Raw genomic sequence first — 115,343 nt, 5'->3', positions numbered from 1 at the left:
CGTACTCCGCCACGCCCCGACGCGTCCTCAGAACCATGGCCGCCCTCGCCCTCTGCGCAGGCACCATCGGCGCCGCCACCGCCGCCGAGGCGGCGCCCGCCACGGCCGAGCGGGCCCCCACCACGACCGGCACCAGCGCCGACCCGCTCGCGTCCAAGCCCTACATGGGCTGGTCGAGCTGGAGCATGCAGTCCTCCAAATATCCCGGCCTCAACCCCGACGGCGACTACAGCTGGCTGACCGAGGCCAACGTCCTCAAACAGACGGACGCCCTCGCCGCCAAGCTGAAGAAGTACGGATACGACCACGTCAACATCGACGCCGGCTGGTGGCGGGACAACGCCTGGAAGCCGGAGTTCGACCAGTACGCCCGCCAGAAGGCCGACCCCGGCCGCTTCCCGCGGGGCATGAAAGCCGTCGCCGACCACATCCACGCCAAGGGCCTGAAGGCGGGCATCTACCTGCCGGTCGGTCTGGAGAAGGAGGCGTACGACGGCGGCAAGGCGCCCATCTGGAACGCCCCCGGCTGCACCACCGCCGACATCGTCTACGGCGACCTGCGCACCACCAACGGCTGGGACAGCGCGTACAAGCTCGACTTCACCGATCCGTGCGCGCAGAAGTACATCGACTCCCAGGCACAGATGTTCGCCGACTGGGGCTACGACTTCCTCAAACTCGACGGCGTCGGCCCCGGTTCCTTCAAGAGCGGCGACAACTACGACAACGTTGCCGACGTCGCCGCCTGGCACCAGGCCATCGCAGCCGCCGGCCGCCCCATCCACCTGGAAATATCCTGGTCGCTGGACATCGGCCACGCCGCCGACTGGAAGAAGTACTCGAACGGCTGGCGCGTGGACACCGACGTCGAGTGCTACTGCAACACCCTGGTGAGCTGGGAGAACTCCGTCGACGACCGCTTCGACGACACCCCGGCCTGGACCCGGCACGCAGGCCCCGGCGGCTGGAACGACCTCGACTCCCTCGACGTCGGCAACGGCGACATGGACGGTCTGACCAAGGCCGAGCGACAGACCTACGCCACCCTGTGGTCCATCGCCAAGTCGCCGCTCTACACGGGCGACGACCTGACGAAGCTCGACTCCTACGGCGTCTCCCTGCTCACCAATCCCGAGGTCCTCGCCGTCGACCAGGGCCCCAACCCGCCCGCCGCGCCCGTCACCGCCTCCGACCCCCAGCAGGTGTGGGCCGCCAAGAACCACGACGGCACCTACACCGTCGCCCTGTTCAACCTCGCCGACCGCCCCGCCTCCGTGAGCGCCGATTTCTCCACTCTCGGCTTCACCGGCAAGGCGAAGGTCCGCGACCTGTGGAACCACGAGAACCTCGGCACGCGCACCGACCGCGTCACCGAGGCGCTGCCCGCCCACGGCTCCCGCCTCTTCACCGTCACCCCGAACGGCCGCTCCCTCGCCTGGACGGCGATCGAGGCCGAGGCGAGCGGAAACACCCTCGCCGGCAACGCCTCCGTCGCCGACTGCGGCGCGTGCTCCGGCGCCAAGAAGGTCGGAAACCTCTACCAGGGCGGCAAGTTGACCATCGCCGACGTGGTCGTCGCGAAGGCGGGCCAGTATCAGCTCAAGGTCTCCTACGTCAGCGGTGACGCCCGCTCCGCCCTCGTCTCCGCGAACGGCGGCGGCGCCACCGGCCACACGTTCCCCTCCACCGGCGACTGGTCCACCGTGAACACCGTCCACGTGCCCGTGACCCTCAAGGCCGGGGCGAACACCGTCACCTTCGACAGCGGCACGGGCTACGCCCCCGACATCGACCGGATCGACGTACCGAAGTCCTCCTGACACCACCCGGTGGCCCGGCCCCCGCGAAAGGCCGGGCCACCGGTCCGACTTCTGGAGCCGCCATGAACGCACGTCCTGACCACCCCAGCAGGAGAACGGCGTTGTCGCTGGCCGCGACCGCCGGACTCACCGCGGCACTCGGCGGACTGCCCGCCTTCACTGCCTCCGCGGCGCCCGTCCGCCCCACCGCCGACACCCCCCAGGCCGCCGCCACCGCAGCCGACCAGCTGTGGTGGCAGGCCCCCGGCGACGAACACTCCATGATCGAGCAGGGCCTGCCCGTCGGCAACGGCCGCCTCGGCGCCCTCGCGAGCAACGACCCCGGCCGCGAACTGCTCCTCGTGACCGACGCCACCCTGTGGACCGGCGGCCTCAACGACACCCTCGACTCCGACGGCCAATTCCCCTACGGACGAGACGACTTCGGTTCTCTGACCCTGCTCGCCCGACTCACCGTGGACATCCCCGACCACGACCTGTCGGCCGTCACCGGCTACCGCCGCACCCTCGACCTGGACCGGGCGGTCGTCACCACCTCCTACGTCCACGCCGGCATCACCTACCGGCGTCAGCTCTTCGCCAGCCGCCCGGACGACGCGATCGTCCTGCACTTCACCCAGAGCGGCGCGGGCCGGTACACCGGGAGCGTCACGCTCGCCGGCAGCCACGGCGAGAAACTCACCGGCGCCGAGTCGTTCGGCGCATCGTTCCCCAACGGCCTGCGGTACGGCGCCGCGATCAATGCGTACGGCACCGGCGGCCGAGTCCGGGTCAGCGGCCCGACCATCGAGTTCGCCGGCTGCACCGACCTCACCGTCGTCCTCAGCGGCGGCACGAACTACGCACCCGACGCCGCCCACCACTACCGCGATCCGGCGCTGGACCCGGAGAAGCTCGCCCGCGCCAAGGTCACCTCCGCCGCACACCACTCGGCCGCCACCCTTCTGCGCACCCATGTCGCCGACTACCAGCCCCTGTTCCGTCAACTACGGCTCTCCCTGGGCAGGTCGAGCACCGGGCAGCGGGCCCTCGACACCTGGTCGCGACTGCGCTCCCGGTACGAGAGCGACACGCCGGACCCCGAACTGGAGGCCGCCTACCTCCAGTACAGCCGCTACCTGATGATCTCCGGCTCGCGCGGCAGCCTTCCCATGGGTCTGCAGGGGGTGTGGCTCGACGGCAACGACCCCGACTGGATGGGCGACTACCACACCGACATCAACCTCCAGATGAACTACTGGATGGCCGACCGGGCCGGTCTGTCGCAGTGCTTCGACGCCTTCGCCGACTACTGCCTCGCCCAGCTGCCCTCCTGGACCGAACTGACGAACCGCCTCTTCGGCGACCCGCGCAACCGGTACCGCAACTCCACGGGGAAGACCGCGGGCTGGACGGTCGCGATCTCCACCAACCCCCACGGTGGCGGCGGCTGGTGGTGGCACCCGGCGGGAAACGCCTGGCTCGCCAACAGCCTGTTCGAGCACTACGAGTACACCCGGTCGCGGGAGTACCTGGCCAAGATCCACCCCCTGCTCAAAGGCGCCTGCGAGTTCTGGGAGGCCCGGCTGATCACCACGACCGAGCCCGGCACCGGCCGCGAGGTCCTGATCGCCGACAGCGACTGGTCGCCCGAACACGGCCCCCTGGACGCCCGCGGCATCACCTACGCGCAGGAACTGGTGTGGGCCCTGTTCGGCAACTACGCCGAGGCCGCTCGGGTGCTGGGCCGCGACTCCGCCCACGCACGCACGATCCGCGGACTACGGGACCGCCTCCACCTGCCCCAGGTCAGCCCCACGACCGGCTGGCTGGAGGAGTGGATGTCGCCCGAGAACCTCGGCGAGACCACCCACCGCCACCTGTCCCCGCTCGTCGGCCTCTTCCCCGGCGACCGGATCCGCCCCGACGGCTCCACCCCCGAGGACATCGTCGCCGGCGCGACCGCCCTCCTCACCGCGCGCGGCATGGACAGCTTCGGCTGGGCCAACGCCTGGCGCGCACTGTGCTGGGCCCGGCTGAAGAACGCAGACAAGGCCTACCGCCTCATCGCCACCAACCTGCGCCCCTCCGTCGGCGGCGTCAACGGCACCGCCTTCAACCTGTTCGACATCTACGAAGCCGGGCCAGGACGCGGGATCTTCCAGATCGACGCCAACTTCGGCACCCCGGCAGCCATGATCGAGATGCTGGTGTACTCCCGTCCCGGACACCTGGAACTCCTTCCGGCCCTGCCCTCCGCATGGGCCGACTCGGGATCCGTCGAGGGCGTCCCGGTGCGAGGCGGCTTCGTCGTGGATCTTGCCTGGCGGAACGGCCGCCCCACGCGACTGCGCGTGACCAGCACAGGTGGCCGCACCACCGCGGTGGTCTTCGACGGGAGGTCCCGGACGGTGACGCTCGAACACGACGAGACCGTCACGATCCAGGACTTCACCCGATGAGGCCGGCACGGCGCGGGCGGCTGGTCGCCCTGGCCGCCGTCATCGGAGCGGCGACGGCGGTGCAGCCCCTGTCCACGACGGCCCGTGCGGCGAACGGCACGCACGACGTCGTCACCTGGGCGGCGGCGGCCGACCGGGTCGGCGACGGCGTGGCCGACCGCGGCTACCGGCTGGTCGTCCACACCAGCGTCGGCGGCGACAACCTCCGGGTGCGGGTCTCCAACGCGCTGGGAGACCGCCCCGTCACCTTCGACAGCGTCTACGCCGGATTACAGTCCTCCGGCGCCGGACTGGTCCACGCCGGCAACCGGCGGCTGACGTTCGGCGGGGCGCGGTCGATCACCGTCCCGGCCGGGGCGACGGCGTACAGCGACCCCCTCCCCGGCAGGATCGCAGCCGAGAGCAACCTCGTCATCAGCCTGCACAGTCCCGACGCGGCCGGCCCCGCCACCGGTCACGGCATGGCCATGCAGACCTCGTACGTCTCGGAAGGCGACCACACCGCAGAGGAGGGCGCCGCGAACTGGTCCGGAACCACCGGCTCGTGGTTCTACCTGGACGCCGTGACCGTGCGCGCGCCCTCCGCCACCGGAGCGGTGGTCGCCCTCGGCGACTCCATCACCGACGGATGGCAGTCCAGCACGGACCTCAACCGCCGCTGGCCGGACTATCTCGCCCGACGCCTGCGGACCTCCACCGTCACCACCGTGCGCGGAGTGGCGAACGAAGGGATATCAGGGAACAAGGTGCTGGCCGACGGCGCCGGCCGCAGCGCCCTGAACCGACTGGACCAGGACGTGCTGTCCCACCCCGGCGTGCGCACCGTGTTCCTCTTCGAGGGCGTCAACGACATCAAGGCGCACACCGGCGTGACCGCACAGGACATGATCACCGGATACCTGCGGATCATCGAACGCGCCCACGCGGCAGGCACATGCGTCGTCGGGGCGACCATCGGACCGTTCAAGGGCTGGTCCGAGTGGGACCCCGCGGCCGAGACAGTCCGGCAGGAGGTGAACGACTTCGTCCGTGACAGCGGAGCCTTCGACGCGGTGACCGACTTCGACAAGGCCGTCCGCAGTCCGTACGACCCCGAGCGGATCCTGCCGTTCTTCGACAACGGCGACCATCTGCACCCGAACGACAAGGGGATGCAGGCGATGGCCGACGCGGTGAATCCCAAGGACCTGGAGTGCGCCTCCGGCCCGTGACCCGGACGGACCGTCCCGGTGGGCCCTGGAACAGGGAGCCGACATCCGCGGGGACGGTCCGCCGGCCAGGCTTCACCACCTGATGGTGGCGGCGACCGGCAGATGGTCGCTGTGGCCGGCGGGCAGCACCCACGAGCTCTCCGGCGTCACCCCGCGGACCATGATCTGGTCGATCCGCACCATCGGGAACGTCGCCGGCCAACTGAAGCCGAAGCCGTCCCCGGCCACGTCCTGGGCCGACCGCATCCGTGAGGTGATGCCGTCGAACGCACGGTCGTCCATGGTGCCGTTCAGGTCGCCGAGCAGGACCACCCGCTCGTTCCGCTCGGCGGAGAGTGCCTTGCCGAGTGCCTGGGCGTTCCTGTCCCGTGTCTCCGTCCAGAAGCCCACGCGGGGATTCACCCGCGCGGACCCCAGATGGGCCACATACACCGCCAGTGGGCCCCGGTCCGTGGCCACCGTGGTGCGCAGCGCTCGGGCGTAGGCCGCCCTGACATCGGCTGGCTTGGTCGCCGCCAGCGGCCCGTAGTCCGTCAGGATGTCGACCTGCCGAGTGTCCGACAGGGGCAGCTTGCTCCACACGCCGACCGTGCCCCGCACCGCGTGATAGCGGTAGGCCTTCGCCAGCTCTTCCTCGTACGCGCCCCGGGCCTTCTCGGTCAGCTCGACCAAAGCCAGCACGTCCGCCCCGGAGGCGGCCAGGTCGCGTGCCGTGCCGGTCGGGTCGGGATTGCCCGCGCCGACGTTGTGCTCGACGACCGTGAGGTCGCCTCCCCGGTGGGACCTGTCGCCGAGCAGCCCGCCGAAGAGGTTCAGCCACACCAGGACCGGCAGCAGCAGCGCGACGACCGCCGAGGCGGAACGGCGCCACAGCGCGCCGGCCAGCATCACGGGAACGAACACCCCGAACCACGGCAGGAAGGTCTCCACCAGGCTGCCCAGGTTCCCGATCCGGTTCGGGATCCTCTTGTGCAGCAGCAGGAGGAGCCCCAGCAGTAGTGCCAGTACGGTGATCACCACGCCGCGCTTCCAAGGCTCCGGCCGGGCAAGGGCGCACGCCGTCCCGCGGATGCGCGTGCGCCACGCTCCGGCGCCGCTGTCCCGGCGGGCACCCGCGGGACCGTTGCCACCGCTCGGCGTCCGGCGGTCGCCGCCGCCCCGCCCGGCACCTGCCGTGTCCACCTGCGCCACCGTCTGTCCTCGCTCGCTGCCGGTCACTGCCGCATCCTCGGGTCTCGTGGTCTCGTGGTCTCGTGTCGGGTCGGCATGGCTCCGCGGGCAGCAGTCGTCCACGGGGGCCGGGTGGCGTGGGGCGTATCCGGGGCCGCGCCCAAGAGGGCCGTCATGCCGTGGGCGGCGAACCTGTGCTGCTCGCCGGGACCGTCGTCACCGGCGCGATGCCGGATGCCCGATGCCAGTCAAGGCAGGGTGATGTTGCCGGAGCGTACGTGCTTTTCAATACGCCGACGATATGCAACGACTCGTAGCATCGAGAGCATGCGTGTGCTGATCGTCGAGGACGAGCCCTATATGGCAGAAGCCATCCGCGACGGTCTCCGCCTGGAAGCGATCGCGGCCGACATCGCAGGTGACGGCGACAGCGCACTGGACCTGCTGACCGTCAACACCTACGACATCGCCGTCCTCGACCGCGACATCCCCGGCCCCTCCGGTGACGAGGTCGCCCAGCACATCGTCGCTTCCGGAAGCGGCATGCCGATCCTCATGCTCACCGCGGCCGACCGTCTCGACGACAAGGCCAGCGGGTTCGGGCTCGGTGCCGACGACTACCTCACGAAACCCTTCGAACTCCAGGAACTGGTACTCAGGCTCAGAGCCCTCGACCGACGACGTGGACACAACAGGCCCCCCGTGCGAGAGATCGCGGGGCTGCGCCTGGACCCGTTCCGTCGCGAGGTCTACCGCAACGGCCGTTACGTCGCTCTGACGAGGAAGCAGTTCGCCGTGCTCGAAGTCCTCGCAACCGCCGAGGGCGGTGTCGTCAGCGCCGAAGAACTGCTGCAGCGCGCGTGGGACGAGAACGCGGACCCCTTCACCAACGCCGTACGGATCACGGTCTCCGCGCTGCGCAAACGCCTGGGCGAACCCTGGATCATCGCCACGGTGGCCGGCGTCGGCTACCGCATCGACCCGACACCTCACGCCGGGCTTGAAGGAGAGACCCGTGGATAGGCCGCCCGGGTTGAGCGTTCGCCTCAAACTCACCCTCAGCTACGCCGGGTTCCTCATGGTCGCCGGTGTCCTGCTGCTCGCCGCGGTCTGGGTGTTCCTCCTGCGCTACGTCCCCGAGCGCGCGCTCATCGTCCCCCGCGGCACCCCCACCCATGGCGTCTTTCCCATCCGGTCCAGCCTCCTCCACGTCTTCGCTCCGAGGGCAGCCGCGGTCCTGGCGTTCCTCCTGGTGCTCGGTCTGGCGGGAGGGTGGCTGCTCGCCGGACGCATGCTCGCCCCGCTGACCCGGATCACCAACGCCACCCGCACGGCCGCGAACGGAACGCTCTCGCACCGGCTCCGGCTTCCGGGCCGCAAGGACGAGTTCCGCGAGCTCGCCGACGTCTTCGACGGCATGCTCGAACGGCTCGAAGCCCATGTCGGCGAACAGCGGAGATTCGCGGCCAACGCGTCGCACGAACTGCGCACCCCGCTCGCCACCTCCAAGGCACTGCTCGAAGTGGCCCGCACCGATCCGGACCGCGACACCGGCGAACTCATCAACCGCCTGTACGTCGTCAACACCCGGGCGATCGATCTCACCGAGGCACTGCTCCTGCTCAGCCGCGCCAACCAACGGTCCTTCACCCGTGAGGCCGTCGACCTGTCCCTCATGGCGGAAGAGGCGACGGAGACCCTCCTCCCGCTGGCGGAGAAGCACGGCGTCACCATCGAGACCAGCGGGGAGGTCACGCCCACGACCGGTTCGCCGGCGCTCCTGCTGCAACTGACCATGAATCTCGTCCACAACGCGATCGTCCACAACCTGCCCGGACAGGGAACGGTGCGGGTCAGGACCAGCGTCCGCCCCCAGTCCGTCGTGCTCACGGTCGACAACACGGGTGAGACGCTCACTCCGCAACTGGTCTCAACACTCACCGAACCGTTCCAGCGCGGCACCGAACGTACCCACCTCGACCACGCGGGCGTCGGCCTCGGCCTGGCCATCGTCGACACCATCACCCGCGCCCACGACGGCACGCTCACCCTCACCCCGCGCCCCACCGGCGGCCTCCACATCACGGTCGAACTCCCCGCCGCGACGCCGCTGTCGGACAGATGATCGGCCGGCCGACAGCGAGGGAGGCTCCGGGCCGGCCGGCTGGGGCAAGGGGGTGAGCGACCGGAGTCTGTCCGCACGCGGCCGCCCGCTGCGCGAGTTGCAGGAGGTGACTGTCGGCTTCTCTCGGCCTGCTCCAAGAACTCGGCGGACAGTGGCCGAATCACTGTCCTCACACAGTGATCACGCCCTGCAACACCTCCTGGACACGGCACTGCCGCTCGGGTCGGGCATCGGCGGGACGTCGGCCCTGCTGGAAGTCGTCGGCACTCGGGTCTTCGTGAAGCGGGTATCGCTCACCGACTTGGCGAACGGCGTCCTCGTCGAGTGAGTGCGGGCAGCCGCGTGGCTGAGATTCCCGGTTGCGGCAGCGATCCCGGCAGCGTGAAACTGCAGATTGACCGGGTCGTCGTCGCGTCTTCGAACAGGCCACGGTTTCCGTGGGCTGCCTGAGAGGTCAGTCCGTCGCGGTGGTCGCTTCGACCGGTTCCGCGGTGCAGCACAGGCGATCGAACCCTTGCCGGTCTGCATCCACTCCACGGTGGCGTGCCGGGCGGCAGCGGCGTGTGCGCGGGCGTCGGCCACGACTCCGACGACCGCTGATCAGCTGGTCGTGCGGCGAATCGCGACGACGGCGGCGTCGTCGTTGAGGTGACCGTGAACGTGGGCTCGCAGATCGTCTCGTAGGTGGCGCAGCAGCTGGTCCGGTTCGTTTCCGGTCCATCTCGGGGCTCGTTCGGTGAAGGGGTAGAAGTGGCCGGCGGTGTTGCGGGCTTCGATGACGCCGTCCGTGTAGAGGAGCAGGAGGTCGTCGACCGCGAAGGGAAAGGTCTGGATCTGGTAGGAGGTGATGCCGAAGAGTCCGCCGAATCCGATCGGGAGGTGGTTTGCCTCGGTGGTGAGCGGGGTGAGGTGTCTGCCGCGGAGGAGGAGCGGCGGTGGGTGTCCGCAGGTGATGACATGGACGACGGGTTCGTCGTCGGGGATGTCGAGCAGTGTGGCGGTGGCGAAGTCCTCGTTGATGTCCGGGTCTTCGTGAGCTCGCCACTGGCCTGCGTCCCAGCGGAACGCGGCGTCCAGGTGGACGGCGAGCTGGGGGAGGGTCGCCTGCCGATGGGCGGCTGCGCGGAAGGCGCCGAGCAGGAGGGCGGAGTTGTTGATCGCGGCCAGGCCGTTGCCACGGACGTCGCCGATGAGGAGCCGCGTGCTGCCGTGGGCGGTTCGGGCGGCGGCGTACAAGTCCCCGCCGAGGTCGGCCTCTTCTGCGGCGGGAATGTACATCCCGGCGATGCGCAGTGGGCCGGCGTGTGCGGGCAGCGGCTGCAACAACACACCCTGCGCGACCGCGGCCACCGATCGCACCTGTTCCAGCTGGCGCTCGCTGCGGTCGCGCACCACGCAGATGAAGACGCATGCGACGGAGACGACGATCAGGGCGGCGATCTGGGCCTGGATGTTGGCGGTGGTCAGGTCTCCCCGGATCGCGCCGATCAGCACCTGGGCGGCCACTGCGAGGCCTCCCATGAGCGCCGTCATTCGGACTCCGGCGAACGCGACCGTGATCGCGGGCGCCGCCACCAGTAGCGGACCGAGATGGATGTACTCGGGAATCAGTACGTCCACCACACAGACCGCGATGATCAGTCCTACGGGGATCGCCACCAGGGCCGGTGCGTGCCCCGGCCGCCAAGAACGTCGCGGATCCGGCCCCGGTCGAAAGGTCATGGATGAAGGCTTCCACGTGCCGCGCATGCAAGGACGTGCGCCGCTCCGAGGACCGGTTCGATCCCCCTGAGACGCGTACCGGCCGGGCCGCACAGTCCCAACCCATGGACGGCGTGCGCGGCGTGCGCTGGGCCTCACAGCCAGCCTGTCCTGCGGAAGACCCCCGTAAGTGGACGGGAAACCACGTCGCGCAGCGGCGCCCCTGCAGGTGAGGACTTGGGTCGGCCGGGGGAACGGACAACGCGACGGCGCCGCCTCCCCGTGGGACCGGGAGGGCGGCGCCGCGCTGGTATCCGACGGAATTACACCAGCCAGCCGACGAAGTGGACGAGGCCGGCGAGGATGTCGGTGAGCAGGTTCATGGTGAAACGATCTCCTTGCGATGGTGCATGTGTGTGGGACCAACACCCCGGTCCTGTATGGGACAGGGACCAGGCGTGCGTCAGCTACGTTCTGCAGCACGTCGCTTGCACTCCGTAAGCATCGTGGTTCGTGCAGGCCTCACGCAATTCCTGAGGCAACGATCACCTGTTCGTGCGAACAACTGCGCGCCTGTTCGTTTCGGGGCCTCGTTGACCATGCGCAAGCGGCCGCGCCACACCTTGCCGAGGGGATAGGGACGCCCCAACGGAACAGGGGCGCACCATGGTGAGAAATACTCTTCCGATGAGGTCACGCACTTTCCCAACCAGCCAACCGATCACGATTCGGAGGGCTGTGGCGCGGGATGCCAAACGACTCACGCGGATCGTGCGTGGCTCAGGTGCCTACCAGGGGGAGTACGCAGGCGCAGTCGCGGGCTATCGAGTCGGTCCCGACTACATCGAGTCCCATCGCGTCTTCGTGGCCGTATCCGCCGACGAGCACGAGGAAGGCCGGGTCCTCGGGTTCTATTCGCTCGTCCTTGTTCCACCGGAGCTCGACTTGTTGTTCGTCGCTGACGAGGCGCAGGGGCGGGGTATTGGAAGGCGGCTCATCGAGCACATGAAGAACGAGGCTCGTGCCGCCGGGCTGGACCGTCTCAAGGTTGTGTCGCATCCTCCCGCCGAGGACTTCTACCACCGCGTCGGCGCGGTCCGCACCGGGACCGTGCTCGCGAATCCGCCCGCCGTTCCGTGGGACCGTGCAGAGTTCGAGTTCCGCATTCCTTCGAAGTGATGCTGCCGGGTCGCGGGGGGACTCAGCCGCCCTCGCGACCGGGACGTCAAGGTCAAACGATGGCTCTTGCCGCATCCGACTGGCGATGACCGTTCGGCTGTACGGACCGAGAAGGTTGTCCCTACGCGGAGCTGGGCCAGGAACCCGCCTGCCGGCCTGCGTCCGGTTCGGCCTCGGCAGCGTTGCGCCCCGACGCGCCCCCGGTCCCGCGCGTCGCAGCCAGCGCGCCCAAGTGCTGTTCCGCGCTGTCCAGTAGGCCGAGGTCTGCCTTGGTGTGGGCGATGGCCGAGTCGATCAGGAGGGCCACCAAGGGCTCGTCGGTGTGCAGTCGGCGTTGGCGGGAGAGACCCGCGAGTTCCGAGAGGTACGTCTGCCGCTGTGCCTCGATGAGGGTGGCGAGGGCCTCTGCGCCGAGCGTGGTTGCTGCCAGGAGCTTCAGGAAGATCTCGTCGCGGAAGCCGCCGGTGCGTACCCAGGAGCTGGTGGCCCACGTCTCGAGCTCGGCGCTGCCCGCGGAGGTGAGCATGTAGAGGTTCTTGTCCGGGCGGTCGGCCTGTGCGACCTGGGAACGCGTCACGTAGCCGTCGCGGACGAGCCGTTCGAGGATCTGGTAGAGGTGACCGATGTTGAGGCCGCCCCACTGCGGGCCGATGGTCTCCTCGAACTGGGCCTTGAGCTCGTATCCGTGGCTCGGACGCTCCGTCAGGAGCGCCAGCACGGCGTGATGAAGCGGCATACACATCCTTCCTGCATTGTGACAACATACCCATGGATTGTGGCAATGCAGGGGAGCGGGGGGCTACTTCGATGGCTGTGCACGTGGCGTTGCGCGGCGTGAGCCGGCGCTATCCCGGGTTGATCGCTCTGGACAAGGTCGACTTGGAGGTCGCCCCGGGGGAGGCGGTGGTGCTCACCGGGCCCTCCGGATCCGGCAAGTCCACGGTGCTCCACGTGACCGGAGGAATGGACCGGCCGGACGAAGGGAGCGTCGAGATCGACGGCGCGAAGCTGTTGGCCCGGCATCTGGACGACCACCGCAGACGCATCGGTTTCGTCTTCCAGCGCTTCCATCTCCTGCCCGCACTCACGGTGCTGGACAACGTACTCGCCCCGGTACTGCCCCGAAGAGTCGACTTCGACCGACGGGAGCGCGGCATGGAACTCCTGGAGGCGGTCGGTCTGGGCACGCGAGCCGACGCTCTCCCGGCGGAGTTGTCGGGAGGACAGCAACAACGGGTCGCTGTGGCAAGAGCGTTGATCAACCGGCCGGGCCTGCTGCTTGCCGACGAACCGACGGGCAACCTCGACAGCGTCACCGGCCGGGAGATCATCGACCTGCTGATGTCCCTGCGGGAGAGCTACGGCATGACGATGATCATCGCCACCCATGACGCCGAGGTCGCGGCGAACGGGGACCGGGTGGTGCGTCTGCAGGACGGCCGGATCACCTCGAACCGGCGGATCACGGCCTCCGCCGACGCACTCGACCGCCTGGGAGGGCTGCGCCCGTGATCGCGATGATCATCGGGCAGCTCATCCGGCGGCGCACCCGCGCGCTGGCGCTCGCGGCAGGAATCCTCGTGGCGGCGACCAGCTTCACGCTGCTGACCTCCACGGTGCACACGAGTCAGGCGAGCACCATCGGCACGGTGGCGAAGAACGCCCGCTCCGCGTACGACGTCCTGGTACGACCGCCCGACGCGCAGACCGACGTGGAGCGGTCGAGCGGTCTGGTCGCGCCGAACTTCCTGTCCGGCACCTTCGGCGGCATCACGATGGACCAGTACCGGCGCATCCGTGGCCTGGCCGGAGTCGACGTGGCGGCACCCGTCGCCAACATCGGCTACCTGATGGTGTCCAACACCGTCTCCGTCGATGTCTCCCGTTTCCTCGACGGCAAGGCGTCCCGACAGATCCTGCGGATCGCTCCGAAGCTCACCGCCGGGCTGGAGACCTATCGCACCGCCGATCAGTACGTCTACCTCACGCGTTCTCCCATCACCTCGGGGAAATCGGACGACCTGTTCGAGTCCGAGACCCTGGAGAAGGGACAGGCCGACAGAAGTACCCGGCGGTACATGATGAACGGCAAGTACAACGTGTGCTTCTACTTCAACGGCGACAAGACCGGGCAGACACAGTGGAACCTCGACCTGCCGATGAAGGAGAGCATCATCGGCGAGGATCTCAGCGACCGCTCCGCGTTCGACCCCGACCTGCACTCGCGGATGAACTGCCAGTCGGGGCAGGGCAAGGCCACCATCGACATTCCCGTCGCGTACCCGGTGCTGCTGTCCGCCGTCGACCCGGCAGCGGAGGAGCGCCTGGTGGGCCTGCGCCGTACCGTCACGTCGGGCCGCATGATCGCGGAGCGGGACAAACCGTACGTGGTTCCGCCCTCGAGAAGCCCGCAAGGCCAGCGAGAGGCACACATAGCGGTGGCGCTCAGCAGCCACGCGCTGACCGCGGGCAGGATCAACGCCACTGTGGAGCGCCTCGACACCGGAGATCCCGCGAAGCTGCCCTCACGGCTGGGCAATCCGACGGCCAACACCTTCGTCAAGAACCTGCGCGGCACACCCGTGGGGCACGTCAGCGTGGACCTCGGCCAGGGATACCGGAAGGCGGTGCCCCGGTTCGGGGTGGACGCCACCAACTACTGGACGGTCGGGCCGGTGACCTACCGGCGGACGGCGGGCGGCAGCCTGGCCGCGGTTCCGCAAGCCCCGCAGAAGCCCGGCCTGTGGGTGACCAACCTGAACGAGCAACCGGTGGCGGACGTCCCCGAGGAGAACACAGGCCCGCAGTACCGGAAGGTGACGAGCCACGCCTCCACCTTCTGCGACGGTATGGGACGGTGCCAGGAGCTCGACTTCGGCCGTCTGGAGGCCCCCTACTTTGACGTCGTCGGCCGCTTCGACACCGGCAGGCTCCCCGGCTTCTCGCCACTCTCGCAGGCCCCGCTGGAGACGTACCAGTCGCCACAGGTCACCGGTGAGGACCGCACCACCCGCACCACGCTGAACGGCCGACCACTGCGCCCCGACCGGAACTTGGGCGGCTACCTCACCCCGCCGCCCACCATGCTCACCACCATGGACTCGATCACGGCCCTTACCAGGAGCCGCCGCGTCCCGAGCCTCCAGGACAAGGCGCCCGTCAGCGCGATCAGGCTCAAAGTGGCCGGCGTGACCGGCGTCGACGCCGCGTCCCGGGCCCGGGTCAACGCCGTGGCCGGCCAGATCCGCACGGCTTACCCCAGGCTTCAGGTGGACGTGACGGTCGGCAGTTCCCCCCGGCCGCAGACCGTCGTACTCAGCGACACGGCGCGGGTGACGGAACGGTGGGTGGAAAAGGGTGTGGCCCTGCGGATCCTGAGGGCCGTGGACACCAAGAGCGTCATCCTCTTCACCCTGGTCCTGGTCGTCTGCGCGCTGTTCCTCAGCCAGGCGGCGCTGGCCTCGGTGCGCTCCCGCCGCACCGAGATCGGCACCTTGCGCTGCGTCGGCTGGAGCGGCGGCGAGGTACTTCGGCTCATCCTCGGTGAACTGGCCGCGATAGGGCTCGCGGCAGGCTTCGTGGGCGCGGTGCTCGCGTACGTGCTCGGCCGGCTGCTGGGCCAGCCTGACGCCGGTACCAAGTCGCTGATGGTCGTCCCGGTGGCATTGCTGCTGGCCACCGCCGCGGGTCTGATCCCGGCCTGGCTCGCGACACGTCTGGGCCCCATGCAGGCGGTCCGAGCGCCGGTGACGGCGGTTCGCCGGTCCCGCCCGGTGCGCTCGGTGGCAGGCCTGGCCATGGTCAACCTTCTGAGGGTGCGCGGCCGCACGTTGCTCGGCGCGTCGGGCCTGGCGCTCGGAGTCGCCGCGTTCACCACCTTGCTGGCTCTGACACTGGCCTTCCGCGGCGAAGTGGCGGGATCGCTGCTCGGCAACGCCGTGGTCGCTCAGGCCCGGGCCGCCGACTATCTGAGCGTCGCCCTGTCGCTGGCGCTCGGCGCGGCAGGAGCCGTGGACGTGCTGGTGCTGTCACAGCGCGAGCGCGCGGCGGATCTCGCCATCCTGCGGGCAACGGGGTGGACCAACCGCGAACTCGCCCGGTTGACGCTCTACGAGGGGATCGGACTCGCCCTCCTGGGCAGCTTGTCCGGGGCCGGCATCGGACTGGTGGCGGTCATGACGCTGGGGCGCGGCGTGCTGGAGGGGCACTTCGTCGCGATCGTCGGCGCCGCGCTGCTGGCCGCGATGGCCGCCACCGCGTTGGTGGGCGCCGCTCTGACGGTCCCCGTCCGAAGACTCGTGCGGATCGCACCCGCCCACCTGCTGGCCGCCGACTGACCACGCGAGGCACCGGCTCTTCCGAGGGCGCCTGCCGGGCACCCAGGGACCTACCCGGTGTCGCGCCGCCGCGGACGCTCGAACTGGGCCATATACGAGATCTAGGAACCGCAATCGTAATCGCCGGGGAGGCATGAGGACCGGGAGCCGACTGGACGCTCGAAGCACTGCCCGCCCTGCTCGGCGCCGACGACGACCCCGCCGCGTTCGTTCCCCGCCCGCCTCACCCTGCTCGGCGGCCCCCCCCGCCCGACCGGCGCGCACACCGAGCCCCGCACAGTCGCATCGCGCATCTCTGACGATGCCTCAGCGCCTGCGCCCGGTCGACTGCCCCGTATCGATCCGGAGCCGACCGGCCTCCTCCCCGCACCGGCATTACCGAAGGCCCTGCTTTCGGCGTGAGTTCGGAGGCCTGTCACCGTCGGATGACGTCCGTCACCTCGGCGGGTTGTGCGTCGATCAACGGGTACTGGGACTGCGCCGACGAGGGTCGGCGCCCGGAGTCGGCAGGACTGCCGCTCTTTGGGCCGACTCGAGGATGGAAGACGATGCAACTGTCGGGCACCGACCTGACTTACGTTCTCCTCGGCCTGGGTGCCTTGGGTGCTGCGGCGCTGCCCGCGCTTGTGGCCAAGCGCCCCCTCTCCGCTCCCATGGTCTTCCTCGCACTGGGCTTCGTCGTCTTCCAGTTGCCGGTCGACCTTCTGCCCCGACTGCACCCTGTGTCAGGAGGTCCTGCAGTCGAGCACTTCACGGAGGTCTGCATCGTGGTCGCCCTGATGGGCGCCGGGCTCGCCATCAACCGCCCCTTCGGATGGCGCTCCTGGCTCACCACCTGGCAGCTGCTGGGCATAGCCATGCCCCTCACGATCCTCGCCACCACCGCGGCGGGGTGGGCCCTGGGCTGGGCCCCGGCCGTCTCCCTGCTGGTGGCGGCAACCCTCGCCCCCACAGACCCCGTGCTGGCCGGCGAGGTACGGGTCGGAGAGCCGACCGACGCGGAATTCGATGAGGACGAAGCGCGCTTCGCCCTCACCAGCGAGGCCGGCCTCAATGACGGCCTCGCTTTTCCCTTTGTCCTGGCCGCTCTGGCTCTCTCCGCCACCACAGCCACCGGCTGGTCAGCCGCGTGGATCGGGCACTGGGCCTGGTACGACGTCCTGACCCGCATCGCCCTCGGCACCGGCATCGGTATCACCTTCGGCCGCCTCCTCGGCTGGCTCTTCTTCCGAGCCCGCAGCAAGGCGCTCAGGCTGTCCGAACACAGCGAGGGCTTCGTCGCCCTCGCCGCCACCTTCGCCTCCTACGGCCTGGCCGAACTCGTCCACGGCTACGGCTTCCTCGCCGTATTCGCCACCGCCGTGACCATCCGCACCGCGGAGCGCGCCCACGGCTACCACCGCGTGATGCACTCCTTCATGGACCAGATCGAACGCCTGCTCACCGCGGCCATCCTGTTCCTCGTCGGCGGCTTCGTCGCCCAAGGCGGCCTGACGGCGTTGACCTGGCAAGGCGCGACACTCGCCCTCCTCTTGCTCCTGCTCATCCGCCCGCTCATCGGCTACCTCTCCCAGCACCCAACCGCCGGAGCGCGACGCGAGCGCATAGTCACCGCCTTCTTCGGCATCCGCGGCATCGGCTCCTTCTTCTACCTCTCCTACGCCCTGGAGCATGGCCACTTCGCCGCCCCCGCCGACGAACTATGGGCAACCGTGATCTTCACCGTGCTTCTGTCGGTTTTCCTCCACGGCACCTTGGCCACACCTGTCGTTGCCTACCTCGACCGACGCCACCGCCGCACTGGCGAGTCAACGGGCGACACGCGAAGCGAATCGCCCGCCTGATCGACCGTTCCGCACAGGCTTGGGGTTGCGACGGTCATGAACCAGAGCACACGGCCGGCCCTGCTGGCCTCCGCCTCCTAGACCGGCGCCTTGTCGTTGATGGTCGCCGGCATCGGCGCGGTCGGCGTCCTGCTGGTGGGCTTCTGCATCGGAATCCCCCGCTCTTCCCGACGCCGGATGTCCACATCACCGCTCCAAGCCAGGCGGGCGCGCCATGATCTGACCGATGCCGCGCCCGGCGGCGACGTAGATGTCGAGGCCTACGGCGGCTCAGGTACCGCCTCCTACTCCTGCGTCTTCACCAGGGGCTGACACGAGCGTCCTCACGAGGGGTCGGCGCATCGTCCGTCACGCCTCGTGCGACGATCCGCCGGCCCACCTGCCGACGGTCGTACCGCCACGGGGCGACAGCCGGAAAAAGGGGCCGCCGACGAGGCTGTCTCCCGGGTGGTCCGAACTGCCGTCGAAGCGCTGTACGGACACATCCACCACCGAGTGCTCGCCGAGGTCGATGTTCTGCGGTACGGGCAGGGCGGCGTGCCCCTCGGACCCGAGCACTCCCGTGGAGACGAGCTTGCTGTGCGTGCTGTCCATGAGCCATATCTTCACCTTCGTCGCACGATCTCTTCAAGGCCCTGTGCGGCACGCATCTCCATGCGCCTGACGGCCCCTCAGAACGTTGACATGGTGTCCCCTCTTGTCGCCAGAGCGCTCCCCCGCGACAGTCACTCCATCGCCAAAGAAGCGCTCATTCCACCGGCCTCTTCTCGCGCCGGTCTCGAGTGCACTGCCGAAGGAGTCACCGTGTCCGAAGCCGCGCATCCTCCCCCTCCGGCCCACTGGCGCGACCCGAAACGCCCTTACTGGCTGATGGGGCTCGCGGTGCCAACCCTGCCGTTCCAGGCAGGCGGCCTGGCAGCCGTCAGCGGCCTCGACGTCTTCTGGTGGTGGGGACCCTTCTTCGCCTTCGTGCTGCTGCCGCTCGCCGACCATCTCATCGGCGACGACGGCAGCAACCCACCGGACACCGCCTACGCCCGGCTGGACGCGGATCGCTACTACCGCTGGTGCACCTACCTCTACCTCCCGCTCCAGTACGGCGCCCTGGTGTGGTCGTGCGCGCGCTGGGCGGACGGCGGTCTCGGCCCCGCCGCGGCCCTGGGCCTGACCGCCACCACCGGAGTGGTCGCGGGAGTAGCGATCAACACCGCGCACGAACTCGGCCACAAACGTGAGCACCTGGAGCGCCTGCTCAGCCGCGTTGCCCTGGCGCAGAGCTTCTACGGCCACTTCTACGTCGAGCACAACCACGGGCACCACATCCGCGTGGCCACCGCCGAAGACCCGGCGAGTTCCCGCATGGGGGAGAGCTTCTGGAGATTCCTTCCCCGGGCCGTCGCCGGATCCCTGGCCTCGGCCTGGCGGCTGGAGGCGCGGCGCCTGCGGAGGCGAGGTCACCGAGTGATCGGCCGCCGCAACGACGTGCTGACCTCCTGGCTGACTTCGCTGACCCTGTTCACCGTGCTGGCCGCGGCATTCGGCCCCGACGTTCTTCCCTTCCTGATCGGCCAGGCCGTGCTCGGCTTCTCCCTTCTCGAAAGCGTCAACTACCTGGAGCACTACGGCCTGTTGCGAGAGCGGCGGCCTGACGGCCGCTACGTCCGGGTGGCTCCCCGGCACAGCTGGAACAGCGATCACACCGTCAGCAACCTGTTCCTCTTCCAGCTCCAGCGCCACTCCGACCACCACGCCAACCCACTACGCCGCTACCAGACCCTGCGCCACTTCGACGAGGCTCCCCGACTGCCCTCCGGATACGCCACCATGATCATGCTCGCCTGGATTCCGCCGCTGTGGCGCCGTGTCATGGACCCGAAGGTGCTCGTCCACTATGGCGGGGACGTCACCCGAGCCAACCTCGCTCCCGCCGCGCGAGCCCAACTGCTGCACCGCTATCCGATCGGTGTCAGCACGGCGAGCACGGCCTGAGTGATCCGTTCCGGAACGGGCTCGGAGTCATCCGCAGGAAGCAGCATGTGGCTGAGCGTCAGGCGTACCGCGACATCAGCGGCGTCGGCCGTCCGCCAGGCACCTTCCGTCGGGTCCCGGTCCGTCAGCCAGGCTTCCAGCAGAGAGCGGGCCGAGTCGAAGATCGGATCCGGGCGGCTCGCCAGAAAGGGCAGCAGGCCATCCGTGCCATGGCGTGCAGCCCGCAGAACCGCGCTGATCAGCGGGTTGTCGACGCTCTCGTTCAGCGCGTGGAACACAGCCCCGACAAGGCAGGTCGCCACGTCGTGGCCCGGGCGTTCCAACGCCTCGGCGACTCCCCGCAGGAAATGGTCCGTCTCCCGGCGTACGAGAGCGCGCGCAATGCCCGCTCGGTCACCGAACTCCTTGTATATCGACGGCCGGGACACCTCGGCCCGCTCGGCCAGGTCCGCCACCCTCACCCGGTCCCAGCCCCGGACCGAAGCCAGTTCTGCGGCGGCCGCCAGCACCTGCTCCCGCATCTGGCGACGCCAGGCCACGCGAGGCGGATCCACGCACATTCCGTCAGGCTGCGGTCCGGGATCACCCTGCGTCATGGGTGCGGACTCTACCGGCAAAAGTGTTGTGCCTGGCGGGCCCGTTCGTCTTCTGCTGCAACAACCGCACACCAGAACAGCCGTAGGTTCTTGTCCAAGGATGTATCGCATGCGACACGACGGGTCCGACAGGACCGACTCGTTTCCGGTCCACCGCACGGTCGATGCAGCCCGCGACGGGGATGCCGAGGCCCTCGAACGGCTCACCGCAGGCGTCCTGCCACTGGTCCGCAACGGCGGCGGAGAGCGACCTCGACGTCGACGACATCGTGCAGGACACCATGGTCGCGGTGATCCGCGCGCTCCCGGACCTGCGTGACACGGCGAAGCTCCGCTCGTGGCTGGTGGCCATCGCCGTCCGCCGGTGGACACCGCCGGGTCGGGCCTCGCGAAGGACGCAGCGGCGCCCCCGGGAGTTGCGGAACTGTTCACAGGGGTGAGGCTGGGAGAAAGGAGCGGTCGCGGGGCGGCGCCGTGCGGAACAGCGGGGAGAGCCGCCCGGCCCGGATCCTTCGTAGAGGAGGGAGGCATGATGTCCGCGAAGAAGAAGCTCGCCAAGGGCGACAAGGTTTCGTGGAAGAGCCACGGAAGAAAGGTGGCCGGTACCGTGAAGCGCGAGGTGACCGACCGCACGGAGGCAGCCGGTCGCACGGTCGACGCTTCCGACGCCGAGCCGCAGTACGAGGTCGAGAGCGACAAGACGGGACGCACGGCCGTGCACAAGCCGGGCGCCCTGCACAAGAAGCGCGGTCACTGACCGCACGGTCACTCCGTGGGCGGGCGATTCGGCGAACAGGTCCCGTGTGGCGTCCGTCCACCGCAGGTCCACGCCGTGCAGATCGCCGGCTGACGGTCAGCGTGCTCGCGCGCATGGGCGAGGGTGCCGCGTAGGGCGATTCCCGTCGCGCCGCCCCACCGGGGCAGGCTAGGCGGAGCGGACTTCCTCTGCCGTGGGCCGGACGCCTCGGGATGTGACGAGCCGCGCGCTTCCTTCGGCCAGTTGGTAGGCGAGGCCGACGACGCCGGTGTCTCCGGCGGCCACCTGATCGGCCAGGGTCCGTGAGCGCTCCATGAGTACGTCGACCGTGTGCTGTATGTGCCTGTCGATCACGTCGCGATCCGTGGTCAGACCATCGGCGCGAGCCGCGAGAACGCTGGGAGTGACCCGCTCGACGATGTCCCGGATGTAGCCCGAGACCTGGGCTCCGCTTTCCACGGCGGCGCGGGCGGCCGCGACGGCGCCGCATGAGTCGTGACCGAGGACCACCACCAGTCGGCACTCCAGGACGGCCGTGCCGTATTCGATGCTTCCGAGCACCTCCGGCCCGAGCACATGGCCGGCGGTGCGGACCACGAAGAGGTCCCCCAGGCCCTGGTCGAAGATGATCTCGGCGGCGAGCCGTGAGTCGGAACAACCCAGCAGTACCGCGAAGGGCTTCTGCGCGGGTGCCAGTTCGGCCCGTCGGGCGGCGTCCTGGTTGGGGTGTCGTGGGGTCCCGGCGACGAATCGTCGGTTCCCGGCGAGCAGGGCGTCGAGCGCCTGGACGGGAGTGACGGGAGTAGATGCCATGCCCCACTCTACGAAGGCCGACGGTGGGGTGGCGACGGGCTGTCCGCTGCTCCGCGGGCCCGGATTCCGGGACCCGGCGCTGCTCTGGATACCTCCGTCCGCCTCACCCGGTCCTGCCCGCACGCCAGCCGCTCACTCGACCGGTCGTGCCCGGGTGGGCGGGGGACCGTCCCGCTGGTCGACTGGGGAGACCTGCCATCCACCGAGAGGACTGGACGTGCGCTCCTCCCTGCGTCTCACGTGTGCTCTGGCGGCGACGGCGGTGCTGACGTTCCCGTGTGCCGCCGCGCGAGCCGCTTCCGTGCCGTCGACCGACGCGGCCTGCACGGCTCCGACCGGGCCCTACCAGCGCGACCTGGAGCAGTACCTCGGCCGCCCGGTGGACGGACGACAGTCCGAGGCCGACTGCCGGGCCGTCCGTGCCTTCCAGACCAAGCACGGGACGGCCCGACGGGACGGTTACGCCGATCTCGGGACCTACCGCGCCACCGTGGTCGCGGCGGCGGGAACGAACCCGAACGCCGCCGGCAGATGCCCGGTGCGGTCCTACCGGGTGACCTGCGTCGACATGGACCGGCAGATCCTGTGGGTACAGACAGGGAGCTCGGTGCGCTTCGGGCCGGTTGCCATCCGCACCGGCCGCGACGCGCAGGAGACCCGGCCGGGCTGGCACGCGATCTATCTGCGCAACCGCGACCAGGTCTCCACGCTCTACGACAACGCGCCCATGCCGTACTCGCAGTTCTTCGACGGTGGCCAAGCTCTGCACGGCCATCCCGGTGACCTCTACGACGGCGGAGGCTCGGCGGGCTGCGTCAACCTCACGGTCGCCGACGCCGCCGTCCTGTGGGATCTCCTCGACATCGACGACGCCGTCTACGTGTGGGGTGTCAAACCGGGCACCGGCGCCTGAGGTCACGGGACCGTCGGCCCCGACCGGTGCCGGCCGGGGCGAGCGGCACCGCTCATCCCGGCCGGGCAGATCAGCCCTTGCCGCCCTTGGGGGGCTCGCCTCGCGTGTTGGACAGCTCGACCGTGACGTCGTGGCTGCCTCCATCAAGGGTGTAGGGGCCGCTCACCGGGTTCCTGGGCAGGACGTAGCCCTCCGGGACGGCGGTTTCCTGGAGGTAGTACTGGCCGTACTCCAGGCCGTCGATGACGCAGATGCCGCGGGTGTCGGTGGCGCAGGCCGATCCGATCTTCGTATCCGGGTTCTGGCCGCGGGTCTGGAGGCTCCGGACTCCGTTGGTCTCCTCCCACACCTGGAACACCGCGCCGGGCAGCCGGCGCCCGTTCTTCGCGTCCGTCTTGTGGATCACGATCCTGCCGGGGACCGGCGGGGCCGGAGTCTTGGTGTCGTTCGCGCTGACCGTGACGCCCTGGGACGCGTTGGCCGTGGTCAGCACCAGCGGCCCGAACACGGCGGGGTCGGGGAGGTCGTAGCCCGCGGGGGCTTTCGTCTCCTGCCAGTAGTAGGTGCCGGTCTCCACCTCGCGGGAGCAGACGCCGTCGGCGCCGGTTGTGCAGGTGTCACCGACCTGGGTGTCGGGGTCGGTTCCGGTCGTCTGAAGACCTGTGGTGCCGTTCGTCTCCTTCCAGAGAGTGAACTGTGCGCCGGGCAGTACCGCGCCGCTCTGCGCGTCCTTCTTCACCACCCGCACGCTTCCGGTGGCACTCGGCGTGGGCGTCGCGTCGCACTGGAGCTGGGCGTCGAACGGGAAGTAGTGGATCTCACCGGCGTTCACCGGGCCACCGCCCGAGCCGCCGGAGAGCGGTCCCACGACGAGCTCGCGGGTGATGATGTCGCCCTCGATGTTGGAGGGGTCGAGGTCGGTGAGCTTGGCGCGGGGGGCGTAGATCGTGCCCTCCAGCGAGTCGCCGTCCGCGATGGTGATGTCGGTCGCGTCGGCGAAGTTCCACAGGATGTACGGCGCCTGAGTGCCTGATACGCCGGCCATCGTCGGCGTGTGCCAGGTGAACGAGCCGTTCGTGCCCGTCGTGTCGACACTGATCAGCAAGGGGGTGTCTGCGGTCGGCGGGTCCAGGAACGTCAGGACGTCGATGTTGTTCAGCTGCTCGCCCGTCAGCCGCAGGACGTTCGCCCGGCCGGACGTCAGAGCGATCTTGATGTTCGAGCCGGGGGGAACGACGTCCTGGTCGGGCAGGGCATCGCCGTTCCCGTCGAGCAGGGTCACGTTCGCCGCGCACCCGGCCATGGTGTCGGAGCGGTCGCGGTAGGTGGAGAACAGCGACGCGAAGTCCATCAGGCCGGACTGGGCGACGGAGGCCGTCGGCTGCTGTGTGTTCAGTTCGATGCGGGGCGTGGAGTCATAGCCCGCGCCGGTGGCCACCACGTGCGTGTTGACGCTGGCGCCGTTGCCGTCCCGGTCGAGGGCCGTGCTGCCCGTCATGTCACCGATCTTGACGTAGCCGCTCTGGAGCACCTTGAGCACGCCCGACGGAGTGCTGCCCGGGTAGTCGACGGCCCCTCCGACCAGCAGGGCGGTGGGACGGGCGCCGCCCGGCGCTGTGAACGTCCCCGCGGTGTTCAGAGCGACGTTGTAGCCCGCGCCGTAGGTCAGGTTCCCGCCGACCGCCACCGGACCCTCGGCCTCGGTACTGCCGAGCGTCGCGTCGCCCTCGGTGACCACGCCGAAGCCGTTGCTGCCCGCCACTGGGTTGCCGATGTCCACGGGGGCGCGGCCCGCGGCCAGAGCGGGTCCGACGGCCAGCAGGGTGACGGCCAGAGTGCAGGTGCAGGCGACACCGACCCCGGTGAGAGCGGCCGGGGCCTGGAATCGGCGAGCCGTAAGGCCCGAGTTCAGTAGTTTCTTCACAAGAGTGAAATTAGCAACGGTATGCGCTGAGTCTCCGCAGCCGCGCCCCTGGTGGTCATCGCGTCGCGGCTCTGGTCCGCCCCCGCATCACGCTGATGGCCCCGGGCGAACGGCACCTCCCGGTAGGCGCTGTTAGCGTCCACATATGGGTGCATTGGAACTTTTCGAGCGGGTAAGTGCGAGGCCGGTGCCTGAGTGGGAGTGATCAAGGATCATCCCGAGCTCGCCATCTTCCTCTGTCTGGGCGCCGGTTACCTGGTCGGCAAGCTGCGGATCGGCCCGATCACCCTCGGCGGCATCTGCGGAACGCTCATCGTCTCGCTGCTGCTGGGTGCCTGGACCAAGGTGCAGGTCAGCGACGACGTGAAAACGGTCTTCTTCGCGATCTTCATCTTCGCCCTCGGCTACATGGCCGGCCCGCAGTTCTTCGACAACCTGAACAAGAAGAGCCTGCGCTTCTTCGCCCTGTGCGGCATCGAACTCGTCTGCGTGGTCGGGATCGCCCTCGGCATCGCCCAGGCTTTCGATCTCGATGTCGGCACCGCTTCCGGCATCCTCGCCGGTGCCGCGACCGAGTCGGCCGTGGTCGGCACGGCGACCGAGGCCATCGGCAACCTGTCGAACCTGACGTCCCAGCAGATCTCCACCTATCAGGGGCATGTGGCGACCGCCTATACGGTCTGCTACCTCTTCGGCCTGGTCACCATCGTGATCTACACGAGCCAGCTCATGCCCATGCTGCTGCGCATCAATCTCGCCGACTCCTCACGCGCGCTCTGGCAGAAGATGCGGGGCGGCGGCGGGGGCCTGGCCTCCGACGAACGGGAGGCGCTGCCGGGCATGGTCGGGCGCACGTTCCTCGTCACCACGGCGGACGGTCTGCCGGTCGCCGATCTGGAACGGCATCTGGGAGGGCGGGTCACCGTCGAGGCGGTCAAGCGGGGGAGCAAGGTACTGACCCCTCCGCCACCCGACTTCACGCTCACCCTCTCGGACCTGGTGCTGGCGGTCGGCCGCAGGGCCAACATCATCGAAGCCGGACGCCTCATCGGTCCGGAGACACCGGCGGTCCCGGGGCTGGACACGGCTCTGGCCACCACCCAGGTCTCGCTCACCGACAAGTCCGTAGCGGGCCGGACGCTCGACACGCTCAACCGCGAGCACCCCGAGTTCACCACGAACGGTGTGTACGTCACCGAGGTGCAACGAGGTGACCAGGTGCTGCCCGCCTCACCCGAGACCGAGGTGCGGCGCGGCGACGTACTGACACTCGTCGGGGCACGTTCCGGACTGGGACGGCTGGTGGCGAAGATCGGTTCCGTCGTGAAGAACGACACCACGGACTTCGTCTACCTCGGCGCGGGCATCACGGCCGGCTCACTCCTCGGCCAGGTCGTCGTCACCTTCGGGGACGTCCCGCTGTCGCTCGGCACCGGTGGAGGCTGTCTCGTCTCCGGACTGCTCTTCGGATGGTTCAGGTCCCGCAGCCAGACGTTCGGTGCCTTCCCGCCGCAGGCGGCCACCACCCTGAAGGACATGGGTCTCGCGGTCTTCATCGCCTGCACAGGTCTCGTCTCCGGCCCCCAGGCGTGGCCGCTCCTGAAGGAGTACGGGGCACTGCTGCCCTTCGCCGGCATCGCGATGGTCGTCGTCCCCGCCACCGTCTCCCTGATCGTCGGCCGCCGGTTCCTGAAGATCGAGCCGCCCCTCCTCATCGGCGCGATCGCGGGCCAGCAGTGCTCGACCCCGGCGATCACCTCGGTGACACAGGTCGCGCAGAGTTCGGTTCCCATGCTGGGCTACACGATCACCTACGCGCTGTCGAACTTCCTGCTGCCCCTGACCGGTCCGCTGCTCGTCGGAATCCTCGGGACGTGAGAGGACAGCCCGCGCCATGATCGACTTCCTGAACCGGAACATCTTCCAGCCCCATCCGGAACTGCTCGTCTTCATCGCCGTGGCCCTCGGCTTCCTGCTGGGAAAGATCCGCTACCGGGCCATCGCCCTGGGGTCGGTGACGGGATGCCTGGTGGCTGGACTGCTGCTGGGCGCCCAGTTCGAGGTCTCGATCGACGCGACCGTGAAGAATCTCTTCTTCACGCTGTTCCTCTTCGCGCTCGGCTACAAGGTGGGCCCGCAGTTCTTCCGCGGTCTGAAGAAGGACGGCCTGCCGCAGGTGGTCAACGCCCTCGTCGTCTGTGTGACCGGACTGCTCGTCTCCTGGGGATTCGCGGTCATGCTCGGCTACGGTCCCGGTCTGTCCGCAGGCCTCCTCGGTGGGGCATTGACACAGTCCGCGGTCATCGGTGTGGCCCAGGACGCCATCGGTAATCTGCCGGGCCTGTCGTCGGGACAGGTGAAGAGCGAGTCGAACCTGGTCGCGATCGGCTACGCGGTGACTTACCCGCTGGGCACGATCCTGTGCGCGCTGCTCCTCGCCAACGTCCTGCCCAGGCTGTACGGACGTGACCTGGCGGCCGAATCGGCCGGCCTCGCGAAGGAACTGGACGCTCCCGCCGACGATCCCGACCTTGCCGAGGGCTACTACGAGGTCGTCCTGCGCGCCTACCGCCTCGACCGTCCCGAACTCGTCGGGCGGACCATCGACGACTTCGAGAACCAGCAGCGGGAACTCGGGCACCGCATCTACATCACCCGCGTCCGGCGCGAGGGCACCGTCCTCGACCACGACCAGCAGACCGTGCTGCGCCCCGGCGACGTGCTCGCCGTCAGCGCGCTGCGCGGCGCGCTCGTCGACTTCGACCCCCGCACGCACATCGGCGCGGAAGCCGACGACGTCGAACTTCTCGGATACCAGACCGAGTCGCTCCATGTGGTCGCCTCGGAGAAGGGCCAGCTCGGACGCACCGTCGCCGACCTACGGCGCGAACCCTTCATGGTAGGTGTCTACATCGACAAGCTGTACCGCTCGGGAGCGGAGTTCCCCTACCGTCTCACCACACAGCTGGAACGGGGCGACACCGTGATCCTGACGGGCCCCAAGAGACTGGTCGATCCGGCGGGCAGAGCGATCGGCAAGCCGGTCCCGACCTCGTTCGCCACCGACATGCTCTGGGTGGGTGTAGGCGTCTTCCTCGGCGGCTGCATCGGCATCCCCGCCCTGACCGTCTCCGGTGTGCCCATCTCGCTCTCCACCTCCGGGGGCGCGCTGATCATGGGACTCGTCTTCGGGTGGATCCGCGGCAAGTACCCGACCTTCGGGAACGTCCCGCCCGGAGCCCAGTGGTTCATGGACACCCTGGGCCTGTGCCTGTTCGTCACCGTCGTCGGCATCAATGCCGGACCGAGCTTCACGAGCGGCCTGGCGTCGGCCGGCTGGGGGCTGCTCCTGTGGGGTGCGGTCGCGACGGTGATCCCGCTGATCGTCGGCTTCCTCTTCGGCCACTACGTGCAGAAGATCCGCTTCCCGATCCTGATGGGCGTGCTGGCCGGCGGCCAGACCACCACCGCTGCGATCGGCGCGATCAACGAGCAGTCCCGGTCCCAGATCCCCACCCTCGGCTACACGATCCCCTACGCGGTCGGAAACGTGCTGCTGACCATCTGGGGTGCCGTGATCGTCATCCTCAACCACTGACGCCGATCAAGGAGTTCCGTCGTGCCCAAGACCACATTCACGCGTGCTGAGATCAAGACCTTCGCCCAGCTCTCCCCGTTCGAGCTCAAGGACAAGTTCATCGACATCGCCCGGGCGGTCCAGGCGGACGAACCCGGGCAGAAGGATAAGAGCCAGGTCCAGATGCTCAACGCGGGGCGCGGCAACCCCAACTGGACGGCGACCGGGCCACGCGAGGCCTACCATGCCCTCGGATACTTCGCCATCTCCGAATCACGCAGGGTCTGGACGGCGGACAACCTCGGCGGAATGCCCGAAGCGGCGGGCGCCGGCGCCCGCTTCGACGCGTTCGTCCGCCAACAACCGGGTCTCCCCGGAATCGAGTTGCTGCAGAAGTGCGTCGAATACGCCGTCGGACGGTTCGGTTTCGACAAGGACGCCTTCGTCCACGAACTGGCCGACAGCTCCATCGGCGACAATTACCCGGTGCCGGACCGGATCCTCGCCCACACCGAGCAGATCGTCCGCGGATACGTCAACGACGAACTCTTCGACGGTCGGCCGCCAGCCGGGAACCTGTCGCTCTTCGCCACCGAGGGCGGCACGGCGGCGATGTGCTACATCTTCGACTCGCTGACGAAGAACGGGATCCTGAAGAAGGGCGACCGGATCGCCCTCATGGTGCCCGTGTTCACCCCCTACATCGAGATCCCCGAGCTCGACACCTACGAATTCGACGTCGTCCGCGTCGAGGCCTCCCTGTTCGCCGAGACGGGCGTGCGGGAGTGGCGCTACCCGCCGGAGGAGGTCGCCAAGCTGGAGGACCCCGCGGTCAGACTCCTCTGCCTGGTCAACCCGTCCAACCCCCCGTCCCTTGCGCTGAGTGAAAGGGTCTCCGACCAGATCCAGGAGATCGTCGCGACCAAGAACCCCGACCTGATGATCGTCACGGACGACGTGTACGGGACCTTCGTCCCCGGCTTCCGCTCGATCGCGGCCGACCTGCCGCACAACACCTTGCTGGTGTACTCGTACTCGAAGCACTACGGCGCCACGGGCTGGCGGCTCGGCGTCATCGGCCTCGACGACGACAACGTGATCGACCGCATGATCGCGGCGCTCCCGCAGGCCGAGCGGGACCGGTTGGACAAACGGTACGGGACCCTCTCGCTGGAGCCCGGCAAGATCCGCTTCATCGACCGGCTGGTGGCCGACTCACGGCAGGTCGCGCTCAACCACACCGCCGGCCTGTCACTGCCGCAGCAGGTGATGATGTGCCTGTTCTCCCTCTTCGACATGCTGGACGAGGGCCAGGCGTACAAGAACCTGGTGCGGGGCATCGTGCGACAGCGGCTCGGCCTTCTCCTCGAAGGCGCGCACATGAAGATCGCCGAGGACCCGAAGCGCGCCGCCTACTACATCGAACTCGACCTGCTCGCCGAGGCGGAGCGCAGCTACGGACCGGACTTCGCCGCGTACCTGGAGGCCACCTACGAACCGGTCGACCCGCTGTTCCGCCTCGCGGAGCAGACCCACGTGGTGCTTCTGAACGGTGGAGGCTTCGACGGCCCGCAGTGGTCGGTTCGGGTGTCGCTCGCCAACCTCGACGACCTGGACTACCTGAAGATCGGACATCACCTGCGCGCCATCTTCGACGACTACGCGCAGGAGTGGCGGGATTCCCGTCCGAGCTGATCCGCGGCAGTCGCGCGGGAGCTCGGTGACGCCGCCCGATGAGGTGCAGCGCGCACGACCGGGCTCGTTAGGCTGGAGAAACACCGCGTGGTCCATCGCGGTCAGGTCCGGTCGAGCGAGCGGCCTCCGCTGAGGGGAACTCCATGGAACACCCGCCGGGCAGCCCTGAACGTCGGCCGGCCGGCCACACACAGCCGTCCGAAGCGCCCTTCTCGCACCCTCCGGAACAGGAGGCCCTCTTCGACCTGGACGGCGCGGGGTCCGTGCGCACCACGGCCGGGAGCCTCCGCGACAGTCCGGTGGCGCGGCGGCTGCTCGACGTACGGGAGGTGTACGCGGAGCCGGCGGCGCTGGATTCTCCGCGAGGCCGGCAGATCATGGCGCGGCTGCCGACGGCGCGCGTCGTCGAGATCCCGAGCCACTGGGGCATCCCCTCCCTCCACGGGAACGACGGCAACGTCGAGCGCTGGGTCCGTGTCAAGACGGAGACCCTCGTCCTCGGCGTCAAGCGGACGCTCTCCACCCGGCCCAACGGCAGGTCCGCCGACTGGATCGCTCCCGGTGCCTCCAACGGCTGTGCGATGGCCTGCGCCTACTGCTACGTGCCCCGACGCAAGGGCTACGCCAACCCCATCACGCTGTTCACCAACATCGAGGCGATCACCGCGCACGTGGAGCGGCATGTGCGACGCCAGGGTCCCAAGACGACGCCGAACCAGTGCGATCCGCTCGCGTGGGTCTACGACATCGGTGAGAACGGAGACTGCTCCGTCGACGCCCTGATCTGCGACAACACCGCGGACCTGATCTCCGTGTTCCGACGCCTGCCGACGGCGAAGGCGTCCTTCGCTACCAAGTTCGTCAACCGCGACCTCCTCGGGCTCGACCCGCAGGGGCGGACGAGGATCCGGTTCTCGCTCATGCCCGAGCGCGACGCACGGCTCCTCGACATCCGGACGAGCCCGGTGTCCGAGCGGGTCTGCGCGGCGGGCGACTTCGTTGAAGCCGGATACGAGGTCCACTTCAACCTCTCGCCCGTCGTCCTGAGGGACGGCTGGCAGCGGGACTGGGCCGAACTGTTCACCCGGCTCGACGACGTCCTTCCCGCACGTGTCAAGGAACAGGCGGCAGCCGAGATCATCATGCTGACCCACAACCAGGCGCTCCACGAGGTCAACCTGGGCTGGCATCCGCGTGCCGAGGACGTCCTGTGGCAGCCGGCCGCGCAGGAGTCCAAACGCTCACAGAACGGTGCGCTCAACGTCCGGTACGCACGGGAGGTCAAGCAGCGGGCACTGGCCCGGATGCGGGAACTGCTCGCCGCCCACGCGCCCTGGCTGAGCGTCAGATACGCGTTCTGACGGGGTACGGCGACCGCCCGAGGTTCACTCCGAGGCGCCGGAGTCGGGTGGTGCGAAGAAGTCGAGCGTTCCGGTGGCAGCGCAACGGCCGATCCCGCCCGCGCCAACACCCACCTCGCCGCGCTGCTCCTGGTGGACACGGATCCGGCTGGCCTCGTGCGCCAGTGGTCGGCAAGCGCCGCTGAATCCGTTGACTTCCAAGGTGCCGGTCGCCGTGCTCGTGCCGTGGAAGGATATGCCGAGGCTGGGCCTGGGAGCGCTCCCAAAGTACGGTGTGAGGCGCTCGGTCGCCCCAAGAAGCGATGGTCAGGTCAGGCCGGGCGGGTCCGTACCGCCGTACCCGAAGGGAACGACCGTGAAGGCAGTGACCGAGAGCATCACCAAGAACCGGCAGTCGGTCCGGACGCTGCGGGCGATGATCGAGCGATCATGCGGAGCCGCCCAGGTACCGGAGGGCGACGACTTCGCCGAAGAGATCACGCACGGCTGGTTCAACGTGGTCTACCGGATCCGACTCCGCGACGGGCAGCGGGCGGTGCTGAAGGTCGCGCCTCCTCCGACGCGACGCCTCAACGCGCGACTTGTCCACCTGTGTATGCCTGCCGGAGAAGGCGTACGGTGTCTGTTCGCCCGGGAGTCGTACGAGGAGGTGCTGCGGGTGCTGACCAGCGGCATCCCGGGCAGCGGGGCCCTCGCGCGGGTGAACCGGTCGTCGTTGTGCCGGGCTCGCGCCCGCCTCGGCGAGGACGTGTTGGAGACCGTGTTCCGCCAGGTGGCCGGCCCGCTCGCCACCCCGGCCACGCCCGGCGCATGGTGGCGAGGTCTGCGGCTCCTCGCCCTGGATGGCACGCAGTTCGATCTTCCGGATTCGACGAGTAACGGCGACACCTTCGACGGCCCCTCCGCCACCGGCGGTGTGCCCTTCGGCATCCCCCAGGTCAGGGCGGTGGTCCTGGCCGAGGTCGGAACGCACGGAGTCCTCGATGCCCGCCTCGGCGGTTACCGCGACGGAGAACGCGGCCTCGCTTACCCGCTGGCCGGCTCCACCGGCCCCGGCGACCTGGTCATCGCCGACCGCGGCTTCTGGTCGGTCGAGTTCGCTCACGTCTTCACCATGGCGGGCGCGGATCTGCTGGTCAGGCTCCAGTCCAACCATCTCGGCACCGTCCAGGAGGAACTTCCGGACGGCTCGTACCTGTCGATGGCGCGACCGGGCAAGGAGGTCCGGCTCCGTGCCGCCCGGGAAGGCCGGTCCCTGCCCAAGTACGTGATCTACCGGGTCATCACCTTCGCCAAGGACGACAAGGTCGCCTACCTGGGCACGACACTGCTGGACCCCGAGCAGCACCCGGCCGCTGAGCTCGTCGCGCTCTACCGGGAACGCTGGGAGATCGAGCTCGCCTTCGACGAGATCGCCGTCCACCACGCAATCCGCCAGTTCGCCCGCACAGCAGCGCTCGCCCGCCCAGCCGTGGACGCCGACCGCGTCTCCTACCTGAAGTGCGTCCGCATCGTCCGGCGCAGCATCCCGTCCCAGCTCGGAGCAACCACCGCCAAGCTCGCCCGCTCCCTCACCGAGGCCGGACGGGAGGCACGGAGTCGCCTTCTTCCGGCCCGGCGCAATCGCGACTGCCCTCGCGCGATCAAGAAACCGAACCGCTGGCCCGTCCTGAGAACCCGTGCCAGACGCGGCACGGTCCAGCCTGGCCGATGGGCCCACAACCCAACCTCGAAGGCGAAGAGCAGCCGCAGGGCCGGTCGACCAGCGCTGAAGGGAACGCAAGCTGTGTCACCGCCCTGACCACGTCATTTATCCCTGAGACCAGGCGGCGACCGTCTCCTATGCTCTGGCAGTGGACGGATATCAGGGCCTGACGGCATTGATCGAATCGGCCTGGGAGGAGCTGAACGGCTCCGATGCGGGCCGCCGGGACCTCTGCCTCGATGTCGTCAGCGACGTCCTGGAGACGGGCCGTCTGACGCCGGACGACGCAGTGCGGACTGTCGAGCGCCTCGTCATGGTCGCGCTTTCTGACGAGGGCTACCCGGTGCGGGAGTCCGCGCTGCACGCAGCCTGCACCGCCTCCACGCACTACGAACTTCCCTACCGGGTGGTGGAGCCGCTCGCCGTCGGTGCGGATGTCTTCGAACCCTTGCTCCTGGACTACGTCCTGGCCATCCTCGGCTCGACTCACGACCAGGCGGCTCTGTCGATCGTCGAGCGGTTCCTTCACCACCCCCACCCCGAGGTGCGCAGGGAGGCGGCAGAGGCAGTGAACGAACTGCGCTGGAGACGGGAGTCCACCCAGGGAGAAACGGCCCAGTAGCTCCGGGGCTCAGGCGGCTCGGTCGTAAGGCAACTGCATTGGCCGGCGAAGGCCCCTGGTACCACGCTGCCCAGCCCCAACCCTGTGCCCTCCAGCAAGGGGAAGCCCCGCGCCGCGGCTTGCCTGCGTCGGTCCTAGGGAGGCCGTGACCCGCAGGCGCCCGACAACCTGCAGCAGAGCTCTACGGGCCAAGCGAGACCTCTGACCGCCAGGACCGTCTCCCGCACACTTTCGAGGCCGAGCGTTGGCAGTGGGGGAGGGGACTGCGTCAGCTGCAAGTGATGGTCAGGGAGGTGACCACGGTGCACGTTCGAGTCGCCGTGTCGTTGCCAGGGTTGTCGTCGGTGGGACTGCTGATCGTTCGTGAGGCCGTGACGTTGTAGGGCAGACCCAGGGTGAGCAGGCCGACGGGAACGGTGAAGCTGCGAGTGGTGTGGCTCCCTGATGGCAGGGCCCCGAGCGTGCAGGTGACGTGGTTGCCAGCCGGAGTGCAGGAGCTACTGGTGGCGGTCATTGGTCCGGGCAGGATGGCGGTGAAGGTCGCGGACGTGACCGCTAAGGGTCCGTTGTTGGTGATGGTGATCGTGTAGTCGATGTGTCCGTTGAGGAGGCCGGGGACGCCCACCGCGGTCATTGTCGCGCCGAGGTCTGCCTTGGGAGGCGCTGCGACCGCGATCCCGGCCGGGCGGCTGCCTACTACGGCAGTGGAGGCGACGGTGCCGGTGGCGGTGTTGATGACCGTGACCGTGTTGGTGTTGCTGTTGGAGACGTAGGCCTTGGTGCCTGCTGGGTTGAACACGGCCTCCTCCGGTCCGGAGCCGGTCGGAACCGTCGCGGTAACGGCGCGGGTGACAGCGTTGATGAGCGAGACCGTGTTGCTGTCGTGGTTGGCGACCTGGATCCGCGTGCCGTCGGGAGACACGGCGATGCCGTGGGGGGCGATGCCGACAGGGATGGTCGAGGTGACGGCGTGGGTGGCGGTATTGATGATCGCGATCGAGCCGCCGTTGACGAGCGCGACGTAGGCCTGCGTGCCGTCCGGACTGAAGGCGACGCCGTAGGCGTGGGCTGGGAGCGGGATGGTGGAACTGACCGTGTCGGTCGCGGTGTTGATCACGTAGAGCGTGTTGGTGTCGCTGTCGTTGGTGACGTAGGCCTGCGTGCCGGTCGGGCTGACGGCCACGTCGATCGGGCGCATGCCGACGGCAAGGGTTGAGGTGACAGTGTTGGTGGCGGTGCTGATCACGGAGAGGCTGTTGTCGCCAAGGTTGGTGACGTACACCTTGGTGCCATCCGGGGTGACGGCTACGCCGTAGGGGAGGGCACCGACTGTGACCGTGGCGGTCACGGTTCCGGTTGCAGTGCTGATGACGGAGACCGTGCCCCCATCCGTGTCGGTGACGTACGCGGTAGTGCCGGCCTGATTGACGGCCACGCCGTGCGGCGTGCCTCCCACAGCGACGGACGAGCCGGACTCGTCATCCGTGCCGTCGATCACAGCGACACTGCCGGCGCCGCTGTTCGCAACGAGGACAATTGGACCGACTGGCGTCGCCGCGGCGGCATTGCCCGTGTCGAGTCCGCTCACCGCACCAGCTAAAAGTGCAAGGCCCACCAGGATGCTGGAGAGAACGTTGCGTGGTCTGCCGTGCACTGGTCGAGCAGGTAACGTCGAGAACACTGAGGCCCCCTTCTGCGAGCAGGCACCAGACCGGTGGAACCTGGCGGCCCGCGAATCTGACAGCAGTTCCGCTCACACGGTCCCACCACTGACGTTCTTCCGACAGAACCCCGCCTCTGCCCGCAAGCAAGCCCTGTGCCCGCGTCGGCCCGCATGCTGGCAACAGCGTTCATGGGTGGTCGTACCGCGTGGGTGACGAACCGTGGCCCAGCGTCGGGACGTTGATCTCATCTGTCGAACGAGGGAGTGGGAGGGCAGTGCTTCTTGTTCCGCCACGAGTCGGTCAGTTTCTGGAGAGCCGCCGGAGGGACCTGAGGATTGGCGGCCAGCGCCTGCCAGACAAAGGGGGTACCGACACTGTGCGAGACGCCCCAGGGTCATCAACGAAGAAGGAACCGGTCCCTCGCGCTACCTGAGGCCCTGTTCGAAAAGAGGACCTGGTCAGTCGACAGGATGGCGAAACGGCTGAACGTCGGACACGTCAAGGTCTGGTCGGACTCGCACCAGCCGCACAGGGTGGCGCCACCGGCCTCCCGCGTCCAAGGAGATGTCGCCGCTCACCTCGGCCACCATGCTCGGCTCGACGAGCTGAACGTCGAGCGTCTCCGTGCTGCCCCAGCCCGCCGAGAAGCGGCGCCCTGCCCGCGGATGCCCTCCCGCCTGCAAACGGAGCATGCGTCCGACGTCGGCAGCAGGCCCACTCAATGAGGGTCTCCGCCTTCGCGATCTCGTCCTTCGTGCGCGACCTCAGGAGCAACTGTTGTCGATTGCGGAGACTCGAATCTGTCCGTTCTCCGTGTGATTGATGTGCAGTTGTGATGCGTATCATGCATACAAATTAAGTCAACTGGCCTGATAACCATGCAAGTCAGGCAATGTCAGGCGATAGGTTCCCTGTGACCTTTCTTGATCTTTTCTAGGGGGAACCTTGTCGCGTTCACGCGCGAAACTCTTGGCCTCGGCAAGCGCCGGGGTCGCCGCACTCACTGTTCTCAGCACCGCCCCGCAAGCCCACGCTTCCGCTCCTGCAGAGGCATGCAGCCTCCTCTACAACTCCCGCATCACGTACTGGGGGATGACGTGCGGCCAGCCAGGGGAGCCAATGATCGGCAGCTTCGCAACATGGCGCAACGTGCCGATCACCTTCGATCAGGTCGATACCGGATCGGCGACCGTGCAGGTCGGCAACTACCTCCGTGTGAGCCCGAACACGTCCGGCAGTCCGCTAGCCGCTCCCAACATCGAGATCGGCCTCTACGCGGAGAAGACTGGGAAAGCCACGCACACCTACGGGCCGCGATGGACGGAAATGACCACGAGCGGCGGGCGAACGACCGCTATACGGGCCGGGGTCAACCCGACGAAGGCAGACAAGCGCAACCACACGTACATGACGGTCCGCCAGGACAGCGGTAATCAGTGGGATGTTCTCTACGACTTCAACAAAGTCGGTTCCACCACCAAGCAGCTCAAGGTGGTGGGCGGCAACACCAACCGGGTCGACGTCGGCCTTGAGGTATCGGGGCCGAAGTATGTCGATGTCCCCTCCATCGCCAACCGGATGCAGTTCATGACCGGCAACAAGGCGTGGCAGCAGGTGGCAACCGGCAACGTAGCCAAATCGGTCACGCTCCCGGCGTGCAGCACGACCCACAAGCCGCCGAGCTGCTTCACCACGAAGATGACCGACAACAGCAAGTTCACCCAGTGGACGGTGAGCAAGCCCCGCAGACAGGCCGCCGCCACGGCATCCCCACCCAGCACGCCGGACGCCCGGACACACCCCGCCGGCACTCTCCCGCCCGATCTGCCCGCCACATTCAACGGCGTGGACCAGGGCGCCCTGCAGTCCTGCCTCGAAAACGACGCTGATGACTGCCTCGCCAGCGTGCCCGGCCTGTCGGAGTGCGTGGTCACCGTGCGGGTCTGCAACGCCGCCGCGCTCGCTGCCGGCCGCCCGGCCGAAGACCCAGCAGCCGATGCGGACGTATCCGCCGCCAACCTCCGGGAGCGGGCTGCCGCGGCCTTCGACGTCCCGGGCGACGACGTCGACGTAGAGCCGCCCTCGTCGTCACCCGCTGGGCTGACAGCCGCCCCGCGCGCGGTCTCCGGCGACGCTGACGACGTCTGGACGGTCTCGTCCCCCCGCTCCACTCCTGGCCTGCAGCGAGACGATCACCGATTCGCGGGATTCACGGCCCGCTACAGCCCGCGCACGGGTGCACTGGTGGACGCGTGCTGGGGCGAACTCTGCGATGTTCCGTGACCACTTCGAGCCCCCGGTTCCCTGAAGCCTCCCCATGCCCGCAAGGAGTTCACCGGTGACCATAAGCGCCACCTTCATTCGTCTGGCCCGTGGAACCGCCACCGCCGCAGCCGTGGCGGTTCTCATGGCCGCCACCACGTCTGCTGGCCACGCCGCGCCCGCAGGAAACGACCCGACCCCCCAGGCGGCCACCAGGTTCGTCGATGCCGCGTCCCTGCCCGCTAAGAGGTCCTAACAAAGGTGTTGGACGTGCCGGTGGGTGATCAGGCAGGTGGCGAGGCCGAGGAAAGCCTCGTGGATGTCGTCGCGTCGTTCCCAGCGGATCCGCAGTCGTCGGAAACCGTGCAGCCAGGCGATCGTGCGCTCTACTACCCAGCGGAAAATGCCCAGGCCGGAGCCGTGTTCGACGCCTCGTTCGGCGATGACCGGGCGGATGCCGCGGTCCCAGAGCAGGCGGCGGTACTTGTCGTGGTCGTAGCCGCGGTCGGCGAGCAGGGCATCGGGTCTGCGTCTGGGTCGGCCGACGACGCCTGCCACGGCCGGAATCTTGTCCAGCAGAGGCAGCAACTGCGTGACGTCGTTGCGGTTTCCGCCGGTCAGCGACACCGCGAGCGGGATGCCCTGGGCGTCGGTGACGACGTGGTGCTTGCTGCCCGGCCGCGCGCGGTCGACCGGGCTGGGTCCGCTTTTGGGCCTCGCCGAGCGGCCCGGACGTGGGAAGAGTCGATCACCGCCCGCGACCAGTCCAGCCTGTTCGCAGCCCGCAGCCGCTTCAGCAGCACCAGGTGCAGCGCGTCCCACACACCGGCCTCGTTCCACGCGGCCAGGCGCCGCCAGCAGGTCATGCCCGAGCCGAAGCCCAGTTCCTGCGGCAGGTACTCCCACTGGATGCCCGTATGCAGCACGAACAGGATCCCGCACAAGGCCTGCCGGTCCGGCACCCGCGGTCTGCCCTCCACCAATTTCGGAGCGGCCTCGGGCAACAACGGCTCGATGAGCGACCACAGTTCATCCGAAACGATCCACGGCCGCGACTGACGCTTCCCCACGACCAGACCAACGAACGCTGAAGCCGAAAGTCACATGATCAACAGCTTCTGTTAGGACCTCTAAGGACCTGCGAGGTCTGGGCAAGCCCCTTCCGTACACCCAGTACGCCCGGTCCCACCATACGAAGTCCGCATCGCTCACAGCCGCGCCGGTAGCCGCTCCTGACGACGAGCAAGACCTGCGCCAGGAATGCGCGGCACACGCGGCACAGGCCAAAGCCGCAGCCGGATGGATCAAGTCGCGGTTCGAGAGCTGCCAGAAGCGCCCCTTCGACCTGGTCCTGCGAGATATCAGAGGCACCACCAGCCTGGGCCGCCTCAAGTTCGACCAGTGGGTTCTCGGCTTCGCCTACGACGGCAGCCGACGAGTCGACTACCTCGCCAGCATCGAGAACATCATCGTGCAGCCCCTCCCCACCGAGGACGCCACGAAGTGGCGGCTCGGCCAGCACTTCCGCCAGACCATCAACGCCTCCACAAGCGACCCGGACCCCCAGGTCACCACGCCGCAGACCACCGAACGCGACGAGTTGCTCGGCGTCTGGGACAGCCAGCCGCACTGGAACCTCTCCTACACGTCCCCGGACAAGGGCCCCCTGTACGACCAAGGCAACCAGCAAAGGTCTTCTCGACCGTTTCGATGGACCTCAGCGCGAGCTCTCCCAACGCCGCGCCCTTCACCGAGGGCGGCAGCGTCTACACCTCCAGCGTCCGTTACGACTATGCCGGAAAGATCGGCGGCAAGTTCCTGGGAACCGTCTTTACCCAGGCCCGGGTGGAACTCGTGCTGAGCCAGAAAGATCCGGCGGTCAACGAGAGCGCGCTGCACATCTACGACGCCCTCAACCGACCGGAACGTACCTTCCCCTCTTGGCCGGGCAAGACCGTACCGGGAGTGAAGGAGCCCCTGCACCGCCTGGTCGACAAGGAGAAGCAGAAGAAGAACCGGACCCGATCTATCAAGGAATGCGAGAAGGTGTGGGGGGACTACAAGGGAACGGATCTCCAGTGCGACGAGTACCCGTACGCCTCCACCAAGGAGGGCTCGAACAAGGGTGACAACCGGTTCTCCGTCCGGCTGATCGATGGCACCGACAACGAGACCGGCGGTCGCAGGCTCGACCAGATGTACACCCTCAACCGGATCCTCGACGGCGACGCCTTCTACATGAAGATCACCAACTAGCAGAAGGGCAGCGGCACCATGGCGCTCCTGGCCGAATACAGGTGCAAGGCCACACCCGGTCGCCGTGTCGTCGAGATCTACGACGCGGACGCCTATCTCAGTGACGACGACGCCATGGCCGCCGCCCGCACCCAGGTGGTAGCCGGCAACGGCTACCACCTGTACATCCAAAGCCTGCAGCCCGACATCGACGTCGAGGTCGCCATCCGGCTCTGGGACAGCCCTCCCCCTCCTCCTGCTGGAGCCGAGGGCTCGGTTTCGGTCAGCATCGAGTCGGAGACGGCGATTCTCGTGGTGAACCAACTGGAATACGGCCCCGCCGGCGAAATGTCCCTCCCCCGCTCGGGTGTCTACACCGGGCACGCCTGGGGGGAAAACCGCCAGACGACCGGGGATTACTACCAGACGACCCTCGACCGCCCCACCGATGACACCTTCGAGGACGACCTCACCGAGGCGTGGAACAACCCCCCAGTGACCGAGCGCTACGTCCTGGACCTCGCCTACAGCCGTGCCTCAGAACCCAGTGACGACGAGCTGTAAGCCCGGATGCTGAAAGAAAACCGCCGCAGGACCGTTAGAACGAAGATCCGAGAGACGGATGGTGTACGGGAAACGGCATCCGATACCCCGTGAACTGGACCTATGGAGGATCGGGCTCACCGTCGAGATAGCGGTCGTACAGGTCGTTGAAAAACCGGCCGGCGGCTCTGCCGTCCGCCGGCCGCTCGCCTTCGCAGACAGCCAGGGCGTAGCTCATGCCAAGAGGCTCTCACACCGCATTGCACACATCTGAGCTGGTCAACAGCACTCGCTGCGACCATAAGAAGCGACGGGAGGGTGAAGAGCTAGAGCCTGCCGAGCTGTGATTCTTCGGCAAATTGGACATACAGCGGACTCGAGTTGTTATGAGGATCTGCCCATCTCCGCCTCGCTGACGACTAAGTTGTCGATCTATGGATCGACGCCCCGTCAAGCTCGTGGTCGATGTCCTGCTCATGCTGGTCGGAACCCTGCTGGGTATCGCGACGAACTACGCGACCGGGCAGTCGGACCATGTGCCTCTGGTCCTGCGGCTGTTGCGGGACTGGTCGGTGCCTCTGATCGGCGTCGCGCTGGCGCTGCTGGTCGGGGGCCAGATCGCGCTGCACCTCCTCGACCGGCCGGCGCGGGCACGCCGGGTATGGAACAACGCCCAGCCTCCATACCCAGGACTTGAAGCTTTCACGGAGGACGACGCGGCCATCTTCTTCGGGCGCGACCGGGAGATCGCCGAGCTGGTCGGACGGCTGCATCCGGTGGTGCCGGCGCGGGCGCAGCGGTTTGTGACCGTGATCGGGCCATCGGGGAGTGGAAAGTCGTCGTTGGTGCGGGCCGGGCTGCTGCCGGCGCTGGCCCGCCGGCGGGGGCGCTGGGCGGTCGCGCTACCGTTCTCGCCCGGCGAGGACCCAGTCGGCACCCTGCAACGTCGGCTGACCCAACTGCCCCAAGCAAGGCCCGCGTTGCTGGTGATCGACCAGCTGGAGGAGCTACTCACCCTGTCCGGCCGCGAGGAGCGGGACGCGTTCCTCACCGCCGCACGCGAGGCGTTGGAGCGTGACACGAGGCTGTGGATGGTGGCCACCTTACGCTCGGACTTCCTCACCGGGTTCCTGGAGTCAGGATTCGCCGAGCTGGTGCGCAACCCGACCGTCGTCGGCGCACTAGCCCGGGACGCGCTGTACGAGGTCATCGAAAAGCCTGCCGAGCAGGCCGGGCTGACCTTCGCCTCGGGCGTCGTGGCCCGCATGGTCGATGAATGCGGCGGAGGCGACGCTCTGCCGCTGCTTGCCTACACCCTCCAGGAGCTGTACCTGCGGGCCGGAGGGTCCGGCGGGACGGTGACCGAGGAGACGTACCTCGCCCTCGGGGGCGTCGCCGGAGCCCTGTCCGAGCGGGCCGACCAGATCACCGGCGAGCTCGCGGACGCACCCGTGATCCCCACCCTGCTGCGGTTCGTCACCATCGACCGCAACGAAGCCACCCGCCGCCGGGTCCACCGCGGCGATATCACCCCGCGAGAACTGGAGGTCGCCGACGCCTTTGTCGCCGGACGCCTACTCACCAGCGACGGGGGCGTCCTGAACGTGGCCCACGAGGCGCTATTCCGCCAGTGGGCACCGTTGCGGCAAGCGGTCGTCGCCCGTAGCGAGGACCTGCGCCGCCGCACCGAGCTGGAACGCTGGGCGCAGGACTGGGACCACGCGGAGCGCCAGGACGCCTACCTCCTCACAGGGGAGCGGCTGTCTATCGCCCGCCGGTGGCTGGCGCAGTCCTCGCGGACGGTCGGCGCGACGCCACTGGTCGAGGAGTTCGTGGACCGGTCGCTGCGAGCGGACCGGGCCACGATGGAACGTGCCGCGGACACGGTGGCCATCCGGGCCCTCGAAAGCCTCCACACGGAGCCGGAGACCGCCCTGCTTGCCGCCCTCGCGGCGGTCGAGGAGTGCTCGGCCACACCCGGCGCGGTCCAGGCGCTGCACACAACCCTGGACGCCTCCCGACTGCGAGCCGTACTGCGCGGCTTCGAACGCGGCGCGTCCGGGGTGGCCTGGTCGCCGGACGGGCTGCAGCTGGCCGTGTCCAGCGACGACGGCACCGTACGGGTGTGGCGTCCAGACTGCGACGACCAGCCCGTGGTGCTTGCGGGGAACGGCACCTGGGTACAGGGGGTGGCCTGGTCCCCCGACGGACGCAGACTCGCGGCTGGCTGCAGGGACACCACCGTGCGCGTCTGGTCCTGCGACACCTGGGCCGAACTGGCCATCCTGCGCCACACGGCGGCGACCCATGACCGGGAGGAGGGGGTCGGCGGTGTCGCCTGGTCGCCCGATGGCAGCCGCCTCGCGTCAGTCGGCAGCGACTGCGCCGTGCGGATCTGGGACGCCGACACCTACGCCGAATCCGCAGTACTGCGCGGGCACCAGCGCATGGTCTGGAGCGTGACGTGGTCACCTGACGGGAAAAACGTGGCCAGTGGCGGAGAAGACGGCACGATACGGGTCTGGGCAGCGGCCACCGCAGCCGTCGTAACCGTGCTCACCGACCACCAGGACAACGTCGAGTCCATTCGGTGGGCGCCTGACGGCCACCGGCTCGCTTCGGCCTCCGGTGACCGGACCATACGGATCTGGGACACCCGCAACTGGCAGGTGCAGCGGACCCTGGAGAGCCCGGAGGTCATCAACTCCCTGGCCTGGTCACCGGACGGCACGCGCCTGGCCGGTGGTGACGCGGACCGGACCGCCTGGGTCTGGAGCCTCGACGGGACCGAGGCTGACGACCGGCTCACCGGGCACGCCGACACCATCTACGGCATCGCCTGGTCTCCCGACGGGTCGAGGCTCGCTACCGCCTCACGCGACCGAACCGCGGCTGTGTGGAACGCGACCGAAACAACCAATATCTTCAGCAGCCGCGACGGCGGGGTCCTCCGCGTCTCCTGGTCGCCCGACGGGACATCCATCGCGTCCGTCCACCAGGACGGCTCCCTAAACATCCGGGACTTCACCACCGGCCGTACGACCGGCGAATGGCACGATGGTGAAGCATCCGATGCGGCCTGGTCTCCCGACGGCACCCGTCTGGTCATCGCCCTGCGCGATGGTGCGGCCGTCGTGTGGTACCAGGACGGCCGCGACGATGACATCAACCTGGCCGGACACACCCAGGCACTCTCCCACGTCTCCTGGTCCCCGGACGGCACCCGCATCGCCACCGGATCCCGCGACGGCACAGCCCGCGTCTGGGACGCCGCCACCGGTATGACCATCCACATCCTGCGGGGACACGAGGACTGGATCGGCGGAACCGCCTGGTCACCGGAGAGCCGCTACCTCGCCACGTCCAGCACGGACCGCACCGCCATCGTCTGGGACACCACCGACGGCACCGCCGTTACCACCCTGCGCGGTCACCTGGACTACGTCTGGAAGGTCCACTGGTCACCCGACGGCCGCCGCCTCGTCACCGGCTCACGCGACCGCACGATCCGCCTGTGGGACCCCTTCGACGCCACCGAACTCGCTGTCCTAGCCGGCCACGAGGAGCGGGTCCAAGACGTTGCCTGGTCACCCGACGGCACCTGCATCGCATCCGTATCCCAGGACCGCACGGTCCGTCTCTGGGACCCCGACAGCGCCACCCAGACCGCGGTACTTGGCATCCACGCCGACCGGGTGAGCGGCCTCGCCTGGCACCCGGACGGCTCGCGACTGGCGACCGCCTCCAGCGACCGCACCGTACGCGTCTGGACGATGGCCGATAACGACACCGACGGCCTGCTGCACCGCGCCCGCCAGCGGGTCTTCCGGCAACTCAGCACCAAGGAGCGCCGCTCCTTCCAACTACCTGACAGGAACTGATACCCACCATCGGCACCTGCCTCACTGGAAGGAGGTCTACCTCCACGCCAACGGCACCCGGTCAAAGTTGCCGCCGGAAGCGATCAGACTGATCGACGATGTCCTGCAAGGAGGCGGCGATCTCCGGCAGGTCGCCTAGCGCTGAAGACTTGGGGCTGAGTTACGTCAATTTCGTGCGACAGCTCGGACGCGCTGGCCGCTGCAAGAGGAGGAACGGGATGATCCTCGACGTCTATATGCACGGTCGACGGCATCAGCCTGATACCTGGCAGGAGACGGAACTGCTCGTCACAGTCCTGGTTGAGAACGTGCCAGAGCCAGAACCACATCCTGATGCAAAGCTCGTGACAGGGCACCTGGCCGAAGCGATCTCGCAGGTGCTGAAGGACCTGCCTCAAGCAACCTGGCCCTATGGAGGTCAGATCGCCGAGTTCACCTTCACGGGCCGACCCGAAGGCTCTACCGGCGGCCTGCTCGACTTCGACAGCTATCTGCACGTCGCCGTGAACGCTCGCACCGGACACGGCGCTCTCAAGTGGATGCTCACCCGAGGATCCACGGTGGAGATGGACCCCTCCATTGCCGACCAGGTGTGGCTTTCAGACAATCCGGCTCCGCCCTCCAAGGACCCCCAACGTCATCGCCGACCCAGGGTTTCCCCTCTTCCACCACCCGCGCAGCGCTCTACCCGTCGGCCGCATCCGCGCGGCCGTGGAGGAGTACTGCCGCGCCGGCACCGGCCACCGGCCGACGTGCATCGGCTGGACGCCCGGCCAGACGTCTGGCCGGCGTCTCGATAGTCCTGTAGCCGAGACATACATCACGCACTGCGAGGATCCGTGGTGCGAGATCCCGGAGCCCCAGCATCCTGCCCACTAACCCCTGAGCTCCGCGCTGTTCGCGGGGGCCCCGCACTGGCGGCCTCCTCCGGGCGGCGGTGAGCGTCATGCGGCGGCGAGGTGGAGGAGTTCGGGAACCCCGGGCGTGCGACGGTAGGGCTGGAAGCGGGGGAGGAGGGCCTCGACGAGGCTGGTGCAGCGGGGTGCGCCGATGCGGCGGGCCAGGAGGAGGGCTTGGGTGGCGGCGGCCGCGGCGGGTTCGGGTTCCTGCTGGTCGAGGTGGCTGGCGGCCTGGTAGGTGAGGAACACGCCGCGGGTCTTGTCGCGCGCGGCCGGGAGGAGTTGCTCGCCTTCGGTGATGAGCTGGTGGGCGCGGCCGGTGTCGCCGAGGTCGAGGAGGGCTTGGCCGGAGTCGACGGCGAGGTCGGCTTCGGAGACCCAGGAGCACCAGGCGGGCCGGTCGGTGCCGGCGTCGGCGAGGTGCTTCTCCGCTGCGCCGAGGGCGCGCAGGACGGACCGGCGGTCGTGTTGCGCTGCGAGGGTGCGGGCGAGACGGAGTTGGAGGAGGCAGCGGGCGGCGGGGTTCTGGGCTCGGGTCAGGGCGTGGCCCAGGATGCTGGCGGCGGTGGTGTGGTCCTTCCGCCAGGCGGCTTGATAGGCGAGATCGCCCAAGAGGCCGGCTCCCATGTCGTGGTCGCCGGCGGCGTGTGCGTTGTGCAGGGCGGCGACCCAGTACTGGCTGGCGGGGGCGTGCTGGCCGAGATCGAAGCGGTGCCAGGCGATCGTCTGGGCGAGGGAGGCGGCCAGGGTGTGCAGGCGCCTGCCGGTCGCGGGGGAGTAGCGGCCGTGTTCGATCAGTTCAGTCACGGTGGCGAGGTAGGCGTCGAGAAGTTGCGCGGTGTGCTGGCGCTGCTCGGTTGCGAGGCCGGCCAGGGGCTGAGTGGTGTTCTCCAGGAGGGTGAGGAAGTCGTCGTCGACGGGTTTGCCGTCGCGGGCCTGGGCGAGCGCGCCGGTGGGGCCAAGGGCCCAGTCCGAGGCCAGCGCTGACAGGGCGCCGCCGGAGATTGTAAGGAAGGTTCGGCGTTCCATCGCTGTTCGCAGGGCCTCTCTGAGGGCGGGCACGGAGCTGTCGGGACCGAGGGGGACCAGGCCGCCGGTGCTCAGGGGAATCCAGGTCGGCCAGTCATCGGCGCGGACGATGTCCGCCGGCCAGCCGAGCGCTTCGGCGATGTAGATCTGGGATTCCTCGCTCGGCCGGACGCCCCGCTGCCACTTGCGGACCCGTGCCTCGTCGGTTCCCGAGCGCAGACCGCGCCGGCGCGCTGCGGCCCGGATCCGTGACACGAGCTGGCCCATGGTCACCCCGGCAGCGAGGCGAGCTACGACCAGTGGATGCGGGGCGGTCTCTTCCACAGCTCCATCCAATCACCGAGCGCATATGGGCCGTCACCGTTTCGCGGGAGCGGGACCCCCACGGGACCCCCTCCAACCGGTCGACGCCATCGAACAGTTGAGCCCATTCTCTTCTCGTCGCCCTCCACGGCGGCCCGACTTCGTCCAGATGGGAGGGGGTTCGTCATGACGTACGACCACTGATCCGCGCCGCGGTCTTCCACCGCTCCGGTCCCGGCCCACGGCGCCCCCCGTCGCCGGCCGGGACCGGTCCCCCTCCCCGCCTCTCTCCACGCGAAGGAGAACCTCGTGGACACGCTGCCCGCCCGCCCGGTGCGCTACGACCCGCTGGACGCTGCCACCCTCGCCGACCCGTATCCGGTGCTCGCCGCGCTGCGCACACAGGCCCCAGCGGTCTGGCACGACGGGATGGAGTGCTGGCTCATCACCCGCTACGCCGACTGCGTCCGTGTGCTTCGCGACCACACACGGTTCGCCCGGGACCCGCGGCGCCTCGGCCGGACCGTCCCCGACGCGTCGTTGAGTGTGCAGGTCCTCGACCCGCCCCATCAGGCGCCGGCGCGCTCCCTGTTCATGACCGCCCTGCACCAGCAAGACCTGCCCGCCCTCCAGCAACGCACCTTCGAGAGCGCCGCCTCCCGCCTGGCCGCGCTCACCGGGGAGCCGTCGTGGGAGGCGATGCGCGAGCTCGCACAGCCCATCGCGCTGGCCGCGATCGCCGACCTCCTCGGTGTCACGCCGCCGCCCGTCGAGGAGTGGGTGCAGGTGTCCGACACGATCATGCGGAGCATGGACGGCGGCCTGGACCCCGGCCTGATCGAGCCCGGCCGCCGCGCCCGCCAGCAGCTCAGTTACCTGGTCGCCTCCTGGTTCACCACCACCGGCCGGCCCACCGGACTCCTGGGGCACGTCCGCGCCGGCACCGAGAACGCCGGCCCTGAGCACGCCGCCTACGCGATCCACACGGCCCGCGTGATGTTCCAGGGCGGCTACAGCACCCTGACCGCCGCGATCGGCAATCTGCTCGACACCCTGGCCCGCCGGCCCGACGTCCTCACCGCGCTGCGCGAACGGCCGGGGCTCGTACCCCTCGCCGTCGATGAACTGGTCCGCTTCGACGGGCCCGTGCAGGGCACCACCCGCCTCGCGGCCGTGGACCTGTCGATCGGCGACGTCGCGGTGCGCCGCGGCGAGAAGGTGACCGTGCTGTTCGCCGCCGCCAACCGCGACCCCGACGCCTTCACCACCCCGAACGCGCTCGTCCTGGACCGCTCACCCAACCGGCACCTCGGCTACGGCTGGGGCACCCACGCCTGCCTCGGCACCGTCATGGCCCAACGCGTCCTGACCGCGCTCGTCGAAGCCCTGCTCGACACCGGGCAGGTTCTGCGCCCGGCCGGGCCCGCCCGTCGACGGCGTACGGCCACGATGCGCACCTTCGCCCACCTGCCCTTGTCCCTCCAGCCCTGACCCCTGACCCGCCCGCGCCGTACTGCCAGCCCAGGAGGCTGCGTTGAGGATCATCATCGCCAACCACATCGACCCGGCCATCCGTAACCGACGCGACCTGCGGGCATGGACGCAGCGCGCCCTGTGGGGCGCCCGCGACGACGACCTCGTCATCCTTAGCGCGCCCCCGGACCCCGACTTCCTCACCTACGTCACGGGCCTGACCGGCACCGATCCGGACCGACTGCACCTGGTCGTCCCGCCGCCCGGCCGCTTCGAGGGCCGTCTCCTGGACCCGCAGTCCCTCACCCATCCCGACACCCTCACCCAGGTCCGATCGGTCCTCGAAGCCAACGGCGGCACGCGTGCGGTGCAGGAGGTGTGGGCGCTGTGGCCCTCGGCGGCCATCGCCTCGTTCGCCGCCGCGCTCGGGGTGTCCGAGCGTCTGCCCGGCGCCGCCTTCCTCGCCCAGGGCGGCGGCGAACTCGTCAACAGCAAGGCGACGTTCAGGATCCTCGCGGCCGCCGCCGGTGCACCGATCGCGGCCGGCACCACCGTCCGGGACCCGGGCGACGCCATCGCCGCAACACTCTCCTTGCTGGAGAGCGCCGGGGCGGTCGTGGTCAAGCAGGCCCACAACGGTGCCGGCGTCGGCAACGAACTCCTCGTCACCGACCGATCGCTCGCCACCGGGCACGCGGGCGCCCGCCACCAGCACCACCTGAACCCGCACGGCCTCCCGGCGGCGGTCGCCGCCTACTGGGACGAACGCTGGACGTGGGCCAGCGCCGACGACCGGTTCCCCGTCGTCATCGAGGCGTTCGTCCCCGACGCCCGCACCGTGTACTGCGAGCAGCACGTCACCGACACCTCAGTACGCCCGACCGAATCCGGCGAACTGCGCTACACCGAACGGCACCTGAGCCACGAGAGTGTCCCCCTCCGCGACCTCACCCCGACGGTACGCGAGCAGCTCTTGGACGGCTCCGCACGCCTGGCCCGCGCGTACCAGGCGATCGGCTACCGCGGCCGGCTCAGCACGGATGCGATCGTGCGGCCCGACGGAAGCGTGCTGTTCACCGAGGTCAACGCCCAGATCACCGGCTCGTGGCACATCTACGAGGTCTTCGCCCACCACATCGTCCACGCGCACACCGACCCGGCCCGCACGGTCACCGAAGCCCACGTCCCCGCCCACTGGACAGTCCCCGACGGCGCCACCTTCCACCGGGCCCTGGCCAAGCTCGGCCTCGGCTACAGCCCGGCGACCCGCACCGGCGTGATCGTCTCCATGCCCATCGCCCACCACCCCGACCACCGGGGCGCACAGTTCACCTACTCCACCGTCCACGCCGACGACGCCGACTACACCGCGATCTTCGACGCCCTCGACACCCGCTTCGCCACCTCCCGCCCCCGCCGCGCGGCGGCGGACCTCCCGGAAGGCACCCTCGTATGACCACCACCCGCCCGGCGCCGCCCGCCTCCGCAGCTCGCCTCACCCCGGCATTCGACGCCGCCCGCCTCGCCCACGAACTCGCCGCCGTCACCGGACACGAGTGGAAGCGCCAGCGCATCCACCACGCGGCCGGGCACATCGGCCCGGACAGCCCGACCGACTGGCGCGTCCTGCCCCTGCACAGCCCCGGCGGCGACCCCGCCCGCACCGACCCGGGCGGCCCCGGCCCCGACGACTACACCGCCACCCGCTGGCTGCACCAGATGCCCTACCTGCAGACCGTCCTCGACCAGATCCCCGCCCCGCTGAACGCCGTCCGGCTCCTCGCGCTCGGCCCGGGCGCCGCCTCCCAGCCGCACTGCGACCCCAAGTACGCGCTGGAGCGCGGCATGGTGCGCCTGCACATCCCGATCGTCACTCACCCCGACGCCGCCCTCATCCTCGACGGCACCCAGCACTGCTGGCAGCCCGGCGAGTTCTGGTACGGCAACTTCTCCCGCGAGCACCAGGTCTGCAACACCGGTCCCGCCCGCCGCGTCCACGCGGTCATCGACGTCCTTCTGACCCGCGAGCTCGCCGCCCTCTTCCCTCCGACCTGGCAGGACGCCGCCGCCAGCGCCGACGTCCTCTACAACCGGCAGCCCACCCCGGACCGCCAGGCGCACGACCGGCTCCCGGCCACCATCACCCTGCCGTCGGGCTTCCTGGACTTCGCCGCCGACACCCCGCTGACCGGTCCGGCCGTGCCGGTACAGGTAACCCGGCGCGACGGGCGACTCCGCCTCCAGGCAGGGGAGCGCACCTTCGCCCTCGCACACGTCACGGACGGCGAGTACCGATACGCCGGCTGGAGCGAACAGCGCACCCTGCGGATCGGCCCCGACCACATCGCCGTCCACGCCCGCCACGGCCGCGCCGTCACCAGCCAGCAGCTTGCCCTCCCCGCGGCCACAGGCCGCACCAGCGCCTGACCAGACGATCCGAGGAGCGCCCCATGCTGAACAGCCACGACGACTTCACCCCGCTGAGCGAGATCATCGTCGGGTCCGCCGAGAACTACCTCGGACACGACCGCGACCTGACCTTCGAGCTGTTCTTCCACGAAGCTCTGGACGGCTACCGATCCGACTGGGCCTACCCCCGCCTCGCCGCCCGCGGCACCGGACAGGCCCAGCAGTGGAAGATCAGCCGCAGCTACACCGACGAACTCCACGAGGACGTCGAAGCCCTCGCCACGCTGATCGCCTCCCTCGGCATCACCGTGCACAGGCCACTGCCACTACCGGCCGACGCCGCGGCGATCGCCGGCCTGGGCTGGCAAGCCGCACCCACCCCAGCCCTGAACATCCGCGACAACACCCTCATCCTCGGCGACGAGATCATCGAGACGGCCCCCGCGATCCGCAGCCGCTACCTGGAGACCCGCCTCCTCGCCCCCATCTTCCGCCGCTACTTCGACGCCGGCGCCCGCTGGTCGACGATGCCCCGCCCCACCCTCACCGACACCTCCTTCGACCTCAGCTACGCCCGCGACGCGGCCACCACCCTCGGCGGCCCCACCGAACCGGTCACCGACCCTCAGCCCAGCCCCTACGACGTCGGCATCGAGATGATGCTCGACGGCGCCCAGGTCCTGCGCCTGGGCCAGGACCTCATCGTCAACATCGCCCAGGACAACCACCGCACCGGCGCCGACTGGCTGGAGCGACAGCTGCAGGGCCGCTTCCGTGTGCACCGGGTGTGGCGCATGGCCGACAACCACATCGACTCCATGCTCCTGGCCCTCAGGCCCGGCGTGTTCCTCGCCCGGCACGCAGGTCTGCGCGACCTGATCCCGGAGGCCTTCCGCACCTGGAAGTTCATCGTCCCGCCCGAGCCGGACCCCGGCAGCTTCCCCGCCTACAACGACACCGATCTCCTCCTCACCAGCCCCTACATCGACATCAACGTCCTGTCCCTGGACGAAGACCGCGTCCTGGTCAACGCCGACTGCTCCGGCCTGATCAAGACCCTGGAGGCCGAGGGATTCACCGTGATCCCCGTCCAGCACCGACACCGCCGGCTCTTCGGCGGCGGCTTCCACTGCTTCACTCTCGACACCCGCCGCTCCGGCGGCGCCGAGGACTACCGGTGAGCGTGCCGGTCCTGCTGCTGGAGGCGGCCGGCCCCGAGTCCTGGGAACTGGCCCGGGCCGCGGCCGTCTCCGGGCTCGCGGTGCACGCCGTCACCGACGCGGCTACCCGCGCCGCCTACCCGGCCGAGCTGCGTGAGCTCCTGGCGGGCACGCTGGTCACCGACTTGAGCCAACCCGCCCGGGCCCGTGCGGACATCACTGCCTACGGCCGGCGGATCGGCGCCCGGGCCCTGCTGACCGTCAACGAGTACCTCACCGACCTGGCCGCCCGCTGCTGCGGCGACCTCGCCCTGCCGGGCAACGATCCCGAACGGGCCGGCGCGTCCCGCAACAAGGCGGTCATGGCGGCCGCGTTCGAGGGCGCCGGGGTCACCAGCCCGCGGACGATGACCGTCCGCAGCGGCGACGAACTGCAGGCACTGCTGGCGGCCGGGCATGTCGTCTTGCCCTGCGTCGTCAAACCGGCCGACGGCGCCGGCTCCTCCGGCGTCACCGTCGCCACGAACCCGGAAGAACTCCAGCAGGCCTGGCACTGCGCCCGCGCGGCCGCGGTGATGTACGGGCTGCCACGCGACGGACGCGTCTTGGTTCAAGACCACATCCCCGGCCAGGAGTTCAGCGTCGAGTCCTTCACCCAGGCCGGCCACACCACCCACCTGTGCATCACCCGCAAGCACACCAGCCGCGGCCGCCACCGCGTGGAACTCGGCCACAGCCTGCCCGCCCATCTCCCGCCCGCGGCCGAACGCGCGCTCCTCGAACAGGCCGGCCGGGCCATCGCCGCCGTCGGCGTCCGCAACGGCGCCACCCACACCGAACTCATCGTCACCCCCGGCGGCCGCGCGACCGTCATCGAGGTCGGCGCCCGCATCGGCGCCGGACACATCGGCGTCCTCCTCCAGCACGCCCTCGGCATCGACCCCTGGCGCACCCTGTGGGACATCGCCCTCGGCCGGCCCGTCACCGCGATCCCCGACTCCAGCGGCTACGCCACCGTCCGATTCCTGACGGCGCCCCATCCCGGCCGGCTGCTCTCCATCACCGGGCTGCCCGAGCTGAGCCCCGCCGTCCCGGCCGCCACCATCCGTACGGCACCGGGCGCCCGGGTCGGACCGCCCACGTCCAACCGTGGCCGTCTGGGCCACGTCATCGTGACCGGCGATCACCCGCGCGCCGTCGACAGCCACGCCGAGCAGCTGCTGAAACGGATCACCGTCACCCTCGATGAGGAAGAGGTGTCATGACGACGTCCTCCGACAGGCCCGAGCCCGCTACTCGCAGCCATCAGGTCACCAGCGCGCAGGAGTTCGACCGGCTCTTCGCACGCGAGCAAGCCGACAACGCGTTCAGCCAGCTCGTACACCGCGTCGACCCCCACCTGCCCCCAGGCCTCGGCCCCTTCTCCTTCCTGTGTACGAGCCTGCTCCACCACATCAGCGCACAACTCCATCTCAAGGACGGGCAGATGCTGGCCGACCTGGGGTGTGGCCCAGGCGGGCCGGGCCTGTGGCTCGCCGGCCGCGCACGCGCGGCCCTGACCGGCATCGACTTCTCCGCCGTCGCCATCACCGCAGCCCGACACCGCGCCGCGCACCTGCCCGTCCCAGCCGTCTTCAGCGTCGCCGACCTCGTGAGCCTGCCGCTGCCCGACGAGAGCGTCGACCGCGCCGTGTCGCTGGACGCCCTGCAGTACGTACCGGACCGCACGACAGCCGCCCGGGAGGCGCGGCGGATCCTCAGGCCCGGTGGCCGCCTGGTCCTCACCGGCTGGCAGCCACGCATCCCCGGCGACGAGCGCCTCCCAGGACGCCACCGTCACACCGACTGGCACAGCGTGCTGCGCGCCACGGGCTTCACCGAGATCTGCACGGTCGACGATCCGGCCTGGGACACCGCCTACCAGGAGATCTACCGTCACGCGCTCGCCGTCCCCAGCGAGAGGGAGACCGCTCTGGCCGGACTCCAGGGCGAGGCCCGACGCCGACTGCCCACCGCGCACCTGCTGCGCCGGATTGCCGTCACAGCGGTCCGTTGAGGCTCAGGTCAGCTCTGCGAGGACGGCAGCGAGGGACTGGTAGGTGTCGCGGACGCCGTCGGCGTTGCGCAGGCGGTGACGCTCCAACCGGATCGCGCCCAGATGTCGGGCTTCGTAGATCAGGTCACGCCAGGTTGCGGCGGGGGAGTGGTCGCGAGGCCCGTAAGTGTCCCAAAACGCGGTGCGTTCGTCCTGCTTGGCCGTGGCCATGCGGATGGTCCAGTCGGCGTACGGATCGCCGAAGAGCGTGCGGTCCAGGTCGAGGACGCCGGTGATCAGTGGCTCGGGGGAGTGCGGGTCGAGCATGGCGTTGACGGTCCAGAGGTCACCGGTGAGCAGACACGGCTCGGTGATCTCATTCAGCACCTCCCGGTGCTCGCTGGCGATGTCGGCGACTTTGTGCAGGTCGGCGGAGTCCAGCCCGACGCTGCTGACGTCGTCGGCGATGGCGGTGAGGGAGGCGACGACCGCGGCGCTCCAGGTGGGATGTCCTGCACCGGCGACCGGCCCGAAGTGCGGGCCGCGGACGGCATGAACCCGGCCAGCGATCTCGCCGAGCTGCGCGAAGAACCCCGGCCACAGGTCCCGGGAGTAGGCGCCGAGCCGCTCAGGTGCCGGTACGCCGCGCAGGTGGCTCTGCACCATCCAGTCCCGTCCGGCGATCTCCTGCGACCAGTCGGCGAACACAACCCGCGGCAGGAGACTCGCGAGGGCCCCGAGGTAGGGCACGGAAGCGTACTCGTTGCGCATCAGCTCGTGCTCGGACGCGAACTGACGCTCAGGAGCCGGGGCTACGCGCAGGATGACGGGTTCATCCACGCCGTCGAGGGTGATCCGGTAGGTGGTGTTGTACATGCCGCCACCGAGCTCCACCGCGGCGGCGACGTGTGCGGCGTCCCCGAAGGCGCGCCGGGCGATGTTCTGGATGTCCTCGCCGGTGACGGGCTGCTGAAAGGCGTGCGGGTCGCGGGGGATGGGACGCAGGTCCATGAAGCTCCTTCAGGCCCGAGGGCAGACACCAGAACGGTTCAGAAGTAGGCGACTGAATTACGGGACCGGTGAGGGGTGGTGGTGGACTTCCCGACCCGGGAATCCCCGCGCCGGAGCTCGCCCTCCAGGGCATACCGACCGTGGTGCTTGCTGATCCCGGTGATCGTGGCAACGGCGAGCACGACGCCCTCGGCGTTGACGATCTGGACCTCGTCCTGGGCGAGCGCGCGGTCCGCGTTGAACTTCCAGATGCCCCGGCCCGCCTGCCACGCCTCTTCCTCGGTCATCCCCAGACGCCACCCGATCGTCGACCGGCGGAGACTGTCGTCCGGCGCTGCGGGCCGTTCCGGGCCCAACTGGATCTGAAGCACACCCACTCCTCAACTTTCCAACTTCTTGGGAAGTTACGAGCGGTCGGATAACTTGTCAACAAGTTACGCAGTTCCTCGACCCCGAGAAAACGGCATCGGAACGACGGTGAATCCCGACTGCCACACTGACGACATGCCGACCTCGCCTCCCTTAAGAGAAGCAGCCCGGGCAGTGGTGATGGACACCGACCAACGAGTTCTGCTGCTGCGGTACGACGAGAACTGCGGCTTCTGGGCAACCCCCGGCGGATCACTGGACGAAGGCGAGACCTAAGCCATAGCGACGCTCCGCGAACTGCGGGAAGAACTCGGTGTCGACGAGAAGGCCGTCGAACTGGGCCCGCAGCTCGCCGAGCGCACCAAGGACCACCTCGTGGGCGGCCGGGAAGTCCGCCAGGTCGAGCGCTACTTCCTCGCCCGGGTCACAGAATCCGACGTGGACCCCTCCCGGGCCACGCAGCCCGACAACATCCGCGCATACCGCTGGTGGACCCCGGCCGAACTGCACTCCACCCGAGAGACGGTGTATCCCGTCGGCCTCGCAGCCCTGGTCACGGCAGTCGCCGAAGGCCGAACCCCCGAACGCCCCGTCGTGCTCGCCGGCTGACCCGCCAGACCGGCACGCAAAGCCACACCGACCGTTCCACACGCCGACAGACGTAGCGATGTGTGACCCCGCCGTTCCATTTGCGCCAGATGGCGGGTTAGGGTCGCGTTCCGAGAGGATCATGCACGGAGGTGTCCGGGATGGACAGCAGCACGTCAGGACGCGCGGGCAGGCCCCCCGGCATACGCACCCGCCCGGACGGACTCACCTCCCGCCAGGCAGCGATCGTCCGCTTCATGACCGAGTACGTGGACCGGCAGGGATACCCGCCGTCGATGCGCGAGATCGGCGCCGCCGTGAAGCTCTCCTCGACCAGCTCGGTCGCCCACCAACTGGGAGCACTGGAGCACAAGCACGTCATCGAACGTGACCCGCACCGGCCCCGCGCCTACCGCGTGCGCTCCTCCTGGGCACCCGAACTCGCCGACGGCCGCGAGACGAAGCCGGTCGAGGTGCCGCTCGTCGGACGCATCGCCGCCGGCGCCCCGCTGCTCGCTGACGAGATGATCGAGGACGTCTACTCCATGCCCCGCCAGGTCGTCGGCGACGGTGACCTGTTCGCCCTGACTGTGTCCGGGGACAGCATGATCGACGCGGCGATCTGTGACGGCGACATCCTGACCGTCCGCCGCCAGGACAGCGCCGACCACGGCGACATCGTGGCCGGCCTCCTGGGCGAAGAGGCCACGGTCAAAGTCCTCCACCGGCAAGACGGTAAGGTCTGGCTGATGCCCCGCAACCCCGCCTACGAGCCGATCCCCGCCGACGACGTCCAGATCCTCGGCAAGGTCGTCGGCGTCCTGCGCGTCCTCTGACCCGAGCCCGAGCCAGGGCCAGGCCCGCTCAGGCGCTACGCCGCTTCGGGGCCGAGGTCTTCTTGGCTGTCGCCTTCGCCGCGGTCTTTTTCGAGGTGCTGGTCTTCTTCGCGGCCGTCTTCTTGGCCGGCGCCTTCTTCGCGGTCTTCTTCGCCGCCGCGGTCTTCTTCTTCGGCATCTCGTGGACGGTGGCGTCCTCACCGCGGGAGGCCTTCGCCTTGGCCACCGACTCCTGGAGCGCGGCCATCAGGTCGACGACCTTCCCCGGAGCCTTCGGCTCCTCCACTGCAGGCGGTGCGCGATGCTCACGCTTCGCCTCGAGGAGAGCCTCCACCGCCTGCGTGTACCGGTCGGTGAACTCCTCACCCTCCAGGTCATCGCGAGTGAGCCGCTCGATGAGGTGCTCCGCCTCGGCGATCTCGTCCTTCGTGAGCTTCACATCCTCGGGCTTCAGCTCGGCCGGGTCGCGGATCTCGTCCGCCCAGTGCATCGCGTGCAGCACGATCACGTTGTCCCGCACCCGCAGCAGACCCAGGCGCTCCCGGCCGGACCAGGCGTACTTCGCGATGGCCACCCTCGACGACCGCTCCAGCGCCTTGCGCAACAGCGTGTAAGGCTTGGCCGCGACCTGGCCATCGGGCTGGAGGTAATAGCCGTCGCCGATCTGGATCGGGTCGATCGACTCCAGCGGGACGAAGGCCTCGATCTCGATGGCCTTCGCCGTCGGCAGCGGCATCTCCCTCAGCTCCTCGTCGAGAACCGGGATGATCTTTTCCTTCGTCAGCTGATAGCCCTTGCCGATCTCCGCGTTCTGGACCTCACGGTCCTCAATTTCGCAGACCTTCCGCACCCGGACCCGGGACATGTCCTCCAGGTGCACCTGGAGGAAGCGGACGCTGTGGTCCTCCCGGGCGCTGACCACGTGGATAGGAACGGTGACCAGGCCGAACGAGATAGCTCCGCTCCATACGGTTCTGGGCACGGCTGACCTCCACGGTGATCCCTCGGGGATTTTCAGCGTAGGAGCGAGCTCGGCCGGCTGCACTTCGGCACGGCATCAGTCCCGAGGGCTCTGCCGTCTTTTCCGATGATCCACCCGCGGCTATCGTCCGGGCGTATGCCCGTGAATCTGAGCCTGGTCGTCGGTTTCTGACCCTCTCGGCACTTCTGTCGGTGATCCCGGGGCCATCTGTCTTGCTGGAGACCAGCCGTGCCATCACCGTGGGGCGTCGATCGGCGATGTGGATCGTGCTGGGGAACGCTCTGGGCGGTCTCATCCTTCTAGCGTTCGTGCTCGCTGGACTCGGAGCGATCGTCGCGACATCGGCCAAAATCTTCTTGGCCGTCAAGATCGCCGGCGCGTGCTACCTGTTCTGGCTGGGCGTCACCGCGCTGCGCTCCGCCCGCTCAGACTCCGGGGATGAGCCCTTCGCCGCCGCCGTATCACCGGGCAGGACGTCGTGGGCTCGATCGGTACGGCAGGGCCTTCTTGTCGGTGTAGCCAATCCGAAGAGCGTCGTGTCGCTGGTAGCCGTCCTGCCCCAGTTCGTTGACCACTCGCGCGGAAGCGTCATCGTCCAGATGCTGATCCTGGGCCTTGCCGGGGGCCTGGCCCAAGCAGTCATCGAAACCATCTGGGTCTGTGCCGCCGGATCAATGCGGACCTGGTTCCTCGCGAAGTCCCGCCGTATCCGGAGTCTGAAAGCAACAGGGGGAGTTGCCATGATCGTGTTTGCCAGCAGGCTCGCAATCGAAAGCCCGTGAATCTTCCCAGGCTTTCCCGGACGCCAGCCGCACGACCTGGGCCCCAAGCCCCAGAACGCGACGAGCGTCAGCCGGTGGCACGACCGCGGGCCCGCCGTAGGCGCACGCCCTTCACCATGTATCCGGTCGTCGTGATCAGGAAGCCGGCGACACAGAGCCACAGCCAGGACGAGGCAACCAGCCGGCCCAGCGCGAAGCCAATGAAGAACAGCAGAGCGCCCACGGTATCCAGCAGGTCCAAGCGCGCCTTGGAGCGCACGGCAGCCTCCGGTGCGCGCAGCCGACCGCTGATGGAAACAAGGCCGATGACCTGCAGGACAGCACCACTGAGCATGATCCAGACGACCCAGTCGGGTATGTAATCGGGGATCTCCACAGCGCGCACTGTAATGCTGGCCCGGAGTCAACAGGGCGAAGATCGGAAAGACGAAGGGTGGACGAGAGACGGCATCTGATGCCCCGTGAGTTACGGGGCCATCTCGTAGGTGACGGACTCCTGCCCACATCCGGCTGCGATCTCAGCGAGCGCCGCCCGTTCGCGGTCGTCCACGGTCAGCTTCCACCGCAGCTTCGTCGCGACCCAGTCCGCGGCGTACGTACAGCGGGCATCCAGCAGGGGAGGGAGCCAGTCGGCTGGGTCCTGGTCGGCTTTGGACCGGTTGGTGCGGGCGGTGACGGCGACGAGGCTGGTCTCTGCGTCGAGGTCGTTGGCGTAGGCCTCGCGGCGCTCTGGGGTCCAGGTGGAGGCGCCGGAGTCCCAGGCTTCGGCGAGGGGGACCATGTGGTCGATGTCCAGGCCGCCGGGGGCGGTGACGGTGACGCCGTCGTAGAAGGAGTACCACTGGCCGGTGGTCACCTTGCAGCCCGGCTCGATCGTCGGCTGCACGCGGGATTCGTCGATCAGGACCTCGGCGCGGGTGCTGCAGCCGTCGCGGTCGGCGTCGACCCAGTACTTGAAGCTGGTGCGCTGGTAGCCCTCCCGTGATTCGGTCGCCGTCGGCAGCAGATCGACGGCCGCCGCCATCGGCATGGCGTCGGACCGCAGTTGGTGCGCGGAGGCGGGGATAATGGTGAGCGGCAGGGTGAGGAGGGCGGCGGCCACGGCCGCGATCTTCGAGAACATGATCACTTGCTAGCGGACGACGACCCCGACCCGCCCGGACCTCTGTCGTCGCTCACTCGTGCGCGCGCATTGGTCGTACCGTCCCACGATCCGCACGGCGCGTTCTGGGGACTCGAACTCTCGGTGCCAGAAGGGAGTCCGGCGCCCCTGGTGGGCTCCGATGCAACTACACACCTGCTGTAGTCGCTGGCGGATCGCGCAGCTGGACACCAGGAGCTGTGGCCTGACGAGAGTTCGGCCGGTGACGATCCGCCCGCTTCAGCCGCTTGTCAGAGTGGAAGGGCATCATCAACCACAGTCTTCAGGTTTGTCGGCAGATCAGGTGAATCCCGCCAGTTCTGGGCGATCAGCAAGAGCGCGACCCATGCGTCACGCGCCTCAGTGTCTGCCTGCTCGGAAAAAGCCGCGTCCAGCACCCGCCTGGCAAGACCGTCGACAACCGCATACAGGGCATTCGAGACCTTGGCCACGTCATCCAGAGGCGAGCCCGCATCATGAGGCGGCGCGCCGTCGAGCCGGATGGTGACTGAGGTAGCCGAGTACGTTCTTCCGTGGAGGAAGTTACGAAGGCCGCCAATTTGGTCAAGAGATGGCGGAAACGGCTGATCAGGACTCTGAGACACATCGGCACCCTAACGAATATTGGTCCTGCTCAGCGCGCTCATCCTCTACCTCCGGATCCGTCGGCGCCGGTGGACGGACGGCGGGTGACGGCGAGGGCTGCGGGGTAGAGCAGGTTGTGCCCGTACCGCGCCCGGGCCCGGTCGGCGACGGCTTCGATCGCGAGCGGTTTGTCGTCGCTGCTGTCGAGCGTGAGCTGCCGGGTGGCACCGTCGTCGGAGCGCAGAGCATCGGCGCGCAGCGTGACGCCCCGGACCCGGGCGCGCTGGAGGCCAAGGCTGTCATAGAGGGTGTAGGCGGTACGGGCGAGGAGCACGGTGTGCTGAGTCGCCTCAGGCAGAGTGCGGCTGCGGCGGGTGGAACTCGCGTCGGCGTAGCGGACCGTCAACGTCACGCCGACGGCGATCTGGTCGGAGCTGCGAAGACGGGCGCCGAGGTCGTCGGCGAGGGCGAGCAGCGCGCGTCGGTGCTGGGCCGGGTCGAGTTCGTCGCGGTCGAAGCGGTGCTCGCTGCTCATGCTGGCCGGCGTCGGGGTCGGGTCGACCGCGGTGGTGTCATGGCCGCGGGCGCGTTCGTGGAGGGTGCGGCCCGGGCGGGCGCCGAGGAGGCGCTGCAGGGTGAGTTGGGGAGTGTCGGCGACATCGCCGACGGTTTGGAGTCCGTAGTCGGAGAGCGTCGCGGCCGCGCGGGCGCCCACCCCGGGCAACTCCCGGACCGGCCGCGGCCGCAGAAAAGCGCGCACCGCCGCGGGCGAGTCCTCGATGACCAGACGCCGTCCGGACAGAGTGAGCGCACACGCCATCGCCGCGAGCATCCGCGACGGCGCGGCCCCCGCGGCGGAGCTCACCCCGAAGTAAGCCAGAACCCTGAGCTGAATCAGTTCCGTCAGGCTGCGTGCGTCCTGGCCAAAGTAAGGGAGTGCGCCACTCAGGTCGAGGACGGCACTGTCCGGCTCGATCATCTGCACCCGCGGGGTGATGTTCTGCAGCAGGCGACGCAGTTGCTCGGGCAGTTCGGCGTCGGAGTCCGTCGGCATGTCGAAGCGCAGGTGGAGGATGCTGCGACTGTTCATGGCGTTCACCCGGCGCTTCCCTGGCTGCGGTGGCCGAGCTGGCGCAGGTCCGCGGACCGGGTCCCGGCGGGCTGGAGATCGGCGTAGGGGTGAAGCTTCGCTCCGGCCGTGCCGTCCGTGAGGGTCCGCTGAGGCACGGTGCCCGACTGGGCGGGTGTCGGTGCGGGGGAGGGGCGGCCCAGGATATCGAGGGCGGCCTGCGGTCCGTGGTCGCGGCGGGCTGCGGCAACCTCGTCCAGGTCCCACACCACCTGCCCGACCACTGTGCGCCGCGGCCCTCTGGCCTCGACGGTTCCCCGCACGAGCAGGAGCCCGCTGTGGAACACGGTGTGAGCGCACGCCTCGTGGGAGTCCTCGAAGAACGCGATGTCCACGAGCCCCGCGCCGTCTTCCAGCGTCACGAAGATCACTCGCTTCCCAGACGGGATCGGCGGCGTCTGCGTGGACGCCCGGACACCAGCAACGAGCACGGTCTGGCCGGGCACCATGCCCTTCAGGTGGGCGGCGTCTGTGGCGCCGAGCTCGCGCAGCAGCCGGTGATGGTGATCCATCAGGTGGTGCGTGACGTCGATCGACAGCGTCTCCAGCTCCGCGCTGAGCTTGTCCCGGCCCGTCATCTCCGGCAGGCCACTCGGCTCCGCCGTGACCAGTTCTCCGCCCAGCGGCAACTGCCCCTCGCCGGCGCGGCGGTTGCGGGACTGGCGGTGCAGTTCGGTCGCCTGCAGCAGCAGGTCCCGCCGCGTCAGATCCCCGGCGAGCGGGCCGAGCGCGCCGATGCGGATGAGGCGCTGTGCGAGCGGCAGGGACGGGCGGGCCCGCTGCCATGCGTCCTGCAGCCCGTTGTACGGCTGCCCGGCGACCAGCCGCGCGATCTCCGCCTCAGAGATACCCTTCACCGTGGAGAACGCGAGCCGAACACCCCACCCGTTTTCGGTCTTCTCGACGCGGTGCTGCGCGCCGGAGGCGTTGACGTCGACGTGAAGTACAGGGACACCGTGGCGGCGGGCATCGGAGACGATCACGCGCATCGGCCACATGCCCGGGTCGTGTTCGAGGAGCCCGGCATACAGGAACGCGGGGTAGTGGGCTTTGAGGTAGGCGGACTGCAGGGCCGGGACGGCGAAGGCGACCGCGTGCGCGCGGCAGAACCCGTACGCCCCGAACTGGGAGATGATCTCCCACACTTCATCCAGGACATCCTTGGTGTAGCCGCGTTCGCCGGCCGTGCGGCGGAACCAGGCCTCGACCTTCGGCAACCGGTCCGGGTCCGCCAGCGCCCGGCGGGCGACGTCACCGGCGGCGCGGTCACAGCCGGTCATCCGCGCCAGGATCGCGATGATCTGCTCGTGCCAGATGACCACGCCGTACGTGTCGTTCAGCACCGGCTCTAGGTCGGGGTGCGGGTAGTGCGGGGTGGCACCGTGCCGGGCGGCGATAAACAAAGCGGGCATACCGCCCTTGACCGGACCAGGCCGGAACAGGCTGATGTCCGCGACCACGTCCTGCATGTGGCGGGGCTGAAGCCGGCCAACCAGGTCCTGCTGGCCCGGAGATTCAAGCTGGAAGAGCCCGACCGTGTCGGACGCCTGGATGAGCCTGAACGCCAGGGGGTCGTCCAGGTCGACGTGATCAGGGTTGTCCAGGTCGATCGCGCGGCCGGTGGCCCGGTGGATCTCAGCGACCGCGTGCGCCATCGAACTCTGCATCCGCACACCAAGCACATCGAGCTTCAGAAGGCCGAGATCTTCGACATCTTCCTTATCGGCCTGCAACATGGCGTAGCCGCCCGGGGTCGGCTGTGCCGGAACGCGGTCTAGCAGCGAAGCGTTCGAGATGATCACTCCGCAGGGGTGCATGGCGTACCCGCGGGGGAGGGCGTCGAGGCCCTCGGCGAGCTCCCACAAGGGCCCGAACTGCTGCGCTCGACAGGCGAGTTCGCGGAGTTCTGGCAGTTCTGCCAGGGCGCCGCGGATGTCGCGGGCCCGGATGTGCGGGAAGCTCTTCGCGACCTCGCCGATCACCTGCGGCGGAATCCCCAGCGCGAGGCCGGTGTCGCGCAGAGCGTGCCGGGCCCGGTAGGTCTCGGGCATGCCCGTGACCGCGGTCCGCTCCCGCCCGAACCGCTCGATGATCGTGTCGTACACCTCCAGCCGCCGCTCCGACTCCACGTCCAGGTCGATGTCCGGAAGCGAGGTCCGCCGCTCGCTGAGGAAGCGTTCGAACAGGAGCCGGTGCTCCAACGGGTTGGCTGTGGCGACGAACAGCGAGTGGTTCACCATGGAGCCGGCGCCGGAGCCGCGCGCCGCCACCCGGATTCCGAGCGCCCGGGTGTCCGCAACGACCTGCGCGACCGCGAGAAAGTAGCCCTCGAAGCCCAGCCGCCCGATCACATCGAGTTCGTAGTCGATCTGCCGGACAGCAGCCTCGTCACGGTCCAGGCCGCGGGCGACCATCCCGGCATCGCAGCGCTGGCGCAGCAGCCGCATCGCCGAGCCTGACTCGGGCCCGGCGTCGACGACAGACGGCTCGGGAAAGTGCGGGCGCCCCATGCCCAGGTCGGCCGCGGTGAGCGTGCAGGACTGGCCTGTGGCCTCGGTCTCCGCCAGAAGACGAGCCGCCCGGGCCGGGTCCGCACCCACCGCGCGGGCGATCCGCTCCGCGGCCGCGGCCATCTCCTGGGGTCCCTTGAGCCAGCGCTCGCCGCTGTCCAGGTGCCGGCGGTCCATGGGCCGAAGGAGACGGGCGGCGTCGAGGACATCGGCCAGCCGGTGCTGGCCGGGATCGGCGTAGCGGACCGCACTGGACAGCACCGTACGCACCCCAAGCTGGTCACCGAGGCCGACCGTGCGCGCCGCCAGCCGCAGCGAGCCCGCCCCCGTCCCCTCTAGCCCCAGGTAGACCGCTTCCAGGCGCAGCCGGCCGCCCGCGAGCTCACGCCACGGCGCCAGCAGCCGCTCGGCGATGTCGGCTCGCCCGGCGGACAGTGCCCGCATCGGCTCAGCGGACGGACCGAGGATGACGACCAGGTCCTCGCCCGCGTACGCACGCAGCGTCGTCCACGACACGACCGGCAGCCCGTCCCCAGCCTCCCCGTGCGCGGCGGACACCAGGCGGCACAGCCGCGCCCACCCCGCGAGGTTCTGCGCGAGCAACGTGACCCGCAGCGGCGGCTCGAACACGTGCGCACCACCGCGTGCCGGCGTCCGCGGTCGGCCGGTGGCGGGCTCGGGTGAGGTGAGCGGGGCGACGGCCACGTCCACGCCGAAGATCGGGCTGATCCCGACGTCCGCGGCGGCCTTGGCGAAGCGGACGCTGCCCGCGACCGTGTCCCGGTCGGTCAGCGCCAGCGTCCTCATCCCGCGCTCGGCCGCGCGCTGGACCAGGTCGTGGGGGAGGGATGCGCCGTAGCGGGCCGAGTAGCCGGAGGCGACATGCAGATGAGTAAATCCACCGTCCAACACCTCCAGAACCTCGCTCGGCCCTCCCCTGACCTGTGACCTCTCTAGGTATCCACCATAACCGCTATTCGTACAAGCGTGCGAATGAGTGAATCTGACCGAGCGACGTCGCTCGCCACGTTGTGACGAGGATCCATAGTTGGCACAAAAGAGGGGCAGTTGGCACCGGCGAGCCGGGCCCTCTTGAACCTGCTGGTCAGCGGGTCGGCGGGCGTACGAGCACGACCCCCACCTGTACGTAAGTGCCAACTATCTATCTGAACTCCACACCACCCCCGAGAACTCCTCTCCGGCATGAGTGCTGGTCAGGACGACATCGTTACCCCCAGGCGCCGAAGCCTGGAATGTCCGGAGCTGATACATACGGGCTCGCGGATCACGTGTTTCGAGACGAGAATGGCGGATAACTGAAGTTCTGCGCTTCGGACCGAAGGCGTATGCCCCGCGGGGGTACCCCCTGCCTGCGGATTCGCTTGGGCAGGCCCGGCGTACCGCCGCGAGGCCACCCCTGACAGCACCCGTTCAGGGCTACGCCCCGGCATTGCATTCGTGGGCTGCTCTGGACCCGATTTCAGGAGCGATTCGATCATGCTCACTGAGTTCACACCAGGTCCCTCCCGCAGCGAGACCAGCCACCAGCCGACAGCCGTGCGCCGCCGTCATGACGATGCCCCGGACGAGGCGGCCGCCCTGTTCACACGGTTGGCGAGCATGGACAAAGAACCCGAGCGTGACGCGGTGCGTGAGGAACTGGTGGAGCTGTGGTTGCCCATGGCTCACCGGATCGCGGGCCGCTTCCGCAACCGCGGCGAGGACATCGACGACCTTCGCCAGGTAGCGGCGCTGGGGCTGGTCAAGGCCCTCGACGGCTACGACGCGGACCGGGGGGCGTTCGAGACGTACGCGGTGCCGACCATTACCGGCGAGATCAAGCGTCACTTCCGCGACCGGGCCTGGGCCGTGCGAGTGCCACGACGCGTACAGGAGCTGCGCAACCAGGTCCGTCTCGCGCGCCGCGACCTCATTCAGCGGCCCGGCAGCCCCGAACCCACACCCGCTGACATCGCCGCGCACACCGGACTCAGCGACGACGAAGTCGCCGCCGGGCTGGAAGCTCTGGAGAGCTACAGCGCGCTGTCCTTGGACGCGGCTCTGACGACCGAGGACGACTACAGCCTCGCCGACACCCTGAGCACCGACGCCCCCTACGACCTCGTCGTCGACCGCGAAGCCACGAAGAACGCCCTGCGTCGTCTCCCCGAACGCGAGCGAACCGTGCTGTACCTGCGCTTCTTCAAGGACATGACGCAAACCCGGATAGCCGAACAACTCGGCTGCTCCCAGATGCACGTCTCCCGGCTCATCAATGGCACCTGCGCCCGCGTCCGTGACCAGGTCCTCCACGAGGGCCCGGAAACCATCTGACCCACGGACGCGGATAGCTGGCTACGCCCCCGTCACCTGCGGCCCCGTCTCGGTAGCCGCCAAGTCCCAACCGATCATGCAAGGCCCACCGCCTTGGTCCGAAGGAGTCGCACCGATGCTGATGCCCCTCCCCGCCACCCTCCACCGGCTCCTCGCCGAGTACGAGAGGCTCCTCGCCGAGGAAACCGCCACCTCGACAACATCCGCCAGTCAGCGCCTGCAGGACGTGACCTACACCCTGTGCGTGTCCACCGGCACCCGCGAGATCAGCGACGCCCTCGACACCGCCCGCGCCTACCTGGCCAAGGCGACCGCCACGCCTCTCGGCGACCGGCACGTGATCACCTCCCCACCGAAGCAGACCGCCACCGCGGCGACTTCGTCCCGGGCGGCCGGCAACCTGCCCCGTGGCCAGGTACAGCTGGCCTCGACCACCGCTCGCGCGGACGAACGCTGAGGTGGTGGCCATGAGCACCCGCTCTGTGAAGGTGTACCCACCGACAAGACGGGCCGGCCGTCAGGTATGGGTGGACGCAAAGTCCGCCGGCTCCGTCGCCAGCCTGGGAGAGCTGACCAAGCTCCTGAACAGGTCGGGATGGCCCGGCCTGGACGAGGTCGATGTAGCCGAATTGCCCCTCATCGAATGGCACGGCGGGGGACCCGAAGTCTGGACGCCCTGGCCGACAGATCCCTGGCAGACGGCGCCTCACCGGCAGCCCGAACCACAGTGACGTGAACAGCGTCAGCCATGCGCCGCCGTCTCCGACAGCGGTCGCAGGCGTAGCCGACAAAGGAGTGCGGTGCTCCGCACATTAAATATTGAGGGTATGCACACCAGATGATCAACGAAACGCAGTTCACTATGGCCGCCTCATCGACCGGCCCCCTCTGGCTGATCGTGGCCGGTGTCATCGTCGTAGCCGGCCTCTTGGCCGCCTTCTTCATCGGCAGTCGCCGTGCAACTCGCCGCCGGATCTCCACTGCGGCACCCCACCCCACGCAGACTGCCGCCGCCACGGCCGATCCGGCGCAGCGAGGCGACGGATGGCAGACACCTGAGGGAGACCCAGAGCAAGGCCACCCGCACCGCTAACCAATGGCCTCGAGCGGGGCCGCGAAGGGCGCGGCGATCGCTGCCCCCGCCGGGGATGTCGGCGACTCGAACTAAGCTCCGAGATATGACCACCCCCGCCCCGAGGGACACCACCGCGCCCGCCGACGCCCCGTTCGACCCGCTCGCCTTCCCCCTGGACCTGCTGGACGCCCAGCTTCGGGAAGCCACGCTCCACGCCGAGCTCCACGCCCTGCAGGCGAACCTCCCCTGGTCGCGTGAACCCCACGAGGGATGGCCGGACGACAAGGAACGCAAGCGCGCTGGGCGTCCGGCCACGGAAGGCTGGTCGGCGGAAGAAGCCGCCGCCTACGACAAGCTCTGGGGCGACCTCCGGGCCGCGACAGCCGCCGTGCAGGGCCACGCCTGGTGGGAACGGTGCGAGACGGAGGGCATCAAGGGCGGAGCCCTGGTTGCGGCGCGCATGGCGCTCAAACACGCCGAAGGTGCGGTCCCAGCCTCGCTTAAGCAAGCGGACGTCGAAACAGCCGCCTGAGAACGGTTCCCGCACACCCTTGGGCCCCTCATGGGCGCCGCCTAGGGTGGGTGCATGCCCCGCCGTCTATGGGTGCCGCCCGAGCCGTACGACCTGGCCCGCACACTGCGGGTGCTGCGCCGCGGCGCGGGCGACCCGACCTGCCGGCGGGAAACGGACGGCACCTGGTGGCGCACCTGCCGCACACCCCACGGCCCCGCCACCCTGAAGATCACCGAGCACGTCAGCCCAGCCGACGGAACCGTGATCGCCAGTGACGCCTGGGGGCCCGGATCCGACTGGACGATGTACGCCCTCCCCGCCCTGCTGGGCACCGACGACGAACCCGCCGCGTTCGTACCCCGCCACCAGGTCGTCGCACGGGCGCACCGCAAGCACGCCGGCCTGCGCCTCGCGCGGACCGGGCTGGTCATGGAATCGCTCGTACCGACCGTGCTGGAGCAGCGCATCACCACCGGCTCCGCCCACTACGCCTGGCGCCGACTCCTCACCCGCTACGGAGAACCGCCGCCCGGGCCCGCACCCGACGGGATGCGCGTCATGCCCCCGCCGCAGGTGTGGCGAATGATCCCGTCCTGGGAATGGCACCGCGCCGGCGTCGACCGCGCCCGAGCGACCACGATCCTGCGCGCCTGCCACCACGCCCCGCGCTTGGAAGAAGCCGCAGCCATGACCCTGCCCGACGCCACGGCCCGCCTCCAGCTGATCCCCGGCATCGGCCCCTGGACCGCGGCAGAGACACTGCAACGCGCCCTCGGCGCACCGGACGCCCTCACCCTCGGCGACCTCCACCTGCCCGTGCAGATCGGCTACGCCCTCACCGGCCGCCGCGACGGCACCGACGAGCTCATGCTGCAGCTCCTCGCCCCCTACCCGGGACAGCGCCACCGAGCGGCCCGCCTCATCCTGCTCGGCGGACCCCTGCCCGACCGGCGCGCACACCGAGCCCCGCACAGCCGGATCGCACATCTGTGACGAGGCGACCAGCGCTCTACGTGACCGTCGCGGGCAGCTCCGCGACGAACCGGGCAAGGTCAGACGCTCGAGGTGGTACGTGCGTAGGTAGGAATCGCTGGTAGTGGTCCGCGACGCGACGGCGCAGTTCCGCCTCGGCCGGCTCGGCGCTCCCGACGTCGATCGAGACCTGATGAGGCGCGCCGCTCATCCGCAAGGGCCGGGCCTGGGAGTCGAAACCGCAGACGAACTCGTCGGGCATCTCCCAGTACGCCTCAGCCGACGCCCTGTCGGGCAGGACATACATATGGTGGTCGTCATCGAAGATAATCAGGGGGCCTGTCGGCATCGTCATTCAGGGAGTATGACCTTCCCTGGCTCGGGTGTTCATCGCGAGGCCTGCTCGAACTCGCGGCACGGCTATACGGATTGGGGGGTGCCCAACTCGTTGTGCCCGCCCGGACGTGGTGGTGTCGTTGGGCGCGGTGAGCGGCGCCTTCGCCAGATACAGCCGCGCGTCCAGCACCTCGGCGACGGCGGCGCGGCCGGACGCCTGCGCCGCGCATGCAACAGGCAGACCAGGGAACTCCTCGGGCAAGGCGTGGCTGGTTGCAAACCCCATGGGGTCTGTCGCGTCCAGGCTTCCCCGGTTCGATTAGCAGCCGGGGAAGCCGCCCCGCCGAGGCCGGTCAGTCGAGGCCGCCGTGGTCGACGGTGAGCCGGGCGACCTCGCGAAGTTTGATGTTGTGGTCCTGTGAGTAGCGGCGCAGGACGGCGAAGGCGTCGTCCTCGCTCAGACCATGGCTCGACATGAGCAGCCCCATCGCCTCCCCGATGAGCCCACGCGTTTCCACCGCTTGTTCCATCTGCGTGAGCTGACGTGCGCTTGCGAAGGCGACAGCGGCGTGTGAGGCCAGGAGCCAGCCGGCGGTCTCGCTGTCCTCGTCGAAGGCGCCGGGCTGGTGCGAGTAGAGGTCGAGTGCTCCCAGGTCCTGCTCGTTGGTGTAGAGCAGGAAGCCCATCATGCTGCCGATCCCGAGCGCACGGGCCTCGGGCGCATAGTTCTTCCAGCGCGCGGTCTCACTGGTCAGGTCGTGGATGCGGAAGACGGGGTGACCAACCTTCGCGGCGTCGAAACAGGGTCCCTCACCGAACCGCTCCTGCAGGTGGTCACTGTCCACGACCAGCGAGTCGGTGGGCGCCAGAGTCTGCGCCCTGCCTCCGCTCAGCCGCAGTACGCCGGCGGCCTCACACCCGGGCACCAGGCGGACCGCCGTGGAAGTGATCGCGTCCAGCGTCTCCTGCTCGGAGTCCTGGCTGAGCAGGCCACGCGCCATCGCGGCCAGTTCCACCGCGAAGTCGCGCCAGTTCATCCTGCGTCCTTCCTCGACACTCGGTCCGACGCTGTACCGACACCGCACAGTGCCACGTCTGGGTCGACATCCTCCCCTGCCGACCTGGAGCGGCACACACGGGGGCGACCTGCTCGACTGACGACCCCGCCATAAAGGCAGAGTCACGCAACCGCGAATCTACGCTGGGGCGTACCCTGCCAGCCCCCGCCGCCGGGCGGGTTCTGCTGGACGCACGGCGCGGCGGCGCGCCATTCCCGAACACCGCCTGGGGGATACGTGATGGAGTGGGGAACGCTGGTCGCCACACTGGGCGGCGGTCTGATCGCGATAGCAGGCACGGTGCTGGCCGACCGCCTGCGCACCCGGCAGGAACACCGCCGCGGCCTTCAGGCGCGCCGCCGGGACGTCTACGCGGAGTTCATCGCGGCCGCCGGCGTGGCCCACACCGATCTCCGCCGCCTCGCGCAGAACGGCGCCGAGGTGACCGACCTGGAGGAAGCAAGCCGTCTGGCGCTAACGGACGCCCGCATCTACGAGGTGCGCGAGCGCCTCTTCCTTGACGCCAGCCCCCGGATCGCGCGAGCGGGCCAGACCATGTTCGAACGCCTCCGGGCCCTGCGAAGGGCGGTCGCAGCGGGCGCCGGTATCTCGGCCCCCGCGTTCCACGACATCTACCACCCCTACCTGGACGCCGTCTGGGCCTACCGCGACGCCGTACGCAACGAGTTGGAGGGCCACGCTCTCTCCCCGACCGACTTCGGCTGGTCCGCCTGGGACGGCCGCGAGCGCTGCCCACAATGCGGCTGCACACGGTCCTCCCTCGCCACGATCCCGGTTCACCTCTTCGGTGATACCGGCACGCCACCCGCAGGCTGCGGCATGGTCAGTGCCGGCGCCCAGACCGGCGACACCGAACAAGGCGGAGGCCTGCCACACAGGGGCGGTCGGCGTCGTCCTGGACGACGGCACGGTTGCTCGGCCCGTCTACTTCGACGCGCGTTCGGGTAGCGGCGGTCGCCCGGTGGCGGAGCGGAGATATCCGATCCGCAGGGACGTCAGCAGGTGGCGAGCAGGAGGGAAATCACCCTGCAGGTCGCCGACGATGTGTCGTTGGAGGGGTTGGGATCGTTCGGGGACGAGGTCGTGCGTGCCGCTTGGACCGTGATCTGTCCGAGGCTGAGCAGCGACAGTGGAAGCTTGAAGTCGGCCGTGACGGACGTACTCGGGGGAATGTTCGCGAACGCGCAGACGACCGTGTTGCCCGTGGCGGTGCAGCCGGGTGAGAGTCCGGTCGCGGAGACTCCCGCGGGGAGTGTCGCGGTGACCTTCGCCGAAGTCGCGGTGCTTGGACCGGCGTTGTGCACGCTCAGCGTGTAGCCGATGGCGCCCGGGAGCAGAGCGTTGGCCTTGGCCTTCAGCGCCACGGCGAGGTCCGCCTTCGCTGGGCGTGCCACGCCCGACGTGATGCCAAGAGGCGTGCTGCCGACGCCGCCGAAGCGGGAGGTCACCGTGTTGGTGGCGAGCGCGACCACCGACACGTCGCTGCTGCCGCTGTTGGAGACGTAGAGCTGGTCGCCGCCCTGCTGGAGCGCCATCTCCCATGGATACTGACCGACGGCGATCGTGGCGGTCACGGCGTTGGTCGTCGTGTCGATCACGGAGACGTCGTTGCTGAAGTAGTTGGCGACGTACACGCGCGAGCCGTCAGGCGACACGAGCACCCCGTGCGGGCTGAGGCCGACGCCGATGGAGGCGGTCACCGCTTCGGTGGCCGTGTCGATCACGTAGAGCCTGTTGTCGCCGGCACTGGAGACGTAGGCGTGCGCGCCGTCCGGCGCGAAGGCGACCGCGAGTCCGCTGCTGTTGCCCAGTCCGATGGTGGCCGAGACCGTGTCAGTCGCGGTGTCGATCACCGACACCGTGCTGCCGGAGTTGGTGACGTACACGCGCGAGCCGTCCGGCGACACCGCGAGTCCGCGAGGACTCCCGGTGACCGGAACGGTGGAGGACACCGTGTTGGTGGCCGTGTCGATTACCGACGCGCTCGCACTGCCGGCGTTGGCGACGTAGACCCGGGAGCCGTCCGGGGTCACGCCCAGCTGTTCCTGGTTCTTGCCGGTGGCGATCGTGGCGGTCACGGTGTCGGTGGTGGTGTCGATCACCGACACCTTGCTGTTGTTCCTGCTGTAGTCGGAGACGTACGCGCGGGTGCCGTCCGGCGCGAGCGCCACGGAGCGAGGAGCGCCGCCGACGGCGATGGTCGCGGCCACCGTGTCGGTCGCCGGGTCGACCACCGACACGGTGCCGCTGCCGTATCCGGCGATGTAGAGGTATGGTCCGGACGGGACGGCCGCAGCCGGGCCCGACGGCACCGCTACCACCGCGACGGCCGCCAGTACCAGTGACGACAGCGCGCCGGTCGCACGACGCTTCCAGCGCCCTAGGCACGGGACCGCTCTGATGCGTCTGACGCCGACCGCCCGGACGTGCTCACGTCGCTGACCCCTGGACATCGCTTCCCCCTGACGCACCGGAGGCCCGCCGCGTCGCGAACGGGACCCGCTGGGTGGTGAGTTGACCTGCCCCGACAGGAACGGGAACACGCTACGTACCGTGGCAGAGCGCGTACAGACGGGTGCGAGAGGTGCGGGGTGCACGCGGGGAGTGCGTGCGGGTCGTACGCCGGGGCGTAGCAAGCCGTGGACGCCCCGGCGCCCGCAGAGCGTGCTGAACTTCCAGTTAGTGAGTAGAGACCAGTAAGTGTGTGACTTTGCCTATGTAGTGGTGTTGATTCTGGTAATCTGTAGGGGAGTTGAGTACCAGGGAGGGTGAGTGAGCCAGTCGCCAGGGGCGCCGAGGCCGACGTCGGCCAGTGACGCCCGCAGGGATCTCTACGGCCTGGTCAAGAGTGCCGTAGACGAAGGGATCACCACGCTGATCCACAAGTCGAGCGGCAAACAGGTCGAGCGTGTTCTGCTGGCCCCGCTGGACCGGTTCCCCGCTGCCCGGAAGACCGGCGCCTTTCCCGTCTGGCCGCTCAGTGCGGCGCAGAAGGAGTTCGGCACCCTGATCAGTCGGGCGGCCGGGGGAGAGCCCCAGGTCCTGCGCCGGAACAGTACGCCGATCGCCGTCCTGCTCCCCGCCGATCCCAACGAGCTTGCCCTCTCACCCGACACGGCCGCGCCCGAGGGCGCGGCAACCGCAGGAGGCGCGGTGCCCAGCCAGCCCACTCCCACCCGTGAACGCGGCCGCCGCCTCGCCACCCTCGGTGACGCGATCGGCGCCGTCCTCGCCACCGGATCAGCCCCCGGCCTCTCCTTCGGGCTCGCGCGGCTGGACGAGGCGACCGGTGGCCTGCACCCGGGCCGCCTGGTCCTGGTCGCAGCCGAACCCCAGGTGGGCGGCAGCCTGATCGGCCTCGCCGCCGCCCGCGCCACGCTCGTCCGCAACTCTCGTGTCCTGTACGCCGCCTCAGGCCCGAGCAGCGCGGACATCACGCGCCGCATCATCGCCGCGGAGGCCGGCGGTGACTACGCCCGCCTCAAGACCGGCGTCCTCACCCGGGATGAGCAGGAAGTGGTCGAGCGTCTGCGTCACGCGCCGCTGCTCATCGACGATGGCAGCGACCTGACCGCCGAGGCCATCGCCGACACCGCGCCTCTTGCCGACGATCTGGCCCTCGTGGTCGTCGACCGGCTGCAGCGGGCCCACAATCCGCGCCTCCCGCTTTCCGGCGAGCACCTGTCGGAGGCCAGCCAGATCCTGCGGGAGCTGGCTCGCTCGCAGAACGTGCCGGTCCTCGCGGTACTGGACACCGACGACCCGGCCGTCGTCAACCTCCTGGACGCCGACGTCGTCCTCACCCTCACCAACACGGCGGGCCAGCAGGTGACGAGCGTGAGTGTCGCCGAACGCGACCTGGGCATCATCGCCACCACCAGCCTGCGCCCCGACCTCGCCCACGCCCGCTTCCTCGACACCACCCCCACACCCAGCCCCAGCCCCGCCCCGGTCACTCCCACGGCTGCCACCGGTACGGACGCGGCCGTCGAGGCGCTGCCGGAGACCGTGGGTACTGCGGCGGACCGTGAACTCGCGGACGCGGCGCTGCCGTTCACCTCCGGCGTCGTCAAGGGACTGCCCGCGGAAGCGACCCGTCTCCTCTCGGCGCTGCGCACCGCACTTGCCGACGCGCACGTGAAGGACCTCGACGACCTCCACGCCCCGCTCGCGGAGCTGGCCGCGGCAGGCCTGCAGACGCCCGACAGCGTCGAAGGCCGCCGTCTCGCCGCCGCACTGCACGACTTCAACGCCCCCACCCCCGCCTCCGCAGCGACTCAGACAGGTGCTCCCGCTTCGGCGGGCGCCGTCACGCCTGTCGCCGAGGACGGCGATACGGGGCGCCGGGATGACGATGACGGTCTGGTTCCGGGGGATGAGGACGACGAGCCGGAAGGCGCGGTCTTCCCGGCCCTGCGGATCCTGAAGGAGTCGGTGGCGCGGTCGAAGATGCATCCGATCCCGGTCATCCGGACCGAGGACCGGGAGGCCGGGCCGTGGCCGCTGGTCAGTGAGGACATGGACGGTGAGCCCGGCTGGGTCCACCCCGAGGTCACCAGTACCCGCGTCGCTCACGAGCGCAACGGCAAGCGGGTGCGGCGCGACCGGCTCGACGTGCCCGCCTCGTTCGGCGACGGTCTGATGTGCCTGATCGACCGCAACGGCTCCTTCCCCTCCGCCTGTTCCGCGGTCCCCCTCGCTCCGAACAAGCTCCTGCACACCGGTCCCCTGGATGTCTTCGACAAGAGCCAGGCTGGCATCTACCAGATCACTGTCCCCGAGTGGGACTACCCCGGCATGCCGCACCCGCTCGGCCGCCTTGAGGAGCGGCCCGACGAACAGGGCCGGGTATGGGTGACCACCCCGCACATCAAGATGCTCGAACGCCTTCACCGCGACGGCCACCTCACCGACCCGGTGACCATCCACGATTCGTGGACGGGCAAGGCCAACGAGTCCCTGTTCAAGCCCTTCTACCAGGCCACCAAGGACGCCCGCACGGAGCTGATCCAGGCCAGGGGAGAGCCGTACAAGAACTACAAGACCCGCCTGTCCATCGCCCTGCGTCTGCTGTGGCCAAAGCGGCCCGAATCGCGGTCGCCGTTCTGGCGGCCGGACTGGCGCATGAGCATGGTCGCCGAAGCCTCCGTCCGCCACTGGTTCAGCGCCTTCAAAGCCGTCCAGACAGGCCACACCCTCATCGCCCTACGCAACGTCGACGCCGCGATCTTCTGGGTCCCCGACCAGACCGCACCCGACACGTACCGGGTGGGGACCGGGTTCGGCGAAGTGAAGGCCAAGTTCATCCAGCCCGGCACGTTCATCCCGGAAGGTGACGACTGATGGCCGGCCCCACCGGCCGCGGAGGCTCCCTCGGCGCCGCCCTCAACGACCTCCTGCGCACCCAGGTCACCCCACGCCACCGCCTGTCCACCTACAACGCCCAGCACTGGCACGCCCAGCTCAGCCAGCTCACCGGCACCCGCCGCGGCTACGAAGCCCTCGATACCGCCGGCCTCGACGTCCGCCCCGAGACCCTGATCAAGTGGCTGTCGGACCCCGAGTACAACGTGCGCCGCAGCTACCGCGACCTCATCCACACCGCCTACGAAAACGTCGCCATCGTGGCCGCCGAGCCCCTCACCGACACCGTCAAAAACGGCACGTACGAGATCAGCGGCCTGGTCAAGACCGGCGCGGACGAACGCGAACGCGGCAACCGCCGCGCCGCCCCCCTGCGGATCGACGCCAGCCGCGGCGACTGGACCGACATCGAGACCCGCTGGCTCGCCGGAGACCTGCGTGACGACGACCTCGAAGACCTGTTCATCGACGAGATCATCGTCTCCGACATCGGCGCCGGCACCGACGGCTGGGAGTTCAGCGGGAGTTCGTACACCGTCGAACTCCGCTGAGGACCCGGACTGACACGGCCGAGGCGGCCCGGCTGTTGTCGTGCACGGCAGTGGCGTGGATCTGCCACCGTGGGCCGTGTTCGCGCCCACGGGGGAGCACATCGCAAGACGAGGCGATGGGGCAAAGCATGACGGACGACGAACTTATCGAGGCGGTGCGGGCAGCCGTCTTGGACCGCGCCCTGCCGCCGCCCGCTTCACCCGCAGACGTTGCATGCGGTGAGGCCAGTATGGGCATGGCGTTTCCGCCTTTGCTGCGGCGCCTGTATCTCGAGGTCGCCGACGGCGGGTTCGGTAGCTGGCCCGTCCCGTCGGTGACCGACAACGGCGAGTGGTTCAGTGACGAACCGGACATCATGGAGGCTCACTGCTAATGGGCTTCAATCCGGTGAAGCCGCCCGGCGTCGCTCCGCTGATGGGCCGTGGTGCGCCATGTGGACGCTGGTTGACTTCACGACCGAGGAAGGACGGATCTGGGACTGGGACCCCTACACATGCTGTGCCCTGGCCCCACACTGTCGCTCAAGGAATGGCTCGCTGGATGGCTGGACGGAGGGATCGAGCCCGGCCCCTACCCGCACTTCCGTCTACATACCGAGGACTGTCCCAGCGAGCACGGCACGGTCGTCCGGTCAGTGGAGGAGCGGGAGCCGCAGGAGGAGGCCAGTGGCCGTCCAGCTCACCGCGATCAGCCGCGACGGTGACGATCCTCTGGCCACGCCGCCGACCCGTGCCGACGGCCAAACTCCCTCGCCCGCTGCGTGAAATGCCGACGCAGCCACGTCATCCACAGCGCCAACGGCGTGACAACAAGGCCCATCACCAACGCCATCAACCAGCCCATGCCGCTTCCTGAGAAGCGCAGGGCAACCACGACAACCACGTAGAGCGCCGCCACAGTCAGGACATCCCGCGTTCTTTTCGTGAGCTTCATCTGGGCCGCATACCCCGCATGCCTACTTCTGTCGCTCCCCAGCCTGCCGCCGCGCCCACCACCAAAAGATCAAGGACCAGGAGATCGCCCAGAAGCCGGCAGCGAGCAGTGACACCCCCCACGGTTCATGCCGCACCAGCCGCCAGAACATCACCATGACACCGAACCCCACCAACGCAGCCGCCATCGACCTCCACCACAGCTTCATCTCCGCCAACTACCCGCGCAGCGACCGCTGATGACCGCCAGGTGACGGTCCGCTCTGACGGCGTTCGTCGCGAGCTCGCTGACTACCAGCAGGACATCCTCCGCCGCCATCCGCTGCTGCGGGTTGGCTTCGTTGAACCCTAGGGGCTCTGGCACAGCTTTTGTGGGGCATCAGCAGTGGCAGTGCACTCGTACCAGGATCGTGTCGTGGGGCAGCTGCGCCAGGTATGCCTCGCTGCCCGGCCAGACACAGGGCCCGGGGGGTCCCCACCACCCACCTGCGGATCACCTTCTTCATGCAGTGGCTCCTCTACATCTCGGGCCTGATCCGCTACGGCCGCTACGCCATGCCGTTCGACGCCGACAGCCGCTTCGCCCCCATCGCCGGCCGCGACATCTCGCTCACCGCAGCCAAGATCTTCACCGACCCGGCCAAGCACGCCGGCCAGACCTACGTCCTGACCGGCCCGGCGGAGTACAGCCACGAGGAGCTCGCAGCCGAAGTCAGCCGCGTCCTGGGCAAGGACCTGGAGTTCGAGCACGTCACCGTGTCGACCTTCCTCCACCTCATCGGCATCGGCGACGACCTGCCCAAGCTCAAGCACTTCGAGGCCGTCACCATCGACCAGCAGGAAGGCCGCCTGGCGGGCATCAGCGACGACGCCCCCACCATCATCGGCGAGCGTCTCGCCACCGTCGAAGAGTTCATCAACGAACACCGCGCCCTGTTCGAACTCGAATACAAGGCCGCCTGACCCTCAGCACCGCAGACCAGGCCGCGCCCCGGCGGGGGCGCGGCCTGGTCTGCGGTGCGAAGCGCAACGCGCTGCGGCGCCGTCCACGGTCGGACGGCGCCACAGCGCGTGCCTGACTACCGGTACCAGTACTTGACGCCGCGGTGGTGGGAACAGGTGCCGCGGAAGTGGGCGCTGTAGGAGTAGCTGTTGTCCTTGCACTTCGCGGTCGCGCCGCGCGGGTGGGAGGAGTTGGCCTTGCAGACGCCGGTGGTGTGCCGGGCGCACGAGGCCGCGACGGCATCGGTCGCGACGGCCACCGGTGTCAGCAGCGCGCCGGCCATAACGGCTGCGGCCACGACGCCGCGGAAGGTGGTGAGCATGAGAATCCCCCTCGATGATCGGAAGGAGACGATCATGGGCCGGTCACCCTCATCGCCAGGTTGTTCCGCGTAGTTGCAGACCAGACCGTGACAGTCGTAGCCGGTGTGTCACAAGACGTTCGAGGCAAGCGAACTTCCGTACGACGGCTCGACACGAGGCCTCACAGCAGCGCGACTCCCGTGGCCAAGCGGATAAGACGGGCGCGGGCACGGTCCGCAGCAGTCACGATCTCGGGCTAGGACTTGCTGCGCCGGTACATCACCACGGCGACGATCGCCATCGGCACAGCGAAGAGCAGCACCTGCACCCACGTCGGGACGAAGTCCGGCGCCCGTCCGCCCACTGCCGTCACAATCCACTCGCTGCTGGTCATGGCCCTTCTTTCCCCGCGGTGTGAGCAACTGCGTCTGAGCCCGCGTGCCCCCGTACCAGCGCGCCAGGCCTTCAGGTGCCGCGGAGCTGGTTCACCTCTTCGGTGATTCCGGCGTGCGACCTGCCGTGGCTGCGGCATGGTCGTGTTCGGCGCCGCGGGCATGGCGGCGCGACGCGGTTGGGAAGGGGCGGGGCTGTGGGGGATGGCGAGCGGGAGACGTGGACGACGGAGGAGTTCGGGTCCTGTCACACCGGGGCGGTCGGCGTGGTCCTGGACGACGGGACGGTGCCGCGGCCCGTCTACTTCGATGCAAGCTCGGGTGGTGGCGGCCAGGCGGTGTCGCAGTGGAGCGTCTACGACGGCCGCCCCCGGCAGGGCCCGCGCACGGCCGCGCTGCGCGCGGTGTGCTCCTGCGGCTGGAACGGGCCCGAGCAACGACTGGACGGGGAGGAGATCGGCGACCAGGACCTCCAGACGGCGGGGGCGGGTGCGGCGGACACGTGTATGCGGGACTGGGACGCGCACACCGTAGACGTGGAGCGCTCGGCCGTGCCGCTCCCGGAAGCCGTCACGGTCCTGCTGGAGCAGTTGGAGGTCGAGGTGGAGAAGCTGGCGAAGTCGTCGCCGCTGGCGGCGATCCGCGCCGCGCGGCATCTGGAGGTCCTCGCGGCGCAGACCGCGTACTGGCCGGCCCGTGATGCCCGCAGGGACGCCGACCCCGGGCAGGCCGCCGCGGCGCTGGGCCTGGACGAGAGCGGGGCGCGGGCGTTGCTGGCCCGCTTCGGCCGCTGGAGCCCCTCCTCCTGAGGCCTGAGGAGCGAAGCCGCGCCGTGGAAGCTGGAGTTGTGCCATCGTGGGCCGTGCGTCTGGTCCGTCGCTCCCCCCGTGGTGACGGACCAGACCGTTCCTGTTGGCCGCCGAGGGCGACCGGCTCACCGAGGCTCCGGCTTGGGGTCGAGAGGTCAGGTCCGGCGGAGGCAGGTGGCGGGGATCTGTCCGCCTTGGACCACGCGCCAGGTTGAGCCGGTGCGGCCGCACTTGCGGTAAGCGGGGCCGCTCGGTGTCCGGGCGACCGCGGCGGTGCAGGAGGCGAGGACGTCGCCGCGGTGCAGTTATGGGTCGACCGGGCTGTCGGGCCGGGCCACTGGGCCCTCGTTCCACGCGGGACGCCGCACGCCGACCGTCCGCCCCGTGACCGTGTACGTGGTCGTACAGGCCGCCCCGGACCGGGCAGGAACGGCGGCCGAAGCAGCCGGGGCCTCAGCCCGCCGGCAAGGACAGTCACGGCTGCCGCGGAGGTCGTCAGTCGTCGGATCAGAGCCTTAGGAACAGGTACAGCGCCATGAAGACCGCCGCGGCGACTCCGAGGGCCGGCACAAGTCCCGGGTAGAGCACGGCGAGCAGTCCGGCGAACGCCGTGCCCATCAGGAGCAGGGCAACAGAGTGACGGTCGTCGCGCGGTTCGTTGGACATTGTTGGTAGTCCTCCTGCGGAGTTCGAATCGAAAAAGGTGTCCCGTCCCGGACAGATCGAGAGCGGTGACAGCGAGGCGAGTGGCCAGCTCGAACGCGCATGACGGGGACCGTGCCGGTGTGAGGGGTAGGCCGCACAAGTGGCCGCTGTCAGTGGGGGAGGTCGTCCCAGACGAGGACCATCTCGCCGACGCAGAACTCGTTAAGGAGGGGGTACCGGGTGAAAGCGGACAGGCACTGAGGTATAAGCAAGCCCCCCCCACCAGGACACGGTGGGGGCAGGTTGCGCGGAGCACACGGCTCCGAGCAGGGGTCCGGACAACCGCCGCGACGGCCGCCTGTCGCGGCCGGACCGGCGCCGTCACTAGTGTGGCCAGCGGGCAAGACCGCGGGGCCTGTCGTGGCGCGCGTGGAGCCCCGGGACTGATGCGCTGTTCAAGGGGCACTGGGTGGTGGCGCTGAATTCCCGCGTGCCCAACTGTGGTGTGTGCTGTCGCGATGGGCGCGTTCGTCGTGAGCACTCGAAGTCGGCGCGGGCCGCGAGCGCTGTCGATGCCAGTCCGCTGACGTGAAGGGGTGCTCGTGTTTTTGTCCAGCGAGGGCGTGGATACCTGACGGGTGGGCGCTGCCCGTGATCGGAATCGGCTTGTGCATCGTGCTGGTCAGTGGCCTGACGCGCCGGTGGTTGCGAGGACGGGGCAAGCGGTGAGTGTGGGCGCGGACGGCTCTGCCGGACGGGCTGTTCGCCGTGACGCTGTTACTCACTTACGGGTGACGGGAGTGCGCTCCGCCGAGGCCGGGGAGTGGGCCGGTTCCGGGCGGCGCCCAGTCCTACCAAGGGCAGGCGCTCCTGTGTGCAGGTTCGTTCGATCTTTCATGACGTAGATGGACATTGCAGGCGAGTGTCACGACGGTGTGGGCAATCGGCAACGCCATCCGAGCGTCGTTCACATCGCGCCATCAAGCCGGGCAGGGTGTGAATGCGCGGCCGGCCGGCCGCCACCCGCACACCGCACAACCCGGCTCCCAACAGGGCGTCTTGGGGTTGTGCCCGCACGATGCAGGGGGAACCTGTGACCGTATCGACGACTGTTCGTCGTCTGACCGCCGCCGCCATGACCACGGCAGCGATCACTGCGGCGATCGCCGTGCCCGCCTCGGCAGCTGACCACCGCCCGCAGCGCGAGCGGGTGGAGATCAGCAACGTTCAGTACGACTCCCCGGGCTGGGACAACCGCTCCAACCGTTCCCTGAACAGCGAGTGGGTGGAGATCACCAACTACTCCCGCCACGGCGTGAACCTGGACGGCTGGACCCTCTCCGACGAGGACGGCCGCACCTACACCTTCGACCACTACCGCCTCGCCGGCCGCGCCACCGTCCGCGTCCACACCGGCACGGGCCTGGACACGCGCCGGGACGTCTACCAGGACCGCCGCAACTACGTGTGGGACAACGACTCCGACACCGCGATCCTGCGCAACGACCACCGGCGCCTCGTCGACGAAGCCTCCTGGGGCCACCGCGGCCACCACGGTCACCACCTCCGCTGACCGCCCGGGCGGGTGTCTTCGCCACGGATACCGGAGGCACCCGGCCGCGGCGTGAAGGAGGGGCGGGCCCGGATACCGGGCCCGCCCTTCACGACCACAACACATACAGCAGCCCTCGACCAGATTCCGGTCGAGGGCTGCTGTATGTCCGGCGCTGCTTCGGCGTCGGTCTCAGTAGATGGAGAGTGGCGGGAGGCTGATGGACAGGCCCCTGTCGCGGAGCGTCTGCTGCCACTGGGCTGCGATCTGTGGGCGCAACTGCCGTATGTCGTGCCAGCTTTTGATGGAGTCCGGCAGTTCGCTGCCGCGGGACCAGGCCCCCATGAGCATCCGTGTTTCGCTCCTCGACAAAAACGCGACCTCCGGGAGGGAGTATCCCGGTACTGCGTCGGCTACGGCGAGGTCCAGAAGATCGCTGATCTCCACGATGCGGTGGCGTAGGTCGTCGTCCAGCAGGAACGACTGCTCGAACGCCAGGACGCGATAGATGTCGGTGGCGCTCCGCACGGTGTCCTCATGCTTCTGACCGACCAGCAGGATCGGGTGCTCCAGGTAGGCGCCCAGAATCTTCTCTACCGCGTGGCGTTGACGGTCTTGCCGGGCTTTCCTGCCCTCGTCCTCGATCGCGTGCTGTCGTGCTGTCTCGGCATCCTCCAGGGCTTCCTGCCGGGCCCGCCGAGCTTGGCGCCGGGCACCGATTCTGCCGATGGTGTCGCCGCTGAGGCCTATTAGCCCGCCAGCGATGACGCTGGCAACTGTTCCCCACTCCACGCACGCCCCCATGTTGTCGCACCGTCACACAGCCGGGTCAGTCGCTTCGTCACCCGACAGCCCCTGCCCTTTCAGTCTCAGCACGCGCGACGTGACAGGCGTGACAGCCCTCACCAGCCACGTTGCGCTCCAGGAGCGTAGTGGGACGGGGGCTCGGCTAGCTAGCAGTCATTGCCTGCTAGCCGGTCATCCTCTCCGACGTTGGAGTGGGTACCGACGGCTGCGAGTTCAGCCTCCAGAACGGATGACGGGGCGGTCCGGACGCTACGAAGAAGCCGCTACTTTGGAATTGCATCCGTCGATCAATGGGCGGGAAACGAGGCAAATCAGGATGTGGAGCAGCGGATGGTCCGGTCAGCACAGATTCTTCTGGGTGGCTTCCTGCCGCTGGAACGCGAAATACCCTTCGTCCTGCCCCATTCGACCGATGAAAGTTTCTTTGTCGCGCCGATGGGCTTTGCAGAAGGTCAGCCGTTCGCCGTCGAAGAGCATGTCCAGGTCGCTCTTTCTTTTCGACGTGACGGTCTTCTTCCACCGTGTGCCGACTTCGGTGCTGGGTGCCTTGGGGAGGAGATCGTCCAGGTAGAGGCGTTCGCCTTCGCTCAGGGCATCACTGTCGATTCCGGCGGCCACGTGCGGTGGAGGGGAGTTGGTCGTCCCGCTTTGCGGGGAAGGCTGGCACGCTGCGAGGGCAAGAGAGGCAACGATGAGAAGTGCGCCAGGGTGTCGCATGATCGGACGAAAACAGCGACCCTTACGGGAGACCAGCAGCTGCAACTCGTCGTGTAGCGGGCTGCGTTGAGAGCCCTTGACGGCCCCGCAGGGACACGCCGCGGGGATCGGGTCACAACGATCGAGTTGGGGGAGGACATGGCAAAGGCCCAGGAAGATCGCTGGGATTCGCAGGGGGTTCGGGCGTACGGCCGGAGCGATGCGGGCTGCCAGCCGGGCAGTGAGCCGGGGTCGACCACCACTGCTTTGGGTGGGTTAGTTGGGAGGACTGATGTGCCACGTCGAACCCGCGCAGCCCTGATCGTCGCGTGCGCCACGCTGCTCGCCCCCTTGACCGGCTGCTCGTCCGGGCATGACGACAGCAAGGCGTCCCCGGCCGCACGTTCGTCCGAGCCGTCGATGAAGGCCACGCCCACTCCGAGCACGACACAGCCCGCGGTCCAGCAGCCTCCGGAGCTGGACGCCGGTGAGACACTCGCTGGCCGCCAGAAGGCGACCACCGGGAACGCCGCACTCGCCTTCACCGAGGGCAAGAAGGGAGACGCGCTGATCGTCGCGGTGCGCTGCCAGGGCGCGGGGAAGATCAAGGTCGCTGTCCGGTCCGTGCATATCTCCTTCCCGCTGGAGTGCCAGGCCGGCGAAGTCAGCACCACCTACAACCAGGTCGCGGTCAAAGGCGTGGAACACAGCGGCGTCGTGTCCGTCGAGGCATCTTCTGCCGTGCACTGGTCCATGACGATCGGCCGCGGGACCCCGGCGGAAGAGGAATCACCCACCTCGACCACAGAAGCGCTCTAGCCAACTTGGTGCCGCCCGACGCGACACCATCATCAGGCGAGGGCGAAGTAGCGCAGCCAGACGTAGGCGAAGGAGATCGCCACGGTGACGGCGGTGACGATCAGGCCGTATTTCGTGAACTGCCAGAAGGTGATGGGCTGGCGGTTGCGTTCGGCGATGCCGAGGACGACGACGTTCGCCGAGGCGCCGATGGCGGTGGCGTTGCCGCCGAGGTCGGCGCCGAGGGCGAGGGCCCACCACATGACGTGGTCGCTGCCGCCGCCCATGGTGTGGACGAGGTCGCTGGTGATCGGCGCCATCGTGGCGACGTAGGGGATGTTGTCGACGACACCGGAGAGGACCGCCGAGGCGCCCAGCAGGGTGAGGGAGCCGCCGAGTTCGTTGGTACCGATCGCATCGGCCAGGGCTTTGGAGACCTCGTCGATCACGCCGGTGTCGATGAGCCCGCCGATCATGATGAACAGGCCCGCGAAGAAGGCGAGCGTGGGCCACTCGACCTCCGAGAGGACCTCGCCGGTCTCGGCGGTCGAGACGGCGATGAGGAGCCCGGCACCGAGCAGCGCGACGATGCTGGGCTCGTAGTGCAGCACCGGGTGCAGCACGAACCCGGCCACGACCAGGGCGAGGACGATCAGCCCTTGCACGAGCAGGCGCGGGTCCTTGATGGCCTCGCGCTCCTCCAAGGCCATGATCTCCACCGCCCGCTGCTCGTCGTAGACGAACGACTTGCGGAACATCACCCGGCACAGTGCGACGAGCACGGCGACCAGGACCACGGTCAGCGGGGCGAGGTGGACGAGGAAGTCGTTGAAGGTCAGGCCGGCCCGGCTGGCGATGATGATGTTGGGCGGGTCACCGACGAGGGTCGCGGTCCCGCCGATGTTCGAGGCGAACACCTCGGCGATCAGGAACGGCGCCGCCGGCAGCGCGAGGCGTTCGCAGACCAGCAGGGTCACCGGGGCGATCAGCAGGACCGTGGTGACGTTGTCGAGGAGGGCCGAGGCCACCGCGGTGATGACGACGAGCATGGCCATCACCCGGAACGGCCGGGCGTGGGCCTTCTTCACGGACCAGATGGCCAGGTACTCGAACATGCCGGTCTTCTTGAGGACACCGACGATCATCATCATGCCCATGAGCAGGAAGATGACGTTCCAGTCGATGCCGGAGTCCTCGGAGTAGAACGCCGAGACGTCGTCGGTCGCCCCGATCGCCAGCATCAGGCCCGCGCCGCCGAGGGCGACGGCGACGCGGTGGATCTTCTCGCTGATGATCAGCGCATAGGCGCCGACGAAGACGATGATCGCCGCCCAGCTGTGCCAGTCGTTCACCGTGCGCGCCCCGATCGGAAGACAGAGTTGTCCCTATCGCCGACCAGACTTCCCGGCACACCGCGACGAACCCTACCGGCTCTTGACGCTTCCTTAACAAGCAGGTGGCCGGCACTGCCGACAGAACGCGACCGCCGGATCCGGGCAGCCGTTGCAGTCCGGCCCGGCGCCGTCTACTTGAAAACCCGCAACCAAAGAACAGGGTGGGCGGGACGGCCCGGCTCAGGCGGCGCTGGCGGCCAGCAGGCGTTCCAGCAGATGAGAAGCCGTGATGACGCCCAGAAGTTGCGCGCCCGCCGTGCCTGTGTCCATGACGGCCACGAGGGGGCTGCGGGCCTGCGCCATCAGCGCGGCGACCTCCAGCGCTGTGTGGTCGCCGGCGGCGATGGCAGGTGGCGGTGTGGTCGTCGACAGGCAGTCGCGTACGGTGCGGCCCTTCAACGCGGAGCACAGCCGGTCGGCGTGGTGCTCGTCGATCACGGCCGCCAGGGTCGGGTCCTCGATCACATATCCGGGCACCACAACTTTGATCATCTGCGATGCTGGCCGAATCGCTTTCGGCGCACCCGCTCCGTCCAGCACCAGCAGCGCCGGAAGCCGTTGCTCGGCCATCAATCGCGCTGCGGCCAGAGCATCACTGTCGAGGCTGACCGTCTCGTACTCCTCCGTCAAGTCACGCGCGCGCACAACCGGCTCCCGTCCCGCCGCCGCCGACGGCTTTCGCACTTCAGGCCTCCAGCCGACCACCGCCGACCGTATCGGCACGATACAACCGCGGCCCTGAGGCGGAGCCTCACGTTTACCGCGGCCTGCCCTCTCCGGCACCCGCACCCCGACGGCTCGCCGCCCTGGCGGCCTGGAGTCTCTGATGGGGACAGCCATGTATTGCAGCCTGCCAGGGCGTTCTGCACGCTTTGGCGCGCCGGGGAAAAGACGGCGGCTCCGTCCTCCCTTGAAAGGGGAGGACGGAGCCGATTTCGCCGAAGGTGCTGATCTACGGTCAGGCGTGGCGGTGCTTGCCGGTGATGACCCGGTACAGGGCGAGCAGGATGAGCGAGCCGATGACCCTCCGGCCTGAATACGCCTCGTTGACGCCGCCGGGCTGCGTGAGGCGACCGTGGGGCACCACGCTGGTGGGGGCCCGCGCTCAGTGTGGCGCGATCCATCGCTGGAGGGCGTCGTTGACGACGTCGTCGAGGGCGCTCAGCGCTTCCACGGCGTGCAGGTCTCCGGGCGCGGGCGCAACTCCCGCCCGGATGAGTGTGGCCTGTAGTTCCAGGCGGCGCCGGTCGTGCGCGGCCATCGCGAAGGGCAGTCGTTGGCTGGGGTCCGGTGCGGGCCACGACGCCTGCTGTTCGGCGGGCCGTGCTTGGGCTGGGACCCGCCAGTCCTCGTCCCCCCAGGGTTCTCCTGTCTCTACGCCGCTTACGGTCGTGTGCGCGTCGAATCCGCAGCGGTAGGGATCCAGCGCCAGCTCGGGCAACGTCGAGTCGGTCGGTGAGTACTGCCACTCCTGCATGCATCCTCCAGCATCCGACGCTCTGTTGATGTCCAGGAGGCGGCCCGCCCCGACACGGTTGCACCAGCAGCGCCGAACCACCCGAACACCCTCAAAAGCATCTCGTCACACCTCCCGCAGCCCCCGCACAGGGCATGTTGAGCTGGTGTGTTGCCGAGCAGTGGTGGGCCCGGATGTCGTGTCCCGGCGCGTCGGGCGTCGCTGAGCAGGATGTCGCTCGCGTCCCCGGCCGTGAACCTGGATGCGAGAGCTGAGCACCTGATGTCCACTGCCTGGTCAGGGGGCTCAGCAAAGCCCGGCCTCCCTCGCGTGCACACCCGGAGGCCGGGCTACTCACCACGCCTGCGCACACAGGCGCCCAGCTCTCCGCCGGGGGAGCGGGCGTCTGAGCACTCGACGTGCGCCTATTTCCGGCCGTGATCTATCGCGCTGACCGGGAAGGGGTGCATGGTGGTGGTGCGGTCTTCCTGACGTCCCCGGGACGGAAGCCGCTCGGGCCCCGCCGCGTCGCCGTGTACGGGCCCGCCGCTCCTCCCGGCTCCCCACGGGAGGCTATGCGGCTGTCAGCTCACAGGCTGAAGCCGCTCCCCGGACTTGACCGGCACGATCTCGATGCGGCGTGCCCTTCTCCGCGGTCAATCGCGTCTTGCGGTCCTCGGCGCTGGCCTTGTCGTAGGAGACGCCGGCTGCGCGCGGCACGCCGTCGGGGTCCGTCCAGCGGATTGCGTAGCTCGTCATCGTGATCGCCATGAGGTGAGTATTGCCGCCGGGTCTGCCACTCACCGGATGTAGGTGACGGCAGTGTGGACCGCGCAGGTTCGCCAGCCGCGGGGGAAGTAGCCCGGTCCCGTCCAGAGCGCGGTCGGGACCGGGCTACGGCCGAGAACCCTAACCCGGGCAGCGGATAGTCGAGGCCTTCGGCCGCTCGCGCATCCGGCATGGCTGTGGAGACATGGAACGGATGCGCGCTGTCCGGTTCAACGACGCTAGAGCCGGCCAGGACACGATGCCGGACCCTGCATCCTGCCGTCGAAGGCCGGGGTCAGACGATGCCCTTGTAGGTGGTGCGGAAGACGAGCAGCGCCCAGAACTGGGCGGTGTTCTCGTGGGGCGGTGTCGTGTAGGTGGGCAGGGCGCCGCCGTAGGAGGTCACGCTCTCCAGCTGCCAGCCCTGTGCTTCCACGCCTTCGATTGCGGCCGCCAGGAGGGGCTCGGACACGAGGCCTGGGGTGGTGGCGTGGTTGAGGGGCACGCTCACGCTGAAGACGCGGGCGCCGCTTTTGCGGGCCTCGGCGGTGATCTCGTACAGCCACTCGTCCGTGCTCGCCCTGGCTGGAGTGATGTCCTGGCTCATTGCGGCGCCCCCTCCTGCTGTGTCGGACCACCACCCAAAACCCGGTCGACCTTGGTGGTCAATCCCTTGGCACGGCTGAACGCCCGCATGCGACGGCACGGGTCTCGGTCGGGGCAGGGGGCTGCGGCCTTGCAGACATCGCCCCACGGGAAGGCAGGGGAAAGACCAAGGGCCCGCTCCGGGTGGTGCGCGCACGGGGAGGGGCCCTCGAAGTCCGCTCGGTGGGCCGGGGGAAGCCTGCGCGCTGCTCTTTTCAACGACGGTGCGGGCTTCCGGACACGGCAGCTGGGCTCTGCCCCCGCATGACATCTGTTCTATTTTTGTTCGAGACGCGGGGAGGGGCTGAGAGAAGGAGGTCTCGACACGATGACACTGACGGTGCCGCCGGTCGCTGATGCTGATCCGAGCGTCAATGGCGTGTGCGGGAAGCCAGGTCGGGCCGTCTTCGGGCTGTGGACGGAACGGTGGGGGAGCGCGATCCGCTTCCAGAGCACCCCGCGCCTGAGGCGTGCTTCCTGGAGACCGCTGCCGTAGGTCGTCGCCGTGACGGCATAGGTCGGCCCGCCTCATGCGAGGAGCGGGCCGACCGGTGTGTTCCCGCCGTAGCCGCCGCCGGCGGGAACGTCCTGAACCCCACATGTCCAGGCTTTTCCCTGCGGCCCCCAATGCCGCACCGCCTTGAGTAACCAACCTTCTGACGACAAAACTCGATTTCCTACCTCAGGCCGAGAGTCGTCGCACGAGGCTCCCGCTCCTGCCCGGTGCACGGGTGTACATGGCGGCGCCCGGGGCACGAGTGTCCGTCTCGGAGGGCTACCTGCGCGGTGAACGGATGGCGGGGGACAGCTCGCCCGGCTGCCCTGCGTTAGCGCGCGGTCTCGTCAGTGTCAGGATGGTCTGCCCATGCCGTGTGGGCCACGGAACGCCCGCCTCTGAGAGGTGCCCGGGCGCCGTGAAGGAGCGAGGTGTTGCGGTGACGGTGAAAAGGCCAAGTGTCGCAGGGAAGCGCGCCGATCGCGGTGCGGCGGGCAGGAGCAGTGAGGGCGGTGCGACCACGCTGGCGCAGATGCTGGAGGCGGCGGAGAGCGCGCCGCCGGTGGAGTCCCTCGATGTCGTCGCCCGGATTTTGCGGGACCGGCTCGCAGCGGTGGCGGTGTCTTTTCTGATCACGGACTTCACGGGCAGTTCGGTGGTGCGGCTGGGGGCGGCGGGCAGCATCGGGACCGGTGAGCCGGCCCGCCGTATCGCCCTGCGAGGCACTGTCTACGACGACGTGATCCGCACCCAACGTCCGGCGGTAGAAACCAGGGGCCAGACCGCGCACACGCGGGTGGTGGCCCCGGTGACCAACCGCGGGGACGCCATCGGTCTCCTGGAGCTGTTCCTGCCTGCCGCACCGGACGCGGAGGTGATGCGCGAGATCAGCGAGACCGCACACGCACTTGCCTACATCGTCATCGCCAACCGGCCCTTCACCGACCTGTACCAGTGGGGCAGGCGCACTCTGCCGCTGAGCCTCGCCGCGGAGATCCAGCACCGGCTCCTGCCGTCCTCACTGGCCTGCGAGGCGGCGCAGTTCGCGGTCGCCGGCGCGCTGGAGCCGGCCGATCACGTCGGGGGAGACACCTTCGACTACGTGCTGGACCGCGACACCGTGCAGCTGTCGATCACCGACGCCATGGGCCACGACGTCCAAGCAGCCCTGCTGGCCACCCTGGTTGTGGGCGCCCTGCGCCGGGCCCGGCGCGCGGGCGCCGACCTGGTGGAACAGGCGAGACAAGCAGATCAGGCCATGCGTGACAACGATCAGCGTGGCTATGTGACCGGCCAGCTCCTGAGGATCGATCTCCGCGACGGCGCCACCGAGTTCGTCAACGCCGGCCACCCCTGGCCGCTGCGACTGCGGGACGGCCACGTGCAGCAGATCCGGCCGAAGGTCGACCTGCCCTTCGGTCTCAAACCCCCGCACGCCTACCGCAGGCAGACACTCGACCTACGGCCCGGCGACCGGCTCGTACTCTTCAGCGACGGCATGCTCGAACGCAACGCCACCTCAATCGAGTTGCCCAAGCTGATCGCCGACACCCGTCCACTGCATCCGCGAGAAGCCGCCCGTGCCCTGATCGGCGCGGTCGTCGACGCCGGCCAAGGCCACCTGAAAGACGACGCGACCGTCATCTGCCTGGACTGGCACGGCACCACCAGCTCGCAGCGCACAGCAGACACCGGAGCCGACCTCACCGCCGCGTCCGCACCCAACCCCACCCGCCTTTAGCGGCTGTCCGTGGGAGGCGTGACGTATCTCCGGAGCGCTGCCTCGGGGCATGTCACGGAGGGCTTGTTACTCACTTTCGGGTGACAGCAAATCCTCGGCTCCCGGCTCGAGATCGCCCGGATTCGGGTGCCGCCCAGTCCTCCCAAGGCCTCTCCAGCTGGCGCCGGAGTTCGCGCGCCCCTTCATGACATAGATGGACATTGCAGGCGAGTGTCACAGCGGTGTCGGTGATCGGCAACGCCGCCCGAGTGTCGTTCACATCGGACGATCGAGGCGGGCATGGTGTGAATGCGCGGCCGGCCGGCCGCCACCCGCACTCCGCACAACCCGGCCGCCACCAGGCGGTTTTGGGCTTGTGCCGCACAATGCAGGGGGAACCTGTGACCGTATCTGTGACCGTTCGTCGTCTGACCGCCGCCGCCATGACCACGGCAGCGATCACTGCGGCGATCGCCGTGCCCGCCTCGGCAGCTGACCACCGCCCGCACCGCGAGCGGGTGGAGATCAGCAACGTTCAGTACGACTCCCCGGGCTGGGACAACCGCTCCAACCGTTCCCTGAACAGCGAGTGGGTGGAGATCACCAACTACTCCCGCCACGGCGTGAACCTGGACGGCTGGACCCTCTCCGACGAGGACGGCCGCACCTACACCTTCGACCACTACCGCCTCGCCGGCCGCGCCACCGTCCGCGTCCACACCGGGATCGGCCTCGACACCGACCGGGACGTCTACCAGGACCGCCGCAACTACGTGTGGGACAACGACTCCGACACCGCCACCCTGCGCAACGACCACGGCCGCCTCGTCGACGAAGCCTCCTGGGGCCACCGCGGCCACCACGGTCACCACCACCGCTGACCGCGCCTGAGCGGGCTGGGTGTCTTCGCCACGGATACCGGAGGCACCCGGCCGCGGACTGAGGGGCAGGCCCGGACGGCCGGGCCTGCCCCTCCGGCCAGGCGCCCCTGCGGCTGATTCCTTCTGGTGGGTAACGCGCAGGGGCTATGCCTGGGTGAAAGCCGTGTAGGGGTCAGACGGTGGTGGAGCGTTCGTAGTCGGCGAGGGCCTGTCCCAGCCCGAACCAGGTCGCCGGCCAGGTGGCGACGAAGATGCCCCACCGGTCCGCCCGGTCGATACCCGCGGGCTCGATCTGCCTGGACGCTACCCAGGAGGCGACGGACAAGCCGATGCTCAGGCAGGCGACCGTGTTTGCGTGCTGACTGCGCAGACCCTTGTCATACAGGAACTTGACGATCATGACTCTCCCGGAAGATGGGCTGATACGGCTCCCACCGTCACCCGCCGCCTCGCGCCTCGCATCCCGAGTCGGCCGCACTGCTGCCCACGGTGGCGACTGGGAAGGTGTCCCAGGGGACGTCCCGCCTCCACGCCACGGCGCCCCGCCTCAGCTCTGACGGTCATCGTCCAAGCGGAAACCCCAGTGCTCCCACATCCACCTGCACCACCGCGCGACACGACGCGCATCTCGTCGTGGATTGCGTTAGTGCACCCGTCTGGCGTCTTCCGGTGTGAATCGAGATGCGAGTGGTAGACGAGACCCACCGGTCGATCCCGTTCGGAAGACAGCGGACATCGTCCGGGCCCCGGCACCGTGTCGCTAGCCCATCATCGGTCCGGGGGAGTGGGGGTGCCCCTGTGTCACACAGGGGCACCCCCACTCATCTAAACCTCATCAGGACAACGCGGGCAAAAGTCTCGCAATGCACACCTCGCACTACACGTGAGCGCTGACAACGGACCGGCGAGTGCCCGCGTCTTCCCCCTCCTCTGCCAGTTCACGGGGTAACGCGGAGTCTCCAACTGGCCCGGAGCAAGCGCCATATTGGTTCTCGGGAACGTCGCTTGGTGTTCTGACCTGAAGCTGCCGGTGCGCACGGCCACCCGCGCGGAGATGCCGTCGATGGGGCCCGGTGGCAACGGCGGGCGCCGGTGGCACAGCGTGCGCACTGCTGGGCAGTCGGATACTCATATGGCCGTGGCTGATCGTTTCCAGCCCGACCCGCCCCACTCCATACGAACGGGATCTCGATGCTCAGCCCTCAGGCGGTGCTGCGGAGCGGTCGCGGGAGGCAAGTTGGCGTTCCAGCTCGGTGCGGATGTCCTGGCCGAGGCTGCCGGTGCGCGCCCATTCGATGATCAGTTCCGCGACGTGCCGGAGCTTGGTGTTTGTGTTCTGGGAGAGCGCCCGCAGGACATTCCAGCCTTGGTCGGGGGTCAGTTTCCCTGCGGCAAGGATGACGCCGATGGCCTGGTCGACGACGGCGTGGGAGTGGACCGCCTTCTGCAGCTGAGCATTCTCTTCCCGCAGCTGCTCCACCGCTTCCGCCGCGGCGGGTGCTGATGGTTTTGATCCGTTGGTGTGGACGGACACGGCTGCCTCCGCTGATACACCGATCATGCCGTCCCGGCGGGAAAGCCTCTTCCGTTTCGCCTGCCCGAGTTCCGTCACGGTATGGGCCCGGTCTCTGCCAGACCCTGCCCTCCCCCGTTATGTTCTTCGCGGTCCTGCAAGAGGGCCGCTGGCCTCCGGGCCCGGCATGACTGTTCCCCCCTGTCGAACCGATGACCTGGGGGGTGGTGTCACCGGGCCCGAGAGGCGCCGTTGGAGACGCTGATGAGAGGTCCGACTATCGCCTGGCCCGGTGCAACGCCGGGCCGTTTGCGGGCGGCAGGTCTGCATAACGTGGATGCGCGCACGACGCCAACGCCGAGGCCGGCACCGCACAACCCCGTTCGGGAGGACGGCTTGAACGAGTACGACGAGATAGGCGTCTTCCTGGGCCTGGACGTCGGCAAGAGCCATCACCACGGCCACGGACTCACCCCGGCCGGCAAGAAGGTCTTTGACAAGCAACTGCCGAACACCGAACCGAAGCTGCGGGACGTCTTCGAGAAACTGAAGACCAAATTCGGCGCCATCCTGGTGATCGTGGACCAGCCCGCCTCGATCGGAGCCCTCCCGCTGACGGTGGCTCGCGACACCGGCTGCAAGGTCGCCTATCTGCCCGGCCTGTCCATGCGGCGCATCGCCGACCTCTACCCCGGCGAGGCGAAGACCGACGCCCGCGACGCGGCCGTGATCGCCGACGCGGCCCGCACCATGCCGCACACCCTGCGCTCCCTGGAACTCACCGACGAGATCACCGCCGAGCTCACGGTCCTCGTCGGCTTCGACCAGGACCTGGCGGCCGAGGCAACCCGCACCAGCAACCGGATCCGCGGCCTGCTTACCCAGTTCCACCCCAGCCTGGAACGAGTCCTCGGCCCCCGGCTCGACCACCAGGCCGTCACCTGGCTCCTCGAGCGCTACGGATCCCCGGCCGCCCTGCGAAAAGCAGGCCGCCGCCGACTCGTCGAGGTGACCCGGCCCAAGGCCCCGCGCATGGCCGCGCGGCTGATCGACGACGTCTTCGACGCGCTCGACGAACAGACCGTCATCGTCCCCGGAACCGGCACCCTCGACATCGTCATCCCCTCCCTGGCCCGCTCGCTCGGCGCCGTCCACGAACAACGCCGGGCCACAGAAGCCCAGATCAGCGCCCTGCTGGAGGCCCACCCTCTTTCCAAGGTCCTGACGTCGCTGCCCGGCGTCGGCGTCAGGACAGCCGCCACCCTGCTGGTCACCGTCGGCGACGGCACCGGCTTCCCCACCGCCGCCCACCTCGCCTCCTACGCAGGACTCGCCCCGACCACGAAGTCGTCCGGGACCTCGATCCACGGCGAACACGCACCCCGAGGCGGCAACCGCGTCCTGAAACGCGCCATGTTCCTGTCCGCGTTCGCCGCTCTGCACGACCCGGCCTCCCGCACCTACTACGACAAATGCCGAGCCCGAGGGAAAACCCATACGCAAGCACTTCTCCGCCTGGCCCGGCAACGGATCAACGTGCTGTTCGCGATGCTCCGCGACGGCACCTTCTACGAACCCCGAACCCCACGCCTCGCTTGACGAAAGACATAGAGGCACCCCCCCGGTGCAGGGCTCTCTTCGCAGACTGCGGGGGTGCGTTTAGGGTGGCGGTGGTGCTTAGGACACAGGCACGTCGCACGCGGGTTCGCCGCCCGGTGCGGCCCACTGTGTCTTTGTGGTGCCCGGAGGTGCCCTTCCGTGAGTGATCAAACGCGTGCACGCATCCACCCGCCGTCGGTCCCACCAGCGCAACAGGAAGCATCTCCCGACGCGGCCGCACCGAGCCCACTCGAACTGCGCAACCGCCAGCTGGCCCGTGCGAGCGTGGACTCGGCGCAGGTGATTCTCATGGACCGCTACCGTCTGCGCTCGCCGGAGGACGCCTTCACTCTGCTGCGCAGTGCCTCGCAGCATTTCAACATCAAGCTGCACACGGTCGCCGAGCTGGTGGCACGCATCGCCGGCCCGGACATCCAGGACGGCCTGTGGTTCCCCAGGCGCCCCCGCACGGCCGCTCCGGCGCTGCCCGGGCTGGGCGTCGCGCGGGACGGGCAGCAAAGTCACAGTGCGGTACTCAAGGCCGGTCTCCACCGTGTCCTGCACATCACCGATACCGGGATGGGCAACGTACAGCTCGTCGGGAACGGCATGCTCCGCCTGGAGAAGCACACCGGCCTGAACCGGGAGTTCACCGACTTCTTCGCCTTCGTCCACGACGCCGGCACCGCCTGCGCCCAGGCCGCACGGCAGCGGCAGCAGGTCACCGTGAAGAACGTGGAGTCGGCCGACGTCTTCGATGAGGACTCCCGCCACGCGATCCTGCAGGCGGGCAGCCGCGCCGCACACAGCCTCCCTCTGATCGGCCGGGCCGGCCAGGTACTGGGCATCATCTCCTCCCACCACGAGAAAACACTGCGGGGCTTCAGCCAGACGCAGCTCACAGCACTGGCTGCGACCGGCGCGGCGGTCGGGCGGTGGCTGCACTGGCACCGCCAGACCGTCGTCCTGGACGCCCTGGAACACCTCCACGCCCAGGCAACCGGCACGAACGGCAAAGGCCCCGACCGGCCGCAGTGAACCTATGGCTCGCGCGCCCTAGCCGTGCAGCAGATGTGATGGAAGTGTGTGCAGAGCGGATGCCGGTTCAGGTTGGTACGGAGGCGGCCTCTCGCAAACGGGGCTCGCTTAGGCAGTCAGGCGAGAGCCGCCACCGAAGCGGGGGGCGGCTGTGCGTCTGCTCGGCTGCGCTCCGTGCCCGGACCCGCCTACGCACCCCCACCCCCTCCAGCCCTCTCGAAGGTGTGCGCTGGCCTCCGCCCGGCGGCCCCTCCGACCGGAGCGGTCGCCCCGTCATCGCCAGCTTCGAGGACTTTTGATACCCGTCAGGTCTGCGTGGCGATCACGGGCGCATCGTGTTGGACGCGACCCTGGCCCAGCCGAGGGCCACCCAGCGCTGACGCTGGCGGACGTGGCACACAGGCGTCCTGCGGGCCTGAAGCCCTCGCGCTGGGTGAGCACACCCCTCCGGCGTATTGTCCTGATATGCGGATTACTGCACCCGGCGAGAATGAGCCGCCCAGCACGGAGCACATGCTCGTGAGCGCTCTGTCCGGGACAGTGCAGCGAACCGGTGCTTCGGCAGGCTTTCTCTACCTCCTAGACGAGGCCGGACAGACGCTCGAAATGGCGGTGTCGTGCGGGCTGCCAGCGGAGGTGGTGGTGCCGTGGCATCGCGTGCCCCTCGAGACCGTCGCGCCGGTCAGCGAGGCCGTGCGTGAGGCCCGTCTGGTGTGGGTCGGCTCTCAGGAGGAAATGGCCCGCACATACCCGAGAGTCGCTGCGAGCGTGCCGTATCGCTTCGCCCTCGCGGCCGCGCCGCTGTCCGGTCGTTCTCGTTGCTGGGGCGGACTTGTTCTCTTGTGGCCTGCCTCCCACCCGGCGCGAGCCACCCGGCGCGAACAAGGGCACATCACCACTGAGGCCCGGCGCATCGCGCATACCCTGGATCGGTCGGTGACACCGCCCCAGGCACCCGGGGAGCCCCTTCGGCTGCCACTCGCTGAGACCCGCTCGCACACAGGCCGCACTCCGCAGGCGGCCGCCGACTACGCCGAGCGGCTCCCCGAAGGAGCCCTGGCGCTGGATTTGGAGGGCCGTATCACCTTCATGAACAGCACAGCGGCCACCCTGCTCGGACATACCGCCGACCGAATCGTGGGAACCCGCCCCTGGCAATCAATGCCCTGGCTCGACCAGCCAGCCGTCGAGGACCACTATCGCACCGCCGTCATCAGCCGCGAGCAGGTGGAATTCACCACGCGACACCCCTCGAACCGCCTGCTGAGATTCCAGCTCTACCCCGACGCCAGTGGGATCAGCGTCCGGGTGACCGAGGCAGCGGACTCCGACCGCCCTCCCCACGGCCTCGGCGTCGACCAGCCTCATCCCACCCCGTCGTACCGGCCCATGGAGACGACATCGCGAAACGCTCCCACCGGCCGCCTCTATCAGCTTCTGCACCTGGCATCAGCTCTGACCGAAACGGTGGCTGTCAGCGATGTCGTCGAGCTGGTCTCGGGACAGGTCCTGCCCGCCTTCGGCGCCGACGGCCTGGTCATCTCCGCGGCCGACGCGGGCCGCTTGAAGATCACCGGCTGGCACGGCTACAGCCCGGAGACGGTACAACGTCTCGACGGCCTGCCCGTGGACACCGACATCACTCCGGCCGGGCACGTACTGACCACCGGCATCCCGCTGTTCGTCGCCAGCCCCCAGGAGATGGCCCGCGACTATCCTCGAGCCCCGGTCCTCAGCGACAAGAAGGCCTGGGCCTTCCTGCCCTTGCTCACCTCCGGCCAACCCGTCGGCTGCTGCATCCTCTCCTACGACCAACCGCATACCTTCAGCGCCGACGAACGAGCGGTCCTCACCTCCCTCTCCGGCCTCATCGCCCAGGCGCTCGACCGAGCCCAGCTCTACGACGCCGTTCACAATCTCGCCCTGGGCCTTCAAGAAGCACTCCTTCCGCGCATGCTCCCGAAGGTCCCAGGCCTCGCCATGGCCGCCCGGTATCTGCCGGCCAGCCGCGGCATGGACATCGGCGGCGACTTCTACGACGTGGTCCGCCTCAACGCCACCACCATCGCCGCGGTCATCGGCGATGTACAGGGCCACAACGTCGCCGCGGCCGCCCTGATGGGCCAGGTGCGCACCGCCATCCACGCCACTGCCGACGCACCGCCGAACCACGTCCTGGCCCACACCAACCGCGTCATGGCCGACCTCGGCACGGACCTGCTCGTCTCGTGCCTCTACATCCGGATCGACCTCCGGGACGGGCAAGCCACCCTGGCCAGCGCCGGCCACCCGCCGCCCCTCTTGCATCAGCCCGGACGACCGGGACTGGTCCTCGAACTCGACCCCGCCCCACCTCTCGGTATCGACATCGGCGCGCCGTACCCCGTCACCCAGCTATCGCTCCCGCTGGGCGGCACCCTCGCCCTCTACACCGATGGACTCACGGAAGTACCTGGAACCGACGCCGACCAGAAAGCTGCCGACCTGGCCGAACATCTTGGCCAACACCATGACGAGAGCGTCGAAAGCCTCATCGACCGACTCATCCACCATGCCTGGCCCACCGGGCGGCACACCGACGACACCGCCCTGCTCCTCCTGCGCCGCATGACATAGGAGAGCCTCCCGGCCCACCACGAGGCTCGGCCGAACACTCGAGCTCCTGAAGCCCCGTCCGGGGCTCATACACGTCACGACAGCAACAGTCATCCGATCGGACGGCCAGTTACACGACGGCCGGCCTGTATCCCTTCTGCCGTCCCGCGCCTGGACGCGGACGCTCATACTGGCCGGCGGGAAAATCGGTTTGTCACGACCAGCCCGGTGGGGCGGTTGAGCTCCATCGCCCGGCGAGCAAAGCCTATCCAGGGGGTGGGACACTGGCGGGATGGAAATTTGTCGCAGGAACAACGTCGCCGTCACGGGCTGTGCGGACGGGCCGGTGCTTCTGTTGGCACACGGGTTCGGTTGTGACCAGAACATGTGGCGCCGTGTGGTCCCCATGCTGGTCAAGGACTACCGCGTCGTGCTCTTCGACTACGTAGGCTCCGGCGGTTCGGACTCCGTAGCGTGGAGCGAGCAGCGCTACAGCTCTCTGGAGGGCTACGCCCAGGACGTTCTGGACATCTGCGAGGACCTGGACCTGCGCGATGTGCACTTCGTGGGACATTCAGTCAGTGCCATGGTCGGGGCGCTCGCTACGGCCAGAGCGCCAGAACGCTTCTCCAGCCTGGTGATGGTCGCCCCCTCCCCCCGGTACATCGACGCTGACGGCTACCGAGGCGGCTTCAGCGCGGAAGACATCGATGAGCTGCTGGAGTCGCTGGAGTCGAACTATCTGGGCTGGTCGGCTGCGATGGCCCCGCTGATCATGGGGAATGAGGACCGGCCGGAGCTCGGTGAGGAGTTGACCGCCTCGTTCTGCGCGACCGATCCGGACATGGCCCGAGTCTTCGCCCGAGCGACTTTCCTGTCCGACAGCCGTGAGGATCTCAAGAAGGTCACTGTGCCGACGCTGGTCCTGGAGTGCCGGCAGGACATCATCGCCCCGCGCGAGGTCGGCGCCTACGTTCACGCCGCGATCCCCGGCAGCCGCCTGATCACGCTGGAGGCGACGGGCCACTGCCCGCAGCTGAGTGCTCCGCAGGCCACAGCCGCAGCCATCAGCGAGTTTCTCGGTGCCGCCCGATGATGTGCGAGCGCGACAAGGACCTTGATACAGAGCACGACGCGGCCGTCACGGACGCCGCGTTCACCTCACTGCTGGAGGACAGTGTCGAGGAGCTGTACGAGCAGGCCCCGTGCGGCTATCTGTCGACGCTCATGGACGGCACCATCGCGAAGATCAACACGACACTGTTGGACTGGCTGGGCCTGCCCCGGGATCGAGTGGTGGGCCAGATGAGGTTCGCAGACATCCTCACTGTGGGCGGCAAGCTCTACCACGAGACGCACTTCGCGCCGACGCTGCAGATGCAGGGCGAGGTCAGCGGCATCGCCCTGGACCTCAAAGCCGGCGGAAAGAAGCGGATGCCGGTCCTGGCCACCTCGAAGGTGAAGACCAGCGAGGACGGCGAGCCACTGCTGATCCGCACCACCCTCTTCGACGCCCGCGATCGCAGAGCCTACGAACAAGAGCTGCTGCGCGGCCGCCAGGAGGCGGACACCGCGCGCCAGCATGCGGAAAAAGACCGCGCCCGGCTCCAAGAGGCACTCGCCGTCCTTCAGCAGAATTTGCTCCCCGCCGAACTCCCCAAGATCCCCGGCCTTGAGGCCGCCTCCTACTACCACACGGCCTCCCCGGACCTGCTCGGCGGAGACTTCTACGATCTGTTCCCTCTGGACGCAGACCGGTGGGCATTCTTCCTCGGCGACGTCTGCGGGAAGGGCCCCCAGGCGGCCGCGCTGACCTCTCTGACCCGCTCGACGCTGCGGGCCGCCGCCCTACACAACCCCGACCCCGAAACCGTTCTGAGCACCCTCAACACGGTCCTGCACGAGCGATACACCCGGGGAGACACCCGCTACTGCACCGCGATATTCGGTGTCCTACAGCCAGACGGCGAACACGTCAGCGTGCACCTGGCCTCAGGCGGCCACCCCCCGGTGCTCATCCAGCGCGCGAACGGCACCGCCGACTACCTCCCCACTCCCGGCGGGATGCTCATCGGAGTCCTGCCCAACCCGCCATTCACCTGCGCCCACACCGAATTGGCCGCCGGCGACACCTTGCTGCTCTACACCGACGGCCTGACCGAGGCCCGAATCGGTCCCCAGCGCGAGCTCTACGGCGAAGAGGCTCTCCGAACCTTCACCGCCACTCAGTCACCGGCAGGTCCGCAGGCGCTGATCACCGCACTGAGCGGGCTCCTCGCGGGCTTCGGTGACGGCCTCGACGACGACACTGCCCTGCTCGCTCTCGGCGTGCCCACCACACTCCCCGCCCCCGAACACGGAGACGCAGACCTGACATGACTCAAGTGACGATCACCCGCCGAGACGCCGCAACCGGTCCCGTACTGGAGATCGTCGGCGACCTCGACTACGCGAGTACCCCCGACCTCAGGCAAGCCCTCGAAACCCTCACCCTGACCGACGAACAGCTGCTGGTCCTGGATCTGGCCGGCCTCGATTACTGCGACTCCAGCGGCCTTACGGGCCTACTAGCCGCCCACAACCTGGCCACCGAGCACGGCGCACGTATATCCCTGGCCTCGGTCCCCGCCACAACCGCAAGGATCCTGTCTCTGACCGGCCTGGACCAGGTCTTCAGCATGCAAGCGGACGGAGCGGCCTTCCGCTCCACGGCTTACTGAGCGGCTCGCTGCGCGCGGATGGACCCTGGCAGCCGCAGCCGTTCGGGGAGCCATCAGCCCAAGGGCTCACGCGCCCGTTCCTCCGCGGGCAGCCGGCACGGCAAGTTCGGCGGCCAGCGCTGCGCCGGGCTCAAGGCAGCGTCTTGATCCATTCAGTGATGACGTCTGCGTATTGCCGCGCCATCGGTTCGTGCATGGTGTGCGGGGCGTCCAGCGGCGTGAAGGTAATCGGCTGGCCGGTAGATTCAAGCAGGCGTCGGGCCTGTGCTGCCTGGATGTCGGTCATCGCGCCCATGAGCTGGCCTGTGTCGGGGGCGGTCATGTGGAAGTGGTGGGTGAGCAGGGTAGGCACTTTGACCTGGGCGAGCATCGTGGCGTGGTCGACACCCGCGTTGGCGGTGTCGGTGGCCCATGCCTGGCCCCATTCGGGGTCGTACTCCTTCAGGTGCTGCACCGGAGTGGCCGAGGCGCCGGCCCCGGGGTTGCCGTCGCCCATCATGAACCCGATGCCCGGATGGAGGAAGGCGGGCAGCTCGGCGGGGGCGGCCTTGACCATGCCGGTCCAGTCGCCGATCGACCACTGGGGGCCGAGCCGCTTCGCCCACAAGGCGAAGATCGGGCCGAGGGTCTGCATCATGCCCGGCCCATAAGGCGGGGCGGCCTGGGAGGAGAACAGCGGCGGGTCCTCCAGGATCGCGCCGCGAACAAGGCCGGGCTTGCCGTAGGAGGCAACGCAGGCGGCGATAATGCCACCGGAGGAGTTACCGGCGACGACCACCGGCCGCTGGATGACCAGGTCGATGAACCGCTCGACGTCGGCGCCCCAGGTGCCCAGGTTGTAGCGGCTCGGCGTCCAGGTGGTACGGCCCTGGCCGCGCAGGTCGATCGCGAACACCTGGAACTCGGAGCTCAGCAGCCCGATCGCTTCCTCATAGCCCCACCAGGACTCGCCCTGCGCGGGAACAAGCAGCAGCGCCGGCGCATCCGGGTCTCCTACGGCGACGTAGTTCATGCGGATCTCGCCCAGGTCCACCAGCTGCTCACGGTAGCGGTGGGGGACGAAACTGTCGGCGCGGTCGGTGGCCTCGGAGATGCTCACTCTCGTACTCCTTGCACACGGGCAGGCAATCAGGGTGATGTGTCGCTACCTGCTGTCATCGTCGAGCGAAGGATCCCGGATCGGCGACCCAACACCGACGATATGCCGGATTGCGGACGAGTACTGTCCTAAACGCACGCCAGGCACTGCGGCCGTCGCTGTTCGAATCGGCACGTCCAAGGCGCTGTCAAGGCCGTGAACATCTGCTGCCGGAACTCGTGAACAAAGACTGGCGTAGCGGCTGGTGCCGGGCTTCACGGGCTATCGATCCCCTCGAGAAAAGAGCGCGACCCACGCGGGTCCGCTTTCCCCTCTCCAGTCGCGTCCCGCGGCGATCGCTGCCTGCCCCGTGCAGCGCATAGCGTCTGCCAACTCCTCGGCTGCGCGCTGGAACGCTGGCTTCTCCCCCTGCGCAGCGCCGTACCAAACGGCGCGCTTGACGGAGGCGCACAGAAGCTCGGCTGCTGTCTCAATGTCGTGGAATTGGGACGACGCCTGGGCGATGTTCCCGGCCCCCCAGGACATGACGAACATCCCTCCAGCCTGCAACCCAGAGGTTTTGGCCGCCATCGACGGGCGGATCGTCGTGCCGACGGTCGGACGCAGGCGCCCTGCCGTTCAGATGGCTGACGGAGCCCTCCGCGGTGACACAGGGACGATCCAGGCCCGAAGCGGCCGTCGTGGTGTGAACGAAGGGCTAACCCCGCTCCGACGGTGGGCTAGATCGTTAAATTCCGCCGTGTCTGTCCGCGGCAGCAGCCCGGAACCAGCACAGGCTTGGTCACCGTGCCCGGCGTCGCCATGTGAGGCCAAAGCACGCTCCTGGAGAGCACCGCCCGCCCGGTTTGGCGGGCCCAGCCGTGATCACCTGCCCGCTCTTGGGAGGTTGACGAAATGGATCACGGGGCCAGGTCCTTGCCAGTGCCTGTGTGGCTCTACGCCACCCGAAGCGGCCCATCTGATCAGAGTGGTCGAGGGTTGCCATGGCGTAACTGCTGCGCGCCTTCGGCCCAGCTGCGGCGGGTCATGCGACGGTCGGAATGGCGGTGAGGTGATGGCAGCGGAGGGCTGCTCGCATCGATGGTCGCACTTCTTCAGAGCATCGGACTCGGCGGATGGGCAGGTGGCGCTATGGCGGCGACGGCTACGGGGGCTCGGTGGGTGCTTGCTCCGCTGGCGTTGGCGCAGTTCATCTGCAGCTTCGCGGGCTCGAACATGAACGTAATGATCAACGACATCAGTGAAGACCTGAACACCACCGTGCAGGGTGTCCAGGTCGCGATCACCGTCTTCCTGCTGGTCATGGCCGCGCTGATGATCCCGGGCGGGAAGCTGACCGACAAGTGGGGGCGCAAGCGCTGTCTGCTGGCGGGCCTCGTCGTCTACGGGGCCGGGGCGGTCCTCAGTGCGGCAGCGCCGGGGCTGGGTGTGCTGATTCTCGGGAATTCGATTCTGGAGGGCGTGGGTACTGCCCTGCTGATCCCGCCGGTCTACATTCTGACCACGCTGCTGTTCACGGACACGGCGTCGAGGGCGCGCGCGTTCGGCGCGATCATGGCGATGGGCGGGATCGGGGCAGCCGCCGGGCCGCTGATCGGCGGGCTGATCACGAGTGCGATCAGCTGGCGGGCCGCATTCGTGTTCCAGGCGCTGGTGATCGTGGCGATCGTGGTGCTCAGCCGTCGACTCGTCGATCCGCTGCCGCCCGACCCGGCCCGGCCTTTCGACACGGTAGGGGCGGTGATGTCGGCAGCGGGCCTGGTGCTGCTGGTGACGGGCATCCTGGCCGTCGACAACAACGGCTGGCTGGCGCTGGGCCTGCTGCTGGCCGGTGGGTTGGTGCTGGTCTGCTTCTTCGCCTGGGTGCGTGGCCGTGAGCGCGCCGGCAGGGAGGCGTTGCTGTCGATGGCGCTGTTCCGCAACCGGACATCCAACCTCGGCTTGGTCACCCAGAACACGCAGTGGCTGATGCTGATGGGCGTCTCGTTCACCGTCGCCGCCTACCTGCAGGTCGTCCGCGGCTACGACGCGATTGATACTGGCGTGATCTTCACCGCCGCTACCCTCGGCATCCTCGCTTCGTCGCTGGCGGCCGAGAAGCTGGCCCGGCGCCATACGCAGCGCACTCTCATCATGGCTGGCTTCGTCGTGACGATTGCCGGCATCGCGGTGCTGCTGGCCCTGGTCGCGTGGAAGCCCGGCGCGTGGGCGTTCGCCCCCGGGTTGCTGATGATCGGCTTGGGCTTGGGGGTGATGCTCACCCCGTCGGTGAACGTGGTCCAGTCGTGCTTCTCCGAGAGGCAGCAGGGCGAGATCTCCGGCTTGTCGCGCAGCGTCTCCAACCTGGGTTCCTCGCTCGGCACTGCCGTGGCGGGCACGATCCTGGTGTCGGGGCTCAGCAAGGGTGCGTATGCGGCGGCGACGGCGGCGCTCGCAGCCGTCGGCCTGGTCGGGTTGATGGCCGCGGGCCTGCTGCCCCGCAGCAGGAGCGCGGCTACCGGAGCCGGGACGGTGGCGCCGCCAGACGCGTCACAGCAGTAGGTCCCGTCCGGCCGGCGCGGCTGGCCGCCCATAAAGCACAAGGGGCCGGGATTGGTGCGGTCAGCCGGTGCGCCCCTCGGCACGGTCGAGTTCCTCGTCCAGGGCGAGGGCCGCATCGATCAGGGCGAGGTGAGTGAAGGCCTGAGGGAAGTTTCCGAGCTGCTCGCCGGAGGGGCCGATCTCTTCGGCGAACAGGCCGACGTGGTTGGCGTAGGTGAGCATCTTGGAGAAGGCGTAGCGGGCCTGGTTGAGGCGGCCGGCCCGGGCGAGTGCCTCCACGTACAGGAAGCTGCAGAGATTGAAGGTGCCCTCCGATCCGCGCAGGCCATCGGGGGACGCTGCCGGGTCGTAGCGGTAGACGAGGCTGTCGCTGACGAGTTCGCTGTCCATGGCGTCGAGGGTGGTCAGCCAGTCGGGGTCGGTGGGGGTGAGGAAGCCGACCTTGGGCATCAAAAGCAGGGATGCGTCGAGGACTTCGGTGTCGTAGTGCTGGACAAAAGCGCGGCGCTTTGCGCTCCAACCTTGGTCGGTGATCTGCCGGAAGACCGCGTCGCGTGCGTCCTGCCAGCGGGTGAGCTCGCCGGGACGGGCGTGTTCGGTGGCGAGCTTGATCGCCCGGTCGAAGGCGACCCAGGTCATCAGGCGGCTATAGGTGAAGTTCTGGCGGCCGCCCCGGGTTTCCCAGATGCCCTCGTCCGCACGGTCCCAGTGATCGGTGAGCCAGTCGATGACGTGTGCGAAGGCGTTCCAGCCGCGGACGGCGCCGATGTCTTCGGCCGGGGCGAGGGCGTAGGCGGCTTCGCCGTAGATGTCGAGCTGGATTTGGTCGGCAGCGGCGTTGCCGGCCCGCACCGGGCCCGAGCGACGGTAGCCCTCCAGATGCTCGAGCACCTCTTCGGTCAGATGGGGTTCGCCGTCGACGCGGTACATGATCTGAAGCGGTTCACCAGAAGCGGTTCCCCCGGCGTCCAGGCGCTCGCGCAGCCAGCGGCGGAAGGCGTTGGCTTCTGCGGTAAAACCGAGGTTGATCAGTGCTCGCACCGACAGCGAGGCGTCGCGGACCCAGGTGAAGCGGTAGTCCCAATTGCGCTCCCCACCGATCTGCTCGGGCAGTCCCATAGTGGCGGCGGCGATCGGAGCGCCGGTGGGCGCGTAGGTAAGGAGCTTGAGAGTGATGGCGGAGCGGGTGACCATCTCGTGCCAGCGGCCGCGGTAGCGGGAGGCGCGCAGCCAGTCCAGCCAGAACGCCGTGCAGGCCTCAAGCTCGGCACTGACCGCGTCGGCCCCCGGTGTCGGACCCCCGGGCTGCCCGTCCAGTGTGCCCGCCTCGCCCGACTGGCTGGTCAGCAGCACCGCGGCACGCTCTCCTGCCTGCAGTGTGAACCGGGCCGACACATCCGTGCCGTTCGAATGCAGGGCGACCGGGGCGGTTGCCTGCAGATGCAGATCCGTGCCAGGGCCGCGGAAGAGCACCGACCCGTCATCAAGCCGGGTCAGGTGATGTGGGGCCCGGCCGTAGTCGAAGCGGGGCTGACAGATCAGCTCGAACGGCATGCTGCCGCGTACCACCCGCGCGACACGGATCAGCCGGTGCCGGGGTGACGGCGTCAGTCCCGGATCGGGCGGCATGAAGTCGACGACCTCACCGACTCCGTCCGGCGTCATGAAGCGAGTGATCAGAACGGCCGTGTCGGGCAGGTAGAGCTGGCGGACGGTGGCGTCGCCGACATCGGCGGCCAGGCGGCAGAAGCCACCGCGGTCACTGTCCAAGAGCGAGGCGAACACACTGGGGGAGTCGAACCGAGGGGTGCACCACCAGTCGACGGTTCCGTCGGCGGCCACGAGCGCCGCGGTCTGCAGGTCACCGACAATGCCGTGATCCGCTATCGGGGGGTACGCGTTCACACAAGCCTCCTCGGTACTTCGCGCCGGCCCCGGGTCCCAGGATGTCCTCCCGTCAGGCCCGCCGGCAGCTCCATCTCCCGCTTGACCACCGGCGGTGCCCCTACGGCACAAGCCGGTCGGCCGGTCACCTCATCACTGCACCGGGCCTCCAACGCCTCGTCAGCCCTCCTGCGCTGCCCGGTCCCGTCTCCGTCAGGCAGCCAGGACCTTGGCCTTGGCCTGCTCGAACTCCAACGGGGTGAGATGGCCCGCATTCTTGAGTTCCGCGAGCCTCGCCAGCTCATCGGCTTTCCCTGTCGTACCGGCGGTCTCGCGGATGTAAGCCTGCATGTCCTCCTGGCCTCTTTGGATGCGCTTCGCCTCACGCTGGCCCATCCCGCGGCCCCGCGCGATCAGATACACGAAGATGCCCAGGAACGGCAGGATCACCACGAAGACGCACCAGCCGGCCTTACCCCAGCCGTTCAGATCGTCGTCGCGGAAAATGTCCCCGATGATCCGGAAAAGCAATACGAACCACAGGATCCACACGAAAAACCAGAGCATGCTCCAGAAGACGTTCATGAGGGGATAGTCCGCGGCCAGTTGGAGCGTCGAGCCGTTCATCCTTGGTCTCCCATCGTCGTACAAGCGCCGCCGGTCAATGGCGGGGGCGCCGGCGGAGCTGCTCCAGCAGTGGGTTTCTCGCCCTGGGGGACGGCGGTGAAGTCGATGGGCCTCTGCTGGTAGTGGGCGGGAGCGGACGCTGTGATGAAACGCCGCCCGTCACGAGACTTGACTGCTGCTCGCGTCTCCAGCGTGGATGTCCAGGGGCTGGCCGGAATCACCCGGTGCGGGTGAGCGTGCATATCGCATGGGGCGGACCGCTCGACGTGCGCTGGGCCCCTTGAGGGCCGAAAGTGAAGGGGTGATGGCGTGCCCAGATGGCAGGGTGTGTCGCGCGCTGATCGTCGCCGGCTCAGCCGCATCTCTTGCAGCGAGTTGAGCCCCGCGCCGACAGACAGCGGTCAGCGGCCGTACGACGCCCTGGCGGCCTCCACTATGTCGCCGACCGTCCTGACGTCCTTTTCCTGGCCGTCGTGGAAGCTGATGTTCAGCTCTCTCCACCTTCGCGAAGCACCTCGCTCCTGGCGGACTCGTCTGCCTGGAGGTCTTCTTCGACACGGATACTCTTCGTCCGGGCCCTGTGTACGTCGCGACCGGTGTGGATGGTGCTGTAAACGTTGCACCTCACTGCATCGACATCGAGGGCGCTGGGGTCGGAACCTCCGGGATCGGTGACACGGGTCCTTTGTCGAACTCAACGGTGGCCTGGGGCCAACGGTGAGTGTGTCGCACGCCCCGTGTCCCGCCACGGCTGGACGGCAGTGCGGACGAGGCATGATCCCGGTGCGCCGACGGGACGTGAGAGGGCCGTTGCTTCACCGGTGCCGCACGGTTCCATCCGGCTGCTCTGCCTGACTGCGGTCGACCAGCCTGGGGATATCAGCTATGCAGCCCGCAGCAGGATGCGACCAACACGCCTCTGGCGGCGTCCTCGGTCAGTTGGCGCGCTTGAGGGGTGGAGGGGTCCACGTGTCTGCGAGAGCAACTTCCTTGGGCCAGTACAGGCGCAGAAAGATATTGAAGCTTCCCTCAGGTGCGGGGAGCCAGTTGCTTTCGCGTTCGGGGCCGGGATTCTCATGTTGGATGTAGACGTCGAGGGTGCCGTCGCTGTTAGTGCGCATGTTGCTGCGGTCGCCGATGGCGTAGCGGTCCAGGGGGTTGTCGGCGAAGAGCTGCTGGTCGTTCATCATCGTCAGTGACCAAAAGCCCTGAACGGGCGGGGTCTGACCGCTTTCGAAGTGCAGGACGTACTGGTGGGTGCCGTCGAGGGGGTTTCCGTCTGCGTCCGTGGTGGCGTGAGGGTAGAGCGCATCGACGTCGAGGTTCGCGCCATAGCCGAGCCAGGTGACCATGGCGCGTTTGGCGTAGTCGGTTCCGTAGTTGCCGAGGCCGCGGTGGATGGTCCAGCCGTTGATCTGATGGTCGGGTGACTCGGCTTGGGACTTGAAAGCCTGCAGGGTCGCGGGTCCTGCTGCCGCGGCTGCTTCCAGCACCTCGAGGATCTCTTCGGGCTGCTCCGCGATGCTGGCTCCGGGGGCGATACCGAGTCGGGCCAGGCGGTCCAGGACCGTGGTGTCGTCGGGGTTGGGCGGGTTGTCGACCATGAGCTGGTTCAGCCGGGTGAAGTACGCCGCGCCATCGAGTTGGTGGACCTGGCTGACGGGCGCGGTGATTGCGTCGATGCCCTTGGCGACGGGCGCGTCGACGGGCGGACTGTAGTCGTCCGGGTTGCCAGTCCACTGGGACAGGGGCGTGAGCCGGGTGCCGTCCTGGAGCTGGTTGACGGCCGCGAAGTCCGAGGGGCCGGCCGTGGCGTAACGGGCGATGATCCAGTTCACTGCGGTGGACGACTGAATCACCGTCATGCCGTCCGGAACACTTCCGGACCAGGAGGGGCCCACCAGGAGAAACGGGCCGGCCGTCGCACCGTTTTGGCGTCTGCCCGGGACGGCGACGACATCGGACCACGCGTTGAGGATCGGCACCATCCAAAACCGGTCCCCGAAATCGGGCAGGCTCAATACCAACGGCTCCTCGGACAGGTCGAGCCAGGCACTGGAATACAGCGTGTCGGCGTTCGGTGACACGACCTCCGTGAACGAGGCATCCGGAGTGCGCCGCATGTAGCAGAACTGGTTGACCGGTGCCTTGCGGCGGTCATCGTCCCTAGCGGCAACCGCGGTCATCACGTCTTTGGTGACGCCGGCGGTGACCAGCGGATAGCCGTACAGCCATGCTTCCGTCGCCAACTGCCGCAACTGTCCGTCCGCCATGACCACTCCTGCCTCTCCTGTGACTCCCGCGTCCCGACGCTAGAACGTCCGGACCGGACCCGCATTCCGGACGAAACCGCGCACTCCCGAGAATCGGACAGCGCTCGGCCAGCGGCAGCTGGTGCGCCGACCAGCCGTGAGGTACTACGCCGGGCTGCTCCAGCCGGACTGCAGTCGGTCCAGGAGGGTGCGGAAGGCGGCATCGGCGTCTTCCCATCGGTCATCCGCCAGGGGCGAGACGAGCAGGCCGAAGGTGGCACTGACCAGGAGGGTGGCTTCCGTCCGTGCGCGCTCGGGTGACATCCGCAGTCCGACGAAGGCGGGCGTGAGCAGTTCTGTCCATTCGGTGAGGACCTGGCGCACGAGCGGTCCGTAGCGATCGGGGTCGTGCAGGCTGGCCGTCATCAGTTCAAGGAAGAGGCGCACCACCGGCTGCCGTCCGGGGGCACGCAACTGCTGCCAGACGTCGGCCATGAAGTCTCGCAGAGCCGCGGCGTCGCGGGGAGGCTCGGTGCCCTCCAAGAGAAGTCGCGCTTGAAGGAAGGGGCGGGTTGCATCCCAGGCCAGAGCCTCGGCGACCAGCCGCTCCTTAGTTCCGAAGTAGTGCAGGAGCATGCGATCGCTGGTGCCCAGCTGGCGCGCCAGCGGACGCAGGGACAGGCCGATCAGGCCGTGTTCCAGGACATAGGCGCGGACTCCGTCGAGCAGTTCCGTGCGCTTGGTCAGATCCTTCGGGCGTGCCATGACCCTCCCCGTCCCGGTGTCGCTGTTGTCCGTTAGGTTGCCTATTTACCGTAATGGATGCTATGTGTATAATGATAAATGTAGCAGTCGCTACAGTAACTCTCCAAGAGAGGAATTGATCTTCAGTGGGCCCCCGCGCGATCAAGCGCTCTGCGGCGCAGTCCATCCAGCCCAATGAGGGGCGCGGCATCAGGCGCCGAGCGGGCCTGCGACTGCTGAGCCGGGTCGCGACGGCCGCCGAAACAGTCCCGGACGTGCCCTGGTGCGGCCGGCAAACGGCCTTGTGGTCCTCCGCGCTGCGGCCCCTCAGTGAGCGTGTCGCCGCAGTGCGAGGTGCTTCGTGGCCGCTCGTCCCGGGAGGCACCTGCGTGCGAGAGACCCGAAAACTGGCATCCCAGCAGGTCACCGGGTGGGAGCTGCGAGGCCTCGCAGACACAGTGGAGCTCCTGGTCAGCGAACTCATTACCAACTCGGTGCGGCACACTCCCGGCCCGATCAGGCTGACCTTGCAGACGCAGAACGGCCGGTTGCGCTGCGAGGTGGAAGATGTCGGTTTCTCGGAGCCCGTTCGAAGCCCGGTCGCCGAGGACGCCGAAAGCGGGAGGGGCACCGAACTCCTGGACATCCTCGCCGGCGCCTGGGGCTGCATCCCAACGACAAGGGGCAAGACGGTCTGGTTCGAACTCGACATCCCTCCCCATGACCTACCCACCGGGACAGGCGTTCCCAACGGGACCTGATCACCAGGGCGGCCGATGTCCCCCGTGGGCAACCACGAGGCGCGACACCGACTGCGGCGGGACTGCGTTGGGGTCGGTCCCGCGGATGCCCTTCGTCGAGCGGATCGGCGCGCAGACATCCAAGCACGGGCCGTCCCTCTCGGATCTTGGTTGGCCGAAGTTCTATGCAGCCTGGTCGCACCTCTATTAGCGAGGTGGACGAAGCCGAAGCGAGCAGGCAGGCACGGAGGGACGAGGTTCGCATGCGTCCGACCGCTGAGCAGGATCTGGACACGCTGGCACGGCTGTCGAAGTGGATGCAGACCTTTTCGAAGTCGAGTTGTAGGAGCACGCTACGGATCCCCAAGGGCTTTTGATTGATCGAGCTCAGAGGTCGCGGGCCGGGCAGTACGCCATGCATGTGCGACGGCTTCGCGAGCGTCAGCAGCGAGAAGGCAGTTGATCAGTACCCTACGGATCATCTTGTACTGGACATACGGCTGGCTCCTTCGGCAAGGGCGGATTAGCCAGTGAGCCGACACCTTCGCGATGCGGGAAGTTTGCTGGGAGGCAGTGTCGCCGTTGATTGCTGCTGCGACGATGCCGCTCCATGGGGAGAGAGATGTGGGGGAGGGCGGTCGCGGGCGTGCTCTTGGCGGCGGTGACTGTCACGGTGAGCGGGTGCGACGTCGGCGGGGAGGGCGGGTCGGGGCAAGCGGAGCCCAGTGTGGCCCATGCCACTGACACGTTCCAGGATGCCGTCGCGCGCACTGTCAAAGATCCGTGCCCGAAGGCTGCCGGGACATGCTGGGATGAGATGACGAGCGTCATGGGGCCGGCCCGGAGCCTGCGCAAGGCCATGCGCGCGTATACGGGAGCGTCGTTGGTGTTCTGGTCACCCGCCTTCGACCTAATGGACACCATGGAGTCCGGCTACGCTGAGGGGGAGGACAAAGGAGCCAACGCGTTCGACTCGAACCGGCAGGCGGTGCTTGGTTCAGCCCGCTATCTGAGCAAATGGCTCGACGAGCACCCGGTCAACTAGTACTGCAACGGTGTCTACCGTGACTGCTGGCCTGTTCGGTCGTTGGTGTGGGTATGGGTGGGGACCTTGCGGATGTGCGTGTGTGGGCGGGTGAACTGGATGCTGTGCATGGACGGTTCGCGCACCGTTTCAGTAGGTCGGAGCCGCGGGAGTCGGCTCTGGCTTACATGCGGGGCCTGATCGCTCCGTTGCAGCGCAAGAACGGCTGGACGCTGGCCGAGGAAGCCGGTCATGAGGGGCCGGACCGTATCCAGCGGATGCTGAACCGGATCGAGTGGGACGCCGACGAGGTCCTGGACGACGTCCGCGACTACGTCGTGGAACACCTCGGCGACCGAGACGCCGTGCTCATCGTCGACGACACCGGCTTCCTGAAGAAGGGCCTGCTGTCGGCCGGGGTGCAAAGGCAGTACTCCGGAACCGCCGGCCGCACCGAGAACTGCCAGATCGGAGTGTTCCTCGCCTACGCCACCGGCCGCGGCCGCACGCTGATCGACCGGCGGTTGTATCTGCCCACGTCGTGGACGGAAGACCGGGAACGCTGCCGCCGGGCCGGCATCGGCGACGAGGTCGCCTTCGAGACGAAGGTGGCCATGGCCAATGCGATGGTCCGCAAGGCCGTCGCGGGCCGGATCCCGTTCGGCTGGGTGACGGCGGACGCCGCCTACGGCTACAGCAAGGGCTGGCGGTTCGAGCTGGAGCAGGCCGACATCTTCCACGTCATGGCCACCACCCGGCATGACACGGTCGTCACCCGCTGGTCCATCGATCACCCCGTCCACGAGCTGTTTCCCGGCCTGCCACGGCAGAAGTGGAAGCGCCGTTCGTGCGGCGCGGGAGCCCACGGCCGGCGGATCTACGACTGGGCCCGCGTCGAGGTGAGGCCCTGGCATCGTGAGGACCGCCGGCACTGGGTTCTCGCCCGCCGCAGCGTCAGCCGGCCTGACGAGATCTCCTACTACATCGCCTACTGCCCCGCCGACACCACGCTAGACGAACTGATCCGCATCGCGGGCAGCCGCTGGGCTGTTGAGGAGTGCTTCCAGACGGCGAAGCAGGAGTGCGGCCTGGACGACTACCAGGTCCGCCGCTACCCCGGCTGGCACCGCCACATGACACTCGCCATGGCCGCCCACGCATGCCTCACCGTCCTGCGAGCCCGCCAGCTGGACACGGAGAAAGCAGAAACGGATCCTCCCAGCTCATCCACCTCAGCCTCGCCGAGATACGACGACTGATCACCCGCCTCACCGACCGCCGACCCACCCCCGTCGACCACATCCTGCACTGGTCGACATGGCGCCGACGACGCCAGCACCAAGCCCGCACCAGCCACTACAAACGACGCGGACACAGTCCCTGAAAACTGCCCAGCAATCAGGACAGACACCGTTGCAGTACTAGGCCGTTTCGTTTAGATCATCGGATCGTTGGTCCGGACGCCGGTGCGGGTGGTCGGGCCCTGAACGAGGCACCCGAACCCCCCTTCATCCGACACCGCCTCCAGGAGGAAGACTCATAGCCGCGCTCGAGTTCGTCGTGATCCTCGGGTGCGCCCTGCTCGTGAGCGGGGCCATCGCCCAGCGACTCAGGGTCGCTGCGCCCGTCCTGCAACTGGCCGCCAGCGCCTCACTCGGCTTCGTGCCCGCCATGCGCGAGACGGAACTGCCCCCGGACGTGCTGCTGCTCGTCTTCCGTCCGGTACTTGCCACCGTCCGCGTCCACACCGGGATCGGTCTGGACACCCCCCGCGATGTCTACGAGGACCGCCGCAATTACGTGTGGGACAACGACTCCGACACCGCGACGCTGCGCAACGAGCACGGCCGTCTCGTCGACGAAGCGTCTTGGGGTCACCGTGGCCACCACGGTCGCCACCACCGCTGACCGCCCGGCCGGGTGCCTTCGACATGGATACGGGAGGCGCCCGGCCATCGTGTGAAGCGGCGGGGCGGGCCAGGTGCCGGTCCGCCCCGCCGGGATGCTTTTGCCTCTGCGGTTCTGCCCTTCCCAGCGGCTCAGTCGCTGATGTGGTCCCGCAGCAGTTGCACGGCCAGGTTGTGGCTGTAGTGCCTGGCCACGTCCATGGGGGTGCGGCCGTCTGGATCGGCGAGCTGCGGGTCAGCCCCGAAGGCCAGCAGCACGGCAGTGGTGTGCACGGTCAGCGGTTGGCCGCTCTGCAGGGCCCCATCGCCCTCGACGTCGATCGCGTGCATCAGCAGCGTCATGTTGCCGAAGATCTCATCAGGATCGCTCCCGCCGGCCAGCAACCGGGCCAAGGTCTCAGCATCCTCGTTCTCGACCGCGTGGTGCGCGGGTGTCCAGTAGACGCTCACCCGGGCATTCAACCCTCACCGCAGCGCCCCGTCCAGCGACCACCTGACAGTCCGCCACCAGGTGAGATGACTTCTTCAACCTCATGGGTGAGGACCCGGGGCCGCCACGGTCCCGGGTCCTCACCGTCGCGCATCGACCGGTGCGCGATGCCCGGTGGTACGTGGCCGGGGGCGGCAGACACGTCGTTCGGGCCGGGGCGGCCAGGAACGCGGGCCCGGCCACCTGTACTCCACGCTGCGCCCGTCTTCCAGGCGCCGCACGTCGTGTCCGTGCATCCGAGTGAGGCGGCAAACCTCCTCAGCGCCGCTGTTCCGGATTGGGGGCCGCTTCCTTTTGTTGCTTCGGGCGCAGCGACCGAGCTGCGTGATCTTTCAACCTGGGTCGAATTGATGGCGTATCGCCCTGGGAACGTAAAAGGTGATGGATGACCGAGCAGGATCAGGCTCCGAAGTTCGAGGTGTTCAGATGGGTATGCGCAGGATTGGTGCTGCAACGGCCGCCGCGTTTGTGCTGGCCGGTGGGGGCGTTCTGATGAGTTCGACGGGTGCTCAGGCAGCTCCGGCGGCCTGCCACACGGTCACCAGGGTCGTTCCGGTGACCACCTATGTGTCTCAGCTGGTCTGGGAGAACGGCCAGTGGGTGACCAAGTACGTGCCGATCACACGCTTGGTGTCGATCTCGACGATCGTGTGCGACTGACCGTTCACACCGTGGGCTGGGCTAGCAGCGTGTCCATGAGCGGGGGTTAGGTCGAGGTCCTCGGCCAGCTCAGCCGGGTTCTGGGGTCGCTCGAGCCAGAGCGACGGCGTGCTCGTACCGTCCGTCGTAGCAGCGTCCTTCCCCGCGGTGGTGATCGGATGAGGGCGTTGACGGCAGCCGGTGCCTCCGGGTGTGACGCTCACTGGCTGGCTGCCCGGGGGTTCGTCGCCTGGTACGCGGATCCGGACCGGGATCCTGTGGCGGTGCCCCGGGCTGTTCGAGGCCTGGGCGACCGAGAGCATGCACGCCCACGGCTGGGCTCACGCTGCGCAGCCTGAGGCCGCACCCGGTGCGAAACCGCGCCTGAGCCTCGTATCGCCAAGCTCCGGTGAGCGGACAGCCGGCGAGACCGACTGACGGCCAGGCCCGCGGGGATGGACGTGAGCGTGGTGGGACTGGCAGGTACGGCGATCGGCGCGCTGGGAGCGGTCGCCGGGGCTGGGTCTCCGTCGTTGAGCCAAGGGCGCCAGCAGCAGCGGCAGTTATGGGCAGACCGGCAGCATCGACGTGAAACCGCACGCCGGACGCCTACGGCGCGTGCATCGCGAGCACGAAGCTGCTGTCGAATGCGTAGTGGCGGTTCGTCGACCTGGGGACCAACGAGCAGTCCACGCCGGACCCGTGGCGCTCTGCCTTCGCCGAATCGTACGAAGCGTGGACCCAGTTCAGAACTTCCGTCGCGGCCGTTGCCGGGCCGGTGGCCGCCGCGGAGGCGGCCGAGC

At 68.7% G+C, this 115,343-nt stretch carries 103 protein-coding genes and 2 pseudogenes (2 of these 105 running past the window's edge); 63 read left to right on the top strand and 42 right to left on the bottom strand.

Annotated features, from left to right (window positions below):
* The 3 genes from B0675_RS27215 to B0675_RS27205 all read left to right on the top strand — a co-directional run.
* Positions 1-1,820: the 3' portion of a CBM35 domain-containing protein gene (locus B0675_RS27215; protein ID WP_081222251.1), read on the top strand. Its footprint begins 13 nt before the window's first position; the window shows 1,820 of its 1,833 coding nt (coding positions 14-1,833); its start codon lies off the left edge, out of view; it ends in the stop codon at positions 1,818-1,820.
* Positions 1,821-1,882: 62 nt separating this feature from the next.
* A complete protein-coding gene (locus B0675_RS27210) occupies positions 1,883-4,261 on the top strand; it encodes a glycoside hydrolase N-terminal domain-containing protein (protein WP_081222250.1) in 2,379 nt (792 codons plus the stop codon).
* Positions 4,258-5,472 carry an SGNH/GDSL hydrolase family protein gene (locus B0675_RS27205; RefSeq protein WP_081222249.1) on the top strand — a complete coding sequence of 405 codons (1,215 nt, stop codon included), beginning with the start codon at positions 4,258-4,260 and terminating at the stop codon, positions 5,470-5,472. The genes B0675_RS27210 and B0675_RS27205 overlap by 4 nt, the downstream gene beginning before the upstream one ends.
* Before the next feature lie 72 nt (positions 5,473-5,544).
* Here the strand turns inward: B0675_RS27205 and B0675_RS27200 are convergent, their stop codons facing one another.
* Complete coding sequence (locus B0675_RS27200; protein ID WP_081222248.1) at positions 5,545-6,690, bottom strand: endonuclease/exonuclease/phosphatase family protein; 1,146 nt, start codon at positions 6,688-6,690, stop codon at positions 5,545-5,547.
* 279 nt (positions 6,691-6,969) lie between these two features.
* Here B0675_RS27200 and B0675_RS27195 point away from each other — a divergent pair, with 279 nt between their 5' ends.
* From B0675_RS27195 to B0675_RS41540, 3 genes are all read left to right on the top strand, one after another.
* Positions 6,970-7,665, top strand: a complete 696-nt coding sequence (locus B0675_RS27195; protein WP_081222247.1) for a response regulator transcription factor — start codon at positions 6,970-6,972, stop codon at positions 7,663-7,665.
* Positions 7,658-8,767 carry a HAMP domain-containing sensor histidine kinase gene (locus B0675_RS27190; RefSeq protein ID WP_081222246.1) on the top strand — a complete coding sequence of 370 codons (1,110 nt, stop codon included), beginning with the start codon at positions 7,658-7,660 and terminating at the stop codon, positions 8,765-8,767. The genes B0675_RS27195 and B0675_RS27190 overlap by 8 nt, the downstream gene beginning before the upstream one ends.
* A 151-nt stretch (positions 8,768-8,918) precedes the next feature.
* Entirely contained in the window at positions 8,919-9,095 is a 177-nt protein-coding gene (locus B0675_RS41540; protein ID WP_179165450.1) for a hypothetical protein, read from the top strand.
* A 272-nt stretch (positions 9,096-9,367) separates the two neighbouring features.
* Here the strand turns inward: B0675_RS41540 and B0675_RS27185 are convergent, their stop codons facing one another.
* Positions 9,368-10,426 carry a PP2C family protein-serine/threonine phosphatase gene (locus B0675_RS27185; protein ID WP_241540019.1) on the bottom strand — a complete coding sequence of 353 codons (1,059 nt, stop codon included), beginning with the start codon at positions 10,424-10,426 and terminating at the stop codon, positions 9,368-9,370.
* A gap of 729 nt (positions 10,427-11,155) precedes the next feature.
* On the opposite strand from B0675_RS27185, the gene B0675_RS27180 reads away from it, so the two are divergent.
* Positions 11,156-11,647 carry a GNAT family N-acetyltransferase gene (locus B0675_RS27180; protein ID WP_081222244.1) on the top strand — a complete coding sequence of 164 codons (492 nt, stop codon included), beginning with the start codon at positions 11,156-11,158 and terminating at the stop codon, positions 11,645-11,647.
* Between the two features lie 121 nt (positions 11,648-11,768).
* Here the strand turns inward: B0675_RS27180 and B0675_RS27175 are convergent, their stop codons facing one another.
* Positions 11,769-12,383: a PadR family transcriptional regulator gene (locus B0675_RS27175; RefSeq protein ID WP_081222243.1), complete on the bottom strand. Its 615-nt coding sequence runs from the start codon at positions 12,381-12,383 to the stop codon at positions 11,769-11,771.
* A 71-nt stretch (positions 12,384-12,454) separates the two neighbouring features.
* Between B0675_RS27175 and B0675_RS27170 the strand changes: the two genes are divergently transcribed.
* The 4 genes and pseudogenes from B0675_RS27170 to B0675_RS27160 all read left to right on the top strand — a co-directional run bounded on the left by B0675_RS27170 (position 12,455) and on the right by B0675_RS27160 (position 17,828).
* Positions 12,455-13,159, top strand: a complete 705-nt coding sequence (locus B0675_RS27170; RefSeq protein ID WP_081222242.1) for an ABC transporter ATP-binding protein — start codon at positions 12,455-12,457, stop codon at positions 13,157-13,159.
* A gap of 5 nt (positions 13,160-13,164) precedes the next feature.
* Complete coding sequence (locus B0675_RS27165; protein WP_081223910.1) at positions 13,165-15,984, top strand: FtsX-like permease family protein; 2,820 nt, start codon at positions 13,165-13,167, stop codon at positions 15,982-15,984.
* A 119-nt stretch (positions 15,985-16,103) separates the two neighbouring features.
* A pseudogene (locus B0675_RS42210) lies at positions 16,104-16,202 on the top strand (DNA-3-methyladenine glycosylase 2 family protein); the annotation flags it as partial.
* A gap of 330 nt (positions 16,203-16,532) precedes the next feature.
* Positions 16,533-17,828, top strand: coding sequence for a cation:proton antiporter (locus B0675_RS27160; RefSeq protein WP_179165449.1), 1,296 nt, complete (start codon positions 16,533-16,535; stop codon positions 17,826-17,828).
* Positions 17,829-18,176: 348 nt separating this feature from the next.
* On the opposite strand, the gene B0675_RS27155 is transcribed toward B0675_RS27160, so the two are convergent.
* Complete coding sequence (locus B0675_RS27155; protein ID WP_081222241.1) at positions 18,177-18,422, bottom strand: anti-sigma factor; 246 nt, start codon at positions 18,420-18,422, stop codon at positions 18,177-18,179.
* 210 nt (positions 18,423-18,632) lie between these two features.
* Here B0675_RS27155 and B0675_RS27150 point away from each other — a divergent pair, with 210 nt between their 5' ends.
* Positions 18,633-19,817 (top strand): alkane 1-monooxygenase, encoded by a 1,185-nt coding sequence (locus tag B0675_RS27150; protein ID WP_241540018.1) that lies wholly within the window; start codon positions 18,633-18,635, stop codon positions 19,815-19,817.
* Here the strand turns inward: B0675_RS27150 and B0675_RS27145 are convergent.
* Complete coding sequence (locus tag B0675_RS27145) at positions 19,781-20,413, bottom strand: TetR family transcriptional regulator (protein ID WP_179165448.1); 633 nt, start codon at positions 20,411-20,413, stop codon at positions 19,781-19,783. The genes B0675_RS27150 and B0675_RS27145 overlap by 37 nt on opposite strands.
* A 164-nt stretch (positions 20,414-20,577) precedes the next feature.
* Here B0675_RS27145 and B0675_RS27140 point away from each other — a divergent pair, with 164 nt between their 5' ends.
* Both B0675_RS27140 and B0675_RS27135 read left to right on the top strand, forming a co-directional pair.
* Positions 20,578-20,853, top strand: coding sequence for a sigma factor (locus tag B0675_RS27140; protein ID WP_241540017.1), 276 nt, complete (start codon positions 20,578-20,580; stop codon positions 20,851-20,853).
* Between the two features lie 92 nt (positions 20,854-20,945).
* The gene (locus B0675_RS27135; protein ID WP_081223907.1) at positions 20,946-21,170 is read left to right on the top strand and encodes a DUF2945 domain-containing protein; all 225 of its coding nucleotides are present in this window, start codon (positions 20,946-20,948) and stop codon (positions 21,168-21,170) included.
* A gap of 168 nt (positions 21,171-21,338) precedes the next feature.
* Here the strand turns inward: B0675_RS27135 and B0675_RS27130 are convergent, their stop codons facing one another.
* Entirely contained in the window at positions 21,339-21,983 is a 645-nt protein-coding gene (locus tag B0675_RS27130) for a carbonic anhydrase (protein ID WP_081222239.1), read from the bottom strand.
* Positions 21,984-22,245: 262 nt separating this feature from the next.
* Here B0675_RS27130 and B0675_RS27125 point away from each other — a divergent pair, with 262 nt between their 5' ends.
* Positions 22,246-22,896 (top strand): L,D-transpeptidase, encoded by a 651-nt coding sequence (locus tag B0675_RS27125; RefSeq protein WP_241540098.1) that lies wholly within the window; start codon positions 22,246-22,248, stop codon positions 22,894-22,896.
* 70 nt (positions 22,897-22,966) lie between these two features.
* Here B0675_RS27125 and B0675_RS27120 read toward each other — a convergent pair whose 3' ends face one another.
* Positions 22,967-24,820 (bottom strand): choice-of-anchor A family protein, encoded by a 1,854-nt coding sequence (locus B0675_RS27120; protein ID WP_081222237.1) that lies wholly within the window; start codon positions 24,818-24,820, stop codon positions 22,967-22,969.
* A gap of 195 nt (positions 24,821-25,015) precedes the next feature.
* Between B0675_RS27120 and aspT (B0675_RS27115) the strand changes: the two genes are divergently transcribed.
* The 6 genes from aspT (B0675_RS27115) (at position 25,016) to B0675_RS27090 (ending at position 33,780) form a co-directional block, all read left to right on the top strand.
* Positions 25,016-26,698: an aspartate-alanine antiporter gene (aspT, locus tag B0675_RS27115; RefSeq protein ID WP_081222236.1), complete on the top strand. Its 1,683-nt coding sequence runs from the start codon at positions 25,016-25,018 to the stop codon at positions 26,696-26,698.
* A gap of 16 nt (positions 26,699-26,714) precedes the next feature.
* Positions 26,715-28,418, top strand: coding sequence for an aspartate-alanine antiporter (gene aspT, locus B0675_RS27110; protein WP_081222235.1), 1,704 nt, complete (start codon positions 26,715-26,717; stop codon positions 28,416-28,418).
* Positions 28,419-28,439: 21 nt separating this feature from the next.
* Positions 28,440-30,092, top strand: a complete 1,653-nt coding sequence (locus B0675_RS27105; protein ID WP_081222234.1) for a bifunctional aspartate transaminase/aspartate 4-decarboxylase — start codon at positions 28,440-28,442, stop codon at positions 30,090-30,092.
* A gap of 143 nt (positions 30,093-30,235) precedes the next feature.
* Positions 30,236-31,453, top strand: a complete 1,218-nt coding sequence (locus B0675_RS27100) for a spore photoproduct lyase family protein (protein WP_081222233.1) — start codon at positions 30,236-30,238, stop codon at positions 31,451-31,453.
* 364 nt (positions 31,454-31,817) lie between these two features.
* Positions 31,818-33,254: an IS4 family transposase gene (locus tag B0675_RS27095; protein ID WP_143661123.1), complete on the top strand. Its 1,437-nt coding sequence runs from the start codon at positions 31,818-31,820 to the stop codon at positions 33,252-33,254.
* A gap of 52 nt (positions 33,255-33,306) precedes the next feature.
* Positions 33,307-33,780: a hypothetical protein gene (locus B0675_RS27090; protein ID WP_081222231.1), complete on the top strand. Its 474-nt coding sequence runs from the start codon at positions 33,307-33,309 to the stop codon at positions 33,778-33,780.
* A 268-nt stretch (positions 33,781-34,048) separates the two neighbouring features.
* Here B0675_RS27090 and B0675_RS27085 read toward each other — a convergent pair whose 3' ends face one another.
* Positions 34,049-35,368, bottom strand: a complete 1,320-nt coding sequence (locus B0675_RS27085; RefSeq protein WP_143661122.1) for a beta-propeller fold lactonase family protein — start codon at positions 35,366-35,368, stop codon at positions 34,049-34,051.
* Positions 35,369-36,563: 1,195 nt separating this feature from the next.
* On the opposite strand from B0675_RS27085, the gene B0675_RS27075 reads away from it, so the two are divergent.
* Entirely contained in the window at positions 36,564-37,727 is a 1,164-nt protein-coding gene (locus B0675_RS27075) for a hypothetical protein (protein WP_081222228.1), read from the top strand.
* Between the two features lie 231 nt (positions 37,728-37,958).
* On the opposite strand, the gene B0675_RS27065 is transcribed toward B0675_RS27075, so the two are convergent.
* Positions 37,959-38,782 (bottom strand): IS5 family transposase gene (locus B0675_RS27065; protein ID WP_241540097.1). Its coding sequence is split into 2 segments (ribosomal slippage): positions 37,959-38,419 and positions 38,419-38,782, totalling 825 coding nucleotides; the frame shifts between segments, so codons are not numbered across the junction.
* A gap of 634 nt (positions 38,783-39,416) precedes the next feature.
* Here B0675_RS27065 and B0675_RS42205 point away from each other — a divergent pair.
* The 4 genes from B0675_RS42205 to B0675_RS42200 all read left to right on the top strand — a co-directional run bounded on the left by B0675_RS42205 (position 39,417) and on the right by B0675_RS42200 (position 45,165).
* Complete coding sequence (locus tag B0675_RS42205) at positions 39,417-39,962, top strand: NucA/NucB deoxyribonuclease domain-containing protein (protein ID WP_241540016.1); 546 nt, start codon at positions 39,417-39,419, stop codon at positions 39,960-39,962.
* 18 nt (positions 39,963-39,980) lie between these two features.
* Positions 39,981-40,505, top strand: coding sequence for a hypothetical protein (locus tag B0675_RS27055; protein ID WP_081222226.1), 525 nt, complete (start codon positions 39,981-39,983; stop codon positions 40,503-40,505).
* Between the two features lie 413 nt (positions 40,506-40,918).
* Entirely contained in the window at positions 40,919-44,365 is a 3,447-nt protein-coding gene (locus tag B0675_RS27050) for a WD40 repeat domain-containing protein (protein ID WP_241540015.1), read from the top strand.
* A 218-nt stretch (positions 44,366-44,583) separates the two neighbouring features.
* A complete protein-coding gene (locus B0675_RS42200) occupies positions 44,584-45,165 on the top strand; it encodes a hypothetical protein (protein ID WP_241540014.1) in 582 nt (193 codons plus the stop codon).
* Positions 45,166-45,309: 144 nt separating this feature from the next.
* On the opposite strand, the gene B0675_RS27040 is transcribed toward B0675_RS42200, so the two are convergent.
* The gene (locus B0675_RS27040; protein WP_081222224.1) at positions 45,310-46,560 is read right to left on the bottom strand and encodes a transcriptional regulator; all 1,251 of its coding nucleotides are present in this window, start codon (positions 46,558-46,560) and stop codon (positions 45,310-45,312) included.
* A gap of 345 nt (positions 46,561-46,905) precedes the next feature.
* Between B0675_RS27040 and B0675_RS27035 the strand changes: the two genes are divergently transcribed.
* Genes B0675_RS27035 through B0675_RS27010 form a run of 6 tightly spaced genes read left to right on the top strand, consistent with a single transcriptional unit; the run spans position 46,906 to position 53,694 of the window.
* Positions 46,906-48,087 (top strand): cytochrome P450, encoded by a 1,182-nt coding sequence (locus B0675_RS27035; RefSeq protein ID WP_081222223.1) that lies wholly within the window; start codon positions 46,906-46,908, stop codon positions 48,085-48,087.
* 43 nt (positions 48,088-48,130) lie between these two features.
* Complete coding sequence (locus tag B0675_RS27030) at positions 48,131-49,525, top strand: hypothetical protein (protein ID WP_081222222.1); 1,395 nt, start codon at positions 48,131-48,133, stop codon at positions 49,523-49,525.
* The gene (locus B0675_RS27025; RefSeq protein ID WP_081222221.1) at positions 49,522-50,496 is read left to right on the top strand and encodes an aspartyl/asparaginyl beta-hydroxylase domain-containing protein; all 975 of its coding nucleotides are present in this window, start codon (positions 49,522-49,524) and stop codon (positions 50,494-50,496) included. Before B0675_RS27030 ends, B0675_RS27025 begins: the two co-directional genes overlap by 4 nt.
* A 23-nt stretch (positions 50,497-50,519) precedes the next feature.
* Complete coding sequence (locus tag B0675_RS27020) at positions 50,520-51,659, top strand: glycine amidinotransferase (protein WP_081222220.1); 1,140 nt, start codon at positions 50,520-50,522, stop codon at positions 51,657-51,659.
* The gene (locus B0675_RS27015; protein WP_081222219.1) at positions 51,656-52,903 is read left to right on the top strand and encodes an ATP-grasp domain-containing protein; all 1,248 of its coding nucleotides are present in this window, start codon (positions 51,656-51,658) and stop codon (positions 52,901-52,903) included. The genes B0675_RS27020 and B0675_RS27015 overlap by 4 nt, the downstream gene beginning before the upstream one ends.
* Entirely contained in the window at positions 52,900-53,694 is a 795-nt protein-coding gene (locus tag B0675_RS27010) for a class I SAM-dependent methyltransferase (RefSeq protein ID WP_081222218.1), read from the top strand. Before B0675_RS27015 ends, B0675_RS27010 begins: the two co-directional genes overlap by 4 nt.
* A gap of 3 nt (positions 53,695-53,697) precedes the next feature.
* On the opposite strand, the gene B0675_RS27005 is transcribed toward B0675_RS27010, so the two are convergent.
* Together B0675_RS27005 and B0675_RS27000 are read right to left on the bottom strand one after the other, a co-directional pair.
* On the bottom strand, positions 53,698-54,684 hold the full coding sequence (locus B0675_RS27005) for an aminoglycoside phosphotransferase family protein (RefSeq protein ID WP_081222217.1): 987 nt from the start codon (positions 54,682-54,684) through the stop codon (positions 53,698-53,700).
* A gap of 38 nt (positions 54,685-54,722) precedes the next feature.
* Entirely contained in the window at positions 54,723-54,971 is a 249-nt protein-coding gene (locus B0675_RS27000; protein ID WP_241540013.1) for a hypothetical protein, read from the bottom strand.
* Between the two features lie 217 nt (positions 54,972-55,188).
* Here B0675_RS27000 and B0675_RS26995 point away from each other — a divergent pair.
* Together B0675_RS26995 and lexA are read left to right on the top strand one after the other, a co-directional pair.
* A pseudogene (locus B0675_RS26995) lies at positions 55,189-55,662 on the top strand (NUDIX domain-containing protein).
* Between the two features lie 140 nt (positions 55,663-55,802).
* Complete coding sequence (lexA, locus tag B0675_RS26990; protein WP_081222215.1) at positions 55,803-56,477, top strand: transcriptional repressor LexA; 675 nt, start codon at positions 55,803-55,805, stop codon at positions 56,475-56,477.
* 28 nt (positions 56,478-56,505) lie between these two features.
* On the opposite strand, the gene B0675_RS26985 is transcribed toward lexA, so the two are convergent.
* A complete protein-coding gene (locus B0675_RS26985; protein ID WP_081222214.1) occupies positions 56,506-57,459 on the bottom strand; it encodes a Ku protein in 954 nt (317 codons plus the stop codon).
* 122 nt (positions 57,460-57,581) lie between these two features.
* Here B0675_RS26985 and B0675_RS26980 point away from each other — a divergent pair, with 122 nt between their 5' ends.
* Complete coding sequence (locus tag B0675_RS26980) at positions 57,582-58,241, top strand: LysE family translocator (RefSeq protein ID WP_107482853.1); 660 nt, start codon at positions 57,582-57,584, stop codon at positions 58,239-58,241.
* Positions 58,242-58,308: 67 nt separating this feature from the next.
* Here B0675_RS26980 and B0675_RS26975 read toward each other — a convergent pair whose 3' ends face one another.
* The 5 genes from B0675_RS26975 to dnaE form a co-directional block, all read right to left on the bottom strand.
* Positions 58,309-58,617 carry a hypothetical protein gene (locus B0675_RS26975; RefSeq protein WP_241540011.1) on the bottom strand — a complete coding sequence of 103 codons (309 nt, stop codon included), beginning with the start codon at positions 58,615-58,617 and terminating at the stop codon, positions 58,309-58,311.
* 90 nt (positions 58,618-58,707) lie between these two features.
* On the bottom strand, positions 58,708-59,364 hold the full coding sequence (locus B0675_RS26970; protein WP_081223904.1) for an HNH endonuclease family protein: 657 nt from the start codon (positions 59,362-59,364) through the stop codon (positions 58,708-58,710).
* 269 nt (positions 59,365-59,633) lie between these two features.
* Positions 59,634-59,987, bottom strand: coding sequence for a hypothetical protein (locus tag B0675_RS41085; protein WP_143661121.1), 354 nt, complete (start codon positions 59,985-59,987; stop codon positions 59,634-59,636).
* A gap of 38 nt (positions 59,988-60,025) precedes the next feature.
* Positions 60,026-61,057, bottom strand: a complete 1,032-nt coding sequence (locus B0675_RS26965) for a hypothetical protein (protein ID WP_081223903.1) — start codon at positions 61,055-61,057, stop codon at positions 60,026-60,028.
* A gap of 5 nt (positions 61,058-61,062) precedes the next feature.
* On the bottom strand, positions 61,063-64,515 hold the full coding sequence (gene dnaE / locus B0675_RS26960) for a DNA polymerase III subunit alpha (protein ID WP_081223902.1): 3,453 nt from the start codon (positions 64,513-64,515) through the stop codon (positions 61,063-61,065).
* A gap of 588 nt (positions 64,516-65,103) precedes the next feature.
* On the opposite strand from dnaE, the gene B0675_RS26955 reads away from it, so the two are divergent.
* The 5 genes from B0675_RS26955 to B0675_RS26940 all read left to right on the top strand — a co-directional run bounded on the left by B0675_RS26955 (position 65,104) and on the right by B0675_RS26940 (position 68,522).
* The gene (locus B0675_RS26955; RefSeq protein ID WP_081222212.1) at positions 65,104-65,940 is read left to right on the top strand and encodes a SigB/SigF/SigG family RNA polymerase sigma factor; all 837 of its coding nucleotides are present in this window, start codon (positions 65,104-65,106) and stop codon (positions 65,938-65,940) included.
* Positions 65,941-66,055: 115 nt separating this feature from the next.
* Positions 66,056-66,397 carry a DUF5133 domain-containing protein gene (locus B0675_RS26950; protein WP_081222211.1) on the top strand — a complete coding sequence of 114 codons (342 nt, stop codon included), beginning with the start codon at positions 66,056-66,058 and terminating at the stop codon, positions 66,395-66,397.
* Between the two features lie 381 nt (positions 66,398-66,778).
* A complete protein-coding gene (locus tag B0675_RS41080; RefSeq protein WP_143661120.1) occupies positions 66,779-67,033 on the top strand; it encodes a DUF6479 family protein in 255 nt (84 codons plus the stop codon).
* 85 nt (positions 67,034-67,118) lie between these two features.
* Positions 67,119-67,547, top strand: coding sequence for a hypothetical protein (locus tag B0675_RS26945; protein ID WP_081222210.1), 429 nt, complete (start codon positions 67,119-67,121; stop codon positions 67,545-67,547).
* Positions 67,548-67,601: 54 nt separating this feature from the next.
* Entirely contained in the window at positions 67,602-68,522 is a 921-nt protein-coding gene (locus B0675_RS26940) for a 3-methyladenine DNA glycosylase (protein WP_081222209.1), read from the top strand.
* A gap of 16 nt (positions 68,523-68,538) precedes the next feature.
* Here the strand turns inward: B0675_RS26940 and B0675_RS26935 are convergent, their stop codons facing one another.
* Together B0675_RS26935 and B0675_RS26930 are read right to left on the bottom strand one after the other, a co-directional pair.
* The gene (locus tag B0675_RS26935; protein WP_081222208.1) at positions 68,539-68,856 is read right to left on the bottom strand and encodes a hypothetical protein; all 318 of its coding nucleotides are present in this window, start codon (positions 68,854-68,856) and stop codon (positions 68,539-68,541) included.
* 334 nt (positions 68,857-69,190) lie between these two features.
* The gene (locus tag B0675_RS26930; protein WP_081222207.1) at positions 69,191-69,874 is read right to left on the bottom strand and encodes a GAF and ANTAR domain-containing protein; all 684 of its coding nucleotides are present in this window, start codon (positions 69,872-69,874) and stop codon (positions 69,191-69,193) included.
* 261 nt (positions 69,875-70,135) lie between these two features.
* Here B0675_RS26930 and B0675_RS26925 point away from each other — a divergent pair, with 261 nt between their 5' ends.
* Entirely contained in the window at positions 70,136-70,864 is a 729-nt protein-coding gene (locus B0675_RS26925) for a CchlQ (RefSeq protein WP_241540010.1), read from the top strand.
* A gap of 47 nt (positions 70,865-70,911) precedes the next feature.
* Here B0675_RS26925 and B0675_RS26920 read toward each other — a convergent pair whose 3' ends face one another.
* Positions 70,912-72,228 (bottom strand): beta-propeller fold lactonase family protein, encoded by a 1,317-nt coding sequence (locus B0675_RS26920; RefSeq protein WP_081222206.1) that lies wholly within the window; start codon positions 72,226-72,228, stop codon positions 70,912-70,914.
* Between the two features lie 460 nt (positions 72,229-72,688).
* Here B0675_RS26920 and B0675_RS26915 point away from each other — a divergent pair, with 460 nt between their 5' ends.
* From B0675_RS26915 to B0675_RS26905, 3 genes are all read left to right on the top strand, one after another.
* Positions 72,689-75,259 (top strand): type II toxin-antitoxin system prevent-host-death family antitoxin, encoded by a 2,571-nt coding sequence (locus tag B0675_RS26915; RefSeq protein WP_081222205.1) that lies wholly within the window; start codon positions 72,689-72,691, stop codon positions 75,257-75,259.
* The gene (locus tag B0675_RS26910; protein ID WP_081222204.1) at positions 75,259-75,831 is read left to right on the top strand and encodes a hypothetical protein; all 573 of its coding nucleotides are present in this window, start codon (positions 75,259-75,261) and stop codon (positions 75,829-75,831) included. The genes B0675_RS26915 and B0675_RS26910 overlap by 1 nt, the downstream gene beginning before the upstream one ends.
* 128 nt (positions 75,832-75,959) lie before the next feature.
* On the top strand, positions 75,960-76,205 hold the full coding sequence (locus B0675_RS26905) for a hypothetical protein (RefSeq protein WP_143661119.1): 246 nt from the start codon (positions 75,960-75,962) through the stop codon (positions 76,203-76,205).
* Between the two features lie 314 nt (positions 76,206-76,519).
* On the opposite strand, the gene B0675_RS26900 is transcribed toward B0675_RS26905, so the two are convergent.
* Positions 76,520-76,765 carry a hypothetical protein gene (locus B0675_RS26900; RefSeq protein ID WP_081222202.1) on the bottom strand — a complete coding sequence of 82 codons (246 nt, stop codon included), beginning with the start codon at positions 76,763-76,765 and terminating at the stop codon, positions 76,520-76,522.
* Between the two features lie 434 nt (positions 76,766-77,199).
* On the opposite strand from B0675_RS26900, the gene B0675_RS26890 reads away from it, so the two are divergent.
* Positions 77,200-77,727 carry an NmrA family NAD(P)-binding protein gene (locus B0675_RS26890; protein ID WP_347110052.1) on the top strand — a complete coding sequence of 176 codons (528 nt, stop codon included), beginning with the start codon at positions 77,200-77,202 and terminating at the stop codon, positions 77,725-77,727.
* 116 nt (positions 77,728-77,843) lie between these two features.
* Here the strand turns inward: B0675_RS26890 and B0675_RS26885 are convergent, their stop codons facing one another.
* The gene (locus B0675_RS26885) at positions 77,844-78,089 is read right to left on the bottom strand and encodes a DUF3761 domain-containing protein (protein ID WP_107482852.1); all 246 of its coding nucleotides are present in this window, start codon (positions 78,087-78,089) and stop codon (positions 77,844-77,846) included.
* A gap of 236 nt (positions 78,090-78,325) precedes the next feature.
* Entirely contained in the window at positions 78,326-78,463 is a 138-nt protein-coding gene (locus B0675_RS41530; RefSeq protein WP_179165446.1) for a hypothetical protein, read from the bottom strand.
* A gap of 195 nt (positions 78,464-78,658) precedes the next feature.
* Between B0675_RS41530 and B0675_RS26880 the strand changes: the two genes are divergently transcribed.
* Positions 78,659-79,270, top strand: a complete 612-nt coding sequence (locus B0675_RS26880) for a hypothetical protein (RefSeq protein WP_179165445.1) — start codon at positions 78,659-78,661, stop codon at positions 79,268-79,270.
* 507 nt (positions 79,271-79,777) lie between these two features.
* On the opposite strand, the gene B0675_RS41525 is transcribed toward B0675_RS26880, so the two are convergent.
* On the bottom strand, positions 79,778-79,936 hold the full coding sequence (locus B0675_RS41525) for a hypothetical protein (RefSeq protein WP_179165444.1): 159 nt from the start codon (positions 79,934-79,936) through the stop codon (positions 79,778-79,780).
* A 1,114-nt stretch (positions 79,937-81,050) separates the two neighbouring features.
* Between B0675_RS41525 and B0675_RS26875 the strand changes: the two genes are divergently transcribed.
* Entirely contained in the window at positions 81,051-81,488 is a 438-nt protein-coding gene (locus B0675_RS26875) for a lamin tail domain-containing protein (protein WP_081222198.1), read from the top strand.
* Between the two features lie 171 nt (positions 81,489-81,659).
* On the opposite strand, the gene B0675_RS41075 is transcribed toward B0675_RS26875, so the two are convergent.
* Complete coding sequence (locus B0675_RS41075) at positions 81,660-81,995, bottom strand: hypothetical protein (protein WP_143661118.1); 336 nt, start codon at positions 81,993-81,995, stop codon at positions 81,660-81,662.
* A 9-nt stretch (positions 81,996-82,004) separates the two neighbouring features.
* On the opposite strand from B0675_RS41075, the gene B0675_RS41070 reads away from it, so the two are divergent.
* A complete protein-coding gene (locus B0675_RS41070; RefSeq protein ID WP_143661117.1) occupies positions 82,005-82,220 on the top strand; it encodes a hypothetical protein in 216 nt (71 codons plus the stop codon).
* 393 nt (positions 82,221-82,613) lie between these two features.
* Here B0675_RS41070 and B0675_RS26865 read toward each other — a convergent pair whose 3' ends face one another.
* Positions 82,614-82,892, bottom strand: a complete 279-nt coding sequence (locus B0675_RS26865) for a hypothetical protein (RefSeq protein ID WP_081222196.1) — start codon at positions 82,890-82,892, stop codon at positions 82,614-82,616.
* Between the two features lie 372 nt (positions 82,893-83,264).
* Between B0675_RS26865 and B0675_RS42195 the strand changes: the two genes are divergently transcribed.
* The gene (locus B0675_RS42195; protein WP_241540009.1) at positions 83,265-83,789 is read left to right on the top strand and encodes a hypothetical protein; all 525 of its coding nucleotides are present in this window, start codon (positions 83,265-83,267) and stop codon (positions 83,787-83,789) included.
* A gap of 32 nt (positions 83,790-83,821) precedes the next feature.
* Here B0675_RS42195 and B0675_RS26855 read toward each other — a convergent pair whose 3' ends face one another.
* From B0675_RS26855 to B0675_RS26840, 6 genes are all read right to left on the bottom strand, one after another.
* Entirely contained in the window at positions 83,822-85,120 is a 1,299-nt protein-coding gene (locus B0675_RS26855; RefSeq protein ID WP_081222195.1) for an ArsB/NhaD family transporter, read from the bottom strand.
* Positions 85,121-85,342: 222 nt separating this feature from the next.
* Entirely contained in the window at positions 85,343-85,807 is a 465-nt protein-coding gene (locus B0675_RS26850; RefSeq protein WP_081222194.1) for a CBS domain-containing protein, read from the bottom strand.
* 313 nt (positions 85,808-86,120) lie between these two features.
* Entirely contained in the window at positions 86,121-86,246 is a 126-nt protein-coding gene (locus B0675_RS42465) for a hypothetical protein (protein WP_277625257.1), read from the bottom strand.
* A gap of 21 nt (positions 86,247-86,267) precedes the next feature.
* A complete protein-coding gene (locus B0675_RS40725; RefSeq protein ID WP_107482851.1) occupies positions 86,268-86,639 on the bottom strand; it encodes a hypothetical protein in 372 nt (123 codons plus the stop codon).
* A gap of 552 nt (positions 86,640-87,191) precedes the next feature.
* Positions 87,192-87,389, bottom strand: a complete 198-nt coding sequence (locus B0675_RS41520; protein WP_179165427.1) for a hypothetical protein — start codon at positions 87,387-87,389, stop codon at positions 87,192-87,194.
* 292 nt (positions 87,390-87,681) lie between these two features.
* Positions 87,682-87,993 carry a hypothetical protein gene (locus B0675_RS26840; RefSeq protein WP_081222193.1) on the bottom strand — a complete coding sequence of 104 codons (312 nt, stop codon included), beginning with the start codon at positions 87,991-87,993 and terminating at the stop codon, positions 87,682-87,684.
* 1,066 nt (positions 87,994-89,059) lie between these two features.
* Between B0675_RS26840 and B0675_RS26835 the strand changes: the two genes are divergently transcribed.
* Both B0675_RS26835 and B0675_RS26830 read left to right on the top strand, forming a co-directional pair.
* Positions 89,060-90,268, top strand: coding sequence for a PP2C family protein-serine/threonine phosphatase (locus B0675_RS26835; protein WP_107482850.1), 1,209 nt, complete (start codon positions 89,060-89,062; stop codon positions 90,266-90,268).
* Between the two features lie 422 nt (positions 90,269-90,690).
* A complete protein-coding gene (locus B0675_RS26830; protein ID WP_081223899.1) occupies positions 90,691-91,128 on the top strand; it encodes a lamin tail domain-containing protein in 438 nt (145 codons plus the stop codon).
* A 172-nt stretch (positions 91,129-91,300) separates the two neighbouring features.
* Here B0675_RS26830 and B0675_RS26825 read toward each other — a convergent pair whose 3' ends face one another.
* On the bottom strand, positions 91,301-91,528 hold the full coding sequence (locus B0675_RS26825; protein ID WP_081222191.1) for a hypothetical protein: 228 nt from the start codon (positions 91,526-91,528) through the stop codon (positions 91,301-91,303).
* Positions 91,529-92,323: 795 nt separating this feature from the next.
* The gene (locus B0675_RS26820) at positions 92,324-92,662 is read right to left on the bottom strand and encodes an ANTAR domain-containing protein (protein ID WP_241540008.1); all 339 of its coding nucleotides are present in this window, start codon (positions 92,660-92,662) and stop codon (positions 92,324-92,326) included.
* 375 nt (positions 92,663-93,037) lie between these two features.
* On the opposite strand from B0675_RS26820, the gene B0675_RS26815 reads away from it, so the two are divergent.
* The 6 genes from B0675_RS26815 to B0675_RS26790 all read left to right on the top strand — a co-directional run bounded on the left by B0675_RS26815 (position 93,038) and on the right by B0675_RS26790 (position 100,593).
* Positions 93,038-94,240: an IS110 family transposase gene (locus tag B0675_RS26815; RefSeq protein WP_081222189.1), complete on the top strand. Its 1,203-nt coding sequence runs from the start codon at positions 93,038-93,040 to the stop codon at positions 94,238-94,240.
* A 54-nt stretch (positions 94,241-94,294) separates the two neighbouring features.
* On the top strand, positions 94,295-95,278 hold the full coding sequence (locus B0675_RS26810; RefSeq protein WP_347110038.1) for an ANTAR domain-containing protein: 984 nt from the start codon (positions 94,295-94,297) through the stop codon (positions 95,276-95,278).
* Positions 95,279-95,791: 513 nt separating this feature from the next.
* A complete protein-coding gene (locus tag B0675_RS26805; protein WP_081222188.1) occupies positions 95,792-97,894 on the top strand; it encodes a SpoIIE family protein phosphatase in 2,103 nt (700 codons plus the stop codon).
* Between the two features lie 271 nt (positions 97,895-98,165).
* Positions 98,166-98,969: an alpha/beta hydrolase gene (locus B0675_RS26800; protein ID WP_081222187.1), complete on the top strand. Its 804-nt coding sequence runs from the start codon at positions 98,166-98,168 to the stop codon at positions 98,967-98,969.
* Positions 98,969-100,252 carry a SpoIIE family protein phosphatase gene (locus B0675_RS26795; protein ID WP_081222186.1) on the top strand — a complete coding sequence of 428 codons (1,284 nt, stop codon included), beginning with the start codon at positions 98,969-98,971 and terminating at the stop codon, positions 100,250-100,252. The genes B0675_RS26800 and B0675_RS26795 overlap by 1 nt, the downstream gene beginning before the upstream one ends.
* The gene (locus B0675_RS26790) at positions 100,249-100,593 is read left to right on the top strand and encodes an STAS domain-containing protein (RefSeq protein ID WP_081222185.1); all 345 of its coding nucleotides are present in this window, start codon (positions 100,249-100,251) and stop codon (positions 100,591-100,593) included. Before B0675_RS26795 ends, B0675_RS26790 begins: the two co-directional genes overlap by 4 nt.
* Before the next feature lie 130 nt (positions 100,594-100,723).
* Here the strand turns inward: B0675_RS26790 and B0675_RS26785 are convergent, their stop codons facing one another.
* Positions 100,724-101,692, bottom strand: coding sequence for an alpha/beta fold hydrolase (locus B0675_RS26785; RefSeq protein WP_107482848.1), 969 nt, complete (start codon positions 101,690-101,692; stop codon positions 100,724-100,726).
* A gap of 1,131 nt (positions 101,693-102,823) precedes the next feature.
* Here B0675_RS26785 and B0675_RS26775 point away from each other — a divergent pair.
* Entirely contained in the window at positions 102,824-104,233 is a 1,410-nt protein-coding gene (locus B0675_RS26775; RefSeq protein ID WP_081222183.1) for an MFS transporter, read from the top strand.
* A gap of 60 nt (positions 104,234-104,293) precedes the next feature.
* Here the strand turns inward: B0675_RS26775 and B0675_RS26770 are convergent, their stop codons facing one another.
* From B0675_RS26770 to B0675_RS26755, 4 genes are all read right to left on the bottom strand, one after another.
* Entirely contained in the window at positions 104,294-106,138 is a 1,845-nt protein-coding gene (locus B0675_RS26770; RefSeq protein ID WP_081222182.1) for a glycoside hydrolase family 15 protein, read from the bottom strand.
* Between the two features lie 192 nt (positions 106,139-106,330).
* Complete coding sequence (locus B0675_RS26765) at positions 106,331-106,744, bottom strand: SHOCT domain-containing protein (protein ID WP_081222181.1); 414 nt, start codon at positions 106,742-106,744, stop codon at positions 106,331-106,333.
* 935 nt (positions 106,745-107,679) lie between these two features.
* A complete protein-coding gene (locus B0675_RS26760; protein ID WP_081222180.1) occupies positions 107,680-109,017 on the bottom strand; it encodes a DUF1254 domain-containing protein in 1,338 nt (445 codons plus the stop codon).
* 144 nt (positions 109,018-109,161) lie between these two features.
* Positions 109,162-109,761, bottom strand: a complete 600-nt coding sequence (locus tag B0675_RS26755) for a TetR/AcrR family transcriptional regulator (protein ID WP_081222179.1) — start codon at positions 109,759-109,761, stop codon at positions 109,162-109,164.
* A gap of 368 nt (positions 109,762-110,129) precedes the next feature.
* Between B0675_RS26755 and B0675_RS26750 the strand changes: the two genes are divergently transcribed.
* The 4 genes from B0675_RS26750 (at position 110,130) to B0675_RS42605 (ending at position 113,412) form a co-directional block, all read left to right on the top strand.
* Entirely contained in the window at positions 110,130-110,501 is a 372-nt protein-coding gene (locus tag B0675_RS26750; protein WP_107482847.1) for an ATP-binding protein, read from the top strand.
* Between the two features lie 706 nt (positions 110,502-111,207).
* Positions 111,208-111,525: a hypothetical protein gene (locus tag B0675_RS26740; RefSeq protein ID WP_143661116.1), complete on the top strand. Its 318-nt coding sequence runs from the start codon at positions 111,208-111,210 to the stop codon at positions 111,523-111,525.
* Between the two features lie 53 nt (positions 111,526-111,578).
* Positions 111,579-112,763, top strand: a complete 1,185-nt coding sequence (locus B0675_RS26735; RefSeq protein WP_081222177.1) for an IS701 family transposase — start codon at positions 111,579-111,581, stop codon at positions 112,761-112,763.
* Between the two features lie 325 nt (positions 112,764-113,088).
* The gene (locus tag B0675_RS42605; RefSeq protein ID WP_347110029.1) at positions 113,089-113,412 is read left to right on the top strand and encodes a hypothetical protein; all 324 of its coding nucleotides are present in this window, start codon (positions 113,089-113,091) and stop codon (positions 113,410-113,412) included.
* A 131-nt stretch (positions 113,413-113,543) separates the two neighbouring features.
* On the opposite strand, the gene B0675_RS26720 is transcribed toward B0675_RS42605, so the two are convergent.
* The gene (locus B0675_RS26720) at positions 113,544-113,861 is read right to left on the bottom strand and encodes an ankyrin repeat domain-containing protein (RefSeq protein ID WP_081222175.1); all 318 of its coding nucleotides are present in this window, start codon (positions 113,859-113,861) and stop codon (positions 113,544-113,546) included.
* A 466-nt stretch (positions 113,862-114,327) separates the two neighbouring features.
* Between B0675_RS26720 and B0675_RS41065 the strand changes: the two genes are divergently transcribed.
* A complete protein-coding gene (locus tag B0675_RS41065; RefSeq protein ID WP_143661115.1) occupies positions 114,328-114,561 on the top strand; it encodes a hypothetical protein in 234 nt (77 codons plus the stop codon).
* Positions 114,562-115,149: 588 nt separating this feature from the next.
* Here the strand turns inward: B0675_RS41065 and B0675_RS26715 are convergent.
* On the bottom strand, positions 115,150-115,343 hold the 3' end of the coding sequence (locus B0675_RS26715; RefSeq protein WP_081222174.1) for a hypothetical protein. 283 nt of this gene lie beyond the right edge of the window; only the last 194 of its 477 coding nucleotides appear in the window; its start codon lies beyond the right edge, outside the window — the gene reads right to left on this strand; the stop codon is at positions 115,150-115,152.

The organism is Streptomyces sp. M41(2017), from assembly GCF_002078175.1.
In the GTDB taxonomy this organism is placed as follows: Bacteria; Actinomycetota; Actinomycetes; order Streptomycetales; family Streptomycetaceae; genus Streptomyces.
Note: the sequence above shows the minus strand (reverse complement) of the source record. Positions and strands in the feature narration are given on the sequence as shown.

Bases quoted from the DNA above. Each gene is read 5' to 3' on its own strand.
- B0675_RS27210 (WP_081222250.1), top strand. From the start codon at position 1,883: ATGAACGCACGTCCTGACCACCCCAGCAGGAGAACGGCGTTGTCGCTG.
- B0675_RS27205 (WP_081222249.1), top strand. From the start codon at position 4,258: ATGAGGCCGGCACGGCGCGGGCGGCTGGTCGCCCTGGCCGCCGTCATC.
- B0675_RS27195 (WP_081222247.1), top strand. From the start codon at position 6,970: ATGCGTGTGCTGATCGTCGAGGACGAGCCCTATATGGCAGAAGCCATC.
- B0675_RS27180 (WP_081222244.1), top strand. From the start codon at position 11,156: ATGAGGTCACGCACTTTCCCAACCAGCCAACCGATCACGATTCGGAGG.
- B0675_RS27175 (WP_081222243.1), bottom strand. From the start codon at position 12,383: ATGCCGCTTCATCACGCCGTGCTGGCGCTCCTGACGGAGCGTCCGAGC.
- B0675_RS27170 (WP_081222242.1), top strand. From the start codon at position 12,455: ATGGCTGTGCACGTGGCGTTGCGCGGCGTGAGCCGGCGCTATCCCGGG.
- B0675_RS27165 (WP_081223910.1), top strand. From the start codon at position 13,165: ATGATCATCGGGCAGCTCATCCGGCGGCGCACCCGCGCGCTGGCGCTC.
- B0675_RS27160 (WP_179165449.1), top strand. From the start codon at position 16,533: ATGCAACTGTCGGGCACCGACCTGACTTACGTTCTCCTCGGCCTGGGT.
- B0675_RS27155 (WP_081222241.1), bottom strand. From the start codon at position 18,422: ATGGACAGCACGCACAGCAAGCTCGTCTCCACGGGAGTGCTCGGGTCC.
- B0675_RS27145 (WP_179165448.1), bottom strand. From the start codon at position 20,413: ATGACGCAGGGTGATCCCGGACCGCAGCCTGACGGAATGTGCGTGGAT.
- B0675_RS27140 (WP_241540017.1), top strand. From the start codon at position 20,578: ATGCAGCCCGCGACGGGGATGCCGAGGCCCTCGAACGGCTCACCGCAG.
- B0675_RS27135 (WP_081223907.1), top strand. From the start codon at position 20,946: ATGTCCGCGAAGAAGAAGCTCGCCAAGGGCGACAAGGTTTCGTGGAAG.
- B0675_RS27130 (WP_081222239.1), bottom strand. From the start codon at position 21,983: ATGGCATCTACTCCCGTCACTCCCGTCCAGGCGCTCGACGCCCTGCTC.
- aspT (WP_081222235.1), top strand. From the start codon at position 26,715: ATGATCGACTTCCTGAACCGGAACATCTTCCAGCCCCATCCGGAACTG.
- B0675_RS27100 (WP_081222233.1), top strand. From the start codon at position 30,236: ATGGAACACCCGCCGGGCAGCCCTGAACGTCGGCCGGCCGGCCACACA.
- B0675_RS27075 (WP_081222228.1), top strand. From the start codon at position 36,564: ATGATCGGCAGCTTCGCAACATGGCGCAACGTGCCGATCACCTTCGAT.
- B0675_RS42205 (WP_241540016.1), top strand. From the start codon at position 39,417: ATGGACCTCAGCGCGAGCTCTCCCAACGCCGCGCCCTTCACCGAGGGC.
- B0675_RS27055 (WP_081222226.1), top strand. From the start codon at position 39,981: ATGGCGCTCCTGGCCGAATACAGGTGCAAGGCCACACCCGGTCGCCGT.
- B0675_RS27050 (WP_241540015.1), top strand. From the start codon at position 40,919: ATGGATCGACGCCCCGTCAAGCTCGTGGTCGATGTCCTGCTCATGCTG.
- B0675_RS42200 (WP_241540014.1), top strand. From the start codon at position 44,584: ATGATCCTCGACGTCTATATGCACGGTCGACGGCATCAGCCTGATACC.
- B0675_RS27040 (WP_081222224.1), bottom strand. From the start codon at position 46,560: ATGGGCCAGCTCGTGTCACGGATCCGGGCCGCAGCGCGCCGGCGCGGT.
- B0675_RS27025 (WP_081222221.1), top strand. From the start codon at position 49,522: ATGACCACCACCCGCCCGGCGCCGCCCGCCTCCGCAGCTCGCCTCACC.
- B0675_RS27020 (WP_081222220.1), top strand. From the start codon at position 50,520: ATGCTGAACAGCCACGACGACTTCACCCCGCTGAGCGAGATCATCGTC.
- B0675_RS27010 (WP_081222218.1), top strand. From the start codon at position 52,900: ATGACGACGTCCTCCGACAGGCCCGAGCCCGCTACTCGCAGCCATCAG.
- B0675_RS27005 (WP_081222217.1), bottom strand. From the start codon at position 54,684: ATGGACCTGCGTCCCATCCCCCGCGACCCGCACGCCTTTCAGCAGCCC.
- B0675_RS27000 (WP_241540013.1), bottom strand. From the start codon at position 54,971: ATGACCGAGGAAGAGGCGTGGCAGGCGGGCCGGGGCATCTGGAAGTTC.
- lexA (WP_081222215.1), top strand. From the start codon at position 55,803: ATGGACAGCAGCACGTCAGGACGCGCGGGCAGGCCCCCCGGCATACGC.
- B0675_RS26970 (WP_081223904.1), bottom strand. From the start codon at position 59,364: ATGTTCTCGAAGATCGCGGCCGTGGCCGCCGCCCTCCTCACCCTGCCG.
- B0675_RS26965 (WP_081223903.1), bottom strand. From the start codon at position 61,057: ATGAACAGTCGCAGCATCCTCCACCTGCGCTTCGACATGCCGACGGAC.
- B0675_RS26955 (WP_081222212.1), top strand. From the start codon at position 65,104: ATGCTCACTGAGTTCACACCAGGTCCCTCCCGCAGCGAGACCAGCCAC.
- B0675_RS26950 (WP_081222211.1), top strand. From the start codon at position 66,056: ATGCTGATGCCCCTCCCCGCCACCCTCCACCGGCTCCTCGCCGAGTAC.
- B0675_RS41080 (WP_143661120.1), top strand. From the start codon at position 66,779: ATGATCAACGAAACGCAGTTCACTATGGCCGCCTCATCGACCGGCCCC.
- B0675_RS26945 (WP_081222210.1), top strand. From the start codon at position 67,119: ATGACCACCCCCGCCCCGAGGGACACCACCGCGCCCGCCGACGCCCCG.
- B0675_RS26940 (WP_081222209.1), top strand. From the start codon at position 67,602: ATGCCCCGCCGTCTATGGGTGCCGCCCGAGCCGTACGACCTGGCCCGC.
- B0675_RS26935 (WP_081222208.1), bottom strand. From the start codon at position 68,856: ATGACGATGCCGACAGGCCCCCTGATTATCTTCGATGACGACCACCAT.
- B0675_RS26930 (WP_081222207.1), bottom strand. From the start codon at position 69,874: ATGAACTGGCGCGACTTCGCGGTGGAACTGGCCGCGATGGCGCGTGGC.
- B0675_RS26925 (WP_241540010.1), top strand. From the start codon at position 70,136: ATGGAGTGGGGAACGCTGGTCGCCACACTGGGCGGCGGTCTGATCGCG.
- B0675_RS26910 (WP_081222204.1), top strand. From the start codon at position 75,259: ATGGCCGGCCCCACCGGCCGCGGAGGCTCCCTCGGCGCCGCCCTCAAC.
- B0675_RS26905 (WP_143661119.1), top strand. From the start codon at position 75,960: ATGACGGACGACGAACTTATCGAGGCGGTGCGGGCAGCCGTCTTGGAC.
- B0675_RS26900 (WP_081222202.1), bottom strand. From the start codon at position 76,765: ATGAAGCTCACGAAAAGAACGCGGGATGTCCTGACTGTGGCGGCGCTC.
- B0675_RS26890 (WP_347110052.1), top strand. From the start codon at position 77,200: ATGCCTCGCTGCCCGGCCAGACACAGGGCCCGGGGGGTCCCCACCACC.
- B0675_RS26885 (WP_107482852.1), bottom strand. From the start codon at position 78,089: ATGCTCACCACCTTCCGCGGCGTCGTGGCCGCAGCCGTTATGGCCGGC.
- B0675_RS41530 (WP_179165446.1), bottom strand. From the start codon at position 78,463: ATGACCAGCAGCGAGTGGATTGTGACGGCAGTGGGCGGACGGGCGCCG.
- B0675_RS41525 (WP_179165444.1), bottom strand. From the start codon at position 79,936: ATGTCCAACGAACCGCGCGACGACCGTCACTCTGTTGCCCTGCTCCTG.
- B0675_RS26875 (WP_081222198.1), top strand. From the start codon at position 81,051: ATGACCACGGCAGCGATCACTGCGGCGATCGCCGTGCCCGCCTCGGCA.
- B0675_RS41070 (WP_143661117.1), top strand. From the start codon at position 82,005: ATGCTTCTGACCGACCAGCAGGATCGGGTGCTCCAGGTAGGCGCCCAG.
- B0675_RS40725 (WP_107482851.1), bottom strand. From the start codon at position 86,639: ATGCAGGAGTGGCAGTACTCACCGACCGACTCGACGTTGCCCGAGCTG.
- B0675_RS41520 (WP_179165427.1), bottom strand. From the start codon at position 87,389: ATGGCGATCACGATGACGAGCTACGCAATCCGCTGGACGGACCCCGAC.
- B0675_RS26840 (WP_081222193.1), bottom strand. From the start codon at position 87,993: ATGAGCCAGGACATCACTCCAGCCAGGGCGAGCACGGACGAGTGGCTG.
- B0675_RS26835 (WP_107482850.1), top strand. From the start codon at position 89,060: ATGCTGGAGGCGGCGGAGAGCGCGCCGCCGGTGGAGTCCCTCGATGTC.
- B0675_RS26830 (WP_081223899.1), top strand. From the start codon at position 90,691: ATGACCACGGCAGCGATCACTGCGGCGATCGCCGTGCCCGCCTCGGCA.
- B0675_RS26825 (WP_081222191.1), bottom strand. From the start codon at position 91,528: ATGATCGTCAAGTTCCTGTATGACAAGGGTCTGCGCAGTCAGCACGCA.
- B0675_RS26805 (WP_081222188.1), top strand. From the start codon at position 95,792: ATGCTCGTGAGCGCTCTGTCCGGGACAGTGCAGCGAACCGGTGCTTCG.
- B0675_RS26800 (WP_081222187.1), top strand. From the start codon at position 98,166: ATGGAAATTTGTCGCAGGAACAACGTCGCCGTCACGGGCTGTGCGGAC.
- B0675_RS26795 (WP_081222186.1), top strand. From the start codon at position 98,969: ATGTGCGAGCGCGACAAGGACCTTGATACAGAGCACGACGCGGCCGTC.
- B0675_RS26790 (WP_081222185.1), top strand. From the start codon at position 100,249: ATGACTCAAGTGACGATCACCCGCCGAGACGCCGCAACCGGTCCCGTA.
- B0675_RS26775 (WP_081222183.1), top strand. From the start codon at position 102,824: ATGGCGGCGACGGCTACGGGGGCTCGGTGGGTGCTTGCTCCGCTGGCG.
- B0675_RS26765 (WP_081222181.1), bottom strand. From the start codon at position 106,744: ATGAACGGCTCGACGCTCCAACTGGCCGCGGACTATCCCCTCATGAAC.
- B0675_RS26760 (WP_081222180.1), bottom strand. From the start codon at position 109,017: ATGGCGGACGGACAGTTGCGGCAGTTGGCGACGGAAGCATGGCTGTAC.
- B0675_RS26755 (WP_081222179.1), bottom strand. From the start codon at position 109,761: ATGGCACGCCCGAAGGATCTGACCAAGCGCACGGAACTGCTCGACGGA.
- B0675_RS26735 (WP_081222177.1), top strand. From the start codon at position 111,579: ATGGGTGGGGACCTTGCGGATGTGCGTGTGTGGGCGGGTGAACTGGAT.
- B0675_RS41065 (WP_143661115.1), top strand. From the start codon at position 114,328: ATGGGTATGCGCAGGATTGGTGCTGCAACGGCCGCCGCGTTTGTGCTG.